The sequence below is a fragment of the Candidatus Pantoea bituminis genome, from assembly GCF_018842675.1.
In the GTDB taxonomy this organism is placed as follows: Bacteria; Pseudomonadota; Gammaproteobacteria; order Enterobacterales; family Enterobacteriaceae; genus Pantoea; species Pantoea phytostimulans.
Window position 1 is genome coordinate 113,230 of sequence record NZ_JAGTWO010000002.1, and the last position, 115,343, is coordinate 228,572.

Consider the following 115,343-nt stretch of genomic DNA (forward strand, 5'->3'; position numbering starts at 1 on the left):
AAGCTGTATCCGTATCAGCACCGCGCATTCCTAACTTACGGTTGATGATTACACGCCGACCCCAGGCGTCTGGTGCGCTATCGCGGATCGATGATGGCATTGTTAAACCTGGCGACAGAGGCAACATTCCTGACTGGAGAGGCAATTCAGGAAGATAAATCGGGATGGCCGGAGAGTGATCGCGGACGCGTTCCAGGTAACTACGGCCATAGTTAAACAGTATGTTTCGGGCATTATCATAACTCAGTCGGCCAGCCACAACAGGTTTAGTTTCACCGGGTAGCCAAATCCATACAAATGCCTGCTGTGGGAGTTGTTCAGAAGTCATCAAACGAATCCTGGCACGTTGCGGCATCAGACGTAATTTATCTTCAGTTTGTCTTCGATATGCCGCCAATTTGATCTCATCTGCCGCCGCATCGAATAGAGGAAGCCCGAGCAGCACGGCAACTTCAAACACAACGCCGATCTCGCATTTAGGATCGGCTTTCTCAATACGTTGCAACATACTGCGAGATATACCTGCGCGTTCTGCCAATTCGGACTCGGTCATTTTTAGATTTTTACGTTCAAAACGGATCAATTCAGCAAACAACCGCAGCGCTTCCAATGTATAGCGTGAATATACTCTCTGTAATGGTCTGGCCGTTTTGACCGCCTTAAAGGACGTTAGGATGCTTTATGTATTATAGATAACTCACTATAGCGAAGGTGCTAAGGTTTGGCTGTACGCATGGCTTTTGTATGAGTCATAAAAGAGGTTAATGACTGTTAGATGAGTCATTGTCTTTGTAAATCCAACGGGTGAAGGATGTTTCGTTATAAAAGAAGAGTACAGGCAGGTTAGAACATAATTCAGTACGAGGTGTGTAATCAGATACCTTGTTTAACATAATAAGTAAATTCAAAACTAGCCAGCACAACGGCATCAAAATCAATCGCTTATTTTTTTCGCAGTCGTTATTCTCTACTTACTCTTTCATAAAACGCTCTTCGATCGAGGCTTCCAGCTTCAGCATTGCCTCCTCTGCGTACTGCTTATGCTGGCGCATGATGTTTTCAACTTGAGCGGCGTCTTTACGACGCATCGCATTAATTAACTTGTATTGAAAACCTATCCCGGTCGCGCGCGCGACGGGTTCTGGTAGATGTCTTTGCAGACGGCCTGTTCTTTAAGCAGGCGCGGCAGGAAGCGGCAAATAAATGCCAGCAGCACGTTATTGAAATAGCTGGCGACCACAGCATGAAAATCGAGCTCTGCCATGCGCTGGCTCCAGCGGTTAACGCTAAAATAGTGGCTCTTTTAACTGCGCCCCATCATCGGTACGAGTCGTCTATATAATTCCGCGAATACCTCTCGTTTTAGGCGATATGCATCATGTTGCGCGGCATTCGGTTCATGGCGTTGTTCAAGTGGCAATGTGGGTAAAAGCTCTGCCACATCGCGCTCGGGTGACATCGCTAACATCGCCAGGCGCGCCGCGCCCAACGCGGGGCCGACATCGCCGCCTGAGCAGAAGTCGAGCGTCTGTCCGCTGATGTCTGCCAACATTTGTCGCCACCTGGCACTGCGGGCACCGCCGCCAATCAGCATAATGCTCTGCGGCGCAATGCCACATGTGTGTACCGCGTCCATGCCTTGCGCCAAAGCATAGCCGACGCCCTCCAGCACCGATTTTGCCAGTTCTGCGCGACCATGCTGGTGGGTCAAACCAAAAAATACGGCCTTTGCTTCAGGATTATTATGCGGGGTGCGTTCGCCAGAAAGATAAGGCAAAAACCAGACGGGTGGCAGATCCTCCTGCGCCAGTTCTGCTTCGTCGAGAAGATGCTGAACGTCATTACAGCCGGTCAGCTTTGCCGCCCAATCAAGACAGGAAGCCGCACTCAACATCACTGACATCAAGTGCCAGCGTTGCGGCAATGCGTGACAGAAACTATGAACCGCCGAGGTTGGATTTGCCATAAAGCCGTCACTCACCAGAAAATAAACGCCAGAAGTACCGAGTGAGAGCATGCCTTGTCCGACATTAACCATACCGACGCCGACTGCGCCCGCCGCATTATCACCGCCGCCCGCCACAACCTGAACATCTTTAAGACCCCAGCCCGCCGCAATTTCCGGATGCACTGTGCCGGTGAACTGATTGCCTTCATACAGTTGCGGCATCTGCTGACGCGTCAATCCGCAAGCGGAGAGAAGTTCATCATTCCAGTCTCGCTTTGCCACATCCAGCCACATCGTACCCGCGGCGTCGGACATATCAGTGGCGAAGGCGCCGTTCATTCGCCAGCGCAAATAATCTTTGGGTAGCAACACTTTGCTGATCTGAGCAAAAATTTCAGGCTCATGCTGTTTGACCCATAACAGCTTCGGTGCAGTAAAGCCCGGCATCATCAGGTTGCCAGTAATGGCTCGCGAATCAGGAACCCGCTTTTCAAGTTCTTGGCACTGCTCTGCACTGCGCCCATCGTTCCAAAGGATGGCGGGGCGCAACACATTACACACATTGTCGAGCAGCGTAGCACCATGCATTTGCCCGCTGAGGCCAATGGCGCGCACCTGGCTTAAATCATATTGACTCGCCAGTGCGCGCATAACGCTATCGGTTGCCTGCCACCAGCTTTCGGGATCCTGCTCACTCCACAGCGGCTTTGGTCGTGAAACAGTAAGCCTCTGGCTTTGGCTGCCAATCAGTTGCCCAGCGTTATCCAGCAGCACGGCCTTGACGCCTGAAGTGCCTAAATCTATCCCGATGTACATGATGGCGACTCCGTTATTGTGCAAAAAGATAGTTATTGACCAAATTTTCCAGTTGTTCCTGACGACCACTTTGCGGCTGCGGATTCAGGCTATGTTCCGAAGCAAATTGCGCCAGCGAAGCGAGCGAAAACTCGCCTTTTAAGATTTTCTGGCCCACCTCATCATTCCAGCCGCTGTATCGGCGGGCTACGCGGCGGTCCAGTTCGCCATCGTCAATCATGCGAGCAGCCACCTTAAGTGCTAACGCCATCGTATCCATAGCACCAATATGACCGTAAAAGAGATCATACTTATCAATGCTCTGACGACGAATCTTCGCATCAAAATTCAATCCGCCTGTCGTGAAGCCGCCCGCCTTAAGAATTTCATACATCACCAGCGCATTTTCTTCCACGCTGTTAGGAAACTGATCAGTATCCCAACCGAGCTGTGGATCACCACGGTTGGCATCGACTGAGCCAAAAATACCCAGAGCAATAGCACTGGCGATCTCATGATGAAAAGAGTGGCCAGCCAGCGTGGCATGATTTGCCTCAACGTTAACTTTGATCTCTTTTTCAAGGCCATACTGCTTCAGGAAGCCGTATACCGTAGCAACATCGTAATCATACTGATGCTTAGTTGGCTCCTGCGGCTTGGGCTCAATCAACAGCGTGCCCCGGAAGCCAATCTTGTGTTTATGCTCCACGACCATCTGCATAAAGCGGCCAATCTGCTCACGCTCCTGGCGCAGGTCGGTGTTGAGCAAGGTTTCATAGCCTTCCCGTCCGCCCCACAGCACATAGTTCTCGCCGCCGAGCCGATGTGTCGCATTCATGGCGGTAAAAACCTGCGTGGCGGCCCAGGCAAAAATCTCTGGATCGGGATTAGTCGCTGCCCCAGCAGCATAGCGTGGGTGGGTAAAACAATTAGCGGTGCCCCATAACAGTTTGACGCCGCTCTGTGCCTGCTTCTCTTCCAGCACATCGGTCATGGTCGAAAAGTTATCGATATAGCTTTTCAGCGAATCGCCTTCGGGTGAGACATCAACGTCATGAAAGCAGTACCACGGCACATTCAGCTTGTGAAAAAACTCAAAGGCGATATCGGCTTTGCGCTTCGCCTGCTCCAGCGCATCTCCCGGCCCCTGCCATGGGCGGTTAAAAGCCCCACTGCCAAACATATCAGCCCCGTTCCAGCAGAAAGTGTGCCAATAGCAGGCCGCGAAACGCAGGTGATCTTCCATGCGTTTTCCGTGAATAAGTTCCTCGGGATTGTAATGGCGGAAAGCCAGAGGATTAGTGCTTTGCGTTCCTTCATAGCGGACGCGATCGAGCTGATCGAACCAGGATTGCATGTTTAACTCCTTTAACCTTACCCATAGGACAGCTGAATACTCAGCGGTATGTGAGGATGATTGTGATGAGTGAATCTCTGGCGCTCAATTACGTTATTTAACACTGCCATTGAGATAATTATTAAATGTGCGTCAGCTCGCAAAATACAGGTAGGAAATACCTTTTCTCTTTCTGATTCGCCTCGAAAAAATAAAAGACTTAATTTGCCTGAAAAAGGGAAAAATACGATCCACTTCATACTTTCTTAAATAAACCAAAAAACATAATAGAAAGACGAAAATCTATAATTGCTGATATGAAACTGAAAGATAACAATTCATCAGCCTATTAGCGCATTGGCAGGTTTTACCCTTACTTCAACCTACAGGGCCATAAAAAATGAAAAAACCATACTGGCGATGTGTGCCGCACTCAGTCTGTTCAGCCATGCTGGCTTCGCAAAAGAGGTGAAGATTGGCATGGCGATTGATGATTTACGTCTCGAACGCTGGCAGAAAGATCGCGATATATTCGTCAAGAAAGCGGAATCGCTTGGTGCGAAAGTTTTTGTTCAGTCCGCTAATGGCAATGAAGAAACGCAAATGGCGCAGATTGAAAATATGATTAATCGCGGCGTAGATGTTTTAGTTATTATTCCCTACAACGGTCAGGTATTAAGCAACGTTATTGCTGAGGCTAAACGTGAAGGAATTAAAGTGCTGGCCTATGACCGCATGATAAATAATGCTGATATCGATTTTTATATCTCATTTGATAATGAAAAAGTGGGTGAAATGCAGGCGCAAAGCTTGGTTAAGCGCGTGCCGCAAGGTAATTATTTTTTGATGGGTGGTTCACCGGTCGATAATAACGCACGTCTGTTCCGTGATGGGCAAATGAAGGTGCTGAAACCGCTGATCGATAGCAAAAAAATCAAGGTTGTGGGTGATCAATGGGTTGATGCCTGGCTGCCAGAAAACGCGTTGAAAATCATGGAAAATGCCCTGACCGCCAACGGCAATAAAATAGATGCTGTTGTCGCTTCAAATGACGCCACCGCAGGCGGTGCAATACAGGCACTAAGCGCGCAAGGGCTGGCCGGTAAAGTCGCGATTTCTGGTCAGGATGCCGATCTCGCCGCCATCAAGCGCATTAATAACGGCACGCAAACCATGACGGTTTATAAACCGATCAGCAAACTCGCTGATAATGCGGCGAATATCGCTGTGGAGTTGGGAGAAGGGAAGCAACCAAAGTCCAATGCAACGCTGAACAACGGCACCAAAGAGGTTCCTGCCTGGCTACTTGAGCCAATTGCCGTTGATAAAGCCAATATTGAAAGCACGGTGGTCGCAGACGGCTTCCATAAAAAGAGCGAGCTCTGATCCTGTTAACCGCCGTAAACACGGCGGATTTTCCTCAGGGCAGCCTGGAGAGATGTCATGACCAAACTGCTTGAAATGAAAAACATCACCAAACTTTTCGGCGCTGTGAAGGCCGTTGATAACATTTCGCTGACGCTGGAGCCAGGCGAAGTGATTTCGCTATGTGGTGAAAATGGCTCTGGCAAATCAACCTTAATGAAGGTGCTGTGTGGCCTTTATCCCGCCGGTGAATATCAGGGTCATATCTTTTTTGCCGGAGAAGAACTGCGTGCGACTAATATCCGCGACACCGAACGCAAAGGCATTGTCATCATTCATCAGGAGTTGGCTCTGGTGCGGCAGATGACGGTAATGGAGAACATCTTTCTCGGCAGCGAACTGACACAACGCGGCGTTTTAGATGTAGACAGCATGACGCTGCGCTGCCAGACCCTGTTGCAACAGGTGCGGCTCAACGTCTCGCCAGAGACACGCGTGGGTGAACTGGGGCTGGGTCAGCAACAGTTAGTTGAGATAGCCCGGGCGCTAAACAAGCAGGTTCGCCTACTGATTCTGGATGAACCTACCTCTTCGTTAACCGAACAGGAAACGGAGGTACTGCTGGATATTATCCGTAATCTGCGCAATCACGGTATCGCCTGCGTCTACATCTCGCACAAGCTCAACGAAGTAAAGGATATCTCTGACACCATCTGCGTGATCCGTGACGGGCAGCATATTGGCACACGCCGCGCAGATGCGATGAGTGAGGATGACATCATTACCATGATGGTAGGCCGCGAGTTGACCTCGCTTTATCCCGTCGAACCGCACCCGGTCGGCGACGAGATCTTACGGGTAGAGAACCTGACAGCCTGGCATCCGATCAATCGCAGCATCAAACGGGTGGATAACCTTTCTTTTAGCCTGCGGCGCGGGGAAATTCTTGGCATTGCTGGCTTAGTCGGTGCCGGGCGCACCGAAGCGGTTCAGTGTCTGTTTGGTGTCTGGCCAGGCCGCTGGGAAGGTAAAGTCTGGATTGATGGAAAACCCGTCAGCCTCAATGACTGCCAGCAGGCCATTGCGCACGGTATTGCGATGGTACCGGAAGATCGTAAAAGGGATGGTATCGTGCCGGTGATGGGCGTTGGAAAAAACATCACTCTCGCGTCGCTGGCTCAATTCAGTAGCGTGTTTTCAGTGCTGGATGAAGCGCAAGAGCAACAGGTCATTAAGGATGCGCTGGCTCGCCTTAAGGTCAAAACCGCCTCACCCGAGTTGGCCATTGGTCGGCTAAGTGGCGGTAACCAGCAAAAGGCTGTACTGGCAAAATGTCTGTTGCTCAACCCACGCATTCTCATCCTTGATGAACCAACGCGCGGTATTGATATCGGCGCAAAATATGAAATCTACAAGCTGATCAATCAACTGGCGCAACAAGGGATTGCCATCATTGTGATCTCATCCGAACTTCCCGAAGTGTTAGGTCTTAGCGATCGCGTTCTGGTGATGCATCAGGGGCAGATTAAAGCTGACCTTTTAAACCAGGACCTGACCCAGGAAAAAATTATGGAAGCGGCACTCAGGAGTGAACATCATGCTTAAAACCGATTCAACACAACCCGCTACGCCGTTGCCTACGCGAAAATGGGCGGGTGCGCGGCTTAATCTACAAGTTGGCGTGATGATTCTCGCCATCGTGTTAATTGTGGCTTTTTTCACCTGGACCACTGACGGCTCTTACCTTAGCGCACGCAATATTTCAAACCTGCTGAGACAAACAGCAATTACCGGCATCCTGGCGGTGGGCATGGTGTTTGTCATTATCTCTGCGGAGATCGATCTTTCCGTTGGTTCCATGATGGGGCTGCTGGGCGGCGCGGCGGCTATTTTTGATGTCTGGTTCGGCTGGCCTTTGCCCTTGACCATTGCGGTAACGCTGGTGATGGGGCTGTTACTGGGTGCATGGAATGGCTGGTGGGTCGCCTATCGTAAGGTTCCCTCTTTTATTGTTACTCTGGCCGGAATGCTGGCCTTCCGCGGCATTCTGGTCGGCATCACTAATGGTACAACGGTGTCACCTATCAGTCCGGGAATGTCGCAAATTGGGCAAAGCTATTTGCCATCAGGCATCGGCTTCGGTTTTGGTGTGGTAGGGCTGGTGCTGTTCGTTCTTTGGCAGTGGCGACTTCGTCAGCGCCGGCAAAAACTTGGCTTATCGCTTCCTGCTGCTTCCGGCACGCTGATACGCCAGGCGTTGACCGCTGTCATTGTGCTCGGTGCCATCTGGATGCTCAACGATTACCGTGGCGTGCCTACGCCAGTATTGATTTTGACATTACTGATGCTGGGCGGGCTGTTTATTGCCACACGTACTGCTTTCGGTCGCCGCATTTACGCTATCGGCGGCAACATTGATGCCGCAAGGCTTTCCGGCATTAACGTGGCGCGAACCAAGCTAGCGGTCTTTGCGATTAACGGATTAATGGTAGCCATTGCCGGGTTAATTCTCAGTTCACGGTTGGGTGCAGGTTCGCCATCGGCGGGTAATATTGCAGAACTGGATGCTATCGCTGCATGCGTTATCGGGGGAACCAGTCTCGCGGGTGGAATAGGGAGTGTGGCCGGTGCGGTAATGGGCGCCTTTATTATGGCTTCGCTGGATAACGGTATGAGCATGATGGATGTCCCCACCTTTTGGCAGTACATCGTTAAAGGCACGATACTGCTGTTGGCAGTCTGGATGGACTCTGCCACCAAGCGTCGCGTGTAGAGGATCACATGTCCGACGAATTTATTCCTGGTGACAAGCGCACTGTGCTATTCAAAAAGCAGAATAAACAGTGGGAAACAGCCATGTTTGAGAAACGTTATCGGATCACTCTGCTCTTCAATGCGAATAAGGTTTATGACCGACAGGTCGTCGAAGGCGTGGGCGAATATTTGCAGGCTTCGCAAAGCGACTGGGATATTTTTATCGAAGAAGATTTTCGTTGCCGTATCGACAATATCAAAGAGTGGCTGGGCGATGGTGTGATTGCTGATTTTGACGACAGGGAGATCGAACAGTTACTGAAAAATGTTGAAGTACCTATCGTCGGTGTCGGCGGCTCGTATCACCGGGAAGAAGATTATCCGGCAGTGCATTACATCGCTACCGACAACCACGCGCTGGTTAAAAGTGCCTTCTTACACTTGAAAGAAAAAGGTGTGCACCGTTTTGCCTTTTACGGCTTGCCCGTTTCCAGCGGCAAACGTTGGGCACAGGAACGCGAGTACGCTTTTCGACAATTGGTCGCTGAAGAGCGTTATCAGGGCGTGGTTTATCAGGGAATGGAAACTGCGCCAGATAACTGGCAGCACGCACAAAATCGGCTGGCCGATTGGGTACAAACATTACCACCACAAACCGGGATTATTGCCGTTACTGATGCCCGAGCGCGCCATCTGTTACAGGTATGTGAACACCTCAATATTCCGGTGCCGGAAAAGCTCTGCGTGATCGGTATAGATAATGAAGAGCTGACGCGCTTTCTTTCGCGGGTAGCGTTGTCATCCGTGGCTCAAGGCTCGCGTCAGATGGGATATCAGGCGGCTAAACTGCTGCATCGCCTGCTGGGCCAACGCCAACTTCCTCTTCAGCGCGTGCTGGTTCCGCCTGTGAAGGTTATTGAACGACGCTCAACAGATTATCGTTCTCTACTTGATCCGGCGGTAATCCAGGCGATGCACTTTATTCGCTACAATGCCTGCAAAGGAATCAAGGTAGAGCAAGTGCTGGATGCAGTGGGTATGTCGCGTTCTAACCTGGAGAAACGCTTTAAGGATGAAACAGGAGAAACCATCCACGCGGTAATTCATACAGAAAAGCTAGAAAAAGCACGATCGCTGCTGGTTTCAACATCGCTTTCGATCAATGAAATATCGCAGGTGTGCGGCTATCCCTCTTTGCAGTACTTTTATTCGGTATTTAAAAAAGTCTACGCTTTTACACCGAAAGAGTACCGGGAGCGTTATAGCGAAATGGCCGTTTAACCTCGATATTTTCTATTATTATTGACAGGTGTTACCTGTCAATAATTTGAACATTTTCAACTGCGCTTATGTTAATGCACATAGTTGCTCCGCCATCGCTAAAAGTTCCGTAACAGCGAACTGGCAATTAGCTTAATTCGTAATAGCGACATATTTTCGACTGCTTCGCTTATATCAGTGCGTCGTTTGCTGGCAGCTGTCCAATCCCAATTCCTTTATTGAGAAGCCCTCTCTAATATTCAGCGCAACTCGAGCAAACCCCTGCTCAAAAGTGTCTATTTCTACTTCAACCATAAACTTATCCATGCATAAACCGATAACAATAATCGGACATAGCGTTATCAGACTTATTACAGAATGTCGTCCGGCGCTAAATGAGCCGCTGTGGCTACCTAAACTCTTTATGGCTATCAGCTTCATTATCACGAAACTGGCTTAGATGAGATAAATAATGAAAATAAATAACCTGGGAATAGGAACCCGTCTGGGTGCTGGTTTTTCACTGGTACTTATTCTGATGATTGCAATGGTCATTACTGGAGGATGGCATCTGCGCGGCATGATGCAGGCCACAAAAAGTGTTACGCATGATTATTTAGTGCGGGAGCGCTTATCGACCGAATGGTTATCCATCATTGACACTAACGCCGCTCTGGCCCTTGTCGTAATGACCTCACCCGCTGAAAGTATTAAACAATATGCTTCAGAGGAGATGAAGAAGAACTCTGAGCGAGCCAGCGCGGTACAAAAAAGCTGGAAAATATGATCACGTCTGATCACGGCAAAGAATTAATGAAGGGAGTGGGTGAGGCACGTAAAGGGAATACCGCAGCGCGCAATGTTGCCCTGAAACTCAGTGCTCAGGGAGATGTGAACGCGACCGCTGAAGTTATTCGTAGCCAGTTGCTACCTGCTATGCGCGCTTATTCCGATGCTGTTCGTGCTGTGGCTAACAACCAGCAAAGGCTCATTAATGAGAATGGTGGTCATATCCAGAGTGCAGGTACATCTGCCGTTTGGACACTGGTGGCGGTAGGTATTGTTGCGTTAATTATGGGCTCGCTTCTTGCATTGCTTATCACGCGTAGCATTACGCGCCCACTGATATCTGCTGTGGGTATAGCGCGCGAAGTGGCAGCCGGTAATCTGACCGTGGATGTGCGGGTAGATTCTCATGATCAGTTAGGGCAGTTGATGGCCGCCCTGCGTGAAATGACTGAAAGTCTACGTAAGACTGTGCAGAAAGTGCGTGCAGGATCAGACAGCATAGCCTCGGCTGCTGATGAAATTGCCACCGGTAACGAGGATCTCTCATCCCGCACTGAAGAACAGGCGGCGAGCGTGGAAGAAACAGCGGCAACACTCGAGGAACTGACCGCCACCATCAGCAATACCGCATCAAACACGGCGCAGGCACGTCAGTTTGTTTCTGAAACCGCTGGCATTGTAAAAGAGAATGGCGAGCTGATGAATGATGTGTCCACCCGGATGAAGGAGATTTATGAATCCTCCTCCAGAATGTCTAATATTATTTCTGTCATCGATGGCATTGCTTTCCAGACCAACATACTGGCCCTCAATGCGGCTGTGGAAGCTGCTCGCGCGGGTGAATCTGGCCGGGGGTTTGCTGTGGTCGCCGGTGAAGTACGCACACTGGCCCAACGCAGTGCTTCCGCTGCACGTGAAATCAAAACGCTGATAGATGAATCTGTATCGCGCATTAACGCAGGCACCACATTAGTGGACAAGGCTGATAAGGGCATGACGAGCATCGTTAGAAACGTGCAGAGCATGGAACAACTGATTAACGAAATTGCTCAAGCCAGCCGGGAACAGAATGATGGCATTGAGCAAATCAACTGCGCCATGGAGCAAATCGATACGACTACTCAGCAAAATGCTGCTCTGGTAGAACAGTCTGCGGCTGCTGCAGCCTCCATGCAGGAACAAACCCAAGTGTTGCAGGAGATTGTGAGCATGTTTCGCTTAAATGAAGGAAGCGCTATAAACCGTACGCAAACGGTCAGCGTTCCTGTCTCGGTCACCACTCAGCAGCAATTTAGCACTGTCCGTCAGGCACCACGACTACCTGGCAAAACGGCTGCTACAGAGGGAAGCTGGGAATCATTTTAATTGAACGATTTCGTAATAAAATGAAGTGAGCCAGACGGCGGGTTTTGAATGCTTTGTCTAAAAATCCTGCAACAAAAGCTGCCTGTCTAAAATTACTGGCTCTTTGTTACCTTCCTGTAAAAAAGGAGCATGCCAGACATGCTCCTTTTGACATTAATCATTCGTTCGTTTCAAAGAAGCAATTATTTATGGCCGTCTTTTCTCTGCCGGTAACTGTTAAGAAATTTACCGCAAATCCTTCGCCGGGACGACCCGTTGTGTTTTTCACTGGGTCTTCGGCCAATTGCATGATCTAATTAGACATTTAACATAAATTACATTCTCTGCACTATGCCTCAGGTGGTAAGTGATGAACCACCATCACTTCTCTAGTTCTATATGAGCGTAATGCTCCCGCATACCGTTGAGTAAGTTGTCATCAGGCCAGTCTGCTGATTTACCCAGGCAGCAGGTAAACCTCTGACAGCCTCATGTATTCGACGTGCGTCACCTGTACCAGAACAGTGTCTGAAGCGTCCATGGTGTTTACGTAACGCATGGCACCGGGCAAAATGCCTGTCTCCTGCCAGCGGATGGTATGAAGCTTTATGCCCGCCAAGACTTCCGGCAGAAGTCGCTGAACAATCTTCAGTGTCTGCAAAGGAATGTTCCCCCTGTATAGTGGCATTGTCAGCTTATGCCAACAAAGCTGCCTGATCGAGCACATGGTCCGCTATGAGCGAAAATCGGACGTTATGTCTTAGAGAGGGTTTGATAAAACGGCGTTAGAGCCGAACAGTTGTCACTATCCGGCTATGAGCAATGAATCAAAGGCCGAATATAGCCTCAATTTCTATCGAGAGGTCAGGTGAGAAGAGGCGGCTGACTTCCACGAGCGAACTGGCTGGCAAGTGATCACCGTAATTTCGGTACAGCACGTTGCGTAGCCCGTTGATCTCCTCAAAAGAGGTGATGAATATAGTCACTTTGATTAGTGCGGAAAAATCTATCTCTTCTAGGCTGACAATTTTCCTGATTTGGCTGAATATTTCTTCAGCCTGCTCAGCAATGCCTTCATGTTGGGCCGCTGTGCCAAACGCGGTCAGGCCGGAAATATAGAGCGTGTTGCCATGCTTTACTGAATGGACGTAAGGAGCCTTTACTTCACCTAACGCACGGTAATTCTTTCTTACCAGATTGCTCATGCCGATGGCCTTTTTGAAAGGGAACAAGCCACAACCTTACCATTCCACTGTGAATGCTCAATGTTGATTGGCGTATCGTAAAGTATGCATTGTCCGCTTCTGGTACAAAGCCACCTGCCGTGCCCCCATGACCGCTATGAGCGAAAAGCGGACGTTTGTGATAGTTAATTCACCTCGTGACCCTTCATGAATCTTCTGGTTAAACCCAGCAGGTGCTTTTGTCCCGCTTTTCACGCCCGAGTCAGTTGCCAATGATGCCCAACTAAATCTGTAAGGGGCTATGCGAATAACTGCATAAAGTTTCACAGACATTCGCAACAGGAATTTCATGTCATAAGGTAAAAACTGTGCGACAGCGGCTGTCATCCTCCTGCCATGCATCGCTCACTTCACTCAACGGGCGCGTACAGAATGGAATGGAAAAATCACTGGTAGCGGCGGCTTGCAGGAGTTCACTAATTGAAGCTATAAGTTCTTCATTTGATACACTGCCCAGTCCACTCCCCATCAGTGTCAGTCCTGATGATCGCAGCAGCTTACTGGGTAAAGCAATTTCCTGCCCGCTGAGGGATCCAATCTGCACAAAGCGTACAGTCTTTTCACCGCCGGCAACGGCCGCCGTCATGATGCTAAGCGCACTCGGTCCCCACAAATAGTCCAGCACTACGTCAATCCCTTCATTCATCAGGGCTGGCAGGTCTTCCTGTAGCGCGTCCAGCGTCAAAGTGATATCAGCACCAACCTCGCGCAGTTTTTCCAGTGCCTCACGGTTGCGTCCGGTTGCTATGATTTTTCCAGCCCCCAGATGCCGTGCGATCCGCACCGCCAGGTTGCCGGATGTGCCAGTTGCACCATTGATCAGCACGGTCTCCCCTTTCCGCAGTTGTGCTCTGCGCGTCAGTGCTGTCCATGAAGACATTCCGGGATTAGCAATCGCAGCGGCTGTCACTAAATCAAGTGTTGCAGGCAACGGCACAATGCTGCTGACCGAAATCTGCGTTTTTTCAGCCATGCTACCCCAGGGAGAGTTGAACGCCAGGAAGTAAACCGGCTCACCGCTGAGCAGATAACCGGCTCCGTCAATTCCTGTAATAAAGGGATACTGCATGGACGCGCTGTAATGGGTTCCCGCTGCACGTGATTTTGCAAGCTGACTTACCGCAGCAGCTTTGACCGTGACCACAACATGTTTGTCATCTGACTGAGGTTCTGGGAAATCACCGTACACTGGCAATTCGCCAGCCTTATTGATAATTGCTGCTTTCATATCTTATCTTCCTTCAGGTAGTAAAAATTAGGTGTAAAGTACACATTATTCCCATCCCTGGAGAACTTCAATGAAAAGAGTGCAAAATACACATAACTTCGTAAGCTACGAAGATTTTCATGATGGATTACTGGCTGTAGTGAGTGCCTTTAACCGTCCGCAACGCGATGCTTTAATGATTAAAAAGTCCTGTATCCAGCTTGAACGGGCATTGTTTCCTCTTCTGGTGCAAATCAGCAGGTTCGGCCCCATCGGTGTGGTCGAACTGGCTAACAGGGTTGGCCGGGATTACTCGACAGTAAGCCGTCAGGTAGCAAAGCTGGAAGAAGCTGGCCTGGCGAAGCGGCAGAAAAATTCACAGGATAAAAGAGTTAATGAAGCCGACATAACAGCCGAAGGAAAAGCGATGACAGACAGAATTGATGCCGTACGTGCACAAATCTATGACACCGTATTTATGCACTGGCCATGCGAGGAACAGGCTGAGTTTAGTCGGCTGCTGAAACGCTTTGTCGCCGATTTCACGGCGGTGGAAGTCAGCCAGCGAACCGGTTAAACATTTGCCCGGTATCTCCATAAGGTATGGCGCTTTTACAGGCTGGTGGGGCGGTATGTGCGCTCGACCCTGCAGGGAGACACTGTAATCAGGCAGAGCAGAAGTTTTAACAGAAGAGTAGAAAAATCTTTCCCTGCCTGAACTTAGCTCCTGAAGCGGTATATGAAATGGCTCAGAAAGCTGCAAAATGGCAAACGGGCCAAATAAATTGACCGACTGGCGGAAGCATATCCGGAATGCCAAGTGTAAAGTGAATAAAGTGTTAAGTACTCCAGAAATCCTTGACACGGGAGAAGTGAAGGATAAAAACAATGAAAAATCAGCTCATTAAAGTTTATCTGTTCTGGTTAAGCATAATTCTTATTGTGATTAACATGGTGGTGGTTGATACAAGATCACCTGCAGCGGGAGACGGTGTGACTAAAAAACAGCAAGTGTTACCGTGGATAACTGCCGTTTATGCCCTGCCTCTGGCGGTATTCCTTATGTTTTAAGCATTACCTGAGGTAACTGTTAATAAATAAAAAAATTACGTCAGCAAACGTATCAACTTTCACTTTGAATTTTTGTGGCCTTTCTTCGGATATGATATGGCTTATATTTTTCAGTCTCGAACAGGATATTGGGTATCAGTACTAATTCCAGCTGAAATGTTAATAAATTCAGTGACATTAACTGCTGACTGTGAAAAAATCAGTTAACGGATAAGGAATTGCGGGAATGGATCTGGCTGTCAATCCGCTGTCGGACAATTGCCTGTAAGTTATTTTTTTCATGACGTTGCATACCTGTAATTAACAGACCTAAACAGAAATTTAGTGATACCCATATTAATTCTAATATTTATACCGGACAATTAATCTGCCTACACCAGGGCATTTTATTTAGTTATGCGATAATAGCTTTTTCCCTGAGCATATAAATTAGCATTGCCGCATATTTCAGCCAGTAGCATGTCAGACAGAACAGACATGAGATATTGCAGTTGCAAAGTTATTGATTTCAAAAGTGAGCAAAACCGCATCGGGTAACCATCCGGAGAATCTGTCTGTGACAGGATAATGCCCGGCTGATATTTAGCAGATGAGGATATGAAATGGCGAAAAACAGCCAGGAATTAGTAACAGTTCTGCTTGAGTGGATTGAAAATCGTCTGGGAGAATCATTATCAGTCGAAGATATTACAAAAAAATCCGGTTACACAAAATGGCATATGCAGCGGATATTCAAAGATGTGACGGGAATATCTCTGGGAGTTTATACCCGGCGGAGACGGCTTTCCAAGGCTGCGGTGGCACTGAGAATGACCAGCAGATCCATTATAGATATTGGTATGCAATATCATTTCGACTCCCAGCCGGCATTTACCCGGGCATTCAAGAACCAGTTTAATGAAACGCCAGCACGATATCGTCACATGGATAACTGGCACACTGCTGGTATTCAGCCGCCTTATCGCATCAGTGGAAGTGAGATCCCCAGGCATGAAATAGTCAGACTGGACAATCTCAAACTGGTTGGGCATATCGCCAGTTATCATTGTCATCTGGAAAATGTCTCAGAATACCGTGAAAAAATCCGAAGTGATTTCTGGTATCTGCTGCTGGAAGGAGCGAAAAAGGTTCCCCCTGTTATTTATGGCCTTCATGAAGTAAAGGCCAGTACGACAAGAGATGATGAACAGCAAGTTTTTTACAGTGCAGCAGTCAGTGAGGAATACCTTTCGTTAGATCTGAACAGGCATGGTGACATTGTCCGTGAGGAAGGAGATTACGCCAGATTTACTTATCAGGGAGATCTGAAAGGTCTACAAAATTTTATTTTGCTGCTCTACAGTACATGTATGCCGTTAGCAGGCCTGGTCAGACGGCAGGGTCAGGATATAGAGTGCTACTACACGCATCAGGGTAACTGGCATGATATGCTCCCCTATGAAATTCACTGCGACTATTTCATACCTGTTTCACTGACTCAGTCTTCCATGGAAAATGCGGACCTGGCAGTATAAATTTTCATTAAAGCCGGGGAAGCAGTCAGGCGATAATTAAGGCCTTTGCAGATAATGATCCCTTGATTAAACATAACCTTCGTTCAAACTGAAGTAGACAGACTTAATTACTTGGCAAAAAATAATAAAAGAGCAGTCATCAGAGCTGTATTCCGATTACTCCGACTAAGTGAGAAAAAAGATGAAAACAATTATCGCCTTACATAAACACTGGTACACCGCTGATGCGCTCAAGGTCGTTGTCTGCGATGATGTGATTAAAATTGATTTAGAAGACGGCCTTTTTACTTTTGAGGCTCTTGGCGATTTACATGCCGCTTTTCTCAGAATCAGCACGTGGTATTCCTTACTTTATGTCGTAGTTGATTGTTGGATTGACCTTCGAATGAAAGATGATGAGATAGATTTTTTACTGTCAAATAAAAAAATGGTCGAAGGATTACGTCAATTTCATCATGCTATTTCTCATTATCAAGGAGATCCCATGGACTCGGAACTTATGACTTTTTTGGAACAAGAAGAGAGTGAAGTATGGGTCCGGAAAACACATCAGGCTTTTAAAAACTATATTGAGAAGCATCTGCCTATCGAAGAAATGTTCGCCTTTGTACTGCGAAAATAATTTCGAGTTATTATTTTTGTTAACATTAAACTAGTTTGAAAATAATTAACCCCGTTACTTCTCTGTCTCAGTGAAAGTTTCTCATGAATCATATGGGTAACATAGCCCGACATTAGTAAGGCCCAATGGATTTCATATTGTTTGTAGATAATTATTCCAGAAAGCTGAAGAAAACGCTTTCAGCTTTCTGGAGAAAATTAAGATTTTTTCATATTTTTTAAAAGACAATGCACTTGTCAGTGTAAGCGCCATGTCAACTCAGGTCATTGGACAATCAAACATTATACTTTTACATCTGCGCGTATATTTACGGGGCGGATCACCAACAATACGGGTAAATGCAGTAGTAAAACTGCTTGCACTTTGATAACCCAAATCAAGAGCCGTACCAAGTACTGACTCACCTGCTATGAGTTTTTCTACAGCAGCAATTATCCGAAGCCTTTCTCTCCATACTAAAAAAGTCATTCCAGTTTCATTTAAAAAAAGACGGGCTATAGTACGTTGGCTGGCACATGACTGCTCTGCAAGCTCACTCAGCGTATCCGTACAGCCAGGAGTATTTTTTAACTTTTGAGTAATAAACCGGAGGCGTTTATCCTGGCCTTCTGGAATAAAGAAATTAGACTGCGAAACGTTTTTTCTAACTGGCATATCATTAGCTGCCTTATCAGGCTTAGTTCCGGACTCTCCACATTGGTAAAACTAAGCAAACAGGCTTCTCGCGCCAGTTCAAGCATCAAAGTGGACACTGTGAACATTTCTAACTGCTGCTCCCTTGAATTTCCCGCCCCGAAATTAAAATGAAGGTTTATGAGTTCGGCCTGTTGAGGGTAAACAGCACGGTGTATAACTCCGGGGGAATAAGTATGGCCATTCCCGGAAGTGCCAGCCACCAACCGCTCTCAGTCTGCACTCTCACCGTGCCGCTCACTGCGATTGTCAGTTGTGCCTCCTCATGACAGTGATCAGTTATGTGATGTCCGGAAAGGTGATTGTATTTAACAGCATAGAGGGAAGCTTCAGACTTTATCATTCAAGATACCTTTGGCAGACGGGCGAAAGAGTTTGTCAGCTTAACGAAAGAAACTTCTTTGACACTCTCACATAATACACAACGCAGACGGCGTGAAAATACTTTATGTAAATATATTTACTAAAGGATTTATCCATAAATTTCATATAATTAAATATTCTTTCTGTCTCGCCACTTTTTCTGATGAATTCCATTATGGCTGACCTTGCAGATCAACGCGCCTAACTGCAGTTCCGGTTCCTGTTCTTCATTTTTCTAATGGCTTTCAGCAATGAATGTTTAGGCCTGAAGTATTACCTGGCTAACTAAAAGGTATCTGAATGAATATCAAAATTATTACAGGTAGTGTACGCAGTAGTCGGGTTGGGCCACAAATATCACAGTGGATTCTTACAACCATTCAACAGTCTGCAGCTTACTCATCATCTGAAATAGTTGATTTAAAAAAATGGCAACTTCCTCTTGATGATGAACCTTATCTGCCAGCAACCGGACAATATGTCCAGCCTCTTACCCGCCGCTGGAGTAAAAAAATCAAGGAGGGTGATATAATTATTTTTGTTTTCCCACAATATAATGCTGGATATCCTGCGGCGCTCAAAAATGCGATTGATCACCTTTATGATGAATGGAATGCGAAACCTGCAATAATTGTTAGTTATGCAAATCGGGGAGGTGGTAAAGCTGCCAGTCAGATGAGGCAGGTTCTTGAAGGGATATTTATGCGACCTTTGAGCAGCGAAATTGAAATAAAACTATCTGAAATGAATTTTGACCCAATGGGTAGAATTGCCGATCCGGAAAGTTCACTTGCAGTTTATCAGGACAAACTTATGGGTCTCATGCATGAGGCTGAAAGCATATTATACGAAGAAAAAATAAAATTCTGGAAAGGAATATGTTAACAGCAGCTTCGGAATAACCTGGCTTTTGATAATAAACCGCCCGGCTTTAAGTATGCTGGACAGTTTTATGTAGGTCATGCTTACAGGTTAACAGCAATGCCTCCAGCGGGCTTGTTGAAAAAGCGTACCCGAGCGTAAAACAGGCGTTCTGAATTGCCATGGATAATCCAGAAACTTCCGGACCGTTAATAATACTGATTTTCATATTCAGCCCGGGACATCTGATCGCTCGAACCATGCCGACGCTTACAGGTATAAAACATCGATTTAATCAAAAACATCGCAGCGGGCTTCTTCGCGCGTTCTTTAAATGTTTTTCTTTATTCGTTCGCGTGTCAGTAGCTGGAAAAAGCTTTCTGCAACCGCGATGTCGTGGCAGTTACCGCGACGACGCATGCTGTCTTCCAGACCGTGTGATTTCAGGAACGACTGCCACTCATGGCTTATGAAAATAGCGGCAACAGCATTCACAACCTGATGGCCTCTGCGTCTCCCCGGCACCACCGGGTGGTCATGGCCTGTAAGCTCCGCCAAACCCCGCAGGCGTCGGGCTTTGAGGCTGAGGATTAGGGCTGAAACGGGGGAAATGCATTCCGCCTCGCCTGAAAACGTTAGCTTTTTATCCAGAATTTTTTACAGCAAAGGATGGTGCGTGCAACGGCCAAAGAACAATCCTCGTAAGTTTTGCCCGCAGCCGAATGCGGGCTTTTTTTGATAACCGCTCCCAGGAGCTGACCGGAAAAGTTAAGGAGTATTCGCCACAGTGAAATCAGCCTGGAACATGAAAAACGACGATCATCCCGCTCCTGATGACGCACAGCGACGTGACACAGCCCCGCTGAAGGAGAACACAGAACTGGAAGAAGCATTCTGGTCGCTGTTAGGAAAGCTTGAAGCTGCATCTGATGAAGAGTCTCGGACTGCTGTGCGTGAAAAGATATGGCGGCTCGTTAAAAAGGGCGGCAGTGAATAAGCAGCTAAAGAAATACTTTTAAAGCCCAGCCAGACTAAATCTATAATAAATAACATTAATACTGAACCAGAGCTGAATTGTGTAGTCAGCATATAAGGAGAGAACTCTCTGTAACGAATTTTAACCCGCCCTGTGCGGGTATTTTTTTGCCTGAAGCAGCCAGGTGTTATCCCCTGAAGCATAAGCAGGGATATCAGAATTTTTTAGACCTAACTGTAATCCTTAGCCAGACTTTTTATTCATCAGCCATCCCTGAATGACCACGTCGATACAAAGCCGGAGATTACTGGCTAAAGTTTAAAGACAACATAACTGAAACCAGAGGCTGCATGAGTGAAAAACGTGGAGGGGCCGGCAACTTCGCCGTTAACAAAGAACGGGCTGTCGAAGCAGGGCGAAAGGGCGGCCAGGTGAGCGGCGGTAATTTCCGTAACGACCCGGACAGGGCCCGTGAAGCAGGTCGTAAAGGCGGTACTGTCAGCAAAAGAGGCAAATAAACAAATGTCTTTTTGCAGAGTGTCCTCACGGGGCAGGAAGAACGCAATGCAGTATAGCTGACGTCATTTCTGCTTAATGAGGGTTTGCTTATGAAAACGCTGGAGTATGGTTTGCCGGGTTGTATTAAATTCACACGCAATGGCGCTGGTACTTATCCCGGTATTAAGACGTTCTGTAACTACATATCAACCTGAGCGGGGATTACGTCTGGCGAACATACCTAAACAGGCGTAGCATCCCTGTTTCGCATTATGTATCTGGATATAGCTAATCTGCGGATCGGCAAAGAAAATCTCCATGAGATGTTCTGCAGATTGACCCTCGCAGATATCTGCCTTTCTTAAAAAGTGTTTTTCGTCATATGCCCGCAATGAAAGAATTCTACCTTTCATAACTTCAGGTAATTTGTTGATGTAAATGCCTTGTTCGGTACATCCCTCCCAAATATATATTGCATGAGAGCCGCGATAGGGAGTATCTGCTGGCTGATAGATGTGGTTGATAAGAAGAGCGTTTTCGCCAGCAGGTATATCGCACAATGAGATTCTGTCGGGATAACCGGGATAACTAACTACGATTTGCCTTACTGCCCCATAACTTCCCAGATAGCTATCGCTCCGTCCAAAAAGATGGGTGAATTGCTCGGCTCTCAGGCCAGAGATTCTGTATTTCATAATGCCTCCGGTGGTTTCAGCATTATATTAGTGGGTATTTGAAGGAGAACTTCGCTGTTTCCGGTCAGGGGAATACTGGCTGCTTGCGAGTAAAGAATTTGCGCATGCCGAGGCAGTTTATGAATAAGCAGGTTCAACAGGAGAAAGTACTTTAACTCATACTGGTATACTGAACTTTTGCAGCGTCCGCAATGAGCGAGAAGCGGACATTTCTTGGCTAATATCAGTTGATATAATGGACACCCAATCGTCACAATTCAGTGTTTCTACCAAGCTGAAAATTTAGATTAAACATAATATCCCAACGCCCTTGATGACACCCTCCCTTGATAGCTTTTGTAGGATGCTTGCTTTTTGTTCAGTGTTTTTGGGCTATATGAGCAAATAATTCAGCTTTTATACTCGCCTGGTCAGTTCTATCATTCATCACATCGAGGCAATACGCCTCCAAACAGATAAAGCAGACCAAGGAAATGATCATGAAATCCATCAAAATTTTCGTTGCAGTTTCAGCGCTGACTCTCGTTTCTTTCGGCAGCTTCGCGCAGAGCGTTACCGCGACCGACCTGACGCTTGATGGCGCAGAGGCTCAAATCGCAGCTCAGGCTCAGCAGCAGGGGGCTCAGTACAAAATCACTGAGGCCAGCAACGGCAACGTCGTTCACATGACCGCTGAGCTGTACAAATAAGGGATGGTCGCAAAAGGAAGTGCTGGAAGAGGTCGCCCACGGGCGGCCTTTTTCGCATCTGTACACAGACAGCATTTACCATAACGTTTCTTATGCGTACTTTAGCTTATGGCGGCTATAGTGAGATGTCCGCAATATCGTCCTTTTTCCAGGATTTCTTGGCTGAGGACGGCTTACTGCCTCGCTTACATCACAGCGGCAAGACCTGACGGATATTTCAGTTTAGCTAAAACCCTGACATCTCAAAACAGCCTTAACAACCACCTGCCAACACCACACCCTCAAAGCAGAGAAATGTAGCCTCACGCAGACTAAAGAAGGCTGATCACTGAAGAACGTTTATCTTGTGAAGTGATTAATCTAACATGAACTTAGCTAACCTGATGATGAGGCTGAGTGTTGCGTTGACAGATAAAAAGAAAAGTACCATCAAAGAGGTGGCGGCCTTAGCAGAGGTGTCGATCGGTGTGGTTTCTCGGGTATTGAACCCCGGTTCAGGTTCAGTATCTGAACGCACCCGTCAGCGTATTCTGGAGGCAATGCAAACGCTAAATTATACCCCTCAGAGTGCCGCTCGTGAGCTTAAAACCAGTATGAACAACACGATTGGCCTGGTTGTAGCAGACATCGCAAACGATTTTTTTCTGAGATCTCCGATCTCATTGTCCGTCGCGCCAGAGAAATGGCCATGAACGTCATTTTGGTTACTACGCAAGAAGATCCGCTGCTGGAGCGGGAAAGCTTGAGCATGTTAATGCAAAAGCGGGTTAAAGCCATCATAGCAACGCCCACCAGCGCGAATAGCGATATGTGGCAATCCATTAGCGAGATGGGCATCGCTATTGTTTTCATCGATCGCTACCTTAGCGAGGTGACACATGCCAGTGTCATTGGCTTTAACAATGAAGCTTCCGCCTGCGAGGCTACTCGTTATCTTGCTCAGCAAGGCCATCGCCGTATTGGCTGGATAAGCGGCCCGCTGAATACCTCAACCTCTTTGCAAAGGCTGAAGGGTTATAAACAAGGATTGAAAGCCTATGGAATTGACTGGGAAAAACAGTATGCGGTAGTGAAGAACTTTCGTGATCCGCTAGCCAGCCAGGCGCTTGATGAGTTGTTATCGCTTCAGGAACCACCGACTGCAATCATTATTGGAAATACGTCGATTGCACCGATGATTATGTCGCGCATCCGGCAGTTGAAGCTCTCTGTTCCTGAAGACCTCTCGCTGATTGTTTACCATGACAGCCACTGGAGCCGACTCCTGAGCCCGTCAATTAGCGTTATCAAACACCCTCTTGAAGAGTTGGCCGATAAGGCACTATTAAGTCTCTCCGGTGAGAGGCAGAAGCCCTGTGAACTAAACAGCACGTTAATCAAGCGTGAGAGCGTGGCCCGGGTTAAATAGGCATGCCGTTTAAACGCTGAATTTGCCTGATAATGGCGCAGTGATCTAAGTCGCCATCCCCAGCGTCAATCATTTGGCTGAAAAGCTGGTTCACCGTCTCAGTCAGCGGTAATGTCAGACCAAATTGCTCAGCCAGCGCCACACTGCTGCGCGTGTCTTTAAGCTGCCACTTTGCCGCGCCGCGGGCCTCAAAGTCTTCGTTTACCATACGTTCGCCTTGCTGTTGCAACAGGGTTGAGTCAGCAAAACCACCCAGCAATGCTTCACGCACTTTTGCCGGATCGGCTCCGCCGCGCTGGGCAAGGGTAAAGGCTTCCGACAACAAACTCAGCGTGCCTGCGACAATTATCTGATTGGCGAGTTTAGTCAGTTGGCCAGCGCCCACCTCTCCCACACGCGTGACTTTACCCAGGTGAGACAGCAGCGGGCGTAACCGGTCAATAGTTTCTGCATTACCACCGGCCATCAATGACAATGTGCCGTTTTCTGCCCCCGTCGTGCCACCTGATACCGGCATATCGAGATAGTCCGCCTGTGCTGCGTTCACCTTGTGTTGCTGCTCAATCACAATCTGTGGCGAAAGGGTGCTCATCATAATGATGACGGCTTTTTTCCTGATGTGCTTCAGCGCGTTATCATTAAAAATGACATCGTTACAGGCTTGCGCATCGCTCAATAAACAGATGATGACATCACTGCCTGCCATTAACTGGGCGGGAGTGTCTACAGCCGTAACACCGTACTTTTCCAGAGCATGCGCTTTATCTTTAGAACGATTCCACACCGCAACGGAATAGCCGGCAGCGGCTAAGCGCCGTGCCACTGGCTGTCCCATTAATCCGGCGCCAGCCAATCCAATACGTGTTTCTGAAGCCATGTTGTTTCTCCAGACATTACCCGCTACTGCAACGGTAATAGCGGGTAATATCACTGTTTATAATCCCGCCAGACTGACCATCTGCTTACGCAACTCTACGATATCCAGATTGTTATCAAACTGAACATCAGAAAAACGTACCGCTTTGTCTTTGGCGACATCTTTAACCAGACGAACGTGATGCGCTAATCCCATGGGTAACAGATCCTGCGCCACGCTGATGTTGGCTGGCAGTGCATTGGCCCAGACGGTAAACCCACCTTCGCCATCCAACATCTCGCCCGCTTTGAGGTCTCGTTTAGCCGTTGCGACAGCATCACCCCGGAAGCTTAAAGCCGAACCGGTGGCTTCATTACGGAGTACCGCAGAGAGAATACTGATGCTGGTTTCAAGGCCGATGAGATGGAAAGGACGCCACATAGAGGCATACCAACCACTGGGATCGGTCAGCAGTCCGTACTGTTTAAAACAGGCGCGGCTGTATTCATCCCGGGCTTTAAACGTGACAAATACGCCATAGCGAATGTTGTTCAGCACCTCCCGTCCATCAGGCTCCTGGCTGGCAGCAATATCCACCAGACCGCTACGGCTCAATCGTCCACCGTCAGACTCAGGTGAAAAGACCCGCGCCAGGTCATGCACACCGGCTGGAGGAAAAGCCAGTCCGTTATCAGGACAATCCAGTCCGGTCGCGTTGGCCACTGCCGCCATTTCAATTGCCGCTTTGGTGCCGTCAGTGAAGGAATTATACATCTTAGGATTGAAGTCTCCGGCCGCCACTTCTTCTTCGCTCCAGCCAAAAACCCCCATACTGTATCCGGAGTAGAATAGCGATAGCGTGGTTCAAAGTTCATGCCTTTACCGGCCGCAACAATTTCAAATCCGCAGGCTTTGGCCCAATCCACCAGTTCACAAATAATGGCGGGTTGATCCCCGTACGCCATGCTGTAAATCACACCATTTTGACGCGCACGCTCAGCGATTAAGGGGCCGCATAGCACATCGGCCTCAACGTTTACCATCACCACATGCTTGCCATGTTCAACAGCATGGAGCGCATGACGGGTTCCCGCCAGCGGATGGCCTGTGGCTTCAACAATGCAATCGATCTGCTCGCAGCGGAACAGTTTTTCCGCGTCCTCAACCACACAGGTTGACCCTTCGCGCAACGCAGCATCGATAGTTTGTGCCTGATACTGAGATTCAGGCCAGCCCACTCGCGCCAGGGCTGCACGGGCTTTACTCACGTCGAGATCGGCAATGGCCACCACCTGCAAACCGTCCAGATGGCGCAGTTGGGCAAGAACCATCGATCCAAATTTACCTGCGCCAATGATGCCAACTCGGACCGGTTGTGCTGCACCTGATTTCACGGCACAGGCACGCTCAGCTAACAGTGCTGCTAAGTTCATTTTCTACTCCTTGACAGGGTTTGATGCGTAGGGTTTAACGCCAGCCAGCGGCCTGACGGCGACTTTTACTCAGGAGATAAATCAGTAACGGCGAGAACAGCACCAGAATCGATAACAGATAAAGGCCGTTTTGTGATTTACCGGTAAGGGAAATAGTGAGCCCCACCAGGAAAGGGCCAAAGAAACCGCCAACATTCCCAATAGAGTTGATGAGCGCCAGGCCACCCGCAGAACCCTGGCTGGTTAGGAAGGAGGCGGGCAGAGTATAAAACGTCGGAACACATGCCAGCATGCCAACAGTCGAAAGCGTCAGTCCCAGCATTGATATAACGGGAGAATCACTTATGGCTGCGACCACGAAACCAGCAGAAAACACCAGCGAAGGCAGAATGAAATGCCAGGTGCGCTCGTTCGTTTTGTCAGAATGATTTGACCACCAGCACATCACTACGGCACCAACGATATAGGGAATAGTGCCAAGCAGTCCTACCACAGTGTCTGAATAGTCAAAGCGTTTAATAAACTGCGGCATCCAGAAACCGAGACCGGTTAAGCCAATGACTGTAAAGAAGTAAGCCAGGCCTAAGATCCACACTCGGCGGTCTTTGAACATCGCTTTCAAACCCGAGTGCCCCACCGCTAATGTTGCTTCTTGCTCTTTTTCCATCAGCTCCTGATAGGCCTGACGTTCCTCAGGCTTAAGCCAGGAGGCTTTAGCCGGTTTATCCGTGAGGTAAAGAAAAACGATCACCGACAAAATCACCGGCGGGCATCCTTCGATTAAAAACAGCCACTGCCAACTTTCCAGCCCACCCACATTATGGAAATTGTCGAGAATATATCCCGATAAAGGATTGGCAATAATGGCGGCCAGTGGAACACCTAAATAGTAAATGGAAAAAACCCTGGCCAGCTCTTTCTTGGGGAACCATGTGGTGAGATAAAAAACAATACCAGGTGCGAGGCCCGCTTCAGCTACACCTAATAAAAATCGTAGGATGCTGAGACTCACCACACCTTGTGCGAACGCCATCGCCATCGAAATAACGCCCCAGGTGATCATGATCCTGGCTAACCAAAAGCGTGCGCCATAACGTTCCAGTAGAACATTACTGGGAATTTCAAACAGGATGTAGCCAAAAGAGAAGATGCCTACAGCGAAGCCAAAATGCTCAGGCGTTAACCCTAAAGACTGGTTCATGGTTAATGCCGCCATGCCAATATTAGAACGATCAATAAACGCCAGCAGATACATCATCAGGATCAGCGGCATTAAGCGCATCCGGGCTTTTTAATCGCGCCTCTCGCCAGTGATGATATTTCTGGCTGAGGATGATCCGGCACAACATCAATGCCGACCAGTGAATTATCGTACTCTTCTACGTGTTTCATGATGTATCCCAGTAGAGTTATAACCCCGGAAATATCACGGAAAATGCATATATACCGCGACGCCTGAGTGGAAAAGTAAAACGTTTTACTTTTTACGAGTTTTACGACAGAGCGGTTAACAGTCAAGAGATGGAAGAGTGAAGTTAAAAAATTGTGACTGAGTTAACGCATGTGCTCGCCAGGGGTAATACGCGTTGCCGCGAGGGCCAAAATGACTCACTTCCTTGAAAGTGATAAGCATCAGTATCTTCTTTAAAGCCATGCCAGTAGCGGCCGGGAGAGTCTTGTCGCTGCTGGCATCTGTCTTAAAAACCGTCTCAAACTGCGTCCCAGCGTGTTCATAATGTGAGTGCGGTCAACTTAAAAAACATCTTCTTAACACATACTAGAATGGTAGATAGATACATACATTTTATACGGTGAGTAATTCATATGCAGATGACGATGCGTTGGTTTGGACCAGAAGAAGATAAAATTCCGCTGGAACATATACGGCAAGTACCAGGTGTGTCAGGCGTAGTCGGTGCGCTTTATGATGTGCCCGTCGGTGAAGTCTGGCCCCAGGAAAAGATTAAGAAACTCGTTGAACAGGCTCATGCTGCGGGTCTGACAATGGAAGTCATCGAGAGTGTTAACATTCACGACGATATCAAGATTGGTTTACCTTCCCGCGATCGCTATATTTCCAACTACAAGCAAACTCTCCGTAACCTGGCCGGGTTCGGTGTAAAAGTTATTTGCTATAACTTCATGCCCGTCTTTGACTGGATGAAAACAGACATGAACTATGTTCTGCCTGATGGCTCGCTGACGATGGCATTTGAAAAATGCCGGTATCGATAAAAGTCTGGATGACGTTGTCAAAGAAGTTCTGGGAAATTCAAACGGCTTTGCCTTACCGGGATGGGAACCTGAACGCCTGGCAAAAGTGCAGGAGTTGTTTGCAAAATACAAAGATGTTGACGATGCGCTACTGCGGGAAAATCTGGCTTACTTTTTGAAAGAAATTATTCCTGTCTGTGAAGAAGTCGGCATCAAGATGGCAATCCATCCAGACGATCCGCCTTATTCAATTTTTGGCTTACCTCGCGTAGTCAAAAACCGTGACGATCTGGACTGGATTTGCAACGTTGTTGATTCAGAAGCCAATGGTCTGACGTTGTGCACCGGCTCCATCGCCGAAGATCCGGAAAATGATGTTTATGCCATTCTTGGCGAGTTTTCACGCCGCAAGCGCATTCACTTTGCCCATGTCAGAAACATCAAAATTATAAAAGATAAAGATTTTTACGAGTCAGCTCATCCGACGCAATATGGTTCATTAGATATGCTGCGCGTCATTAAATCCCTGCACGATAATGGCTTTGATGGATATATTAGGCCTGACCACGGACGTTTTATTTGGGGAGAAACAGGCAGACCCGGTTACGGTCTTTATGACCGTGCGCTGGGTGTGACTTATATTCTCGGATTATGGGAAGCCGTCAGTCAAAAATAACCCCTCACAGCGGGACATGCTCCCGCTGTCTTGTTTTACCTCATTATAAAAACGCCTACAAAATAGTTAAGGATCATCATGTCACCTTTCTTATCACTTTTTTGGGTGCTGGCAGGTATTGCGTTGCTGGTCGTGCTCAATATTAAATATAAATTTCATAATATTTTCTCGCTGCTTATTGCCGGGATATTTGTTGCTGTCGCAGTAGGCATTCCGTTAGACAAAATAGTCTCCACGGTACAGCAAGGTATTGGCAGTATTATGGGGCACCTGGCGCTGATCATTATATTTGGTGCGATCATCGGCAAGTTCATGACGGAGTCAGGGGCCAGTCAGCAGATAGCGGATACGGTTATCCGCCACTGCGGCACGCGTTTTCTTTCTGTTGGCCTGATCTTTATCGGTGTGATATTTGGCATCGCGATGTTTTATGAAGTCGCATTTCTTATCGCTATGCCGCTGGTTATGAATATTGCGAAGAAAGCCAACATTCCTTATATGAAACTGGTTATACCTACCGTAGTAGGTGCAACGATGGGGCACAGTCTATTTCCACCGCAGCCAGGCCCTGTTGCATTAATTAGTGCATTTGGGGCAGACATCGTTCAGGTTTATTTTTATGGTGTATTAGTGATTATTCCTGCTTTATTTTGTGCAGGAATTCTGTTGCCAAAGTTGCTGCCAGGCATTAATAACATCCCGCTTAATTCAATGATTAAGCCCATTGAAGAACTGGATACGCATAATTTACCCTCTTTCAGAACCAGTATCATGATTCCACTGATACCGGCGGTATTGATGATTCTGGCTTCAGTGATAAAACCGCTCGCGGGTAAGGATTCTGAACTCACACACATTTGTGAATTACTGGGCAGCGCAGAAATCAGCATGCTATTGGCGACTTGCGCAGCAATTTGGGTACTGGGCGTTAAGCGGGGATTAACATCAGAAGCGATCACGAAAAAAGTCAGTGTGGCGATCGCTCAGATTGCCAACGTGTTGTTTGTCATCAGCGCCGGTGGCATTCTCAAACAAGTGATTATTGATTCAGATGTAGGTGACAGCATCGTTCATGTTATGAGTCATGTTCCATTTTCACCTTTTATTATCGCGTGGTTAATTACCGCTGTTATTCGAATTCTTACCGGACAAGGTGCTGTTGCAGCAATTACATCAGCAGGCATCGTTGCACCGATGATTGGCGCGTTTAATCTTAATCCAGCGTTAATGGCTCTGGCTGTAGCCTGTGGCAGTAATACTATCACATTGATGTATGACGGTGGCTTTCTGTTATTTAAAGAAACCTTTGGTATATCGATGAAAGACACATTTAAAACCTGGGGTTTGCTGGAGCTGATAAATTCAGTTGTAGGCCTGAGCATGGTCATACTGATCAGTTATTTTATATAAATGACATTACGCATACTTTGATTCTCAGCCCACAGCAATAATGTCGTGTTCGGAGATACGGATATCTTCCAGGGCTGAGAAGGTGCAGCCGGAGTCGCGACGCGAAAACGTGGTCAGCCAGCTAACAACCGGCATCCTGAAGCTTTCCGGCTCCGTATTCTGACGCTGTCACGCGAAAGTTTCGCTGGTTCGTCCCCACGCTTACCGCTGAGAAGCGGTAGGCGCATCACACCCCGCAACGCTGATAACTTCACCCTACCTGTCTAAATAGCTGTTTTTGCTATCCAGACCCTTTTTCCCTGAGACTGCCTAACGCCCCTTCAAAACAACGTCTGATCCCCCTATTTTTCCTGTTAACGATCCGTGACCGACTTCTGAGTTTTCGCTCTCAGAGAGGCGCAATATCTAGACATATCGCAATAACAGATATATCTAATATCAAGTAACGCCAGGCTGAATAGGGCTGCACACCAAAAAGTTCAGTAATTGATATAACCCTGAAGAATTCGATAAATAACGGAGGAATCATGGACTTAGGCATAGAAAACAAGATCGCATTTGTCTGTGCTTCATCGCAGGGGCTGGGACTGGCCTGTGCTCAGGCATTAGCGGCAGAAAACGTACACATCATTTTAAACGGGCGTGATGAAAGCAAACTGCAAAGCGTTGTGCAACGGCTTCGCCTTAATAATCCAAAAACGGTCGTCAGTTATATAGCTGCGGATCTAACGACATCTTTGGGAAGGGAAAAAATCATTTCTTCATTACAGCAAGTAGACATTCTGGTCACGAATAATGCCGGGCCTCAGCCTGGTGCGTTATCTGACTGGAGCGAGGATGCTTTACGCAATGCAATGGAAGCCAATTTTATTCCCGCCGTTCAGCTGATACGTGCCTGGCTTCCGGGTATGCAGGCCCGGGGCTTTGGCCGCATCGTTAACATCACCTCCGCCATGGTGAAATCGCCACATTACATGATGGGGTTATCAACCTCAGCGCGCACCGCACTAACGGCAATATGTAAAGCCATCAGTCAGGACGTGGCGAAAGACAATGTCACGATTAACAACCTGTTACCTGAGCGGATTGATACGCCCCGGCAGGAATTTATGCTTCAGCGTTTAATCGCGAAAGAGGGTATCAGCCGTGAAGAGGCTCGCTTGCGCAATGTGCAATCTATTGCCGCAAGGCGTTATGGCTCGCCGCAAGAATTTGGTGCCGCCTGCGCTTTTTTATGCAGTCAGCAAGCCTCTTTTATCTCGGGCCAGAATCTGCAACTCGACGGTGGTTCTTACGACGGCCTGATTTAATGGAGGTGATGTAGATAATGAAACCGCAATTTAGCGAGCTGCTTGAATTCGAACAGCAGCGCCAGCAGGCCATAACGCGGCCCGACCTGGTTTTACTGGAACGTTTACTGGCAGAGGATCTTGTCCACATTCACAGCACCGGCATGGTCCATAACAAGCAGCAACTTTTGACACATATTGAACGCATGGGTGGCTTTATCGCCATTTCACGCGCTACCCCTGAAATTCGTCTGGAGGGCAATATTGCCATCCTCACCGGCAATACACGTAACACCATTCGGCTGCTGGAAACGGGCGAGGAAAAAGTACGGTTTGGCTTCTCCACACTGGTACTGCGACGTATGCCGCAGGGCTGGCAGATCGTTCTCTCTCAACTGACCCCTTATCAGTCGTAAAGACTACTTATTCAATAAAGGAGAACAGCATGAAACTGGTACGTTTTACGGAGCAGGGTTATACGCGTATTGGCAAAGTCATTAACGATCGGGTAATCGATCTCTCCGCTGTGTCGGGTGTGTCTGAATCAATGCGACAGCTGATTACTGATTTGCCGCAGCTGAGGAGAGTGCTTGAAGAAACCAGCGAACCGGCTTTTCCACTGTCAGAGGTTCAGTTAGAAGCGCCAGTACAGGATGCGCAGAAATTTCTCGGGATTGGCATGAATTACCGTAAACATGCGGATGAAGCCCGACTGGCTGGCATAACGATCCCTGAAAGTCAGATGTGGTTCAACAAGCAGGTATCCTGCATAAACGGTCCATTTTCGCCAGTCGTAAAGCCTGATGTCAGCGATAAAATGGATTATGAAATTGAGCTGGGCGTCGTGATTGGTAAACGCTGTCGTCACGTCAAAGCCAGCGATGCGGCTGCTGTCATTGCGGGTTACCTTATCGTGAATGATGTTTCAGCCCGAGACTGGTTACACAAATCACCCACCTTCACCTTGGGTAAATCCTTCGATACTCATGGCCCAACAGGTCCCTGGCTCACAACCGCAGACGAAATTCCCGATCCGCTTAATCTGGATATGAAACTCTATGTGAACGGAGAGCTGCGTCAGCATTCCGGCAGCGGCGACATGATTTACGACATCTATACGCAAATCGAGTACCTCTCAACAGTGATGACGCTTGAGCCGGGCGATATTCTTGCCACCGGCACACCTTCGGGCATTGGCGCACCAACAGGCCGCTTCCTGCAACCCGGCGATGTCATGCGGCTGGAGATAGAAGGCCTGGGCCATATAGAAAATCGTGTGGTGGCAGAAGCCGCTCACTCTTAATCGCCGGAGGATGTTATGACCAGCCGAAATTTTCGTGATTACTTAATGCCAGCGGATGCGCATCGTATTGGTCTTGCTCGTGGCGTCGACGTGCATACTTATGGCGAACGCATGCTTGCAACCGATAAAGCGCAAAAATTGAAAGCACACTGGCAGGCGATGCTGGATGAAACCTTTCGCGGCATTACCAGCAACGGTGAAATCCAACCCGATCTTTATCGCCTGCAGGATGAGGGCTTTGCCGTTGAAAATGCTGTTGCCGCCGCCCAGGCTCTTTTACAAACCCTGGCGCCTGAGGTGCAGACAGAGGCGTGTTACCCTATAGAGGCCAAACAGTGGCGCGCCTGGTACAATCCTGAAATCCCGTTTAATGATTACGGCGTACGGCTTGAAGAAACCTCAACAGCAACCCGTGAAGCCTTCCTGAAGCTGTTACGCAGTTGCACCAGTGAACGGGGTTTTATCAAAGTGCAGCAGCTGATGGATGCTAATCATTTTCTGGGCGAACTTTACGACCTCACCAATATCATGAACCGCTGGAGTTTTCACTTCATGCTCTTCGGGGAGCCGTTCTGCTACGCAGCCCTGGGGCTGGAGTATCTATGGCCATCATGTGGCGTTTTGCTGCTTTATCATAGGGCGGCAACTGGTTATCGCCCCCACATTTATGGGTGTAGAGCCAAACGTCATTGCGCGCGGTGATGACACTGACTGCGTGCTGTTCACCGAAGAGGAGCAGCGTGGTCTGGCATTGATGCAATCCCTCAACGCGGATCAGCAGGCGCGAGCAACCCTTTATCAGCAGATGGAAGATCCGCTGATGCCTCCAGAGCGTTTCAACTTTGCCGATCAGCGACACTTGGGCGGCGCATTCCAGGATAATCGCGTTATACCGCTGGAGGGCATTTGCGTAGCAGAATTTAACGCATCACAGCGCGCCAGTTTGATGGAAACCATTCGCGTTTTTCTCGATTTTTTACCTGACGGACCGCGTGAGGCTCGTCTCAAACAGATTGAGCAGCACCTGGAGTCAACCTGGTGGAGCTGGATCGGCGGTTGCGGCAATGACGACGTGTTTTATTACCGCATTCAAAGCCCAGTGGTATTACTGGAATTCGATCATCACAGCGGCATGTGGCTTACCAATGAAGAGCCAGCACGCTTTCATATTCATACCATCACCCGCATCCCGAACGGTAACGATTACGGCAAGGCCTTGCTGATGCAATATCAGAAGCAATAACAGGCTGCAAAGCCTGAATTTCCGTCGTACCGGGTGACGTCGTTTTGCCCGGGTAATCCACAGCGTTTGTTGACTGCTTCCTGATGAAGCGGAAGGCTTCGCTGCGCCTAAAAACCCTAATAGACATTAACCCTACATATTTATAAAACGAGGTTATCAGGCAATGCGTGTCCAAAAATTTAAAACAACTGCTTTAACCGTCGTGCCTCTGGCACTGTTTTGCAGTGCGTGTTACGCCGAAGCATTACCGGCTACTGAATCAGACAGCTTCAACGACTGGCTCGCTCAGGGAAATATATCTGGCGAGCTGAAGACCATGACTTTTTTCAAAGAGTTCAGCGGTACGTTACCGAACAAGCGCACCAGTTCGCTGGGCGGTGATATTCAGTATCGCAGTCCGGAAATCGGTGGATTCAGCGTTGGGCTGGGCGCTTATGGTGCTTATAACCTGGGAATGAATCCTTCTGATGTTGAGAAAACTGAAATTTATCTGCCATCCGATAACACGACGGTGCTCGGAAAAGCTTTTCTGCGCTATCAGGGATATGGGCTTGATCTTCAGGCTGGTCGTTTTGGCATCGATACCCCTTTTGCGAACGAGGGCGAAGGCTGGACAATGGTCCCTGCCCTATATCAGGGCTTTGGCGGTACATACGCGCTAAATCAGAAAGGCGATTTCAAACTCAATGCTTACCGTATCTATCGTTTCAAACCGCTGAGTTCAGAGCATTTTGAAAAGGGTGATGCGGGCAATCCGGAAATAGAAGATACCAGCGTTCCCTCGGTTGACAGCGATGGTTTTACCACGTTGGGTTTACGTTATGGCCGGCGCTGGAACACCACCGCAGAAGCCTGGTATTACAATTTTGATAAACGCGCTCAACTCGCTTATGGTGGCGCGGAAATTCCTGTCGCTGGACTAAAGTTCGGCAACTGGACGCCTTACTGGGGCGCACAATATCTGCATGAGTGGGATGCCAGCGATCAAGCCTCGCCGTATCGCAACGTTGATACCGATCTCTATTCAGGACGCATCGGCATGCGTTCGCGCAATCACGACATCTATTTTGCTGCCACCTATGTGCCGTCCAAAGAGGATGCTTTCCTGAGCGGTGGCTTCTTTGCACCTTACAGTTATGGCATTTATGACCATACGCCGCTGGAGAGCGGACAGCCGCTGGTTTCTATGGTCACCACCAACCAACCTGGTAACGCGTTTGCACTGCGCTACGCCTATCATGATGAAACTTGGTTAGGCGTATTAGGCGTAACGCGTCTGGAGTTGAAAGACTCTACCGGCATCTATTATCCGCTGCCTGCTGAGAACATCAACGCAGCCTTTATGATCCTTGGTTATAACGTCACTCCGCGCCTGCATCTGGAATTTGAGTTGGATTACGTGCATTCCCCTTCAGAAGTCACCGGTAATTATCACGCCGAACGCTTGCGGTTGGTGTATCGCTTTGGCGCAAAGATGGCGGATGACGACTATTAATTCTGACTGACTTCAGGAGAAGGTTATGGCTAAACGGCAAAGTATTTATATAGATGGTTTTCCCCATGCTAATCCCATTCCGGCAGCCTGCCGCATCGGGCCAATGCTCTGTTCTGGCGTTATCTATGGTCGCGATCCGCATACGCAGCAGGTACCCGAAGATTTGGAACAACAGTGTGAACTGATGTTTATGCATGTGCGCAGCATTGTAGAAGCCGCAGGGGGAACGCTTGAGGATGTGATTAAAATGACGTTGTGGATGCAGGATAAATCTCAACGCGAAACGGTGAATCGTCACTGGGAGAAAGCCTTTCCTGACGCCAACGCCCGCCCTGCCCGTCATGCATTAGAGGGTAATTTCACCGGCAATACGCTCATTCAGTGCGATTTTACTGCTGTGCTGGGAGAATGAAAATTGCGGGCAGCATTTGTGTCTGCCCGCCTGTTTATCTATATTGCCTGTGCATCTGACAGTAAAAAATTAAGCGCATTTTTGCGACTCAGACCAACGAACCTGATTGGAAAATCTTATCAAGTCGCGTGTTGGCTTGGTCAGTTACAACATTTCCGATATATTTAAAATCCAGTTATATAGTGTGGTTATTGAACGGGGTAATAATGGTCCAGAATCGCCGTTCGGATGAGATTGCAGATAATCTCAGCACCGGGCAAGCCGACAGTGCTGTAACACAGGTCGGCGGTAAACCAGGCCGGCGCACGCGCGCCTTCGACTATGGTGAACTGCGCCTGCTGTTATTGGCAATGATCGCCAAACAACCCAGCCACGGCTACGAACTGATCCACGAAGTAAAAGAGCGCCTGGGCGGCACCTATAAGCCCAGCCCGGGTGTCATCTATCCGGCTTTAACCTGGCTTTACGATCGCGGCTACACTGAAATCGATTTAGAAAAGGGCGGGCGTAAACGCTACAGTATTACCGATGAAGGTAAAGCATTTCTCAGTGCGAATAAAAGCGTGACCGATATGCTGATGGCACGTGTCGTGCCGAAAGCGCATGGCAAATCGCCACAGGCAATCGTAGAGGCGATGGATCACCTGAAACGCGCACTAAGTTTGCGCATTAAAATGGAGCCGGTTGCCGACGAAGTGATTGCGCGTATAGGCGATATTATTCATGTCGCAGCAAATCAAATTGAAGCGTTGTTCAACCTGCCGGTGTTAAGCGAGGGCGCAGAAAAATGCGTTGCTGATATCGCAACCCCAAATGGCGAACGTTATTTACGCCGCCTTTGTAGCCATTTTCAACACCGAACACCCGTTGTGACCGATGAGAGCAGCGGCCATTTTCGCATGAGTATGGGCGAAGTGCGCATGGAGGCACTGGAAGGCATTTTCCGCGTGAGCTTAACCGCGCTTAACGCAGAAAATCTTCAGGAGATGCAGCACATTTTAGTGCGTCATCTGGAAGAAGCGGCAGTACGTGAAAAGCTGGATGTAACCTGGCAGTCTGTTTAATGTAATGAAGTAAAATGCAGACAGGATCGGTTTCGTCTGCATTTTTATGGCTTACTCTTTTAACCTGGCATGGAAATCTGCTGCCAGCACGCTGGTGGATTTCACCAACAATCCCACATCGCTGCCTACCGCAACAAACGTCGCGCCCAGCTCAAGATATCGGGCGCAAAGTAAGGGATCGGCGCTTAAAATACCTGCCGCTTTGCCATGTGACTGAATTCGTATTAATGCTTGCTCAACAGCTTGCTGGACTTCTTCTGCGGCTGGCTGGCCAAGATATCCCATATCCGCAGCGAGATCGGCGGGACCAATAAACACCCCGTCTACACCTTCAGTGGCGGCTATTGCATCCAACTGCTCCAGACCGGCGCGACTTTCAATCTGTACCAGCAAGCAGATTTGTTCATTCGCTGACGTCAGATAATCTGCGATACGATTAAAAGCGGATGCACGGGCCAGTGCTGCGCCGACTCCACGAATGCCCTGCGGTGGATAGCGAACAGCTTTCACCAGAGCCTGTGCCTGTTCTGCGTTCTCGACCATGGGAATTAATAATGTCTGGGCGCCAATATCTAACAGTTGCTTTATCAGCCACGGTGCGTCCATCGGTGCGCGAACAACGGCATGTCCCGATGCAACAGAGAGTGCCTGAAGCTGGCTCATCAACAGCGGCACATCATTCGGCGCATGTTCACCATCAAGCAGCAACCAGTCGAACCCGGCACCGGCGCAGATCTCTGCTGCATAAGGACTGGCAAGCGCCAGCCAGAGTCCAATTTGCGGCTCTTTTCTGAGTAGCGCTTGTTTAAAGTGATTTACGGGTGCAGGCATTTTGACCTCACTCAAAATAGCAGCTGACTGAACCCTGTGGCCCAAAATCAGCATGAATAGTGTCCCCATGACGGGCTTCAACCGGGCGAATAAAAGAGCCCGCCAGCACGATCTGCCCGGCTTCAATGTAATCGCCATATTGTGACAGCCGGTTTGCCAACCAGGCGATGCCACGTGCCGGATGATTAAGCACCCCGCACCTAAACCGGTTTCTTCCACCGTTGCATTGCGCGACACAATGGCCCCTGTCCAGCGCAAATCAATCTGATCAGGCGCAAAAAGCTGGCTGCCCAATACAATGCCGGCATTAGCGGCATTATCAGAAACGGTATCAATAATGGTGCGCGATTTACCGCTGGCGGGATCGCTTCGCACAATGCGCGTATCCAGTATTTCCAGTGCAGGCACGATATACGCGGTGGCGTTTAAAACATCGCTGACGCTAACATTCTCGCCATTGAGCGGCGCTTTCATAATAAATGCCAGTTCAGCTTCGATACGCGGCTGAATAAAGCGATCTGCCGTGATCGTGTCGCCATCTTCAAACAGCATGTCATCAAACAGCACGCCTGAATCTGGTGTGGAAATATTGAGCGCATACTGCATCGCTTTTGATGTCAGACCAATCTTCCAGCCAATAACCTTACGCCCCGTCTCTTTTTTTGTTTCACCCAGGCACGTTGAACGGCATAGGCCTCATCCAGCGTCATGGTGGGATGTAGAAGGGAGACTAATCCAATTTGCTGACGTGATTTTTCTGCGTTATCGAGTGCTTCAGCCACACTCAAAATATCTGACTGGCTAAGCATGATTCACCCCTCATCGCGAACAACGTTACGCAGCGTCCCAATCCCTTCCGCCTGTACTTCAATCACATCACCAGGCTTGAGCCAGACGGGAGGCTCAAAGCGCGCACCCGCACCGGTAGGCGTACCGGTAAAAATGATATCGCCGGGATTCAGTGGAATAAAAGTCGAAACGTAAGCGATGATCCAGGCGAAAGAGAAGGTCATATTACTGGTACGGTCGTTTTGGCGAAGCTCACCGTTCACGTAAGTAGCCAGATGGATATCATTCAGCTGAGCGGCATGGGTAAAGGGCACCAGCCAGGGACCGATCGCGCCGGAATGATAAAAATTTTTACCCTGAGTGACGTTGAATTTGCTGTGGCGGACCCAGTCACGCACCGTGCCTTCGTTGCCCAGCGTAATGGCCGCAATATGATCCATTGCGTCGTTCTGGGCAATGCGGCGGCCCGCTTTACCTATAACGATCACAATCTCGCCTTCATAATCAAGCTGTTCACTTTCGGCAGGACGCAGCAAAGGCTGAAGATGTCCGGTGAGTGACTCTGGAAAACGGACAAACAGAGAAGGGTAATCAACCGCGACCTGATTATCTTTGTACTCGGCATTACGGTTGGGATAATTAACCCCCACACATAAAATCTTACCGGGATGAGTGAGCGGCACTTCAAACTGAATCTCGCTTAGCGCATAGTCAACGGGCAGGTTTTCCGCGTCGGCGGTCAATGTTTGCAGGGCATTATCGGCAATGATCGCATCAAGTGTTGGCCAGCGATCGCCAACGCGTTTACTGAGATCAATCACACCCTGTCCCTTTATCAGACCATAACCTTTAACCCGTCCATCAAGCGTGGAGAAACTGACAAATTTGATCGGTTCCAATGGAAATCTCCTTTATTTCGTCCTGCCGGACAAAAAAGCGGCGAACAGAAGCCCGCCGCTCCCAGCATGGTGGCTGAGCAGTAAATAAGACACAGAGGGTTTTACGGCGTTGACGCAGCGCCGAAACGCGTTACTCCAGTTTGAAAATACGCGCGGCATTCCCGCCCAGGATACTGGCTTTATCCTCTTCGCTGATGTCCAGACTCCGAATAGTTTCAATGCCCTTGAAGAACCAGTCTTTACGGATCGGATATGAGCTGCCGTAGAGAATATTTTTGCCGCCAATGACTTTCACTGCCGCTTCGAGCTGCGCTTTACCCCACTGCGGTGCGCCTGACGTGTCGAAGAAAATGTTATTGCTCAGTTGCGCGCGCAGGTTTCCGGTTCCGGTCTGGAAACGGTCGACCGCATCGTTAAACTGATGTTGTGGTGGCACCAGCATGTCGGCGAATGCATAAAATGCACCCCCAGCATTGAATGGATAAAACGCAGGTTCGGCAGCTCATCGAACATGCCGCTGAACAGTTCACGTCCTACTGCAGTAGCCTGATCAACGCAGCGTCCAAACTGACGACGCTGATTGGTATAAGGCAGTACCGAATTGAAATCGACCGGCAGCGGTGTGTGATGCACCACAACCGGCACATTCAGGTCATTGAGGAATTTCAGGTAGGGGCGAAACGCCGCATCATCAAGATAGATCTGACCATAGTGCGCCACGATCTGTGCACCCCGAAAACCGAGCTGATTCAGGCAGCGATCCACTTCACGCAGGCAATCATCGGTTCCCCATGGCGGCACCACTGCCAACGCCGACATCCGGCCCTCGCTGCGGTTCACATACTCTGCCATGCGGGTGTTGACCTCTTTACAGGTCTCTAAATCGAGCCATTCCTGCCACACTGGCAGACGGAAAATAGCGTGATCCACGCCAGCTTTTTCCATGTCGGCGAGCTGGCTTTCCAGCGTGTACTGACCCTCGGCATAGTTGAGATTCACATAGCCTTTAGGTTGCTCAATGATCAACTGGCTCAGCGCCGTTCCTTCAATTTGTTCCACCCGCGTATGCACACCGTATTGTTTGGGTACGCAGTCGAGGAAAGAGTTAAGAAGTTTCTTGTCGGAGAAAAGTTCACCCGGCAGCCAGTGCATATTAGAATCAATAATCTTGCTCATAATCCGTTCCTTTCTGTCTACGTTAAGATTGCTTCACGTTATTTTTGTGTGGCAAAGACCGACTTGTATTTAGCCGGCTGGTCTGTCTCTTTCTCTGTTGGTATACGCATACCCGCTTTGGCGTGGTATTCGCTGAAAATCGACAAGGCTTCTTCGTGGGGGAAGATAGCTTCTATATCTTCAAACGGTTTGCCCCCACTGCGTTCTTCTACAATACGGCGCACGACTTCCGGCCCTTCACCTCGTGAGGCAACAACCAGCCAGTTCACCTTCTCGCGACGCTCATTTTCATAAGCTCTGAGTGCTTCAACCGGATCGGCAACAGACGCCAGTTTTTCGGCGATCACTCGCGCATCCACAAACGCCTGGCACACGCTGTTACCGCCGCGGGGATACATGGCATGCGCGGCATCGCCCAGCAGAGTGATGCGGCCAAACGACCATTGCGGTAACGGATCGTGGTCGATAAGCGGAAACAGGTAGCATTCGCTGGCATTACGGATCATTTCGCTGACATCAAGAAAATCGAGCTTGCAGTCGTCAAATACATGTTCAATTTCTTTCACACCGGTTTTCTGATTCCAGTCTTCTTCGCTCTGCGGCTTTTCGTTCTGCTCGATAACCCAGTTGACCAACTGGTTACCGTTGCCATCTACGTTGTCCTGTATCGGGTAAACGATCAGCGTGCCCTGACGAATCGGATCGCCGATATGCAAAATGCTGCCACCGGTTTTGAATGGCGGCATTACTGTGACACCGCGGTAAAGCGTCAAACCGGAGAAATGACTGCGCGCCGATTCGGGCAGCAGTTTGCTGCGGATCACAGAACGAATTCCGTCTACGCCAATGACTACATCGGCGTGGACGCTCTGTGGCGCATCGGGATTCAGATGGTTATCGAAATGTACGGTAACGCCGTTTTCATCCTGTTCAATTCCGCTGCAACGACAGCCGAGCGTAATGGCATCCTGACCCAACCTTTCCTGTACCGCTTTGTAGAGCATCATTTGCAGACGACCCCGATGAACAAATCGCTGGTCATGGTCGTAGCCCATATGACGGCCGCACTGTTCTGCAAAAATTTGCTGTCCGTAGCCGGTGTAAAAGATCGATTCTTTCGCTTCAACCGAAATGTCGACAAACGCGTCGTATAGACCCAGCTCGGTAATTTCCCTGACTGCATAGGGTTTGATGTCAACGCCGACGCCCAGCGGTTTTATCTCTGCAACGGCTTCAAACAGCCGCGGGCGAAAACCCTGTTGATGCAGGCGCAGGGCAGCGGCAAGGCCAGCCGGGCCCGCACCGATGATGACGATATCCAACATAGTGACGTCCTCTTGTTTATGAATTTTTAAGCTCAGCGTTCAGGAAATTCAGATATGGCTTTTCAGGGTGCTACGGTCTCCAGCATGGGCGTCGCGTCCGGGCTGATGATTGACATCGCGCAGCCAGATCGGTACGCCTGCCAGACAAACAACCAGCCCACCGATGACCAACACTGCCAGCGACTGCATGCTTCCACTGTGTTGTGCCGCGATAAACAGTGGAGGCCCCAAGAACACGCCAACCAGCGTCAGTTGTGTGATCAAGCCGCTGGTGGCGCCAATGCTTTCACGTGCTGGCGCGACGACCGGTGCCAGTGCCCACATGCCCACCAGCAGGCCGCTGCCAAACATAAACAGCCATGACGCGCCCACCGAGAGCATGAAACCGAGTGGCAACATGTAAATTGCGAGGGCTGGAATGCCGGTAAGGATAAGCCCAACGAATCCAATCGCGGCGGCCTTTACTCCCCGGTTAAGCATTGCGCCTACCATCAGGCAGCCAATGCCGTTACATATCATCGCCACCACATTCCAGTGCGCCACTTCCACCAGCGGTACGCTGTAGCGTTTCGATAAATAGGGTGCAAGTGTGGAAATAATGCCGGTTTGCAAAAAGGCGTCGGCACCAAATGAAATACCGAGCAGATAGATCAGCGGGCTTCTCAGAACAGCGCGCAGACCACGCGTGCGTGAAAACTGCGCTTTCTCTTCTGCACTCCGACGCGGCAGGCTAATCATGGCGATGAATGCCAGCAGCAGCGTCAGTAGCGAATGCGCAATAAACGCAGCGCGCCAGTTACTGAAGTGGTCCGCAAGACCGGCAGAGAGAAAGGGCAGCAGAAAACTGGCGGGAACAAAGGTTGACCATAATGCCATCGCCATATTGCGTTGTTTGCCGGTCGTAATACGAATTAACAGCGTTACAGCGGCAACGGCCGTCATGACGTAACCTATGCCTGTCACGATTCGCCCGGCTAAAAGTAAGTTGAATGTGGGGGCGGCAACGACACAAACATCACCAATGACAATAACAACGGCACCGACTAACAGAACAATACGGTCCCCGGCACGATCAACAATGTATCCGGCCAACAGTGCACCTAACGCAACCATCAGCGAAGGCAGGGACATAATGAGGCCCATCTGGCTGTGGTCGAATACGTGAAACTCTTTAGCAATAGAACCTAATTCAGTTACGGCTTCGCTAACGGTCATTGCAGCCATTACGCCGAGGGCGTAGGCAACGAGAATTCTGACAAGTGGATTTTGAATGAATGTACTCACGATCCTGTCTCCCTAAAGCTGATATCACAGTCTGCTGATGCAGAAACAGTGGGATAGCGGGCTTTGCGCCACGCGTATTACAGCGTTACTGCAGAACGGTTAACCATCGTTAGCCAAGGCAAGAAAACGTTCCAGCGTAGGAGGATCGACACGGATTTCCGGTTGAGTGAGAACAGTGTCAGTAAAGGACGTGGCTTCGGTAAACCACTTGTTCTGGGCGGGAAGTCCCCACTGATCGGCGCGTTTAGGATCAGCTAAATCCCAGCCGAGCGCGGGTTCCAGATCGATGTGCTGATAATGCGTATTGAACAATTCGATGCGATGCCCGTCAGGATCGCGGAAATAAGTAAACAGTGCACCACTGATACCGTGCCGGCCAGGGCCACGCTCCAGGCTGGGCGCATAACCTAACGCACCGGCAACATCACAGGCGCGGATCATGTCGTTGGAATCCGGCAGGGTATAAGCAAAGTGATGCAGGCGCGGGCCTGGACCTTGGGTGAAAACGATATCGTGCGGATTGCCTTTCCGTTGCAGCCAGACGCCCCATAAATGTTGCATCTCACTAATATTCGAATAGGTATATTCACTGACGCGAAATCCGAGCGCCTGATAAAAGCCCCACGTCTGGCGAACATCGCTGACCTGCAGCTGATAGTGATCAAGTCGCTGCGCGCTGGCCCCGCGATAATGCTGATACTGTTTCAGCATCCGTTCACGCGGTTCCATTGATGCGCAAAATTCGAGTGGCACACCCACATTGTCTCTGACGCGCAGCGTGAGCCCCTGATAAGGCACATCAGCCAGCGTCGCCGTTTTGCCCTGTTCGGCAAAATAGTCCTGTGCTTTATAGATATCGTCTTCATTACGTACGCGCATTCCGATACATGCACATGTCGCTTCAGATGATTTACGCAGCACTAAACTGTGGTGCCCGCGCTCTTCGAGGCCGCGTAAATAGACAGCCGAATCATCTTCATCACTCACCACTAGCCCGACCAGCTCGGTATAGAAATGCCGGCTGGCATTAAGGTCGCGGACGTTAAGCACGACGTGGCTGGCACGCGTTACATTAAAGGGGGTTCCAAAACCAACTCATCAATCTGTGGCATGGGCATGTTCTCTCTTTCAGACGAAGCGATTGTCAGTATTGTTATGTGAGCCAGCAATGACATAACCGGCCCGCTTTTGCCCCCGCCACTACGACTGACTTCAGTAACGAGGAAGCGATAATTTAGATATATCGCATTAATAGATATATCTCATTGTTTGCGATGAATTGGAGATCAAGCGCACAATTCAGGATGAAGGTTAAAAAACGTTGAAGTTGCAGCGCTCAGCAAAGCGAAAAAGGTATTAAGTGAGGGATCACTCAATACCTTTTTTATGATGCTGTCCGTACTGGCAGGATCAGCATGTGGAGGAAAGTTATTATTTTATAATGTGTTAGTGCGAGCTTGATACAAATTAAGATTCTACAGATTTAAGCTGTGCAAGCGTTTGTTGCAAAATGGCGGCAACCTGTCGCTGCGTCTCTTCATCACTGCCATGATAGCTATGTAACTGGCTTCGTAGTTCATGAAGCGCCTGCATTAATGACGGTTCAAACGGCTGACGCTGCTCAGACATTGCCTGATTCACGGTTTCGCTCTGCTGAGCGAACAACGCCAGTTTAGCAAGCAACGCATCCGCCATTGCCTGATTGTCGGTCAGCCAGCTTTCTCCCTGCTCATTGATCGCATAGCGTTTGCGGTTACCTTCCTGATGCACAGTGACATGGCCCACATCTTCAAGGTAAGTCAGGGCTGGATAAATCACGCCCGGGCTTGGTTTATAAAAACCGCCGCTTTTTTCTGACAGAGTTTTGATCAGCTCATAGCCGTAGCTGGCCTGCTCTTTCAACAACGTCAGTAATAAAATCTGTAACTCATCCGCACCAAATTTACGGCCACGAAGGAAAGAGGGACGATCGCGATGACCGGAATCACCACCCCCACGACGATGTCCGCGATGACCCCCGTCACGTCCGCCATGCGGACCGGCAAAACGTCCCCGATGACGTTCACCGCGCATCGCCTGATGCCACTGGTTAACGCTTGTTTCTGGCTTCTCTGTACGGCTTTCAACCTGATCAGCAAATTCATTGCGGTGCGCGTGTTTTCGACCACAGCCGCCACGGCGTTCATTAAACATATCTCTAAACATAGGTCTCTCCTGATTAAATGTGTCTTACGACTGTATCGTAAGATATTCATCTTTGTATATCTTACGATAATAAGATGCAAGAGGATTTTTGGTACATCAGGGATGAGAAAGCAGTAAATCAACAGCCAAAAATTTGCCACTGTAGTTAAAAAGCTACTGATTTTGAAGATAATTAATTGCTTTTAGAAGTGGGGGAAGTAATGAAAAGCTGACCATATAAATGACCAGCTTTGATGTTTGTACTTAATTACAGCACATTTTGCTCATTCGGGACTTTCTATCAGAATGACGTGGTTACGCCCGCATAGTAAGCGCGACCAGGTTCGTTATAGGTAGAGGCACCCTCATTTTCCCGATAAATACGTTTATCAAGTAAGTTACTGATACCAGCAGTGAAACGAAGGTTTTTATTAAACTGATAGTTTGCTCCTACGCCCCAGATGGCATAGGCACCCACTTCGTTTTCCGCCAGCCCGCTGGCTTCCTTACGAATTTCGGCTGTGGTACGTGGATGCTGGCGGCCATACATAGTCCAGCTGAGGGTAGTCGACAAGGCATCTGTCATCTGCCATTCCAGCCAGCTGTTTACGGTATATTTCGGGATCAGAGACAGAGGATTACCTGTCTCTTTATATTTGGAGGTAAACATGTAGGTCGCATTGGTTCGCCAGTTCAGGGTGTCTTCTACCACAGGGATAGTCAGGTTCGCTTCCATTCCCTGCGTGAGAGCTTTGCCCCCGTTCTGCCACTGATAGATATCATACGTGGATGAGTAACGCGCGTTTGCCACCTCAACGGTGCCCAGAGAATTACCGTTATCCGCGACGATTTTATTCTGATAATCATTGCGGAAGTAGGTAAGCCCCGCACTGTAGCCTTCGTCGTTCCATTGCAGACCGATTTCTTTGTTAATGCTGATCTCAGGTTTGAGATCGCTGTTACCCATTAGATAACAACCGGTGCTGCCACCAATGTTACAGCCATTACCGCTGCTTGCCAGCAGATAACCTTCACTGGACTGATAGAGATTCGGCGCTTTGAAAACGCGTGCGATACCGGCTTTGAACGTAACATTGTCGCCTAACGCCTGCTGCAGGTTCAGGCTTGGGCTCCAGTTACTGCCAAAGCGATCGCTGTAATCAAACCGCACGCCAGGGATGAGAGTCGTACCGTCAAAAGCATCAATCGTATCTTCCAGGTAAACAGCACTGAGTTCCTGACTGTTTTTACTGGCTCGCTGCGAGGGATCGCCGGAAATACCGTTAATGTCGAGCCCTGTGGCGTCAGTTTCCTGCATTGACGCGGGATCATTGAGTTGTTCTTTGTTCCACTCAGCACCCAGCGTTAGGGTATTGTCTACCCACAGCGTAAAAGGAATAGTGAATTCGTTATTAATCCGCCAGGTTTTGTAACGGCTGGTATTGTAGGTATCGCTGCTAATCATACCTTCCACTTTACCGGTTGAACCTTCTGCCAGACGGGTATTGTGCGTATCCTCATAGCTCATCGTCAGCTTAGACTGGCCCCAGTCCCAAATGCCGTTATGTATTATGCTATAGGCCTGACGATACATACGGTTGGTTTCTGAACCATATAAATCAGGGACAAGCGTGCTTAAATTACTGTTACTGTACTGCGTGTCACCGGCATAAATATTGCCTTGTCGGCTATAGGCATAATTAAAATCAAGATACTGTTGCGGATTAATTTTCCACTGAAGCTGGGTATTAATATCGCGGTTACGTACTCCTTCCCTGCCGGCTGCGTAAGAGCCATTTTCGCTGTTATTGATATCATATGCATCTGCGTCAGTTTTATTGATATTCCCAAACAGACGCAGGGTTAAAACATCATCAACAAGCGGGCCGCTTAAGCTGAAATTCATGCGCTTCGTTGCGCCTTCATCTTTATCTTCAGGCTGATTGGTGAAGAGTGACAGAGAACCATGCCAGTCATTGGTGGGGCGTTTAGTAACAATATTGACGACGCCACCCATTGCGCCTGAACCATAATGCGCAGCGGCTGGGCCACGTAAAACATCAATATGATCAACCATCTCTGGCGGCACCCAGTTACTGTCGCCACGGGTATCGCGTTCACCCGTCCGGCTATAACGAACTGAGCTCCTCGATGAAACCGGCACACCGTCAATCAATATAAGCGTATTTTCAGGCCCCATTCCCCGGATATCAATTTGGCGGTTATTTCCGCGGCTACCGGTTGCACTGTTGCCGGTTAAATTCACGCCCGGCATTTTACGAATAATTTCTGATAAATCATTTACGGGTGGGTCACTTTCAATATCTTTTTGTGTAATCAGAGAAGCGCCAGGCTGTTGTTTCAGCTTCTCTTCCGGCTTTGCTGTAACAACCATAACGTCAGCATTTGTAGCCTTCTTTTCAGTGACATCTTCTGAGTTACTTTTCGTTCTGGCTTTATTTGGTAATGAAGCATTGTTTATTTCTTCGGCATTCCGTAATAACGGTACTGAAGATTCTGAATTCGAAGCCAGAGAATATCCGCTATGAATTATGCTGCCTACCAGTAAAGACAAGGCAGTTTTCCGTGCATTAAAAAAATAAGACATATGATTATACCAGGTTATTTTTATCGGCAAAAAATTGCGCCGTAATAATTATCATAATCATTCGCATTTATCAGAAAGGTGAATCATAAAGATACATTTAAACGCAATTTGTTACATCCAACGACATAAAACTGCGGTGACATGTGCAGAAAGTTTAATTTATGGATAAAAAATGGAGAACGTAAAAGAAGTGTATTTGAAAGGGCGTATTATTTAACGTAATGAAGGCCGCTAACGCTTGGCTGGAAACTTTATTGCCGGCTTCAACCGTCACTTCGCCAGAACAGCAAAATACCCGAAAAACCTGCACCGTCCGGTCAGTGAAACGCCGACGGAGCTGGAGGATACCTTTGCCTGGTAGGAGCTGCGCATGCTGTAGAAGCTGCTGAAGTTCCAGTACGAAAAATATCGTATCTGGCTCAACCTAATGAATAAAAAAACGTTCGTCACCGGTCAGAAGATCAGCATTTATGACTACGCTGATCTGCGCCAAAGTTTTATATTAAATAGCTAAGGGCTTGGCGCAAAAAGCCGATTGCAGGGATTACCGTAAAATATTGCGAAGAAATTCTGCCTGTTCAGGCAGAAGATCAGGTTAAAACTTGAATACTGTGCATTGGGTCAGCAAGTGCTATTCCCCTTCATTATGCCAGCCTTTAACAAATGCAAAACTCATTCTTATGGATCCTTTGGCATCGGTGGTGTACCGTGCGTATGGAAAGTCTCAATAGTCTTTAATCCCCACGCCTGTCCTTTTTTACGCTCGGTCTCTGTCCATACCACAGTCTGCCAGTCCGGGGCGAGTATCAGGCGAGCGCCGGAGTTTGCCAGCTCAACGCGATTCCCCGCCGGCTCCCAGACGTAAAGGAAAAAGGTCCCCTGAATCGCATGCTTATGCGGGCCCGTCTCAATATGCACGCCGTTTTCGAGAAAGATATCGGCTGCGCGCAGAATATCCTCTCGGGTGTCTGTGGCATAAGTCACGTGGTGCAGACGTGCTCTGCCGCCGCCATGCTCTTCCGTGCATGCCAGGTCATAAGTTTTATTATTAATCGTGAACCAGCAGCCACCAATCCGGCCATTATCAAGCTGAATCATCTCGGTAACCCGCGAGCCAAGGCAGGTTTCCATAAAGCGTTTAAACTCACTTACGTCCGCTGCAAGCAAATTAAGATGATCGAGGCGGCGAGGACAAGCACCACGTCCATGATAACGCTGCGCAAGATTTTTCAGTGACGGGCTCTCACCTACTTCAGCCTGATAGCGTACGGTTTCATAATAAATTTCAAAAACATGACCGAAAGGATCGGCAAAGCGGAAGGCGCGACCGTGCCCCTGATCGTCATTCACCCAGCCAATTATTTCATAATCGCTGGCCTCAATGACGGCCACACGTCGCATCAGCGCTGCTTCCGAGCTGGCACGATAAGCGATGTGCCCTACTCCAGTCGTATGATGACGCGTCAGCTTCAGGGTATGAAATTCATAGTCATCCCAGGCACGCAGCCATGCATGCTTTTCATCCTGCGCCGAGACGGTAAGGCCATAGACATTGACGAAGAAATTAAGGCTCTCTTCAAATTTGTCAGTGTAAATCTCGACATGTGCCAGATGGGCAATATCATGACAGGGCTCCGTCATTTGATTTGTCATAAGGACCTCCTTTCTTGTGTAGGCGTACCAATGTTCTCTGTTTAATTAAGAGGTAAGTTATCCGCCTTTCACCCAACAAGAGAGTTGGTTTTACCTTTGCAGGTATGAGTTTCTTTTATAATGTGACAGCGGTAACACGACAGGCTGGGTAAAGAAGCGGCAACCCCACGTTTATATACGCAAACAGGTTGCATGATCACAGGGGTCAGTCGAAAGGAATTTTACATAACCGAAACAGATTAACGTGCAATAGGCGCTGCGGTTCCCCGGCTTGTCACGCAACTGATTGTTGCGTCTCAACGTCACCGACCATTCCTGTCAGTTTACAGGTGTGGTGCGCTGTATAAGCCGCACCCGTTTCACTATTCACTGCGCTAAAAATGTTTTGCTGACGAGAATTAAAAAGAATTCGCTTTAATTAACTTCAGCGAGATTAACGCCCGTTGCATTTGGCAGGCACAGAGCGGCGATGATCCCTATACAATAAGAAGCAATCGCCAGACTTCCCATTGCATATCCTAAATGAACCTGACTCGAAACAATACCTACCAGGGCAGGCATTAGCGAACCGAAGCCGCGTCCGAAGCTGGCGCAAAATCCTGCCCCACTACCGCGAATGTGTGTAGGATATAATTCAGAAAAGGCGGGGGTTAAACCTGAAGCCAAACCACCCTGTAATGCCCCGAGAAAAAACCCCAATCCAAGCGTCATATTCAGACTGACATTAGCAAACATATAAATACTGACAACAATCATTTGACACAATAGAAACAGAATAATGGTTTTCCATCGGCCAAACTTATCGCTTAATCGGCCATAGAGAAAGGGGCCTATCAGCGAACCCAAAATATTTATCGCTAAATAACCTGACATTGATACTACCGGCAATCCCAGTTCCATACGCAGATAGGTTGGCAACCAGGTAATCATTATATAAGCACCACCAAATATTCCGCTGGCCAATAAAGTTGCGGTCACGGTAATACGCCGGTGCTTTGCCTGAAATATCTCCGTTATCTTTTTAGGTTGTCTCTTTTGCGTCGTATTCGAAAAAACGGGTGACTCCGGCACTAAGCGACGAATAAACCACACCAGAACAGCCGGAACAATGCCGATAAGGAAAAATAATTTCCAGGCAATTTCTTGCGGGAAAAAATTCAGTAACACCGGCAGTACGGCCAATGAAATGGCATAACCCAGTGCGTATCCGCTCTGAATTGATGCTCCAACACGACCGCGATAACTCGCCCGGATCACTTCGCTGATTAACACACCACCAACGACAACTTCGCCGCCGTAACCAAGGCCCTGTAAAAAACGTACGATCAGAAACTGCCAGAACTCGCCACACAGTGCAGTCAGTGCTGTAAAGCAGGCCACCCATAAAACCGTTAACTGCATTACGCGAATACGCCCCCAGCGATCGGCCAGCATGCCAGCGCTCCAGCCCCCAAAGCACTACCTATTAAGGATGCCGACCCTAATATTCCAGCTTCGGATTTAGTCAGTATTGCCAGACTTAATAATATTGGCATCACTAACGAATAAATAGTGCTATCCATCGAGTCGAGAGTAAACCCGCCCAGACAGGCCCACCAGGTTTTCTTTTCATTTCTGGTGAGTTCACCGTACCATCCTGTTTTCATTTTCCACCCGCCGTTGGCTACAAAAAAATAGCTCGCCACCTTTTCAGGTAACGCTCATTATTATCGTTTAACGACATACAGAACTAGGTTAAAATAAGGATTGATAACAGCACCTTTATAGTTTTTTGTGATCGCTGCCGCGGTAAAATTACAATATAAAAAACAACACTTAATCTATTATTAAAGCGTAAGAAAAAAGCTAATCACTAATATTTATCCAGCCATGAGTTTTATTAATAAAAAATCAACATACCTTTTTACTCGCTATAGATACACTCTTCTTTTATCCTTATAAATATTAATTAAAAGTAGTTATTTTTTTACAACCAACATGCTTATAAAGGCGTCAATTCAATAAATCAGAAACATCCTGAATTAATAGATACCTTCAAATCTCTAACGCGCTAAAATAAAAAACGCCGCAATCGCGACGCTTTTTATATTTACATTTTAACTGATTTTAATGTCTAAATTGATAAGGCTGATAAAAATGCGATCCTGCCCAATCGTAATGCTTGTTGATTATAGGTAACGTTTTCGGCACATAGGACGCCGCCTGCATTACATTATCTTTGCCGTTCCACACCGCATATTGCGGGTAAGGATAAACAGGACGCGATGCTGCGTTAGACGGGATGGTTTCCAGTTTCATATCTGGACGTTCCGTCACTGGAGGTTTTCCTCCCTGCATCGGGCTGGCTTTCAAAGGCAGCTTACCACCCGCGCCGACAGGCTGACCGAAGCTGTTTTTCTGCTGCGGTGAGGCCTGCCAGGTAGTGACAGCGTCAGGTGCCTGGCCCTTTTCCACCCAGTTCATCACGGGCGTCAGGAAATCGACCAGACTCGGGCCTTCTCCATTCGAACAATGGTAAACACCGGGCAGCAAATACAGACGTTCAAAGGCCTGGCGCTGTGATGCGCCCATCTCTTTGCCCAGCGCATTGTGGTATGCAATTGAATTTATAGGAGAAATATGCGGATCGGCCCAGCCGTGCCAGATGATCAGCTTGCCGCCTGCCTTAGCAAACGCGCGCAAATCAGGATTGGTGGCATCATAGAGGCTGTGCAACTTACTGAGCTCATCGAAAGTTTTCTGATCAAATTTCAGCTCATTAAGTGTAAAAGACGGTGCCGGGTTAGTGACAAAATTAACGTAACGCAGCGAAGAGAGCGAAATCATTGAGCTCATCACTAGCTGGCTCTTTTCTTCAGGAATAAACACGCCCTGCCAGGCAAGTTCAGAGCCATACTGCGGCCCGCCGACAATCAATTTACGACCGGTTTTTGCATCGCGTGGCCCGTCGTAGAGTTTCTTCAGCGCGGTAAGTTGTACGTTGCTCAAGCATTTACCGTCCTGCTGACCCGCTTTACAGCGAAGCACATCCAGGTTGGGATGACAGGCTTCCGGCGCGGCAATCAGGCCATCTTTCTGTCCGTCGAGCGCATCACATTGATTCAGCACAGCCTGATGTATCAACGGCAGGTCTTTTGACGTCAGTAGTGCGTTGCCGTCTTTGTCCCGGTTGCTGACTACCTGCCAGGCATGATACATCGCGTTCTGTACCTGGAAATTCATGGCTGCCGCACCCGCAATGATGCCGTTGAAATCATGCGGGAAACGCTGCGCTTCCATCAGCGCTTCGCGCCCACCGTCGGAGCAGCCGTTGAAGTAAGCAAATGCTGCCGGTTTTTGATAGAACGCGGCGATGAGTTTTTTAGCGGCCAGCGCAGTCAAATGTTGTCCCCGCCATGCAAAATCGCTGCGTTTCTGGCTGTCATTTCCCCAGTCCGCTTCCTCTTCACGATGCCCCATATTTGTCGCCGCCACAGCAAAGCCGTTACTGTTGAGCGGTGCGCACCCTGCCGCTGCGCCGGGCTGCAGCGTAATGGAGCCACATAAGCCCCCACAGCCTACCTGCATATATCGTTGATTCCAGCTGTCTGCGGGTAATAAAAGACGAAAACTAATTTCCGGAGCCAGCGTCCCTTCTACTTTGCACCACTGAGCATTGTTCAGTTTGATAACCGAGGTGCTGTTAACCTGACTGCCTTTACCACCGATCTCTGTCAGGTCAGTAGATTTCAGGCTGTCACAGCTGACCGCGGGTTTCATCATTGCCAGATTGGCTGCATGTGCTTCCGGCAATATTAAAAAAACGGCCAGCAGTGACAGCAACTGCAGACCGTAAAAAAGCTTGTTCTTCATAAGGTTCCCTGAGGTAATACCGTGTGTGGCAAGTATAAATTTATTGCATATTTTCACTGCGAAATCTTTTCGTGGAGAAAGTCAGCATTTAGATAAGCAGCGTAAGGAAATATGTTTTACCTGGTTCAACGGTGAAGTAGTAGGCGCAGGCCGTATGGTGCGAATCATTCATTGCTGGCCGAGCTGGCGGCGCAAATAGCACCCCGTTACCGTGTTAATCACGCTACGCAAAGGTGCTAACTGAAGCCGGCACCTTTTTTACCGCCAGTCCTGCCACATTCTCAGCAAAAGCTCGGTTGTTATGGCCTTTAGCGCATGAGCAGACAGAAGAAGAGTTAATGAATAAAGCGGCTTTTATTCATCTTCTCTGCAATGAAAATCTGAGGCCGGGTTTTAAGCAACGACTCAGTAGCTTGTAGGCGCTCTCATGATCAATTACCTCAAACGATCTAACGCTTCCTGCCAGACGAATGGCGTAAAATCACTGTAGCGTACGCACTGCTCCGCCATTCTTGCCGGCAATCCGGCCTGCACCTGCTGTGTCGCCTGACTCATTACCCCCGCCACGCCGACATCCTGCAAGGTTTTCACCACTTCGCCCATCTCTTCCGCGCGCCTGACGCCATGTTCCGCAACCCGGCTGATAAGATAATGCGGCAATTGATCGTTCCATCCCAGCGACGGGAAACTGGCATGCAGAGAGGCTAAAACGGCTTCTTCTACACCATACTGCCGCGCCGCACTGAGACATTCGGTGGTTAAGGCTTCCAGACCTTTAATCATTACGCTGCGACACATCTTGATCGCCGACACGTCACCAATATGCTCACTGGCAGCGCGCGCGTTGCAACCCAGCGCACTTAACGTGTCCGCAGCGAGAGACGCTGCAAACCCGCCAATCAGCAGCGGTGTAGCAAGCCGCTTTGGCGGCACCGGTGCCATGACCGCAACATCCAGATACGCTCCTGCCCCTGCGGCTATTACCTCAGCGGCGGCACGCTTGGTTTCCGGTGCAACGGAATTAAAGTCCAGAAAAATCTGGCCGGCACGCAGCAGCGGCGCTGTCTGTTTTGCGACGTCCAGCGCGCTGGATGCTGTTACCAGGGATAACACCCAATCTGCGCCGTCCAGCGCCTCATTCAGCGAATCTGCTGGCTGAACGGCGATTTGCCCCGCCAGCCCGCGCAAATGCTCAGCGTGCTGGCTGAGAAACTTTTGTCCCAGACACGCACGTTTGCAATACCCGCTAAATCCTGAGCATATACCTGTCCGGCTTCACCAAAACCAATAATCGCAATACCTGTCATGTGTATTCCTCAGTTGCCTGACCAGAGTGTTCCCGGAATGGCTACTCGACCCTCAAATAGCAGGCGTGCCGTGCGAATCAGTCCGCTATTGATAACGTTGCCCGCCGCATCACGTGTCAGCATTACGCTGAACTCGCCAGTGGGATGTTCAACAGCCAGTCTCTGTTCATGGGCAGTGCTGACCTCAGCAAGCCCTTCCGTAACAGAGCCGGGGATCAGACAGGCGGTTGCCACGCTCACCGCGCCTAATACGCCAATGGATGCATGGCAGCGGTGCGGAATAAAGGTGCGTGTAGTCAGGGCACCGCCTTGTTCCGGAGCGGCAATCAGCGTCATTTTTGGCACCGTACGCTGTGCCACATCGCCAAGGTTCATTCGTGGGCCAGCCTGTAGGCGGATCGACTCCAGCCGCGCTTTCAGCTCGTCGTCATTGTCCAGCTGTTCACGCGTTTCCAGCCCGCTTCGTTGCAGATCGGCTGCGCGTAACAACACCACAGGCATGCCATTATCAATACAGGTCACATCAATTCCGTCAAAGCTGTCGCGTGCATTCCCCGTCGGCAGCAACGCACCACAGCTGGAGCCAGCAATATCCTGGAAATTCAGTATCTGCTCAGCTGCGTAACCCGGCACACCGTCAATCTGCGCATCGCCTTCATACTCCACAGCTCCCTCAGGCGTGGCGATACATGCTTCTGCGATTTGCCCGGTGTTCACCATAAAAATGCGCACCCGTGTGACCTCTCCCTGCGCCGCCACCAGCCCTTTTTCAATTGCGAACGGCCCGACCGCAGCGAGAATGTTGCCGCAGTTTTGCCCGTAATCTACTACGGCTTTATTCACGTTAACCTGCGCGAACAGGTAATCAACATCCGCGTCGGGACGCGTTGAGGCTGAAACAATCGCAACTTTGCTGGTCAGCGGATCGGCTCCGCCGATACCATCAATCTGACGCATGTCGGGTGAACCCATGACGGCCAGTAACACGCGATCGCGCGTGGCGTTATCGGCGGGCAGATCTGATGCCACAAAGCAGGCCGCTTTAGAGGTGCCGCCACGCATTAGGACGCAAGGGAGCAAAGTCTGTTTCATCGTCAGCCCTTCTTCAGTTCATCAAGGGAATTCACATAGCGCAGCCCTTTCTCAGCTAACGCTGGCCGCATCTGATAAATATCCAGACCCAACTCACCGGCGGCGAGTCGCTGACGTTTGCCTTCTTCCGCATCAACGCGTTTTTGTGCCGCAGCACTGACTGCCTCAGCCTGCTCACGCGGCACAATGACCACGCCATCATCATCGGCCACCACGATGTCGCCCGGACTGACCAGTTGCCCGGCACAGACGACCGGCACATTTACCGAGCCTAATGTCTCTTTCACCGTACCCTGCGCATAAACAGCTCGCGACCAGACGGGAAAATTCATGTCACGCAACGTCTGGCTGTCACGGATACCGATATCGCCTACCAGAGCGACCACCCCACGCGCCTGCAATGACGTTGCCAGCAAATCGCCAAAAAAACCGTCATGGCAATCTGAGGTCGGCGCTACCAGTAATATGTCGCCCGGCTGACACTGTTCCACCGCTACGTGAAACATCCAGTTATCACCGGGTGAGACCAGTACAGTTACTGCACTGCCTGCGACAGCACGGTTTTGCTGGATCGGACGCACACGAACATCAAGCAAACCACTTCGTCCCTGCGCTTCATGCGTGGTCGCCACGCCATAGCGTGCAAATTGTGCGACCAGCTCGGACTCGGCGCGCTCAATATTTCTCACGACTACACCTTTTTTATTCACGATGCTCATGACAAATCCTCCGTTACGCGCGGAAACAGGCTCTGATAGCCCTCGCCGTGGCTAATCACTTTAGATGAGGTGATCCCTACGTTACGCTTAGCCTGTACACCACGTTGTAATGCCACGCGCGTATAGTATTCCCAGAGGTGCTCCTGCCCCGCCATGCACTGGATGGCGGCATATTTTTTATCCCAGACCGACGTAATATCCAGGAGAACATCGGGTTTCCAGTTGCACTGCTCCGGCTGGTGTGGCTCAAAGCAGTAAACCGGAGGTGCACCGATAATGGTTTCACCGGGACGATAACCTTCGGCCTGCGCAATGATGCGGGCTTCCTGAGTCAGGTTAGCGGCCAGCGGATGATCGTAGTTATAGGGGTCATTCACTGAATGAGTCAGAACAAAGTGCGGTTGGACTTTACGGAACACGTCTGCAAGGCGGAACAGCGTTTCTTTATCTGCACGTAGTGGATAATCGCCAAGATCAAAGAATTCAATGCTTGCCCCGAGAATTTTGGCCGCAGCTTCGGCTTCTTCTTGTCGACTCTGCTTCACGATTGCTTCAGTCATATTGCCTTTGCGCCACAACTTTGCTGATTCGCCGCGCTCACCATAGGAAAGGCATACCACATGCACGTCGTAACCCTGAGAGGCATGCAACGCAATCGCGCCACCTGCACGCCAGACGAAATCAGCGGAGTGGGCACTGACGACTAAAGCACTCTTTTTGCGATCTTTTCCATCATGTCATCCTGCATTTTGCTGTTTTTTTCATCCTGACATGCAGTCTGACGTGCGGGTAATGCCTTTCATTGCGTCAGTTATGACTTTTATTTATGTTGTGATTCAGACCTCAAACTCTCGGCGATAAATATGAAAAAGCCTAATGAAGAAAATCAGTTAAAAATCATGCAAATACGCTCTTTTTGTATGATCGCTGAACGTGGAACTGTATCCGAGGCTGCGAACAAATTATTTCGTACCCAGTCGGCAATCACCCGATCAATTCGTGACCTTGAACACACTTTAAACACGCCGTTATTCGAGCGTCACGCAAGCGGCATGATGCTGACGGAAATGGGAAAATGTGTTCTGCCGAGAGCCAAGCGCGCTATACAGGAATTGCACCTGATCCCCTCGGTACTCAGCAAATTGAAACAGCGTGACAACGGTCGTGAAGAGGCTGAGCCGATCTGGCTATTCAATCTGAGACGGCTACAAATTTTTCTTGAACTGTTCAAGCTCCATCACACTCAGAGCGTGGCAACATCAATCGGTATTAGCCAGCCGGCTGTCAGCGCAGCATTGAAAGTACTGGAAAAAGGAGCAGGATTAACGCTGTTTCAGCGCACGCCCAAAGGCATGATGCCTACGCCCGCCGGACGAGAAATCGCCCCGTTTATCAGTCGCGCATTGAACGAGATGCGGCATATACCTGAAGATCTCGCTGCTCAGCAAGGGATCCTTACCGGCACAGTACATGTCGGCGCGCTGCCGCTTTGCCGCAGCAGCGTGTTGCCTCTGGCCATTACCCGACTAGTGACGCGCTATCCCGGTATCAAAATAGTGACCAATGAAAGCGCCTTTAGCGCGCTGATCACTGAATTACGCGCTGGCGATATTGATTTTATTCTTGGCGCACTGCGTCAGCACGACGCGGTGCCGGATATTCAAAATCAGCTTTTATTCGATGAAGAACTTATTTTACTGGCACGGCCGCAGCATCCGCTGGCTGGCCGACCCTTAACCCCAGATAACCTGAAGCTGACACAGTGGATCCTGCCGCGCGATAACTCACCCGCACGACATTTACTGGACCGTGCCTTTAAAACGTTAGGCATGTCTGCCCCACAACCGGTAGTGGAAAGCGGAGATTTGGCGATAGTGCGCGGGCTACTTCTTGATTCCGATATGGTGGCAGCCGTTTCTTCGCATCAGCTTGAGTATGAATTACGCGCTAAAATCCTTACCCCTCTGGCGCTTAATCTGCCTGACACACGCCGTGAAATTGGTCTGACTTTTCGTCGCGGGGCGTTGCATTCTCCTGCGGCAAAAGCGCTCTTAGACTGCATCGATGAGACGCTGACTCGCACAACCTAAACGAAACTCATACATCCACTAAACGTATCAGGCGCAAGGCTTCACTATTTATGCCCATTTGCGCCATTTTAATGACCTAACAACAGTGTTAAACGCATCACAATATAAAGTTAACTCATATCTCTAAAAGCCTTTTTTGACAGACATGGCTGTTTACCCCGCTTAACGTGTTATTCGATTGTTGCCTTTCTCTCACCACAACGATAGCTGCCGTAGGTAGCACAGAAGAGAGCGTACCCGATGACAGCGAATAACCTGGTTAATGTAAAAGAGTGGATTGATGTACGTCCCATCTCGTCCTTTCAGTGGCGCGTACTGGTGCTGTGCCTGATTATCATTATGTTTGACGGCTATGACGCTGCCGTAATGGGCTTTATTGCCCCGGCGCTGATTGAACACTGGGGTATCAGTCGCTCAGCAATGGGGCCGATTCTCGGTGCGGCAATGTTTGGCGTGGCACTGGGTGCACTGATTGCCGGGCCAATGTCCGATCGCTATGGCCGTAAGCGGGTCATTTTACTGTCGGTGCTGATCTTCTCCGCTTTCAGCCTGGCCTGTGCGTATGCCGCTTCGCCCACACAAATGGCCCTGTTGCGCTTTATTGCCGGATTAGGATTAGGCGCAGTGATGCCGAATTGCGTGACTCTATTGTCGGAGTACATGCCCGAGCGTCGTAAAGGGATCATGATCACGTTGATGTTCAGCGGTTTTAACATTGGTTCGGGGCTGGGCGGATTTATCGCCGCCGGGCTACTGGCTCATTATCACTGGCCTGCCGTGCTGATTTTCGGTGGCGTGCTGCCGCTGATCATGCTGCCGGTTATTGCCTGGCTGTTACCGGAATCGGCGCTGAATCTGGTGGTACGCAAGGCTCCGCGTGCGCAAATTGCCGCGCTGCTGAACCGTATGGGCGGACATTTCACTGATGAGAGTGCCTTTATCCTTAACTCTCCCAGTATTAAGCGCAACAGCACCATTGCAGAGTTGTTTCGTCACGGCTTTGCGCGCGGCACCATCATTCTCTGGCTGACCTATTTTATGGGGCTGTTCGTTATTTATCTGCTGAATGGCTGGTTGCCAACCATCATGCGTTCCGGCGGTATTTCACTGGAGCAAGCCGCCATTATTGCCGGTTTGTTCCAGCTAGGTGGCCCGGTGGGAGGCATCATTGTTGGTGCGCTGATGGATAAACTGCGCGCGAAATGGGTTATTGGCGTGGTGTATTTAATCGGCTGTGTCTGTCTCATTACGCAAGGTCTTTTTGGACTGAGTGGCGTGGCGCTGGGTGTGATTATTTTTATCACCGGCATGTGCATTAACGGCGCGCAAAATGGGCTTCAGGTTTACTCGCCTGCATACTACCCAACCGAGATCCGTGCGACGGGCGTAAGCTGGATGCACGGGATAGGTCGTATTGGCGCTATCCTCAGCTCATCACTGGGTGGTCTGTTGATGGGGGCTTTCCCGGGCCAGTCAGCCATCTTTTTTATTCTTGCCCTGCCCGCGCTGCTTGCCGCGATCAGCATCGTTTTTCATCGCAATATTCAACTATCCATGAAGGTAAAAGGCGCAGGACTTGGTGAAATTCCGGCCCTGTCGCAAACGTTGAATAACCGATAAGTGAAGCCGCTCTTATGGCTCAGCTTATTCGTGGAATTAGGGTTTCTCATACTCTGGTCATCGGATTTCTCGTTAATCGAGCCAGTAGCAAGAAGATCGGCAAAGAATTGATAGGACGTGATTCTTCTGTTTAAAAAAATCTTAGTAAGACGTCATCTGTATATGGGACAGAAATTATATGAATATTCAGCAGGCTGTTGAAAAAACACTTTTGTCAGTTGGGATAAATGAAACAGCAGAAGTGATTTATAACCCTGATTATGATCTTCTTATAGAGCATGAGACTTCAGCAGAACTGGAGGGCTACGAGCGCGGAGTAATGACCACTTCCGGTGCAGTTGCTGTGGACACTGGCGAATTCACCGGACGCTCGCCTAAAGATAAATATATCGTCCTGGATGATACAACGCGCGATAGCCTGTGGTGGGCTAACTCCGGAACGGGACGTAATGACAATAAACCGCTGTCACCTGAAGTCTGGGCAGAACTCAAATCGCTCGTCGCCTCTCAACTTTCAGGCAAAAAACTGTATGTGATTGATGCGTGGTGCGGAGCGAGTGCTGCTACGCGACTGGCTGTGCGCTTTGTTACCGAAGTTGCCTGGCAGGCCCATTTCGTAAAAAATATGTTTATTACTCCTGATGCCGAAGAAATTGAGCAGTTTACCCCCGATTTCATGGTAATAAACGGTTCCAAATGTACCAATGCAAACTGGCAGGCTCAGGGCCTCAACTCCGAAAACTTTGTCGCTTTTAACCTGTCAGAGAAGATCCAGTTGATTGGCGGCACCTGGTACGGCGGAGAAATGAAAAAAGGCCTTTTCTCCGTTATGAATTACCTTCTTCCCCAACGTGGCATTGCATCAATGCACTGTTCTGCCAACCGAGGTGCCAATGGCGATGTGGCCCTTTTCTTTGGTCTGTCAGGAACGGGGAAAACGACGTTATCTACCGATCCCGAACGTCAGCTTATCGGTGATGATGAGCATGGTTGGGATGATGACGGAATCTTCAATTTCGAAGGTGGCTGCTATGCAAAAACGATTAATTTAAGCGAGCAAGCTGAGCCTGAAATTTATAAAGCCATTCGTCACGAAGCATTACTGGAAAATGTTGTTGTGAGAGAAGACGGCAGCGTGGACTACGCTGATGGTCGTAAAACGGAAAATACGCGCGTTTCCTATCCACTTTCGCACATTGACAATATTGTCCGTCCGGTTTCACGCGCAGGCCACCCGGCGCACATCATATTTTTGACGGCCGATGCGTTCGGCGTATTACCCCCGGTATCGCGTCTGAACCGCGAGCAAATGCAGTACCATTTTCTTTCCGGCTTTACCTCAAAACTGGCGGGTACAGAAAGAGGTATTACGCATCCTACTCCAACGTTCTCAGCCTGTTATGGCGCCGCCTTTCTGCTGCTTCATCCGACACAATATGCCAGCGTGCTTGAAGCCAGAATGGCTGACACCAGCGCACAAGCCTGGCTGGTTAACACGGGCTGGAACAGCAAAGGCGAGCGTTTATCTCTCACCAACACCCGCAACATTATCAGTGCCATCCTTAACGGTTCTGTCAGCAATACTCTTTATAAAGAAATTCCTGTCTTTAATCTTTCTGTACCAGACAACATACCGGGCGTTGATAATAACCTGCTCGATCCGCGAAATAACTGGGACTCGGAAAAGGAATGGCTGGAAGCAGCCAACAAGCTGGCGCAGCTTTTTGTTGGTAATTTTAAGCAATACAGTGACACAGAAGCAGGCAAACAGCTGGCTCTTGCAGGACCAGATTTACGTGAAGAAAGTTAAAAGCCTACTATGTGGCATTCAGCCATAAAGAGTAGCAGGTGGAAACGCTCGCTGGCGCAGCAGATTTGCCAGTTTAAACATCATCGATAATGCAAATAAAGATGGTTTTAGAGGTTCGATTAAATCACTGGCCTGATGCGAACAGCGATTTCTGTCCATTGCTTCTGCCGACAAAATACACGAGTAACACATGCTCTATTTCCGGGTACAAGCGTGTCCCCTGTTTTATGGCATGCGTGTGTTGTTGGTACATACAATGCTTAAGTAAAACGCTTGCATCAACGTCGGTTTTTTACCCCCTTATTTTATATAGGGGGTCATCAACAAATGAACGCAGCTTGCCTTCTGATAATGAACCTGAAATAAGTTACCAATGCTGCCGCACCCGCCAATGCAGATATTCTGTTCATTCCGTTACGCTCGCTTTGCCTACTGCCATGAGCACGCAGAGTCATCGGGTCGCTTGATGTCGCGTAACTCATCTCAGTCCTGCTTATTTTGCAGGGATATTTTCCGCTTCGCGCTGTCGATGCAGCTTCTCCAGCCACTGCGCAGTCTGTATGTAGTCGCGGGGAGTCTTAAGAACGTCATTGCCATGCATTTTTTCTGCAAGAATAACCCGGCATGAACTTACAGTTTCCAGACCCGTTTTTCTGTTGCACTAACGGCCGTCAAAATGGGAAGGGACTCATGCTGTCGCTGCCTGACTGCATCGATTTCAGCATCAGTAACTTATTGTAAAACAATAGTATGGTGATGCAGGTTTCGCCTGGCATTGAGGGACTCCGAAGATACGCTGTTGTCTTGCGCCAATGAAATGGTTAAATACTGTGCGACGCTGATCGTATATCTGATTTCAGCATTAACTTGGTGGAAAGCCGCACGTGGTGCCGTTATTGCAACACCACAGCCAATGGTTGTATCAAGCGCACGCGCACTAAACAGATCGCTGATCTCAAATTGCGTACTAATGTACAACGCATAATTCAATGATTAGCTGCAGTAGGGCAACCTCTGTTCAGGGGCCGGGATCCAGCGAGATTGCGTTGCTCCTGCGTCATACTGAATTTTTGATGGCAACGTAATCAGTTCAATCAGCACGCCAAATGGCGTCATACCAAACCAGGTTTGGTTACCCTTCCCCTCCTCCTGAGCAAAACAGTCATTGGGCCCGTCAAACATCTTGGCACCCTGCTCCCGCATCTTTTCAGCCGTAGAGTGAATATCATCCACATAAAGTGAAAAATGATTGATACCCGCCTGCCCTGGAGTAGCCTTAATGTTCTCGGTAGCCGGTTCTGTCTGGAAAAGCTCAACATTGCATCCGTTTGCTAATCGCAGCATCGCCAGGCCAGTCACTTTCATCTCTGCTGGAAACCCATTAAGAGGATGCATCTCTTCACCCCCAACATCAGCACCGGAATCTTCAGGCGGCACAATGCGATACAGGACCGACGCGTCCAGAGCTTTAATAAAAAAGCGTTCAGCGTCCGGTAAGCTGGTAACGGTGATGCCGATATGTTCAATACCACGAATAGTCATTTGTCCTCCGACAGTGTTCATCATGTTCTTCCATCCTTTATCCCGACATGACTGGAATCATTGCCGCATGCCCTAACCCCAAGCTTTTCATAAAGATTTATTAAAGGACTCTTGTTAAGCGTAGATCCTTTCACTGCTATATGGCCAGGTATAACAGTGAGGGTTTTCCCTCATTTTATCGATGTCGTGCTACTGACAGGCTTGATTACAGTGTGCCCACGTACATAAAAGGAGAGAAAACCATGGCGTTAACCACGATAAAACTCGGTGTCAGCCCGCTATGCTGGACTAATGATGTGCTTGAGGACTTAGGCGGTGATATTCCACTGGAAACCTGTCTGCAGCAGGCGGCGCAGGCTGGCTATCAGGGTATTGAGCTAGGCCGAAAATTCCCGCGTGATGCTGATACATTACGCCCTTTGCTAGACGGCGTGGGGTTACAGCTGGCATCAGGCTGGTACAGCGGTTTTCTGGCAGACCGTAGCGTCGAAGATGAGCTGGAAGCCGTTCGGGATCATGCTCGTTTACTTCAACAACTGGGCGCCAGCGTGATGGTTTATGGCGAATGCGGCCAGTTACCTGCCGAAGCACCGCTTGATGCGCCGCTGTCACAATCGCCCGCGTTAGGTGGGATTGATATCACCAGGTATGCACATAAGGTCAATGTTCTGGCCGACGTGCTGTTACGTGATTACAACCTGAAGCTCGCCTATCACCACCATCTGATGATGATCGTTGAGCATGGCGATGAACTGCAGGCCTTCCTTACTCACACACACGATAATGTCGGCTTGGTGTTTGACAGCGGTCATGCGTTTGCGGCGGGTGTCGATATTGCTTCAGTGCTGGAAAAATGGGGTCACCGAATTGTACATCTGCACCTGAAAGACGTGCGCAGCGACGTGCTGGCACAGGTACGTGCACAGGACATGAGCTTTAATGACGCAGTGCGTGCCGGGCTGTTCACCGTGCCCGGAGAAGGTGCCATCAACTTCTCTCCGTTGATACGTTTTATTGAGCAGGGTCACTATCAGGGTTGGTTGATCGTTGAAGCAGAACAGGATCCAAATCGGGCGCCACCGCTTGCCACAGCCACTCGCGCTGCCGGGTGGATGCGGGAGCATTTTACTCTGACGCAACAATCGGAGGTGAATGCCTGATGAAAACACAACTGAATATCGGCCTGATCGGTTCAGGATTTATGGGGCAGGCCCATGCTGATGCCTGTCGTCGTGCTGCTATGCTTTATCCAAATCTGCCGTTACGTCCCCATCTTTACGCACTGGCCGATCAAAATCAGGAACTGGCTGACGCAAACGCCAAACGTTTTGGCGCTGAAAAAGCCTACGGTGACTGGCGGGAGCTGGTTAACGATCCTGACGTTGATGTTGTCGACATTACCTCACCTAACCATCTGCACGTGGACATGGCCCTGGCAGCGATTGCAGCGGGGAAACACGTCTACTGTGAAAAGCCACTGGCACTGAATGCTGAACAGGCAAGAAAGATGACAGCTGCCGCCGCGCAGGCTGGCGTGAAAACTATGGTAGCGTTCAACAATATCAAGACACCGGCAGCGCTGCTGGCAAAACAGATTATTGAACGAGGCGAAATTGGTACGCCAGTACGGTTCCGTGGCACCTTCGATCAGGGTTTTTATAATGATCCAAACCTGCCGTGGTCCTGGCGCTGTTCACAACGTCTTGGCGGCAGTGGTGCATTAGGCGATCTCGGTGCACACACCTTATCTGTGGCCCAGTTTTTGATGGGTGATATCACTGAAGTCACAGCCAGCGCGCAAACCTGTATCACTGAGCGTCCCGTTCCGCAGGTTGATGCCGGTTATGCCAGTCACGTTGATGACAACGCAGAGATGCGCAGGGTAGAAAATGAGGATCAGGTACAGTGCCTGGTTAACTTCACCAGTGGGGCTGCGGGGGTTATTGAAGCGTCACGTATCTGTGCGGGTCGCATCTTTGGTGTGTTCTGGGAAGTCTCCGGCACCGAAGGTACAATCTATATGGATGGCGAGCGTTTCAACGAACTTCAGATTTACCGCTTCAATGATGACAAGCACGACCGTGGGTTTAAAACCCTTTATGCAGGAAGCCAAATCCCCGCCTATTCAGGTTTCTTTGGCTTCGATTTTGGTGGCGGAGGTCTCGGCTATTTCGACGTCAAAGTAATCGAGATGCACGATTTAGTGATGGGGATATGCAGCGACAATGACTGTTTCCCTAACTTCGCGTTTGGCCTGCAAAATCAGGAAATCCTCGCGGCCATTGAAACGTCAATGACTTCACGCCGCTGGGAGTCTGTTCAACGCTGAGGGCTGGTGCTTGGCGGGACTCTCCCCGCCTTTAATTGGTCATAACGTAGTCGGCGCGACTTGGCAGAAACGACCTTCTGCCAGCGATATGACTGCAGCTTCGGCAATCGCCTGTGCCTTCAGCCCATCCTCCAGGCCGGGCAAATCAGTTGCGCTTTCACCATTGAGGGAGCGGACAAAAGCGTCCAGCTGAGCATAATAGGTTGCCTGCACCCGGCTGAACCAGTCGGGAAATAGCCCCGGTTGCTGGATCTGACTGCCTTGATAGCAGGTCACACCTTGAGGCTTTTGACTGCCTGATTCCAACATACCTTTAGCCCCCATCACGCTAATACGTTCATCATAGCCATAACCGGTGCGGCGGGTATTATCCAGCTGCGCCAGCGCACCACGCTGCATCCGCATTAACAGGACGCTGGTATCCACATCGCCAAAGCGGGTAATTTCGGGCTGGACTAATGCACTGCCCATGGCTGCAACTTCGCAGACTTCGTCGTCCGTTAACCAGCGCAACAGATCAAAGAAATGAATCGCCTGATCGCGCATCTGGCCACCAGACGCCTGCAAATAACTGAGTGGCGGCATTTCAGACGAGCGGCAGACCATCTGAATTAATTCAGCGTCACCAATGCGCCCCTGCCGGAGCTGCTGCTTGAGTTGTTGATGGCTGGCATCAAAGCGACGGTTAAAACCTACGGTAACGGGTACATTTAATGGCAGGACAGCATCTGCTACCCGACGCGCCCGATCCAGCGACAGATCTATCGGTTTTTCGCAATAGATTGCTTTGCCCGCACGCGCTGCGGCTTCAAGTAAATCGGCATGCGTCGGTGTGGCGCTGGCGATTAACACCATATCAATATTGTCATCCTGAATAGCCTGGCTTGCTGTTGCGCCACGGGTATCAAACCGTTGTGCAAACACATCAACACGCGACGGATCTGTATCGGCCACATAGACCAGTTCAATCCCGGGATGTGCAACCAGATTTTTTGCATGTACCTCACCAATAAACCCACAACCTAACAATGCAACACGTTGCTTCTTACTCATTTTTTTGAACTCCGTCATATGCTTGGGGAAAGCTGCATCGTCAAGATAGCCTTGATGATTACACTGGCTGAACCCTGTTTTTGAGGTCTTTACCTCATTGGAGAAAAAATGAAAAAGATGTCCCTTCAGGAGGTAGCCAGACGAGCGGGTGTTGGTCTGGCAACAGTGGATCGTGTACTCAATGAGCGTGGTGGCGTATCGCCGGAGACCGTTAGTAAAGTGTTGCAGGTGGCACGTGAAAGTGGCCTTAACAGGATTTTGCCTGAGGAGCATCGTCATCCATGGCAGATTGAAGTTTTGCTTAGTGGTAATGACTCTTTTTCTTTAAGCAGTTGGCACAGGACTTCAGCGATGTCGCCAGTAATTTGGGTTATCGACGGCTGACCTTACACCGCACTTTTATTCCAGAGTCGCAGCCTGAACGGGTGGCAAAACGCATTCTTGCCGGAAGCAAGACGCGTGATGGCCTAATCGTTTTTGCGCATGAATACCCAGCTATCTATGAGGCGCTGGAAACCTGCCAGAAGCGCGGCGTACCGGTTATCTCGCTGGTCACTGACCTTCCTGGCGCAGCGCGGCTTTGTCATGTTGGAATCAACCAGTTGCAGGCCGGCCGGACGGCAGGACATTTGATGGGCAGAATGCTTCATCAACCCGGTGAAGTGCTGATAGTGAGCGGGCGCGTGGATTACAGCGCACATCGACAGCGTATAGAGGGCTTTCATCATGTTTTATCCGAGCGTTATCCACATATTCACCTGCGAGAAGTGCTTGCCGGTCAGGAAGAACGTGACACCATCAGTAAACTGCTGGAAAAACAACTGATTAAGTCGGGCAACTTGCTGGGAATTTACAACACGGGTTTAGGAAATACCGAGATTGGCCAGGCACTGGCTCGTCATCGTAAGCTCAACTCCTGTGTGTGGATCACTCATGAACTCTATGCCACCACACGTAAACTAATGGCTCAGCAAAGTATCGCGCTAACACTGGATCAAAATACCCGGCAACATGCTCAACTGGCACTAGAGCTCATGCTGCGTCATCTGGAAGGAGGCGAGAAACCGGATACCTACGCGGAGGGCAAAGTAGATTTTGTGATTTATACCTCCGAGAACAGTGCTTAACGTGAATTTAAAGAATGATATTTATTATCGCGTTATGAATGCGCAGATTTACATATTATTGCCAGTTATAAGATCTCAATGGGCATTACTTTCTTTCGGCAACGCAGTAGAATTAACCGAACCTTATAAAATTAAGACACTATATTTAACACTCTTGCATTCACATAAAATTGGTATCAAATATCTTTGTCGGAAGATCGTTAAATTAAAACAATCAAGCGTGTATAGATGATTTTTTAGAGAGCTTTTTAAATTAATCAAAAATGTATGATCGCATCACTCTTTATCTGAATATTTTAAGTAGCTTCTATCTGGCTCATTAAAACCGGATACCTCATAAAAACTCGGAAAACCTATATCAATAATAAGTGAAAGGTAACAATTCACGGACAACACTTGTGATTGATGTGAACCCATCAAAATAAAGTTTATGAAATGCTTGAGCTCACAAAATGAAAGTAAAATTTCATATAATATTTAACTCGGAATATAAATACCGGTAGGGTGAGCGCTACTTAACATTCTTAAATGTTTCTTAGCCGTTTTTACCAGGAGGTTTCATGGATAAAGAACTCTACATCTCGTCGAATCCTGCATCTGGCCCTAACAGCGCTACCCGTACTGAGCCGTTTGTTAAGATCATCGCTATCGTCGCCACGTTGGGCGGACTGCTATTTGGTTACGATACCGGTGTTGTTTCCGGCGCTCTACTTTTCATGCGTGGTGATTTAGAACTCACCCCCTTCACAACTGGCCTGGTTACGAGCTCCCTGTTATTTGGAGCCGCGTTTGGCGCGCTGGCTGCGGGTCATTTTTCCGACAGCGTCGGAAGAAGACGCATCATCATCATTCTTGCGATTATTTTTGCGGTGGGTGCAGTCGGTTCAGCCTTTGCGCCAGACGTGCAATGGATGATTGCCTCAAGACTATTTTTAGGCTTCGCCGTGGGTGGTGCTGCCGCCACCGTGCCTGTCTACATCGCTGAAATTGCCCCGGCAAATAAACGCGGTCAGCTTGTTACCCTTCAGGAGTTGATGATCGTTTCAGGGCAGTTGCTCGCCTACATCTCAAACGCAACATTCAATGATATATGGGGTGGGGAAAATACCTGGCGTTGGATGCTCGCCCTTTCTACCGTACCGGCCGTTCTGTTATGGCTCGGCATGATTTTTATGCCCGAAAGTCCACGCTGGCACGTAATGAAAGGGAACTCAAATGAAGCACGCAAGGTACTTGAAAAAACGCGTGCTGCTGAAGATGTTGAGTGGGAACTGGAAGAAATAGAAGAGACTATCGAGGAAAACCGACAACAGGGTAAAGGTCGTCTTCGTGATTTAGCCACGCCATGGTTGATGAAGATTTTCTTTCTCGGCGTCGGTATTGCCGCCATACAGCAGCTTACTGGTGTGAACACCATTATGTATTACGCTCCAACCATGCTTACCGCGGCTGGGCTGAGTAATGATGCCGCTCTGTTTGCTACGATCTCCAATGGTGTCATATCGGTTGTTATGACGCTGGTGGGTATCTGGCTAATTGGAAAGGTTGGGCGGCGTCCCCTCGTGCTGATTGGTCAGATTGGCTGTACCTGTAGCCTGTTCTTCATCGGTGCCATTTGCTTCTTTATGCCTGAATATCATCTTGGTGAGGTTAACTTACTTCGTGCTTATCTGGTGCTCACTGGCATGCTAATTTTTCTCTGCTTCCAGCAGGGTGCGCTTTCACCCGTTACCTGGTTGCTTCTTTCAGAGATATTCCCAGCCAGAATGCGTGGAATATGCATGGGAGGCGCAGTGTTCTCACTCTGGATCGCCAACTTTGCTATTTCGATGGCGTTTCCTTTGCTGCTAGCCGCATTCGGCCTTGCCGGCGCGTTTTTAATTTTCGCTGTTATTGGGATTGCAGGTAGCGTTTTCGTCATACGATTTATTCCAGAAACAAAAGGAAGAAGTCTTGAGCAAGTGGAGCATTACTTCTATGAGCTTTACAACCATAAAAAGCCTGCTCTGAATAAAATATAAGCCCTGCGCTAAGGATATATTTTATTTAGCCGCAAGCCTGCGAAATGCTGATAAAAAAACACACCTTAGCGTTTTAAATTATTGAGAAATACAAAATCAGCCTTCAATTGATGAATCAACATTCAGGAATAGCTTATGTCTATCAACATCACTAATGACCGTTTCTGCATTAACCGAAAAATAGCACCGTCCGTCAGTATTGAACGTTTTTTCGAGCTGGTGAAAGAGCTTGGTTTGAATAAAGTTGAGCTTCGTAACGATATGAACGGCGGAAGCGTGACTGACGGGAAAGGTGGCGATGCGGTAAGGAACATGGCCGGCAAAACTGCAATAAAAATCATCACGATCAACGCAGTGTATCCCTTTAATCAGTTGAATGATGACGTTCTGAGTCGGACTCGTCAGTTATTGAGTGATGCACGTGACGTGGGTGCCGAATCCCTGGTGCTGTGCCCGCTTAATGACGGTACCCAGATCTCAGATGACGAAACGATTTCCGCATTGAAAACGCTCGCGCCTTTGTTTGCGGAATATGGCATTCAGGGATTGGTTGAGCCGCTGGGCTTTCCACAAAGCTCTTTACGATCTGCCACTGTTGCCCAGTCCCTGATTAAACAAGCCGGTGTGCCCTTTAAACTCGTTTTAGATACCTTCCATCATCATCTCTTCGAAGATGCTGAGAATGACTTCGAGCAGGATATTGATATTACCCAAATTGGCCTGGTGCATCTGTCTGGCGTGACTGACACGCGTGCGACTCACCTCCTGACTGATGAAGAACGCATCATGCTTAGTGAAGGCGATCTTCTTAAATCCAAAGAGCAGGTAAACAGGCTTGAGCAGATGGGCTATCGCGGTATTTACGCATTTGAACCGTTCTCATCTGTTATGGACTCATGGACTGAAGAAGATATTGCTCGTGAAATTAAGAACAGCATTCTTTTCTTGAATCAATAAATTGATATAGCAACGACAGGAAATAAACTTATGACGATTAATATTGGTGTTATCGGAACCGGCGCAATTGGACGTGAACATATCCGTCGTTGCAGTCAGGTTCTTCAGAACTCACGCGTAGTGGCATTAAACGATATAAACCGCAGCAACTGCGAACAGGTGCTTAATGAATTAGGACTTGATGCGCAAATTTACGACAACGCGCATGATCTCATTAACGATACTGCTGTCCAGGCTATCTTGGTAACATCCTGGGGCCCTACTCATGAAGAATTTGTGCTGGCCTGTATCAAAGCAGGTAAGCCAGTATTCTGTGAAAAGCCACTTGCTGTGACGGCACAGGGTTGTCTGAACATTGTTGAAGCTGAAATTAATGCAGGTAAAAAGTTGGTACAGGTGGGCTTCATGCGCCCCTATGACAGCGGATACCGTGCCCTGAAAGAGGTAATCACCCGTGGAGATATTGGTGAGCCATTAATGCTGCATTGCGCGCATCGTAATCCCAGCGTTGGTGACGCTTACACCACGGACATGGCCATTACCGATACCTTAATCCATGAGCTTGACGTCCTGCGTTGGCTACTGAATGACGATTACGTCAGTGCGCAGGTTATTTTCCCGCGTAAAACACGCAATGCTTCATCACACTTACGCGATCCACAAATCGTGCTACTTGAAACAACCCGGGGAACCCGCATTGATGTCGAAATCTTCGTGAACTGCGATTATGGCTATGATATCCAGTGTGAAGTTGTTGGCGAATTAGGTATTGCACGCCTACCAGAACCCGTCTCCGTTCAAACGCGTAGCGCAGCAAAATTGTCTACAGCCATTCTCACTGACTGGAAAAAACGCTTTATTGATGCCTACGATGTAGAGCTGCAGGACTTCATTGATAACGTGGCTTCAGGTGAAATGACCGGACCCTCGGCATGGGATGGTTATGCCGCAGCTGTTGCTGCAGATGCCTGTGTCGCAGCCCAGAACTCAGGTGAAATTCTGCCTGTTAAGATGCCGCCGAAACCTGCTTTTTATGCCTGATTAGAGTATGACTCCGCTTTACGGCGTGGCCGTGGTTATCGTGGTCTCGCCATATCATTTTTAATGCTCATTGAAACAGGGTCCGCACTTAAATTTGCGTATTAAAAAAGGGTTCATGACCAGAATGAACCCTTTAAAATCCTCAGCCTATCAAACCAGTCAGGCTTTATCCGTCGTCCTGATCTGAGGACATCATGTCATCTTAATGCGCTGCCATCTGCGGTTTTAACTTCAGTAACTTCCGGCTTTCGGTAACATCTTCTACCGGGACAGCCGTTGCCGCATTACCCCAACTGTTTCTCAGATAGGTTGCGACAGCTGCAACCTGCTCATCTGATAATTTCCAGTCAAAGGCTGGCATAGCACCGCTGGTAGGATTGCCGACAGTCACCGCGCCACGCCCACCCTGTAGAATCGTTGTGATAATGGAAGATGCATCTTCAGCCATCAACCCTGAGTTACCTGCCAGGCTCGCTGCAAGATTTGGAATGCCTTTACCATCACTATTATGGCAGGCAGTACAGTTAGCCGAATAAACGTTTTCACCCATTTTCATTTGGGCATTACTGACTGATAACGCCGCTGGCGCTTTATTCTCTGAAGCTGGAACAGCTTTCAAATAGACAGCGATCGCACGCAGATCTTCATCTGTCAGGTGTTGGGTGGAATTTGTTACCGCTTCAGCCATAGGACCAGAAGCTACCGCAACATGGTTACTGCCAAGCTTCAGGTAATCGATGATTTGATCCTGGCTCCAGCGGCCAATGCCTGTATACGTGTTAGGGGTGATGTCGGGAGCATGCCACTCGGCCAGGTTACTTCCTTGTAGATAGTCGCTGGTATCACCACCAATGATATTTTTGGCTGTATGGCATGCAGCACAGTGCTCCAGACCTTCAACTAAATAGGCGCCTCGGTTCCAGATCTGGGACTTTGCAGTATCAATTTGAAAACCCTGATTTTTGAAGAACAGCAGGTTCCACCCCATCATTGCCAGACGGATGTTATAAGGAAAACTGAGGTTAGTCTCTGGCACTTTATAATTCACTGGCTTGACCGACCGCATGTACATCCAGAGATCGTGCATATCTTTATCGCTGACTTTTACATACGCATTATATGGCATGGCTGGATAGAGGTTTTCCCCTTCCTTACCTTTGCCATGACGAACGGCACGGTAGAAATCGCGTTCGGTCCACTTGCCAATGCCTGTCTCTGCATCAGGGGTGATGTTGCTGGCATAGATACCGCCAAAGGGTGTACTGATTGAGTAACCACCGGAAAATGGCTGCTTGCTTTCGGGCGCGGTGTGGCAGGCGATACAATCTCCCGCAACAGCTACATAGCGACCACGCGCCACTGACTCGCCATCAGATGCGGATGGAGGCTGGCTGGTCAACACGTCAGTGCTGGCAACATTATCTGATGACGTATCACCATTTTCCCACAATAGAGCAGCAGCAACGGTGGCAGCTACAACAGCAAACCCAGCGACAATCGTTGTCTTTTTCATATCACACCTTTACCAACGGGCCGGGATTCTTCATGTACTGTTCGATAATGGCTTTCGCCGTCCACAGGCTCAGTGCGCCAATCGTGCCCGTCGGGTTATATCCGGCATTGTTTGGAAAAGAAGAGGCACCCAGAACAAACAGGTTGTGCATATCCCAGCTTTGCTGATAGCGGTTGAGTACGCTGGTTTCAGGATCAACGCCCATTACTGCACCGCCGATAGTGTGGTCACTTGCGAAGTTATACGGTGAGTAATGGCCTGACGCGGAATTGGTACCAATAACAATTTTTGCGCCCATCGCTTTACCAATTTCGACACTCTTCTCTTCGATAAACTTTGCGGAAAGACGATCATTATCGTTGTAGTCAAAAGTGACGCGCAGCAGCGGATTGCCGTTATCATCTTTGTATTCTGGGTCGAGATCGAGGTAGTAATCCTCATGAGAGAAACTGGTGCCCTGTCCAAAGATGAACGTGCCATTCTGGAACGCGTGGGTATAAGCCTTTTTCCACTCTTTACCCCAACGCGGCGTACCCGGAGGAAGAACATCAGCATTGCCTATGGGCCTGGCACCACGTGCAACAACCAAAATGCCGGCACCACCAATGAAGTCCATCCCGGTGTGATCGAAATTATCGCCGTTCCAGTCATCAACTTGCTGTGAAAGTGCCCCAGCACCGATGTACTGATTTAAGTTTTCATCTTCGAAGAATAAGCTGGCACCAGATACCGTCTGGAAGCTGTACGCTCGCCCTACTACACCCGTTTTGCTTACAGGGTCGTAAGGTTTACCAATTTTAGAAAGAAGCAACAGGCGGACGTTCTGCATCTGGAAGGCAGAAAGGATGACAATGTCAGCGGGTTGATCCCACTCTTTTTATTTTTATCAAGATAAGTCACGCCAGTAGCAGTCTTGCCGTCAGCAGATTTATTAACACGCACTACAGCGGAATCAGTCAGTACGGTGAAGTTTTCACGCTGCATTAAAGCCGGAATAACACAGGCATTAGGGCTGGATTTTGAGAAGTTACCGCAGCCATAGTAGAGGCAATAACCGCAATAGGTACAAGGTCCCATCCTGACACCCAATGGGTTCACATAAGCGCGTGAAGCCTGGCCTGCAGGAACCATAAAGGGATTCAGGCCCAGAGATTTTGACGCGTCACGAAAAATATCGGTTAAGCGCATGCCTTCAAGCGGCGGCAAAGGATATTCAGTGCTACGGTTGCCCTCAAATGGGTTGCCGTCTGGAACAATTTCACCGTTGAGTTTTCCCGCTTTACCTGAAACGCCTGCGATACGTTCAAAGCGATCATAGAATGGTTCAAGCTCGTCATAGGTCACTCCCCAGTCCTGAAGAATGATGCCTTTAGCAATCTGCTTTTTACCGTAGCGCTTTACAGTTTGGCTGTAGGGCTCAAAGTCGAAAGGCGTAAAGCGCCATGCCATGCCCGCCCAGTGTGTTCCAGAACCGCCAACGTTATATCCCAGCTCATTCAGGTTCCAGTCACGGGAAGGCAGTGCGGTTTGCGTTGTGTTATTGCGAAACGTTGTGGTTTCAACTGCGGGTGGCAGTAGCATGCTGCGGCGGGTATCCCAGCGCAGTTCGTCAGTATCAATCGAAGGGGAAAATCAGTTGCGGTTTCAAACCATGGGCCGCGCTCAATAGCGACGACATTTAAACCAGCACGTGTTAACTCTTCGGCGATTAAAGAGCCACACCATCCCAGGCCGACGATGGCAACGTCAGCTTTTGGTCGAATATTTTTCATTTTAAAACTCGTACTTGCGCAACAATAGCGTCGGTGAATTAAAGGGTGTTATCAATCAGGCTGGTTGGGATGATTTTGAGCTTTTGCCCTTTCTTAGTGAGCAAGTCGCGGAAGTCATAACGCGCGCCAGGAAAACCAATCATTTTCCAGCTAGCCATATCTTTATTTCCGCCATAAATAGGATCGGACAGGAACCCTTCGCGGACGTTTTGAAGCAGTAATTCGAAAAATACCTTGGTCTCAACTTCCTCACCCAAATTGATATGATTCGTTTCCATTGCTGTTAAAACGTTGTCCTGTTGATCACCCGATAACTCAACAAAGGCTTTGCCGTATTGTTTTTGGGTAGCCTGATCCAATGCGGCAATGCCAAGTCGGTAGCGCTGAGCAGGCGTCAGCGCAGACTGCGGCCCCTGCTCTGGTGTGCCTTTTACAAATTTCCCTAGACGGTACACGGCTACGGCATTGCCATAATCGCCTGCAAGTTGTCGATCAATGAAGATCGCACAGCCCGCATCCTTACCACTGATACTCATTTCATCAGCAGGAATAAAGCGCTCAGAAATAGCACCAACGGTTGCAAATTCATGGGGTGTTAAATATTGCAATCCTCCTTGTCTTGGAGGTGGAGGCGGGGTATTTACTTGACCTGGCTGCCAGGGCTGGCCGCCATTAATCACATCAGCTTTAGCAACTGTAGGTATAGAAGAGGCCACTCCCAGCGCCGTCATGGAAGTGAGAAATTCTCTGCGTTTCATATTATCCCTGCTATTGAATTGGTCACATCAAAATGGACTAATTAAAAGAACAATCACAAATTGCCAAAATTGATTAGGGAACCGCTGAAAGCGGAACATTTCCATGAGGTATTTTTAATTCTAAACTTCCGACTTATATATTTTTATTGTTTACATTTTCGAAAGTTTTCTTAAAGAAAATTTAACAGCGGCGCAATGCTAAGGACTTCCCCTTAAGTTTCAAAGGAGTTTCTTGATGGTTTTCCATCATGAGTAATATATGAACGCTCTGAAAAAATACTCGGTGTCTTGGCGGCATCTATTCACTTATTTGAGTGTTTGTGCTTAGGATAATAATAAGCTTTGCTCTGTACATTTAAAAATCAATTCCTGATTCCTTTTGCACCGTTGTGGAGAAAAAATGAAAAAAGTGACCCTGGAAATGCTGGCTGAAAAAGCGGGTGTTGGAATCGCCACGGTTGACAGGGTGTTAAATGAGCGCGGCGGAGTAAAACCTGAAACTGTTCGTAAAGTGTTAATAGCGGCTCGTGCTGCCGGCCTTCAGCGCTTATTGCCTGAAGAAAACAGTCATCCCTGGCAAATTGAAGTGTTTTTGAGCAGCCTTGAATCCTTTTTCTTTCGCCAGTTAGCAAAAGAATTTGCTTTGGTCGCGAATAACCTTGGCTATCGTAAAATAACACTTCATCGTACCCTAGTCCCAGAATCTGAGCCCGATAAGCTTGCCAAAAAAATCAAACAAAGCAGTAACATCCGTGATGGAATAATCGTTTTTGGACATAACTACCCGATAATTTACGAAGCGCTCACATACTGCATGGAAAAAGGTGTGCCTGTGATCACACTCGCGACCGATCTACCCAATGCCAACAGGCTTTGCCATGTAGGCATCAATCAATACCAGGCCGGTCGAACTGCGGGATTATTGATGAGTAAGAGCCGCACCACGCCAGGTACCATAATCATGGTCAGCGGGCGTGTTGATTTTCATGCACATATTCAGCGTGTTGCAGGCTTTCGAGATATGATTGAACAACGCGCTCCACATCTGGTACTTCATGAGGTGCTTGCTGGTCAGGATGAGCCTGACAAAATTCGATCACTTTTAAATACGGTTTTGAAACGGAACGACAATATTATTGGCTTATATAATACTGGTACAGGAAATAGTGATATAAGCAAAATACTACGCCATTATCACTTAGATAAATCATGCCTTTATATTACCCATGAACTTTCATCAGTAACGCGTCAATTATTAGAAAGTGATCAACTTGACTATACGCTTGATCAAAATGCTCATCATCATGCTACCTCAGCCATACATATTATGCTCAGGCATCTTGAACAAGGATATAAACCTGATACCTATTCAGATGGCAATGTTGATTTGAGGATTGTTACGAGTGAAAACATGTCCTGATACCGTTTCTTGGTAAAGCCGTGTTAATTCTATGAACGCCAATGAGTCAATCTCATATCCAATATGCGTTGATAAAGTTTGCCTTTATTGGCTTTCAACTAACATAAATACGATGCCGTCAGGTTCAATTTCCTTTGAAATTTCCTGGGAATTTCAGACTGAAATATTATAAATTTAACAATAAAAAACATATAGTTAGGTTAAAAAATCATTGGGAAATGTTTTCACTGGATATGACTTTGCTACACGGCATAGAAAAAGGACCACTTCATCTGCAAGCGCAGCTTTGTGGCCCATCGTGTATGAGATTCAAAAGGTTAAAAGCTTTTATTTCTCCTGTGACTGCATTTTCTCAATCACTTTTTTAACAGCCACATCAAGCTCAGCCTGAAAAGCAGCCGGTAAGCGTGAGAATTCGTAGGTGACTAATCGCTTTTCAGCATCAACTTTCTTACGGGCAAATTGCTTTTTATCAGCAAATTCTCCCATCTTCTCAGAGACAATCTTTTTATCTACTTTCGAGGCTTTCCTGCCAGCACTTGCCGCACGAAAATAACCGATAATTTTGGTTTTATTTGTTGGATCGTCGAAATCGAGTGCAATCCCGTTTTCAATTCGGTTGCGTACGCTGTCAACCAACTCCCCTATTTCAATATTTTGAACGTTAGCTTTGTCTGCGATATCGAGTAATGCCTGATAATCGGTAATGGAAAGCTCACTCACTGAGGGAAACACGGCGATCATTTCATCAGGCACCGCTGCGGCCTGAAATGCGCGGGTTATTTTTGCAGCGGAAAGTCCTTCGGCTTTGGCAATATCCGACTGATTCATACCTTCCGGATACATCAGTTGAAGGCGCTTTCCCAGTTCTCGCAGCGTATGTTCTTTAGCTGTCTGGATATCTTTCGCTAACTGGCGCGCATCGGCTAAATCAAGATCATCTTTGGTTACCAGCACTTCAAAAGGAGTACCATTATAGAGACACGCTGCGCGGCGGCGGGAACCGTCCAGTACCTCAATACGACCATCAATCTCCCGGCCAATTGCAGGAAAAAACTGTTGCAGCTTAATGGTACGGGCAATATCACTAACGGATTCAGGCGTAACTAACGACTGGTCCCGACCGTTAACCGAGGCATCTACATAGGTCTGGGCTTCAATATCATCATGCAAGATTTTTGTGAGAACGAAGCGTGCTTCGGCACCTGATTTCAGTACAAATATCCGGGCGCCTTCCGTCTCACTCAGCATTTTCGAGAAATTTGAATTGCCCAGCGTACGGCCCATCTTTTTCATTACTTTTGTCATTTGATACCTCTTACGAACTCAATTCTCTTGAACACCGCTTGTGTAAACCGTTCAGCTTCACGTTTTGCATTTTTCAGTGCCTCCGCGCTCCCTGGGTAGGATTGCGGATCGGCGCTGACGATGGTGTCAAAAGTCTCTCCACAGCGCTCAAAGCCGTCTAAGCGGGGTAGTGTGGCGTCCAGAATATAAGAAGTGAAAACATCCCGAGCCAGGCCATGCGTCATTTCATGGTCGCGCTTGGAGGTCATCTTCGACATAAAGCCGATGTTGCCCTTAATCCGCGGATTAATGCCCTCCTCTTCCAGCTGCTCAAGCATCTCTGGCAAGCGAGTAAGATATTTAAGAGTGGAGTGGAAATCGACCTGAGCTGGTGGCGTCGGCGTTAAAAGCAGATCGCTGGCGGCAATGGCATTAAGCATAAAGGCGTCGAGATGCGGTCCGGTATCGATAAAGATAAAATCATAATCTTTACCGACCCGATCAATGATATTACGCCGCAGAACCTCTGAGGGCAGCACGCCTGGTAGATGCTCATGAACAAGGTCGTTCCATTGGCTGGCCACAAATCCATCATCAATGGAGGCGGGAATGATATCGACACCCGGAATGATAGTCGGCTGGATAATATCTTTATGAAGTTGTTCAGCATCCAGGTCATTAAGCATGGCCTGCGCTGCGGTCTCCATGATTGAACCGATGCTGTTGGTATGATTCAAAAACATCGTGCTGGATGCCTGTGGATCCAGGTCAATCACAAGGTTACGTAGGTCATACTGTAACAAATCTGGATGAACGCGAAGCCCGTGGGCAAGGGTTACCGTACTCACGGTTTTCGATACCCCGCCTTTCAGGTTAACCACGAAAATCACAAACGGGCCTTCCCCTTCATGCAGGTCACGATATTTCGGCACCTTACGATGCGCATAAATATCGACCACATCCTGAACGGTCAGCGCGTAATGCTTGGCATTGCCCGCATCCTTTTTCCGAACAAATGCCCCTTCGCTTCCATCTCTTCAATCGCCTGCTCAACGGCTCGACGACTGAGCTTAGGCATATTTGCAACAGAGTTACGGGTGAAAGTCTGATAGTACCGATCAAGGCCAAATTCCTGGCGTTTATCGATAATGTCGTCGCTCATGCTGCGCAGCATGGCATTTGCCCTGCGAGCCGTCTCGTCTACGCCACCGTAATTGCTTTTCATCCCGCTACTCCATTGGCAAATTTTCCGTCAGTGTACACACAGTATTGTTATGTGCAATAAATTTCGATATTCAGGGAAAATTTGTACATAGCAATAAGTTTTGTCACCGTCAGCTTAGGGTTTAGCCTGGCTTATCACCTGTACCGGGCTCCTAAGATTGATCTTTGTTGAGTTGCTGAGTTGCTGAGTTGCTGAGTTGCTGAGTTGCTGAGTTGCTGAGTAAGCATGGTCACGGAAAAGCGTTAAAGGTTATCGGTCATATGCTAAAGGTTCAGGCTAAGTATCTCTTTTTTACCGTGGTCGTCTGTTCTTGATTAGATTTTAATGCCTCAATGATGTGTTCCTGTTGAATATTTTTTAGATAAATCATTAGCTTAATATTATTTTTATAAAAATCATTTGGTCTACTCCCTGGTAAGTAAGTTTTGCGTAATGCATAGGTTTCCATTCGTATGCTCCGCTCAGGCTGGAAAAGCGCAGAGCGCCAACCCTCTAACTTCTGATGCCAACAACGAACCTTGACGAATGGCCTAAACGTTATCAGTCGTATGCTAATTACTGTGTAATAGCCCCTGCTCTACCAAGGAAAGACACTGCTTAGGTAAGAAACTCTCTGGTCATAGTCTGCTGCTGTAACAAAGGACTCGAAATATGCTTATCTCCCGCAAAAAAGTTTCCAGTCGTATGCAGAAGTTATCACTTGTATGCTGAGAAGGCTTTAATGAAGGGTGTTAGTAGGGTGGATTACCCTTAAAAAGGGTATCAGGGAAAGTTATCGGTAATATGCTGGTAGTTATCGGTCGCATGCAGAAAGTTATCGGTCGTATGCATATTCCTGTTATTCAGGCGGGGCTATGAAGTATCTGACTGGCGAGGATTGAGAGAAAGTTATCAGTCGTATGCGCGAGGGTTATCAGCCATATGCAATTTCAAAAACATATTGCTAAGCGCTTAGCCACAGCGCTTTGGTCATCTTTTTACACAAAATTTAAACTATAATTCTTTAAATTCAAAAACTTAAATTGTTTTTTATATGAGATAAAATTGTAATTAGCAACGTTTTCATGTTGTCTTAGGTATGACTGAATTCGCAAAGGTTTCCCGTCGTATGCTCTAACATAAGAGCTTACGTTAAAGGTTATCGGTCGTATGCGGGCGTCTGTTTAAAAAAGGGACCAGGAACGAGCCGAAAGTCAGCTAAGCACTCATGAGAAATAAAATTTTGCTGATGAGCTTATTCATAATTATTTGAATAAGCTCATTATTTTGGAAATGTTGGCAGTCGTATGCTAACGCTGGTTACTGGTCATTTGCTATCGAGGGTGATCAGGATTTTTGCAATCTCTTCCTCTGTAAAACCTGAATCCTTGAGCTTACTGATTTTAGATATCATTGCCTCATCAAGAATTTGAGGTTCAGCAGCATAGGTATCATTCATTTTTAAGGCTTTATCAGGTACTAAGCTCGGATTTCTCTTTGTGATATTGAAATATACCGATCTCCCGCGCTTAAACTCGCTGTACTCCAGATAATTGATTTCCTTTAGTTCAGCCAGGGCTTTACGCACAATATGATTTTGATAAGCAATGCGCGATTTCAGGCGTAATCTTTCCCGAAGGCGTTTCATTGAAACCGGAGCCGGATTTTTCGGTAGGCTCTCAATGAACGTGTAAAGCGCCTGGGCAGATTCTTTACGGGGAAGGTGGTCAATTGCCTTGAGACGCAGATAAACCTTATAGTCCATCTGATAGAGATCAGTAAGACGAGGATCGCCTTCTATCTCGACTTCATTTTTTGTCAGGCTGTAATGCGCGCTGTTTACAAGACCTGTTGTAAGAGAACCGGTCTCATTACGAAACTGTATCGTTACGCCACGTAAACGCATAAGGGATTCATCTATACGCTTCTTCATGTCTTTGTTAGAGCGCTTCGAATCGAACCCGCAGTTCTGTAGAAACTTTGTGAATGGCAGTTTCAGCTTACCTGCGAAACTGCCATTATCGTAGATGGAACGTATGATCCCTAACCACACCCGAAAGTCAGTGGCCATATCAAGCCGTTCGGAACGAATAGAGATATCCTTGTAGCCTTCCCGCTTAACCACTTCCAGATGGTAAAGATCCTCAAATGCATCCACGGTCGATTTAACCGTACTCACTGAGGATTTAGATTTTGCATGATCGGTATTGGGAACAAAAAGCCCAAGGCGCATTAAGGCGACCGGCTGAACCGTTGCGTTAGCCGTAGGATTGAGGTGGACAAGTTCACCCGTCTTTTTATTCACTTCATCAGTCATGCTATCTAAGTCATTGACTTTTTTGGTCATAAACAACTTCCGTTTATCAACAGGTGAATTCTACGCTGCATACGACGGATAACCTTATCAGCATACCAGTGGAAATCAAAGAGCATATAACCGATAACCTAAAGCATACGAACAGTAACCAAATGCATACGACTGATAATTTTTTGCATATGACGGATAACCTCAATTGCCATCTAAGCCAGACATAGCAAGGGCTGCAGAGGTGCGGGGATCGTTTAGGCTTTTTTGGATCGATATTAGATCGTATTAAGATCGTATTACTGGATCTATTCTGTTGATAACGGGGATAAGTAAAAAGCAGACTCACAGGAAGGATGCGTGAAGCCGCGGATACGCAATCGATATGTATCAGCACGTCAGAACCTACAACTAATCATTAAAAGATTGAAAGAAGCATCTGAACGCAGACTTACTAAAACGCTTTTTTTACATTTAGCCCCATGTCACCTGAAAACCGCAGTGATGGAGCTTTCATTCAACGTATCTTGTGCCTTGCAGTCAGTGGGAGCTGGAATGAGGAATTCGTTGCCTGGCTCCAAGGCTCGCTCGATTTACTTCATGTAATTAATCCATACTTAACACACTGTTTTTAGCGCTGGCATGAAGGTTCTGCCTGCTCTTGGTATTAGACAGAGCCGCCAGTTACTCATGGTAGTGTGTTTACTTTCAAATTCTCCGTTTCGCCAGCCCACTACAAACTCTGATGGCGTCTGAAAATCAGTGCTGAATGTGGCCTGCATAGGTTATTGTCCTGCCGCCAGTCTTTAATCATTTCCTGATGTGAATGCTGTCGCTGAACCCATTCTGTATTGGCTTACCAGACTGATTTAACCGCAGCGTCAAGGCATGTTTATAAGCCGATTGATCCAGTGTCCGACATGTAAATTCAGGACTCTGATCGGTTCTTATCGTTGCAGGATAACTTAGTGACAGCACGATTCTGGGATGGTGTGATTACGGGCGGAAATCGGGGCTTCGGCTTTGCAGAGAATATGGATGCACTGTTCGTTGTAAAAACCCTTCTTTACGGAGAGGTCCTCATGTTACTGATAAAGACATTACTGACATCGTGAGGTATTAATCAATGGAGAGCACGTCAGAACCTTAGTGCATCTCATTTGTTTTCTCGAGTATCTTTCTTTAGCTGCAACGTTTAACTGGCAGCTGAATTAAAACGAACTTAGTTTAGTGCCTATTCAAGCCCCCTACCCTTTGCACGTTATCGCGTATAGTTGAATGATTTAAATTTGGAGACAATTTTTGCATCTCTAAAGATTAAAAAATTCCCTGCAGGTTTTCTATGATAACCTTTTGTTTTAAATCACTTTTTATAATTTATTTCAGACTGAAATTCCCAGTTCCTTTTTGCGAAAATCGCTACAGCTCAGGCTCATTTCGACGGCAGAATCGGATGCTGCTGGGGTGGCTTTTTGCTGACCGCTAATAACAAAAGATCAAGAGTGTAATGAAGCAGTGAATGGCTTTTTCGGATAAAGCGGGTTTTACATTTTTGAGGCGGATTTAATTGAACCGTTCCTGCAAACTTTTCAGACGCTGCTGCACCTCTTCGTGAGGCTCACCGTTAGCGCATTCTACAATGTACTTACGATGAACCGACAGGCTGTCAGAGGGCCACGCTTCGAAAGCGTTAATCGCCATCTGACGGTTTCTGATCACCGGGCTCCGCAGTGCAGCTGCAAGTAAAGGCCATCCCATTTCTGGGAAGCGCTTCATTTCCTGTAATACCGAATCCAGATGACGTTGAGAATTCCATTTCGGGCCCATGCCGCTGCTCAGCGTCGGCCCACTCGCAATCGCCTTAAGATCAAACTGTGCTTCTGCCAGACTGCATACGCGGCTGGCCTGGTCTGCGTCCTCTGTTTGCATCAATTGGTACCAGAGGGTTGACTCAGGATTATCGCGCTGGCGTGCAAACAGAACAGGAAAGGGATCCTCTTGACGAGCGCGGCACACTTCAGACAAGATTGAATGCGTAATCTTCATCGCCTGCCAGAGCCAGTTTAATTACTTTATCCCAAATCGTTAACACCAGTACTCCGGCGCTTATCGCCACTAATTGCGAGGAAAGGTCTGTCTCCAATGATTCCTCACTCTGTGCCCACTTCCCGATACGGCAGGCAGTGAGATAGTGCAGGGGATGAACAGGCTGATAGGCAATAACATGGTGCAAATAGAGCAGGCAGACCTTAGCGCCATCATCGTAAACTGACATACCGGGAACCGGGCCTTCGTTTAACAGCGCATAAATCATCTCCGCTGCACCCAACAGAAGGGCATCGTCGTGTTCCGTTGCCAGCGCATCCGCCAGCCCTCCGCGTACTGCACTGTTCACCGCGGTGTACTCATTCATGACTGAATTGGCGAAGCCCTCGCGCAACAGCCAGTCACAAATCGTTTTATCCATTGTGTCTGGCATACGCTCCATCAGATGAATACGTCCCCCAGCCGCTGACTCGCAGCGCCATGTCAAACCAGATATCAGCATACTGCTCTGGCTCGACCATAACGCGCAGCGCGACAACACCATACAGCGTAAACTCATCATGGCTTGCCAGCACCTGCAATACCTCAACACTGCGCGGATGTGGAAAGAAGGCCAAAACCGCCATGGCAAATTTTACCGCATTACGATCCGGGTTCTGGGTGCAGAGTAATAACACCAGCTCATTGAGCTTATCCGCTCGCAGATCACGAGAATCTGAGATGGCTTTCACCAGGTCATCAATGTAATGCAGCGGTGAGTCATGATTTATCAGGTCATACAGCGCCTGCATTGCCGTTAAGTCCGGTTTTGCAAGCACCTGCTGCAACGCAGAGAGAATGTCCTCTGCACTTGGGCCTTCACTTCCTACACCGAAGTGATAAATCATCGTGCCTTCAAGCGCACCCGGCGCCCAAAACGCTTCATCTGAATCACCTAACGGCTGGTTCTCTAAAACGCTGTTATCCCATGCCAGTGGTTGTGGCTGATTACAGCCCTGCTCAAGACGTGCATAGATCGATGGCAATTGTGTATCCCACACCACCGGGAAGGTATGTTGTTTTTTCCCAGAAACCGGTTAAGCCAGCTTTTCATATCCCTTCCCTGTTATGCGTGATGTCCCAGAACTGTTTCAAACAGCAGTGCGTCCAGCAACGCGTCATCGCGCTTGCCAGGTGACGGGGCAAGTGTTGCTTCAGTTCGTGCCAGCTCAGCTTCGATGAAAGCGTGCAGAATGGGCCGGCGGGGTCCATATTGCGCTTCCCCGGCGCGCTGTTTCGCGGTAAGCAACTCAGCAATTTCCTGCAGCAATGGTCCTTCATGCACTGTTTCCTGCAGCAGTCGATCGAAGCGCATGGGTGGTGCACCATTACCCGCTTCAATCCAGCGCACGGCTAGCAGAGGGCGCAGGACATAAAAATACTTTTTCAGCCTGACTTCATCACCCTGCAGATAGTGACGAAAATTTTTATGCGCCATAGACCGGTAGTGCCAGCGCGCGCGCTCCGGTGAAAAGAAACGATCGCTAACTGCATTCACACGAGCCATTACATCGTCGTTCTGCCGGTATATAACAGGTGAATCCAGCCAGTCGATAAGGGTCGGGTTAGCACGCTTCAGAAGACCCAACGCTTTTCGCCACTCCCAGCCGCAGACGTCGAGTTCGGTATCTATCGGTTTTTCGATAATGTCTCGCGGCGATTCAACACGCAAGTACCACTCCGGTTTGTGCACGTAGAGAAAACGCACATCATAATCACTGTCCGGTGACGCAAATCCCCAGCCACGACTGCCTGATTCACAGGCGAACAGCACACGTACGTCGTACTCGGCCTCTATCTGTTGCAGGACGCCGCGAACGCGCTCGCGCATGGTTTCATCAACGCCGTGTAATCCTGTTTTTATATTCATCCTGTTCTCCCTTTTATCCTTTTATCCTTTTACACACACCACCTGACGCAACGTATGAACGATCTCTACCAGTGAGGATTGCGCTGCCATGACGGCATCAATGTCTTTGTAAGCCATAGGTATTTCATCTATCACGTCACGATCTTTACGGCACTCCACATGGGCTGTAGCACGTATTTGATCGTCAAGGGTAAAGCGGTTTTTAGCGGCAGTACGGCTCATGGTGCGTCCTGCGCCGTGGCTACAGGAGCAAAAGCTCTCTTCATTTCCCAGGCCGCGCACGATAAAACTTTTTGCACCCATCGAACCAGGAATGATGCCCATCTGTCCCTTTTGCGCGGACACCGCACCCTTACGCGTAACCAGCACCTGCTCATTGAAGTGCTGCTCCTGCTGCACGTAGTTATGATGGCAGTTCACCGCTTCCTGATGCGTGGCAAACGGTTTAGTTATGCAGGCGGACATGGCTGCCAGTACGCGATTCATCATGACCTCGCGGTTGTGATGCGCATAATCCTGTGCCCAACCCACCGCTTCCAGGTAATCCTCATAATGACGACTCCCTTCACTGAAATAGGCGAGGTTACGATCAGGAAGATTAGCGATGTGCTGCTGCATGTCTTTCTGTGCCAGTGCGATGAACAGTGTGCCAATGGCATTACCCACCCCGCGCGAGCCGCTGTGCAGCATTACCCATACCCTGTCAGCCTGATCAAGGCAGATCTCAATAAAGTGATTGCCTGTGCCAAGCGTACCCAGATGCTGGTGGTTATTGGTTTTCAGCAGCTGTGGATACCTGTCCGTCAGATGCTTAAACCGGGACGCCAGTTTTGCCCAGTGCGCATCAACGTCGACTGGCGTGTCGTGCCAGGCACCTTTATCCCGCTTGCTTCGGGTGCTGGTGCGACCATGGGGTACGGCTTGTTCGATGGCGCTGCGCAGTCCCAACAGATTGTCGGGCAGATCGGCTGCAACCAGTGAGGTGCGCACGGCAATCATGCCACAGCCAATATCTACGCCTACTGCCGCCGGGATGATGGCGCCACGTGTCGGTATTACACTGCCAATTGTTGAGCCTTTACCCAGATGTACATCGGGCATGACTGCCATATGTTTAAAAATAAAGGGCATGCTGGCCGTGTTAAGCAGCTGCTGTCTGGCTTCAGGCTCTACCGGCACGCCCTGTGTCCACATTTTTATCGGCGCACCCGAGACAGAATTGAGTACTTCAAATTGAGGTTTCATTTTCATTTTCTTTTTCTTTTGCAGTATCAGTGACTCTATACATAGCGAATAACGTGCCAGAAATTATATTCATGTAAAAACATGAATAAATTACTGATTTTAATGTTTTTTATTTAAATGAGCAGATTTGTCTTGGATAATTTGGAGAGATATTCTTATCTTATTAAATAAGAATTTATCTTAGAGGATAAGGCATGAAGCGACGAGTCGTGATTGGCGTTCTGGGCACTCAACTTGACAGGCGCGGCAAACGTCAGCATCGCTGGACCAAATGGCGTCCCAGCGTGGCGCTGTGCCAGCACGCGGATTTACCCATTGACCGCTTCGAGTTGTTACACCAGCCGGGTGACATCAGTTTGGCGGAACGACTGGCAGAAGATATTGGAGAGGTCTCACCGCAGACGCAGGTCGTACCGCATGCAGTCAGTCTTGCTGACCCATGGGATTTCGAAGAGGTGTACAGTGCATTTCTTGATTTCGCCAGCCGTTATCACTTCGATACTGAGAACGAAGAGTATCTGGTGCACATCACCACAGGGACTCACGTGGCGCAGATTTGCTGGTTCCTGCTGACAGAAGCGCATTACCTGCCAGCCAGCCTGTTGCAGACCGGACCGGGCCTAAAGGGCGAAGTAACGCCAGAAGGCGTGTACTCGATCATTGATCTGGATTTGAGTCGTTATGCCACATTAACCAGTCGCTTTCAGCATGAGCAGCAGAGCTCAGTTTCATTTCTTAAATCAGGTATTGAAACCCGCAATCCCACGTTTAACGTGCTTATCGAACAAATCGAACGTGTGGCGCAGCGATCAAGTGCACCTATTCTTTTAACGGGACCCACGGGGGCAGGGAAATCTTTTCTGGCAGAGCGTATCTTCCGGTTGCGGCAGTCCCGTCATCAGGTTAAAGGGAAATTTGTGGCAGTAAACTGCGCTACGCTACGTGGCGATAACGCCATGTCGACGCTGTTTGGCCATGTCAAAGGGGCATTTACCGGCGCACTGGCTGCGCGCATGGGATTACTGCGTGAGGCTGATGGCGGCATCCTTTTCCTGGATGAAATCGCAGAGTTAGGGCTCGATGAACAAGCCATGCTGTTGCGTGCGATCGAAGAGAAGCGCTTCTTCCCGTTTGGTGCAGACCGTGAAGTCAGCAGCGATTTCCAGCTGATCGCGGGCACGCATCGGGATATGCGGCAATGGGTAAGAGAAGGGCGCTTTCGTGAAGATTTGTACGCACGCATCAATATGTGGACATTCAGCCTGCCGGGCCTTGCCGAACGCCGTGAAGACATTGAACCTAACATCGAGTACGAACTTCAGCGCTTCATGCGCGACCAGCAGAGTCAGGTACGCTTCGATAAGGACGCGCGTGGCCATTACCTGCGTTTTGCGAACTCAGATGACGCCGTCTGGCGTGGCAATTTTCGTGAACTCGGTGCCAGCGTAGCGCGTATGGCAACGCTGGCAGAAAACGGACGCATTACAGTCGCGCTGGTGGATGAAGAGATCATCCGTTTGCAGGCAAACTGGTATACAGAAGAGAAATCTTTGGTGGCATTGCCAGTTGATAATGAGATCGATCTGTTTGATCAAAAGCAGCTGGAAACGGTTATTGACGTTTGCCGGCGCTCAGCCTCGCTTTCAGAGGCTGGCCGCAGGCTCTTCGCCATCTCCCGCCAACAGAAAAAACAGCCAAACGATGCGGACCGATTGCGTAAATACCTCATGCGTTTTGATTTAAGCTGGGAGGATATGCAAAAGGGATGACTTAACTGCAGGCAGGGTTGTGTCTGTGCCTGGGAGCGCGACCTCGCTCATTGCCTATGCACTGACGCCCTTTCGCATTGAGTTAATTAACGCCCGACAAATATTAGCGCATCTCCAACAGGAAAACAGCTTCGCCAGAATAGGGTACATAGCCCTGCTTAGCTTGTGGGGGCATCGCTGAATCATCTTGCGGGTTAATGCCGTGAAAAATCCAGGCATTCGTTTGCGGGCATAACCCTGCAATCGGTTAAATTTTTATAAAAAAACGAGCAAACCGATCAGGACATCTTACCGCGCTGCCTAAACAATGTGATCGCTTTTGTGCTTTTTTTATCCAACTATCGATTAACTGTGATCAAGGTCCAGTATCAATCGATGCCCACTTGTATGGTAGTAGTCTTGATAATTATGTTATCAGCGTGTTTAATTTTTGCTCTGCTGATTAAATTTTAAACATTACAAGAATAACGACAAAACAGGGCGTGGCCTGGCCAATAGCATCAGGGTAAGGCTGCAGACTATGATGATTTTTCTAAGGCACTGGATATGACACCTCCCTCATCTGAACTGACCCAACAACCGACAAAAGAGACCGCAACTGCCGGTGAACACGTTCCACGCAGCGGGCTGTATCGCTTTCTGCCCAGAGCGCACCCTCTCTCCTGGTGGATGCTGGTCATTACGACGCTTGCGATCCTGATGAACTCAATTGACCGGATTATTCTTCCTACTCTGCTTCCGGCAATTATGCAGTCATTTAACCTGACAGAAGTTCAGGCGGGTTGGCTCAATTCACTTAGCTTTGTTGGAACCTTAGCCGGCGCAGTGATTTTCGGTTTGTTCTCAGATTGGTTGGGCGCCGGGCATAAGCGCTGTTACAGCTGGTGCGTGACGGTGCTGGTGGAGATTATCTCAGGTGTGGCGACTGCTTTTTGTAAAACGCTGGGAGCGTTTCAGGTGCTGCGTGTCACTATGGGCATGGGAACTGGTGGGTCGGAACCGATTAACGTCGCTCTGCTCGGCGAGTGGTGGCAGAAAGAGAACCGTGGATTTGCTATTGGGGTGCATCACACCGGATTTCCGCTGGGGCAATTTATCGGTCCTATCCTAATCGCCGCTATTCTGGCTTTTGCGACCTGGCGTGAAGCCTTTTTGTTTATTCCGCTGATTGGCTTAGTTATTTTGGTGGCACAACTCATCATTGGCACACGTAAAAATCACCAGAAGGTTAATGACTGGATCGTTGATAACAAGCTGACGCCGCCCGTTACCGAATCCTTGCAGAACACCGTTGAGAAGCGTTCTGTATGGGCTAATGCCGCTTCCTGTTTGAAAAATCGTAACTGCCAAATGGCTATTCTGCTGATTTTTGGTTTTACATGGGCAGAGATGGGGATAGCTAACTTTCTGACGCTGCAACTGACGCGTGAAGTTGGACTCGATCTCTCGACCGCAGCAATCATCTCTGGTGCATCGGGATTGACCGGCTGGATTGGACAGATTCTGTGGGGCAGCTTCTCTGATGTGAAAGGGCGTAAGCGCTCGTTGGGTATCATTATTACGGGCTGGGTTCTGGCAGCGGCGCTGTGCATGTTCATCCATTCCGCTACGCTTGGCTGGGCCATACTTATCTTTTGGGGCCTGTTTCGCAACTCACCTTATCCCGTGGCTTATGCTTTGCTTATCGACTCATCTCCTCGTGCTGCCGCGTCAAGCATGGGATTAATGATCGGCCTCGCGGTTGGCATCGCCGGTATTCTGGTCGCGCCCGTTAGCGGTTGGATTATCCACAGCTACGGTTTCACCGTGCACTATCTGGTGATTGTCGCGGTGTTACTCCTCTCTTGTATTCCACTTTGGTTCATTAAAGAAACCGTAACGTTAAAAAAGGCCTGATATGACCAGCGATCTGATCACGTTATTACGTCACCATAAACTTATTGAGCTAAACCATCTCTATGAAGAGTTCATGCCTGTCTGGCCAACGCATGGAAAATTCTTCTGCAGCCGTGCCGAAGACTACATTGCTGGTGATGGCAACTATAACTGTCAGCTCAGCCTCGGCGATCATTGCGGTACTCATGTGGATGCGCCTGTTCATTTCATTGAAGGTGGCAAAACGATTGAGCAGGTCGATGTGCGCCAGCTCACCGGACGGGGACGCTGCCTGGATATGTCACATCTGGCAGAGAACAGTGACATCACTGTAGAAATGATCCAGTCATGGGAAGCTGATAAAGGGAAAATCATTGCAGAAGATATTGTGATATTTCGGACGGGTTATGATCAGAAGTGGCGCTGTCGTCCAAACCAGGCGCCATTTTTGCAAAACTGGCCGGGTTTGTCAGGCGAAGGTGCACATTATCTGATTGAAAAAGGCGTTACTGTTTTCGGTACAGATGCCATGTCGCTAGACAGATACAGTAATGAAGCACACCCGGCTCATCTTGCCGTTCTCGGCTCTGATTGCCTGATCATTGAGAATCTGGCTAACCTGCAAGCCTTGCCTTCCGAATTTATTTTCATGGCATTGCCGCTCAGGATTAAAGGGGCATCGGCTTCGCCAATCCGGGCAGTGGCGCTGGTGGCGTAAAATGGCACATGCATTTGCCTGAACAGGACGCAATGTTAGAGGCGCAGGATTAATCCGGTTACCGTCTATTTTATTCTCAGCCAGACTGGCTGTATCAGGCAGGTCGGTAACCGGTATCTACAGGCTGACCGCTTTCAGGGGTTCAGAATATGTTTTTTGCACCCGGCAGCATGATAACGAGCAGTTGTGCCTCACGTACAATTGATTTTGTGATCAAACTCAGCTGTTTGCAGCCCTAATGCATTCCGCTTCGCTTGAAAACGTTAACTTTTTATCCAGAATTGTTTACAGCACAGCAAAGGATGGTGCGTGCAACGACCAAAGAGAAATCCTCATAAGTTTTGCCCGCAGCCGAATGCGGGCTTTTTTTGATAACTGCCCCAAGAGCTGACTGGAAAAGTTAAGGAGCATTCGTCACAGTGAAATCAGTCAGGAAGCGTACTTCGGCAGAATCCCCGTATTTGTGCAGCGTGCGCATGTCCGCTATGTGTCAGAAGTGGAAGTTGTTAATTTGATAGGGGCCCGCTTGGAAAACGGAATCTATGGTCACTCCCGTTTTTGCAACACCGATTTTGACGATAAGTTGGCTTGCTTGAATCTATCCGGCGTCTGAATGGGACTTTATTCCCGCGCCTCGATGAGTTCCGCGCCTGATGAACCTCCAGAAAATATACGGCTTCAATGAGCCTTTCCGTTTTACAGGTTCCTCAACAGGCCGGTGGGCCGTTAATATCATCAATATCAGTATTCGCAAAACCAGATGAGTGATTCGTTAAACCGGTGTATTTCTGCCGTTATGCTTCATAAGTTTGCTGTCGTGCCGTCAGTGCCCAGGCTATTCTGGCCAGCTTGTTTGCCAGAGCACAAGTGACGACAAAGTTGCTTTTCCTGCACAGTAAATCCCTGACCCAATCGGCCAATTTACCAGACTGGTGTTCCAGTTTTTGTATGAATACCCTGGCACATTGAACCAACAAAGTTCGGATCTTTTTGTTGCCTCGCTTACTAATTCCCAGCAATGTCGTCCGACCTCCCGTGCTGTACTGTCGAGGTACCAGCCCTGTTGCCGCCGCAAAGTCACGGCTGCTGGCGTACTGCTTCCCGTCGCCAATCTCAGTTGAAATAGTACTCGCTGTCAGTGTTCCGACGCAGGGAATGCTCAGCAAGCGCTGTCCAACCTCATCTTCGTTCAATTTTCGTTTCAACTGAGATTCCAATACTTTAATCTGCTCAACAAGATAGTGATAATGCTGTTGTAATCTCAGCAATAACTGGCTGAGATAAAAAGGCAAACTACTGTCCTCAAGAAGGGTACCCAGCCGGCTAATAACGGCAGCTCCTCGTGGAACGCTGATGCCAAATTCCAGCAGAAAAGCATGCATCTGATTGGTTGTTTTTACCTTATCCTGAACCAGGGATTCACGGACACGATGTAGAGCCCGCATTGCCTGCTGAGATTCCGTTCTGGGCTGCACAAAACGCATAGACGGACGCGATGCAGCTTCACAAATAGCTTCGGCGTCGACAAAGTCGTTTTTGTTACTTTTAACGAATGGGCGGACAAATTGTGGTGATATGAGCTTTGGGAAATGGCCCAACTCTTCCAACTTGCGTGCCATAAAGTGAGAACCGCCACAGGCTTCCATTGCGATGGTTGTAGCGGGGCATGTCGCCAAAAATTCGATCAACTTTGGCCGGGTAAATTTTTTACGGTAAACAGTCTTCCCGTGACGATCCTGGCAATGAATATGGAAAGAGTTTTTACCCAGATCGATACCAATGAGCGCAATGTTTTCCATGATAGTTCTCCGAATGAAAGCCTATCCTCAGCGTAGTATCGGGAAGGAGGAAGTGACCATCTCATTAAACATCCTACGTTAAACTCATTTCTTAAGCAGGCATGACGGGCAACTTTGAGCGAAAAGCGGAAGTGCCCCTATCACGTCTGGGCGATGCACCGTACTTGCTGGTAATTTGCAGAACTACCCGGAATGAACATAACTATCATTATGCGCACTAAATACAGGCTGTGATTATGTTAAATCTTTGCTCACTTTATTCCAGCATGAAAGCTTCGGATAACCTGATAAGGAACCTTTTATGGCGGCTTCTGGTTCAGGTTTTTCCATATGGCCGAAGTTAATCGGCTTAAAGTGATTCAAGACGTTGTTGATTGCCGGGCTGCACGATCTGGTACTTTTGAAAGAGACCGTGCGCAAGCTGGTGATGCTTGCTTAAAGCACTGTTTGATTTACAGACCTGTAGCCAGGAAATCTTTGGGTGTGAAACAGACAATTAAACAGCATGAAAACCAGAATGAAATAGGAGGCCAGTATATTTAACGGCCATATCACCTTAGCCTGAACCCGGTCAATTCAGTTTAGCAATAATATAATGTGAGGAGCTTCATACTAGTGCCTTGATACGGATTGATAGTTACTACCACACATACTGGGCTATTTATGACAAAAGACGCTTCTGATAAAAATTTTTAGTGAAATTTTTAAGAGCTGAATCTTTGCTGATTAATTAGCAGAAATTCCTTGCAACAATAATGCAAATCAACTTGGTCTTCTTTTTTATAAAAAATATTTCGATAATAAAGATGGAGGAAAAATTGATTGTTATTTCAGCCGATCATTGTAAATCAATTTTTAAGTAAAGTTTATTTAATTTCTTTGTTAACATTTAACATGTCTCCGTAAGAAAAGAGAAAATGCCGCCATCTGCATTGAATCATAGTATGTAAAACCTGTCTGTTAACGTGAATAATCGGGGCCAGGCCAGCGATTAGTGACACAGGCATGATAATAGAAATTTTCACTTATCGCCTGATACAACTTTTACGCCATTTGAATAATTAGACAGGCTTTAAGATATTAATGAGAAAAAACATTCTTGCCTTATTTATCCTGGCCAGCTCAGCAGCCTGGGGTGCGGACGATTTTGTTGTGAAGGATATACATTTCGAAGGGCTACAGCGTGTCGCCGTCGGCGCGGCTCTGTTGAGCATGCCGGTACGGGTTGGCGATACGGTGTCTGACGATGACGTCAGAAATACGATTCGCTCGCTGTTCGCTACTGGCAACTTTGAAGATGTTCAGGTCCTGCGAGACGGTACTACTCTGATTGTCCATGTTAAAGAACGCCCTACCATTGCCAGCATTACCTTCACCGGTAACAAAGCGGTAAAAGAAGATCAGCTGAAACTGAATCTTGAGGCCTCTGGCGTGCGCGTCGGCGAAGCGTTAGACCGCACCACCATCTCTTCCATTGAGAAGGGCCTTGAAGATTTCTACTTCAGCGTCGGTAAGTATACGGCCAGCGTTAAAGCTGTCGTTACGCCGCTGCCACGTAACCGTGTCGATCTCAAACTGATCTTTACTGAAGGTGTTTCTGCAAAAATTCAGCAGATTAACATCATCGGTAACAAGGCTTTTAGTTCCGATGAGCTGATTTCCCGTTTCCAGCTGCGCGACGAAGTGCCGTGGTGGAACGTTGTCGGCGATCGTAAATATCAGAAACAGAAACTGGGAGGGATCTCGAAATGCTGCGCAGTTTCTACCTCGACCGGGGTTATGCACGTTTCAATATCGATTCCACTCAGGTGAGCCTGACGCCAGATAAAAAAGTATCTATATCACCGTGAACATCAACGAAGGCGATCAATACAAGATTGCCGGCGTGATTGTGAACGGCAGCATGGCGGGTCACTCAGCGGAAATCGAGCATTTGTCGAAAATCCCGGCGGGTGAGCTGTATAACGGCACCAAAGTCACGCAGATGGAAGACGATATCAAGAAGCTGCTGGGCCGCTATGGTTACGCCTATCCGCGCGTAGTAACCCAGCCGGAAATCAACGATGCGGATAAAACCGTTAAGCTGCATATCAATGTTGACGCGGATAACCGTTATTACGTGCGCAATGTCCGCTTTGAGGGCAACAACACGTCAAAAGATTCCGTTTTGCGCCGTGAAATGCGTCAGATGGAAGGTGCATGGCTGGGCAGCGATCTGGTTGAACAGGGTAAAGAGCGTTTAAACCGTACGGGTTACTTCGAAACTGTTGACGTCGATACGCAGCGCGTTTCAGGTTCGCCCGATCAGGTTGATGTGGTTTACAAAGTGAAAGAGCGTAACACCGGTACCTTCAACTTTGGCGTGGGCTACGGCACTGATAGCGGCGTCAGCTTCCAGGTTGGCGTCACGCAGGATAACTGGCTAGGCACCGGTAACAGTGTGGGTTTCAGCGGGACTAAAAATGATTATCAGACTTACGTAGAAATCTCCGCGACCGATCCCTATTTCACGGTAGATGGCGTGAGCCTTGGCGGGAAACTTTCCTACAACGATTACAGCGCAGAAGATAACGATCTGGCGGAATATAACCTGAAAAGCCTGGATTTAGGCAGCACTCTTGGCTTCCCCATCAGCGAAAACAACAGCCTCAACTTCGGTCTTGACTATGTTTATAACCACCTGAGCGATATGTCGCCACAGGTATCCGTCTGGCGCTACCTTCATTCACAGGGATTAATCCTGGCGTGACGACACGTACAGTTGATGATGATGGCAGCAGCGACGAAACGTTCAGCGCCAATGATTTCTTTTTCAGTACGGGCTGGAGCTATAACTCACTTGATCGTGGATTCTTTCCGACTTCAGGCGTGACCTCCGGGTTTAATACCAAGATTACCCTGCCCGGTTCTACTAACAGTTATTTCAAAAGCACGCTGAGTGCTAATGCTTATCTGCCGCTCAGTGGCGACCACCGCTGGGTATTGATGGGACGCGCAAAAGCAGGCTATGCAGAGGGGCTGGGTAACGGCGAAGTACCCTTCTACGATAACTTTTATGCGGGTGGTTCCACCTCAGTACGTGGTTTCTCCTCCAACACCATCGGGCCAAAAACGGCTTACTATCGCTGCAACGGCAGTGAAAGCAGCACCAGTACCTGTCCTGTGGAAAAATCTGATGATGCAGTTGGCGGTAATGCAATGGCAGTTGCCAGCGTAGAGCTGATTGTGCCTACGCCGTTTGTCAGTGAGCGTTACGAGACGTCACTGCGAACCTCGCTGTTTGTCGATGCCGGTACGGTGTGGGACACTGGCTGGAAGAATACGGCTGAAACGCAGGCAGCGGGTATTCCTGATTACAGCGATCCGGCGCAAATCCGTGTTTCAACCGGCGTGGCGCTACAATGGCAATCACCACTCGGGCCGCTGGTTTTCTCTTATGCACTGCCGGTTAAAAAGTATGAGAGTGATAAAGCCGAGCAATTCCAGTTTAATATTGGTAAAACCTGGTAAAACAGTAAATGCTAATTAAGATCACAATCTTTACAGAATATTTTACTTGGCCGGAAGGAAAATTAATTTTAATAGCTTTAAAATAAAGGCGTGAAACACTCAGGGAACGAGCGTTCGTATTACATCGTTATTATGCATATGTATGCGGCCACTTTTTAGTGGCCTTTTTTATGGCTGTTTTCTGGGGTCCACTTTAAAAGACCAGGAAAGGCAATAAATTTTTAACATAAGAATTCAGTTTCTCCTTCACTTTTTCATATCGGTTCTGAAATCTCTGAAAGAAAAATTAAGGTTACCAGACATGCTGAAAGCATGTGCAAAGCACTGTAACGGGAAATCGAGCGTGAGTCGCTGAGCTATATTAATAGCTATTCCCTTAAAGAAACATTGTACAATGAAATTTGAAAAACATCGCTAGTAGCGGCATGGTCCGGCAATAAAACTTCATCTTTATACTTAATTCATGTTTGTTTCTTTAATAAATATATTAATTTATTTTATATAAATTCTTTGTATTAAAGTAGCAAAAACATCTGTCACAAAGATAAGAAATGTGGAACCAAAAAAATAATAACACCATGATATTATCATTTATTCTGTAAAAGGGAGAGTGTTTTCTCTGTGCAAATGCATTCATTTTTAATGGTTCACATAAAATATAAAAATAATTTAAATACTTCGTGTTAAGGAGGACATCCTCAAGTTTATATAAACATCATCTTGTTTTTTGAAATTATTTTGGCATGTAAAAAATGATTTAATTATGCATGTTTTTTATGTTAAAAAAAGCCGTCATGTTGACGGCAAAAAACACACTGAAGGATTATAAACATAGCATTCTAAATCATAATATGGAAAATAAAATTTATTGCAAACTCCATTATGTCAATCTTTGTTAACTAAATATTAAATAACACACCTGCTAACCTTTCGGACTCAGAAAAAATCAACTAAACACAATCAAGTAAGTTATAAACTTTAATCATAAATCTTTAATTAACGCACCATGGTTTTCTGAGAGAATTTTCAGTAAAGCCTGAACGTTTAACTCATCACTACCTTTCAGCCACGCTACGCTAAGTGGAAGCTTTTTGACTTTTTCGTCAAATTCTAACTTTATATAAGTGACGCCGTCATTATTAATATTTCTGAATGATGTCGGTACGATTGCAAGCCCCAAACCTGCCGATACAAAGCTGAGTATCGTCTGTTTCTCCTCCGCAAACTGGGCAATATTTGGGCTTAATCCCGCAGATTTGAACACGTTCATTGTTAAATCATGGCTATGTGGACGGGTGCGCCGTTCTGGCACAATCATGGCTTCGTTTTTGAAATCCTGAATCTTTACAACTGATTTTTGTGCAAGCCGGTGTCCTGTGGGAACCGCAAGCATACAGGTTTCCCATGTTATAAAACGCATTTCAAGCCGGCTATCAAGACTTTCAGGAGGACGAATAAATATTATATCCAGCCACCCGGACTTAAGGCGCGGAATGAGGTTAATTGTTTTATCTTCGGACAAATGAATATCGGCTTCAGGATGAGCTAAAACAAAAATATTTAATAACTTCGGAATAATACCTCGCGCTGCACTGTCCATGGCCCCGATTCGTAATGTTTTACTGCCGATTTTTTTCCCGACTTAAAACGACGCGCAAGAAGGTCAAACTGATTTACCAGTTTTACGGCTTCATCAAAAAACTCTGCCCCCTCTTTAGTCAGAGCAACATTTCGGGTTGAGCGATTCAGCAATCTCACGCCAAGGTCATCTTCTAACAATTTTATAAAGCGACTTAGTGACGCAGGCATCATTTCCATTCTTTGGGCTGCCCGCCCAAAGTGCAGTTCTTCCCCTACGACTATGAAGCAACGTAATTGATTTATATCCAAATTTAACCTCGCCAAACCATTATTCAAATAACTTATATAAACCAGCGTGGATGATAAGTACAGCCGAAACTGCATACTGGATTTGACAACAAAATAATAACTTCTTCCCTACATAAACGTGGAGTACTTAAATATGAACAGCTCCCTCGAAAAAGGGTGATGCGGAAAGTTACCTTACGCATTATACCTTTTATCATGCTCCTTTATTTCATCGCGTTTCTTGATCGTGTAAACATTGGTTTCGCGGCATTAACCATGAATCAGGAACTGGGTTTTTCCCCAACCGTTTTCGGGTTGGGTGCAGGAATATTTTTTCTCGGCTATTTCTTGTTTGAAGTCCCCTCAAATTTGATTTTACATAAAGTCGGTGCTCGTATCTGGATCGCCCGTGTGATGATTACATGGGGACTGGTATCAGGATGCATGGCTTTTGTACAAGGAACTACCAGCTTTTATACCCTTCGCTTTTTGTTAGGCGTAGCGGAAGCTGGATTCTTTCCGGGTATTATTCTTTACCTCAGCTACTGGTTTCCGGCTGCCCGTCGTGCACAGGTAACCGCCATCTTTATGGCAGCAGCACCATTATCTACTGCACTGGGTTCACCTATCTCTGCCGCTCTGCTGGAAATGCATGGTGCGCTGGGTTTTGCCGGGTGGCAATGGATGTTTGTAATAGAAGCCATACCGGCCGTTCTTTTAGGTATCGTCGTACTTTTCTATCTGACGGATCGTCCTGCTAAAGCTAAATGGCTGACCGATGAAGAACGTGAGTGGTTGCAGAACACTATGTTAGTGGAAGAGCAGGCACGAGCGTCTAAACAGGGTCATACAAGCGTCTGGCGCGGTCTGGCAGATCGTCGTGTACTGGCGCTGGCACTGGTCTACTTTGGTACATCAGCAGGTCTGTACACTCTGGGAATCTGGTCACCACAAATTATCCATTCTTTTGGCGCCTCTTCTTTGAATATCGGCTTCCTCAATGCTTTTCCTGCCGTTATTGGCGTGGCAGCTATGGTGCTGTGGGCCCGCCATTCTGATCGCACGGGTGAACGCAGTTGGCACGTCATTGGTGCCTGTTTGCTGGCAGCAGGTGGGCTTATTTACGCTGGCAACGTCAGTTCACTCCTGACGGTTATCCTGGCGCTAACAATTGTCACCGTTGGTATCAGCGCATCAAAGCCTCCATTATGGAGCATGCCAACTCTGTTTCTTTCCGGTCCTGCCGCTGCCGCTGGTATCGCAACCATAAATTCAATTGGTAATCTCGGTGGTTTTGTTGGACCAATGATGATTGGTGTGATTCGGCAACAGACCGGCTCCTACACATGGGGTCTCTACTTTGTCGCTGCTTTACTCGGTATCTCTTCTCTGGTCGTTTTATGGCTTTCTGCAGGTAATAAGAAAGCGCAGGCCATCGATCTTCCTCACCCTAAAATTCATTAATGTATTTGGAGAACATCATGCGTAACTATTCAATTGCTGCAATTCCTGCTGACGGTATTGGTCCTGAAGTGATTTCAGCCGGCGTCGAAGTATTACAGGCCCTGGAGCATCAGCATAGCCAGCTTAAGTTTGACATTGAAACTTTTGACTGGGGTTCTGATTATTACAAAAAGCACGGCGTGATGATGCCGGAAGACGGTCTTCAAACGCTGAAGAAATTCGATGCGATTTATTTCGGGGCCGTTGGCGCTCCTGACGTGCCGGATCACATCACTCTCTGGGGCCTGCGTCTTCCTATTTGTCAGGGTTTTGACCAGTATGCGAACGTGCGCCCAACTAAAATTTTACCAGGCATCACCCCTCCTCTGCGCAACTGCGGACCCGGTGATTTAGACTGGGTTATCGTGCGTGAAAACTCCGAAGGCGAGTACTCAGGAAACGGTGGTCGTACACACAGAGGATTACCAGAAGAGGTCGGCACTGAGGTTGCAATATTCACACGTGTCGGTGTCACTCGCATCATGCGTTACGCGTTCAAACTTGCTCAGTCACGTCCACGCAAGTTGCTGACTGTTGTAACAAAATCCAATGCCCAGCGTCACGGTATGGTGATGTGGGATGAGATCGCTGCTGAGGTAGCGAAGGAATTCCCTGATGTTAAATGGGACAAAATGCTGGTTGATGCCATGACGCATCGTATGACACTGCATCCTCAGAGTCTTGATACCATCGTCGCGACAAACCTGCATGCCGATATTTTGTCGGATCTTGCAGGAGCACTGGCCGGTAGTCTTGGCGTTGCGCCTACAGCAAATATCGATCCGGAGCATCGCTTCCCGTCAATGTTCGAGCCAATCCATGGATCGGCTTTTGATATTACCGGTAAAGGTGTAGCTAACCCAGTCGCGAGTTTTTGGACAGCTGTGCAGATGCTTGAACATCTGGGTGAGCATGAGGCTGCAGCCCTGGTAATGGAAGGTATTGAATTCGCATGTTCAAAAGGCGTGCTGACACCAGACGTAGGCGGCACGGCTAAAACTGTAGACGTAACCAAAGCCGTCGTTGATTTCATTAAGTCCAAAGCCACCATTGCAGAGACAGCGTAATATGAGAAATGATCAGGCCGCAGAAATTCTGCATGACATCTTTCAGCAGGCCGTTGACAGCGCCCTTGCAGGGCCTGTCACTCCTCCGGCACTGCCTGAAAAACCGAAGGGCCGTTGTGTGGTGATTGGCGCAGGTAAAGCCTCTGCAGCGATGGCTGCTGCGGTAGATGCGGCCTGGCCGGATGTGGAACTTACAGGCGTGGTAGTGACGCGTTACGGTCACTCCGTGCCCGCGGGTCGTATCCGTATTCTGGAAGCAGCGCATCCTGTTTCCGACGCAATGAGTGAAACAGCCGCAATGCTGATTGCCGAAGCTGTTCGCGGTTTAGCCGAAGATGATTTGGTGCTGGCATTGATGTCAGGCGGCGGATCATCCCTGATGGCCCTGCCCGCACCGGGGCTGAATCTTGCTGACAAACAGGCAATTACTCGAGCTCTGCTTCACAGCGGTGCCAATATTAAAGAAATGAACTTGGTGCGCCGTCATCTTTCCGCAATTAAAGGTGGAAAGCTGGCGGCAATGGCGCAACCAGCACGGGTGGTAACCCTGATTATCAGCGATGTCCCTGGGGATAATCCTTCTGATGTGGCTTCAGGCCCTACGGTACCGGATAACAGTATGCCTGAAGAGGCGTTGAAGGTGCTTGAACGCTATGGAATCGACGTTCCTGAACCGGTTCAGCACGCGCTCAGCTGCCCTGCGAAGCCCACTACCTTTGACTGTGATACCCGAATGATTGCGACCCCTTCGCTTGCGCTGCAGGCTGCAGCAGAAGCAGTTCGTCGGCATGGTTTTACGCCGATGATTTTGGGGGATGCAATTGAGGGTGAAAGCCGACAGGCGGCGATTGTGATGGCCGGTATTGCACGCTCCGTGAAGCAGTATGGTCAGCCGCTGTCTGGACCTGCCGTTTTACTGTCCGGAGGCGAAACGACAGTAACAGTTAATGGCGGTAAGGCAGGAAAAGGCGGACGTAATACTGAGTTCTTGCTGAGTCTGGCCTGTGCGTTACAGGGAGAAGAGGGAATATGGGCTATTGCAGGCGACAGTGACGGTATTGACGGTACTGAAGATGCCGCTGGCGCAATTGTCTATCCCGATACGCTGGCTCGTGGTAAGCATAATGGTCTCATTGCCGGCTCTTACCTTGATGCACATGACAGTTACAGTTATTTCCACTCCATCGGAGATTTAGTAATAACCGGACCAACTCTCACAAACGTCAACGACATTCGTGCCATACTCATTAAATAACCTAATGCTTTCCTGTTATTCAGGAAAGCATTATTCCATTTCAAATTACCTTTAATAATCCAAATGCCTGCATTTCGGCATCAGGTAATTTAGAGAAAATTCCCGGCAAGCCACCCTTGTGTTTAAATATCCAGCAACTGCGGAACAAATTTCACCCATATGTTAAATGATGCAAGACCTTGTGTTGTATTTTAACTAACCACAAATATTTCCTGAATTAAATAACCACGTATAAATGTAACCAATAAAAATCGAAATAAATTTAACTATCTGATTAAATTAAACTTATTAAAATTCCAATTATTTAAATAGTTTATATAAATATTTAATAATGATAAATTCACACTTTTACGCTTAACATGCGCCGTCACAAAACAATAACATTACCCGCAAGGTTTTTTATCGTTTTACCGGATCGTTTAGCCTGTTTCGAACTGAGTTAATGATTTAATCAGGCAGGCAAGCCAGGATAGAAGAAAGTATTAACTTTAATTAATGACTATCAAACACCAGGCAAAACGAAAATAAATAAACATAAATATTGAGAAGCATGTAGTAAATGGCAAACGAAAAAATTGGCATCGGCAGAAGACCTTTTATTATTGGGTCTCTGATTGGTATCGCCTCATTAGGAATGAAAGGCGGCGTGAGTAGTGTTTTTGCAGCAGTGCCCACCGCAGCCGAAGAACTAAAAAATTATCAACCTGAATTTTTTAATGCTGAAGAGTGGAAATTTATCCTCGCTGCCTGTGACAGGCTAATTCCATCTGATCTTGAACTTCCAGGTGCTCTTGATACTCATGTTCCAGTCTTTATCGATAAGCAGATGCTTACTCCCTATGGTAAAGGTGAAGACTGGTATATGGAGGGTCCGTTTAACAGTCATGCCAGTCTGCTGTTTGGCTATCAGATGCCATTTAATCTACAAGTGCTCTATCGCAAGGGAATAGCCCTTACCAATCAATATACCCGCATTAAATATAATCTGCCTTTCTGCGATCTCCCGATCAGAACGAAAGATAAGGTTTTACATGACCTGGAAAGTAATACTATTGATTTGTCACAATTTGGTGAAGCCGATCTTAATGCCAAGTACTTCTTTATGAGGCTGCTTGAAAATACAAAAGAAGGTTATCTGGCAGACCCAATTTATGGGGGCAATAAAAATATGGCTGCCTGGAAAATGATTAACTTTCCTGGTGCCCGTGCCAGTTTCCCTCAGTGGATAAAGATTCATAACGTTAAATATCCACTGGGGCCCGTTTCCCTGAGTGGCGATCAAGCCTGATTCTTTCTGGATTAAAAAATGAAAAAACCAATGACCCGGTTGATGTCATCATCGTTGGACTAGGCTGGACAGGCGCAATCATGGGTATTGAACTGGTCCAAGCAGGACTTAAAGTTCGCGCACTCGAACGTGGTGAAGACAGGTTGAATATTGACTACGCCTACCCCAAACCTGCCGACGAGCTGGCTTTTACCAAACGCCATAAAATTATGCAGAGTCCGCACGACGCTGCGTTTACTATCAGACATACAGCTGCAGATACAGCCCTACCGATGCGTGAGCTGGGGGCATTCCGTCTCGGTGACGGAGTAGGTGGTGCCGGTCTGCACTGGACCGGGATGATCACACGTCCGACGCCTCTTGACCTTAAAATGAAAACCTATGCAGAAGAGCACTTTAAACGCGGTGCGCTGGATGAAGAGTTGCGCATTGAAGACTTTCCCGTTGACTGGGCTGATATTGAGCCACATATGGATTTTTTGATAAAGTATGTGGATCTTCAGGCGAAACGGGCAATCTTCGCGGTGTTATTCAGCCCGGTGGTGACCCGTTTGAAGGCCCGCGTTCTAACCCGTTCCCTAATAAACCACTTGAGGACAGTCTGAATAGCGCGCTGTTCAGACAAGCCACTCAGGAAATGGGTTACCATCCATACTCAATGCCGTCTGCTGCCGTTTCAGTGCCATACACTAACCCTTACGGCCAGCAAATTGCGCCCTGCAATTATTGTGGATACTGCCAGTTTTACTCTTGCCTGAACTATTCAAAGGCATCTCCACAAACAGCTATCCTTGATCGACTTAAGCAACATCCGAACTTCGATTATAAAACACGAGCAAATGTCATCCGGGTGGAAAAACATACAGATGGTAAAACAGCCACCGGTGTGACTTACATAGATGAAAATGGCGATGAAATTTTCCAGCCTGCCAGCATTGTTATTCTTTCAACATTTGGACTGAATAACGTTCGTCTGTTGCTGAATTCCTCTATTGGCAAGCCTTACAATCCAATAACCGAAGAAGGCGTAATCGGTCGCAACTATACACACCAGTATGGCGGCGGTTTTACACTCTTTTTCGATAATATGGAATTCAATCCATTTGCCACGGCCGGACCAACAGGTACGGTTATCAGTAATTTTGGTACCGGCAGTGTTGATACCGCGGCTCTGGGCTTTATCGGTGGTGCAAAAATCTACAGTTCTCAGCCGACGGGCACGCCAATGGCGGCACCTGTTAAAAAGAAAGCCGGTAGCTGGGGAAGAAGCTGGAAAAAAGGCCTTAAAGAAAGTTATGGCCATTCCATGGGCATCAAACTTGAAGGTACTAACATGGCCACCCGTGGTAACTATCTTGATCTCGACCCGGTCTATAAAGATCGTTTCGGCATGCCATTACTACGTGTGACATATGATTTTGTTCAGAACGATCTGCGCATGCTTCAGTTCATGAAAGAAAAGATGGAGGCCATTACCAAACATCTTAATCCGACTGAGTATTCAAACAATATTCTGAAAATGGACAGCCACTTCGCAAGCTCACCAAACTACGTTAATACCCATAATGCTGGCGGAGCAATTATGGGCAACGATCCCCGAACCTCAGCACTGAACCGTTATTTACAGAGCTGGGATGTGCATAACGTATTTGTGATGGGAGCCTGCGCTTTCCCTCAGAACTTTTATGCTAACCCGACCGCTATGGTAGCAGGATTAGCTTACTGGTCAGCAAAAGCAATACGGGAACAGTATCTGATTAACCCCGGCCCGCTGGTTCAGGCGTAAGGAAATGATCATGAAATTTACCTTTCGTTATCTGCTGATCGCCGGATTCATGACTTTTTCCAGCAGCAAGCTCTGGCGGGGGACAGCCAGGATGCTTCGCTAATTACAAAAGGGGAATATCTTGCGCGCGCGGGAGACTGCACCGCCTGCCATTCTATTGCAGGTGGTAAAGAATTTGGCGGAGGCCTGGCCATTGCGAGCCCTATGGGCGTGATTTATTCCACCAATATCTCTCCGGATCCAAAAGCCGGGATAGGTATGTACAGTGAAAAGGATTTTGCAGAGGCAGTGCGTAAAGGGATCCGTCGTGACGGAAAACATCTTTATCCTGCTATGCCTTATCCTGATTATCGTGGCATTACTGACGATGATATTCACACGCTGTATGTTTATTTTATGAAAGGCGTTAAACCTGTCCCGGAAAAGGCACCAGAAACGTCGCTCTCTTTCCCATTTAATCAGCGATGGGGTATGTGGTTCTGGAATATTGCTTTTACTGACGATAAACCTTTTGCTCCACAAAATCAGGCCTCGACAGTGCTTAATCGCGGAAAATATCTGGTTGAAACGCTGGGGCACTGCGGCAGTTGCCATACGCCACGCGGAATAGGCATGCAGGAAAAAGCGTTGAATGATTCCGATAGCAAATATCTGTCCGGTGGTGAACTGAATAACTGGCCAGTTCCTCCCCTGCGCGGTATGCCGGCCTGGAGCGTGAAAGACATTACGGAATATCTGTCAACAGGTCGTAATGATTTTGCATCAGTCGGCGGTGAAATGACCGGCGTGGTTGAGCACAGCATGCAGCACATGTCCGATGAGGATCTCAACGCTATTGCAATCTATCTGAAATCGCTTCCGGCAGACACTCCTGAGTCGAATCGTCGTCCTGATGCTGTTGCTGCAACTCGTCAAACGTCCGATTTCCTGACTAAGGGACATAATCTCAGTGAAGGGCAGATGCTTTATATGAACAATTGTGAAGCTTGCCACTGGACTGATGGTAATGGTGCGAAGGGCATATTCCCGCGGCTTAATGGAGGCGATATTGTGCTTGCAGACAATCCGGGAGGGCTGATCAATATTATACTTAAGGGTGCTGAAACACCGTCAACCATCAACGCGCCTTCTGTGATGGGAATGCCGGGTTTTGCCTCACGTCTAAATAATGAGCAGGTTGCTGCACTGGCTTCGTTTGTGCGTAGCGGATGGGCAAATAATGCCTCTGCAGTTTCCGATAAAGATGTAGCCAAAGTCCGTGAATCGCTTGATCCAGCTAAATAATAGTGTCTAAAACATATAGCCACTTCAACAGGAAGTGGCTTTTTTCATGCGTTTTTCATAACCCGTAATCCTGCGTAGGACTGACATACCGGCATCATTTCAAGCGAATTGACGTTAATGTGTGGAGGCAGATTTGCCACCCACCAAATAGCTTCGGTAATATCAGTCGGCATTAACGGCTGAGTATTTTGATATGTCTGCTGCGCTTTATCATTATTTCCTTTGAAGCGGACGTTTGAAAATTCTGTTCCGCCAACAAGTCCGGGTTCAATGTTTGTAACCCGCACCGCCGTACCAAACAGGTCGGTACGTAAGTTCAGGCTGAACTGACGAACAAAAGCTTTTGTGGCACCATAGACATTCCCCCTTCGTAGGGCCAGCTTCCTGCCGTTGAGCCCAGATTAATGATGTGCCCCCGGTTGCGCCAGACCATGCCGGGCAATATGACACGTGTTAAATGCACCAACCCTTTAACATTGACATCAATCATTGTGTTCCAGTCGCCCATATCAGCGTGCTGGGCGGGCTCCAGACCCAGTGCCAGCCCGGCATTGTTGACCAGTACATCAATGTCTTGCCAGCCATCAGGCAACGATCTAACCAACCCATTTACCGCTGCTTCGTCGGTCACGTCCAGAGCGAGCGTGTAAATATTATCGCCACCCTCAAGTTTCAGTTTGTCGAGGTTAGCCTGTCGACGCCCTGTTGCAATAACATGGTGCCCCTGTCGTGCAAAACGCAGCGCCAGATCCCATCCAAATCCAGATGTGGCACCCGAGATTAAAACAAGCATTATACTTTCCTGCGCTTAAAGTTCTGAAAAAGGAACCCCACCCCGGGACTTGTTTTCCTGAGGCGTCTCAATTAAAGAGACAACGATATAATTGTCCTGAACATCCAGACTCTCTTTTACAGCCCTGTAAATTCCTTTCATTAAATTTTCTTTCTGCTCGCGCGTTCGGCCACTCGCCATATGGACGATAATCTCTGGCATCATTTGTTCCCTGCTTTTGGGAGAATATATTGTCCAACTAAACCAGCTGAACCTAATACGTGCCCTTTAAGGCTAAGCATAACGGCATCTTTAGTGAGTCCTTTTTCGAGCATTGCAGGTGGAATGTCTGTGGCAATTAAAGTGAAATTATAATTATGAATATCAGCATTTACTGGCGGGCAAGGACCAGAATACCCTTGAACAGATTTAGTATTGGTTCCCGACGTGTAGCCGTTAACTTTAGTCAAATCCCCTTTGTCGAAATGATTGCGGCTGTTTTCGATGCCGTATCCTAAAAATGTGTGACACCCAGACCATTTGCTCCCTGTGGGTCTTCTATGAGAAGAACCAGGCTTTTTGTATGAGCCGGTACATTTTTCCAGCCCAGCTGAGGTGAAATATTTTTTCCTGAGCATTCCCCTCCTCCTCCCATTGAGACCGGAAGTTTACCTGCGTTATTGAAGTCGGTTGAGTGCAGGGTGAAGGGTGCGGCCAGTGCGGTTCCAGACAGACTCAGTAAGCCGGCCAGCAATACGGCGCCTTTATGCGGGATCATTGTGATTATTTCTCCTGTCAGATTCAGAGACTGATAGTGCTGATTACGGGTTCACAGGAAATCAGTACCTTGGTTTCTTTAATCAGCGTTTTAAAATGACTCTGTTCCAAATGAAAATCGATTGCACCCCGGTTTTTCCATGTCTCATGAATAATGAACACATGCCTGTTTTCCACACTGCGGTACAGGCCATAATGAACATTTCCTGCTTCTGCACGGCTGGGCTCAATGCAACGTTTGATGGCATCAGAAAGCTCATCCGCTTTACCTGCCTGCGCAGTAAATTTCGCGATAACCAGAATTTCCCTACTGCTCATTTTCAGTTCCTTTTTTCGTCTTCAGATTGATATTTTTGCTATTACGCTTTTAACATTGCCGGAGCCATAGACCTGAACAGCCTCCGGCTTCTCCGTGTCAGTGGAAGAGCTGATTGTTTTTTCTGCGCGCTTGCTGACAGACTACTGCGACATACATCCCAGTGCTGCCCGTCGGGGTAAAATGCCAGGACCTGAAAGTCTTTGCTGCTTTGTCGTAATATCTGTCCGGTGCCGGCTGGCAAAAAAGCAAATCGCCCTGCGCGACATGAATCACCTCTCCTCGCTCTCCTCCTAACTGCATTTTTCCGTTTCCTGCAGCAACGACAAAAATGGCGTGTGCCTTGCTGTGAAAGTGTTGATAAGAGAAAGGCACAGACTTCCACTGCGTATGCCATCCGGCATGTGTAAGCCTTGTCAGTACGGTGTGCTGTGCCTCCGGCATACGATTGGTGGCACGAAAATGCATTACTGGCAGTGAAGGATGGTTAGGGATCCAGTCCTCAGGTGCTGCAATCCACTGCTTCGCAAGCGTAAGGAGAGGCAGTGGTGAATTGCCTTTTGCTTTCACTGTTAATGATGGGGTGGCAAAAGCCAGCAAGGCTGACGTTTTCAGAAAATACCGGCGAGTGAAATGTCCCATTACTGACTCCTGCAGACTGGATTAAAATGAGTGCAGACAATGTGTTTGCAAAAAGCCGTGTCACATCCCATTCTTAATACCTAGATAAACTAGGTATGCAGCCTGATGAAGTCAAGGTGTTATAGTGATTACGTTTGTTTCAAACTTTTAACATGGATTACGACTATGAGAAGCAGTGCCGATGACAACCTTAAAAGCCATATAGAAATGGTGGTTCTGGCTGCTCTGGAGCGAGGTCCGAGTCATGGATACGCTCTTATAGAGTTGATCCATGAGTTAACCGAGGGCGTATTATCCTTCCAGGAAGGTACCGTTTATCCCCTCCTCCATCGTATGGAGCAGCGTGGCCTGATTCAGGCGGAATGGGAGATCGCTGCGTCAAAGCGCAAGCGTCGTGTGTATCAACTCACTGCTGACGGCAGAGAAGAGTTAACCAGAAAACGGCAGGCATGGAACGATTATTCGGTGGCCGTATCCTCTTTACTGCAAAGGTCCTAACATGTTGATGTCTGCTGACCTTCCTGAACCCGCGCAACGCTATCTTCGTGAGTTAGAGCATGAGCTGCGCTTTGAACACAAATACGCAAAAAATATCTGTCTGGAAATCAGCGAGCATTTTTATGAAGCTGTTGAATGCAGCCAAAGCTCTCCAGAGCAGGCTGCTTTGCAGGTAACCCAGCGGTTCGGCTCTCCTCAGACTTTAGCTGCAGAGTTTTCAGCCGTTTTGATCACTCAAAAACTTCGTAATACATTGCTGATGAATATGGGAATAATTCTCTCCATTATTCTGGGCGTCTTAACCTGCCTGAGTGGTCATCAGGGTGGACCGGCTATTTTCGCAGCACTTGTCAGCGGTGGCGTGGCCTGGGCTGGCTTATTAGGGATCCAGCGCAGTAATCTCAACGGAGCGCCGCTTTATCACTGGCTCTGTACTCCGATGATAGCCTGTCAGGCTACTTCATTTGCGCTGACTCTTGCTTTGTTATGGAATGTTTATATCTCAACCGGTGCATCAACGTATTACCATGCATTCGAAATGATTGCAGTGTCAGTACTTGTGGTTCGCATGATCCATTTAAAACTTTGCAGCCGAAGCATGTGCGCACTCTGGAGAAAGGTCAGGCACTAGTTAAGAAGGCAAAATGCCATACCCCGCTAGACTAACGTGTTTCCAGTGCTACTTTACTGGATGGTGGCGGGAAAACTTTATCCATTGCCTTAAGGTCATCTGGCTGGATCACAAGTGATAAAGCTTCCGCATTTTCTCTGATGTGTGCAGCCTCACCCGATTCAGGAATTGCTATCATTTTTCCATTTCGAGTTGCCCAGGCAAGCAGAACTGATGAGGGCCCGGTCTGGTATTTCGCCGCAAGTTGAGTAATAAAAGGATGCCGGAGCAGTGAAGTACCTTCTCCTCCCAGAGGAGAATAAGCCATCATGGATATGTTATGCTGATCACACCAGGGAATAAGATCGAACTCTATACCGCGGCTGGCGGGGTTATAGAAAACCTGATTAGTTACACACTGGTTTCCACCGTCAACATCAAACAAATCTTCCATATCGTCAACATCGAAGTTTGAAACGCCCCACGCTTTGATTTTACCCTGTTGTTTCAGTTTCTCAAATCCACTGACCGCTTCGGATAACATACTACCCAGTCGCCAGTGCAGCAGGTAGAGATCCAGTGTGTCTGTATTCAGGCGCTTGAGGCTTGCATTACAGGCACGTTCCATCATCAGGCGATTGGCATGCCAGGGATATACCTTCGACACCAGATATACTTTATCTCTGTAACCTGTCAGTGCTTTTCCGATAAGCGTTTCAGATTTTCCGCTTCCGTACATTTCGGCCGTATCTATTACGCGTAACCCCATACTGATGCCAGTTCGCAATGCCTCAATCTCTTCGGACTCTGAATGTCGTCCCTGCCCCAGGTGCCAGCTTCCCATGCCAATAGCAGGAACCGTTTCGCCATTAATAGTGTCTGTTTTCATGCAATTTCTCTTTTGTCAGTTTAAATGTATGTTCTTCCAGTGAACTCTGTTTTTTGCCCAGCCATTGGCTGTTAATAAACCAAATCAAAGAGACAGGCAGGGCTACCCAAATCATTAAGGGACCGATCAGCCCGGCTCCCCCATCGCCATCCAACTCCATGCACCGACCTGATCCCCGGCACGGTATACCGCGGTATCAATAACATTTTTGGCTTTGTATTTATCTTCACGATTCAGGACGGTGAACAGCACCTCTCGAGCCGGCCTTGCAAGCGCATAATTGCTCGCACGACGCAGGACTGAAAAAATAACAACTGAACAGGTTACGGGCCATAACGAAAGGCTGGCAAAACCCAGCATAGTGATAAAGGGTAATAACCCGAGCACGATACGTGTTCCATAACGCATTAACAGACGGCTGGTAATGAAGAGCTGAGTACACAGCGTAAGCAGATTGACAGCCAGATCGGTCATCGCAAAGAAGGCGGTACGGTCATCATTATGCTGAAACAGACTTTGCACCAGCTCCGCCTGACGAAAATAAACCAGCGTAGAGGTAATGGAAAAAAGCAGCATATAGAGACAGATATTCAGTAAATAAGTTGACCTGAATATACGTGCTATCCCGGAAAAAACACCGCCACCAAGAGGCTGATTTTGATCCTGAGCGGCTTCATTATTAGTTCTGTATTCACTGCTTTGAGAGAGATGCGTAAACACGCTGAGATGCTTTACGCAGTAAACTGCACATTCAAGCAATACAGCTGAAAGTATGAACAATCCATAGGTGTTTAAGCGATGCGCTAAAAGCGTTGTTAATGCTGAGCCGATAATGGCGCCGAGCGTCGCCCCCGCAGCCATAATAGCAAACAGGCGGCTGGCCCGTTCCCGGGAAAAAATATCTGATACCAGCGACCAGAAAACTGACACCACATAAAGATTAAAAACGGACACCCAGACAAAAAACACTCGTCCTACCCAGACGCGCTCATCTATAGGCAACCAATACATAAGCCCCGCGAACACAACAAGATTGACAATAAAAAATCGGTACACAAGAGGAATAAAGCAGCTTCGGGGTAATTTTCTTGATAAGGCAGCGAAGGGGATATTCAGGGTAAGTATGACAATGAGAGTTGCACTGAACAGCCATTGCAGATTGTGTATACCACCGTCAATCCCTAATGTATCGCGGACGGGACGCAATACATAATAAGAAGACAAGACACAGAAAATATAAATTATGCACCACAGTAGCGCCTGAACTTCTTCGGACTTAACCGGTGCAAGGCGCAATAAACATTTTACAGCTACGTTGTGATTTGTCTCTGTTCCCTGATCTTGGTTGCCCATACTAACTCCTTTTACTGTGGAATTCAGGCTACTTGCAAGATGCTGTTGATCATATGGACATCAGCAAATGCGGTAGGCACGCCTATACATAGACAATCTAGGTATATTGAATTTAACTGTCAACCTTACGTGATGAACATCACATTGCATTCCGGTAGAATTCAATAACGGAACCTTTACTTTTAAGTACGAAGGGCAAAATTGCGGGGGCGAGAAGATAGTAAACGTGTATAAATAATAAAGGCGACTCTCCCTGTCGCCTTATGCATTCTGTTAAATCAAACTTTTTTGGTAAAGCGTAAGCAATGACGTAATCGCCTTCTGGCGTCATCATGCCGTGATGGCCACCTGCCATGATTATGACAAACTGCTGGCCGTTAACTTCATAGGTCATAGGTGTTGCCTGACCGCCTGCAGGTAGTTCATCTTTCCATAATGTTTCACCTGTCTTAACATCAATTACGCGAAGATAATCATCGGTAGTGGCCCCAACAAATGCCAGGCCACTTCGGGTCGTCAACACGCCACCATTATTAGGCAAACCAATCTGCAATGGTAACATTGAGTGCAGTCCCCACGGACCGTTTCGCTCAGCCGTGCCTAAAGGACGATCCCACAAAGTCTTACCGGTGGCCAGGTCAATGGCTTTGATCATACCGAAGGGCGGTTGTTTGCAAATTACACCTATGTTTGAAACCCAGCCTGTATTGACATCCTGTCCATATGGCAGTCCGGCTTGAGGACGATTACGACCCGGTGGAGGATTTTTGTATCGCTTATCGCCCAACCAAAAAACGCCCATCGCATCGTCAACTGCACGGGGTATCAGCTTTGAATAACTTGGCAAATCATTATAATTTTCAATGATTATTCCATTATTGACATCCACTGAAATACTTCCCCAGTCAGAGCCACCGTTGTTACCGGGGTATTCAATCCAGGGTTTGTCAGCACTTGGCGGCGTATAGATCCCCTGGTAGTTAGCAGCCCGATACTGAATACGGCACACCAGTTGATCGATGGGTGATATTCCCCACATCATTTTTTCAGTTAGATCTGGTTTTGGGGTATGGCTGTAGAGTGAACGACGCTGCGTTGTGGCCCGCTCAGATGGTTCCACACCGCCTTGTGGGGCTGACTGATTAACTACCTTATGAAGTGGCTGACCAGTGCGACGGTCCAGAACCCATAAATCGCCCTGTTTTGTCGTCTCGATTAAGGCAGGAACTAATCCTTTATCGGTTGGAAAATCAACCAAACTTGGCTGTGCCGGCGTGTCGTAATCCCATACATCATTTTTGACAAACTGATATACCCAACGCGGCTTACCTGTTGTGACATCAAGAGCGGTAACAGAAGAGCTGTACTTACGTTCTTCGGCCGTGCGTGTGGAACTGTAATAGTCACCAGCAGAATTAGCCATAGGCAAATAAATCAGACCAAGCTTTTCATCTGCCACTGCGGTAGACCACATATTAGGCGTGCCCAGAGAGTACGTTTTACCTTCCGCAGGCACAGTTTTGATGTCAGGCTGCTCCATATCCCAGGCAAAGCGTAACTGACCCGTTACAGCATCAAAACCACGTACCACACCAGAAGGAGCTTCTCGTAATTGCCCGTCCATAACCTGCTGACCTGTTACGACAACGCCACGCACAATAGTAGGCGCAGCTGTAACAGAAACGATACCTGCAGGCCATTGTCCCATACCATTCATCAGATCGACGAAGCCATGATGGCCGAAATCCTGACAGAGTTCACCTGTACGAGCATCAACAGCTGCCAGTTTGGCATCCAGTGTACCGACAATGATACGATCAGCGCACGCCTGGCCGGCCATGGCTTGCGGATTAGCGTAATAAGCTACACCGCGACAAGCGGAATTGGGCGGAGAATATGCTGTCGGCGTTTTTGGATCGAACATCCATTTCTCTTTTCCAGTTGCAGCATCGATAGCAAAAATTTTATGACGAATAGTGCAACCATAAACCACATCACCCACTTTGATGGGCGTAAGCTCATTACCGAAATTAGGCGTATGCGCTTCTCCAGTACGGTACTCCCAGACTCGTTTCAGATGACTTACGTTTTCAGGTGTGATCTGTGTCAGGGTCGAAAAACGCTGCGCACCGTGACCGCCACCATAAGTCGGCCAGTCCTGTGCTGCA

Annotated in this window: 90 protein-coding genes and 18 pseudogenes (2 of these 108 only partly in view); 50 read left to right on the forward strand and 58 right to left on the reverse strand. The window is 48.2% G+C overall.

All coding sequences use genetic code 11. The features are described 5' to 3' along the window. The 4 genes and pseudogenes from KQP84_RS25120 to xylA all read right to left on the reverse strand — a co-directional run. A protein-coding gene (locus tag KQP84_RS25120) for a helix-turn-helix domain-containing protein (RefSeq protein ID WP_252515157.1) crosses the window boundary here: on the reverse strand, window positions 1-610 show its 5' portion. Its footprint begins 47 nt before the window's first position; the window shows 610 of its 657 coding nt (coding positions 1-610); its start codon is at window positions 608-610; its stop codon lies beyond the left edge, outside the window. Between the two features lie 361 nt (window positions 611-971). After that, a pseudogene (locus tag KQP84_RS02400) lies at window positions 972-1,279 on the reverse strand (FadR/GntR family transcriptional regulator); the annotation flags it as partial. Window positions 1,280-1,303: 24 nt separating this feature from the next. Next, a complete protein-coding gene (gene xylB, locus KQP84_RS02405; protein WP_215845071.1) occupies window positions 1,304-2,764 on the reverse strand; it encodes a xylulokinase in 1,461 nt (486 codons plus the stop codon). 13 nt (window positions 2,765-2,777) lie between these two features. Further along, window positions 2,778-4,100, reverse strand: a complete 1,323-nt coding sequence (xylA, locus tag KQP84_RS02410) for a xylose isomerase (protein ID WP_215845072.1) — start codon at window positions 4,098-4,100, stop codon at window positions 2,778-2,780. A gap of 372 nt (window positions 4,101-4,472) precedes the next feature. Between xylA and xylF the strand changes: the two genes are divergently transcribed. The 6 genes from xylF (at window position 4,473) to KQP84_RS02440 (ending at window position 11,612) form a co-directional block, all read left to right on the forward strand. Next, entirely contained in the window at window positions 4,473-5,465 is a 993-nt protein-coding gene (xylF, locus tag KQP84_RS02415; RefSeq protein ID WP_215845197.1) for a D-xylose ABC transporter substrate-binding protein, read from the forward strand. 57 nt (window positions 5,466-5,522) lie between these two features. After that, window positions 5,523-7,049, forward strand: a complete 1,527-nt coding sequence (locus tag KQP84_RS02420) for a xylose ABC transporter ATP-binding protein (protein ID WP_215845073.1) — start codon at window positions 5,523-5,525, stop codon at window positions 7,047-7,049. Continuing rightward, window positions 7,042-8,217 (forward strand): xylose ABC transporter permease XylH, encoded by a 1,176-nt coding sequence (gene xylH / locus KQP84_RS02425; protein WP_215845074.1) that lies wholly within the window; start codon window positions 7,042-7,044, stop codon window positions 8,215-8,217. The genes KQP84_RS02420 and xylH overlap by 8 nt, the downstream gene beginning before the upstream one ends. A gap of 83 nt (window positions 8,218-8,300) precedes the next feature. After that, window positions 8,301-9,479 (forward strand): D-xylose utilization transcriptional activator XylR, encoded by a 1,179-nt coding sequence (gene xylR / locus KQP84_RS02430; RefSeq protein ID WP_215845198.1) that lies wholly within the window; start codon window positions 8,301-8,303, stop codon window positions 9,477-9,479. Window positions 9,480-9,930: 451 nt separating this feature from the next. Further along, entirely contained in the window at window positions 9,931-10,245 is a 315-nt protein-coding gene (locus KQP84_RS02435) for an MCP four helix bundle domain-containing protein (RefSeq protein WP_215845075.1), read from the forward strand. Beyond that, window positions 10,242-11,612, forward strand: a complete 1,371-nt coding sequence (locus KQP84_RS02440) for a methyl-accepting chemotaxis protein (RefSeq protein WP_215845076.1) — start codon at window positions 10,242-10,244, stop codon at window positions 11,610-11,612. Before KQP84_RS02435 ends, KQP84_RS02440 begins: the two co-directional genes overlap by 4 nt. A gap of 806 nt (window positions 11,613-12,418) precedes the next feature. On the opposite strand, the gene KQP84_RS02445 is transcribed toward KQP84_RS02440, so the two are convergent. Both KQP84_RS02445 and KQP84_RS02450 read right to left on the reverse strand, forming a co-directional pair. Next, the gene (locus KQP84_RS02445; protein WP_215845077.1) at window positions 12,419-12,796 is read right to left on the reverse strand and encodes a RidA family protein; all 378 of its coding nucleotides are present in this window, start codon (window positions 12,794-12,796) and stop codon (window positions 12,419-12,421) included. 331 nt (window positions 12,797-13,127) lie between these two features. Further along, entirely contained in the window at window positions 13,128-14,063 is a 936-nt protein-coding gene (locus KQP84_RS02450) for a quinone oxidoreductase family protein (RefSeq protein WP_215845078.1), read from the reverse strand. Between the two features lie 70 nt (window positions 14,064-14,133). On the opposite strand from KQP84_RS02450, the gene KQP84_RS02455 reads away from it, so the two are divergent. The 4 genes from KQP84_RS02455 (at window position 14,134) to KQP84_RS02470 (ending at window position 17,249) form a co-directional block, all read left to right on the forward strand. Continuing rightward, window positions 14,134-14,619 (forward strand): MarR family winged helix-turn-helix transcriptional regulator, encoded by a 486-nt coding sequence (locus KQP84_RS02455; RefSeq protein WP_215845079.1) that lies wholly within the window; start codon window positions 14,134-14,136, stop codon window positions 14,617-14,619. A gap of 311 nt (window positions 14,620-14,930) precedes the next feature. Next, entirely contained in the window at window positions 14,931-15,113 is a 183-nt protein-coding gene (locus KQP84_RS02460) for a hypothetical protein (protein WP_215845080.1), read from the forward strand. Window positions 15,114-15,715: 602 nt separating this feature from the next. After that, window positions 15,716-16,627, forward strand: coding sequence for a helix-turn-helix domain-containing protein (locus KQP84_RS02465; RefSeq protein WP_215845081.1), 912 nt, complete (start codon window positions 15,716-15,718; stop codon window positions 16,625-16,627). Between the two features lie 181 nt (window positions 16,628-16,808). Continuing rightward, window positions 16,809-17,249, forward strand: a complete 441-nt coding sequence (locus KQP84_RS02470) for a hypothetical protein (protein WP_215845082.1) — start codon at window positions 16,809-16,811, stop codon at window positions 17,247-17,249. 258 nt (window positions 17,250-17,507) lie between these two features. Here KQP84_RS02470 and KQP84_RS02475 read toward each other — a convergent pair whose 3' ends face one another. Together KQP84_RS02475 and KQP84_RS26105 are read right to left on the reverse strand one after the other, a co-directional pair. Then, window positions 17,508-17,903 (reverse strand): helix-turn-helix domain-containing protein, encoded by a 396-nt coding sequence (locus KQP84_RS02475; protein WP_215845083.1) that lies wholly within the window; start codon window positions 17,901-17,903, stop codon window positions 17,508-17,510. A gap of 157 nt (window positions 17,904-18,060) precedes the next feature. Further along, window positions 18,061-18,285, reverse strand: coding sequence for an AraC family ligand binding domain-containing protein (locus KQP84_RS26105; protein ID WP_215845084.1), 225 nt, complete (start codon window positions 18,283-18,285; stop codon window positions 18,061-18,063). A 320-nt stretch (window positions 18,286-18,605) separates the two neighbouring features. On the opposite strand from KQP84_RS26105, the gene KQP84_RS02485 reads away from it, so the two are divergent. Next, entirely contained in the window at window positions 18,606-19,190 is a 585-nt protein-coding gene (locus tag KQP84_RS02485; protein ID WP_215845085.1) for an NADPH-dependent FMN reductase, read from the forward strand. A gap of 185 nt (window positions 19,191-19,375) precedes the next feature. On the opposite strand, the pseudogene KQP84_RS02490 reads toward KQP84_RS02485, so the two are convergent. Then, a pseudogene (locus tag KQP84_RS02490) lies at window positions 19,376-19,640 on the reverse strand (IS3 family transposase); the annotation flags it as partial. Between the two features lie 313 nt (window positions 19,641-19,953). Here KQP84_RS02490 and KQP84_RS02495 point away from each other — a divergent pair. Both KQP84_RS02495 and KQP84_RS02500 read left to right on the forward strand, forming a co-directional pair. Next, window positions 19,954-20,163, forward strand: coding sequence for a hypothetical protein (locus KQP84_RS02495; protein ID WP_215845086.1), 210 nt, complete (start codon window positions 19,954-19,956; stop codon window positions 20,161-20,163). A gap of 329 nt (window positions 20,164-20,492) precedes the next feature. After that, on the forward strand, window positions 20,493-20,660 hold the full coding sequence (locus tag KQP84_RS02500; RefSeq protein WP_215845087.1) for a con-10 family general stress protein: 168 nt from the start codon (window positions 20,493-20,495) through the stop codon (window positions 20,658-20,660). A gap of 63 nt (window positions 20,661-20,723) precedes the next feature. On the opposite strand, the pseudogene KQP84_RS25750 reads toward KQP84_RS02500, so the two are convergent. Together KQP84_RS25750 and KQP84_RS02510 are read right to left on the reverse strand one after the other, a co-directional pair. After that, window positions 20,724-20,828 (reverse strand): annotated as a pseudogene (locus KQP84_RS25750) (hypothetical protein); the annotation flags it as partial. 18 nt (window positions 20,829-20,846) lie between these two features. Further along, window positions 20,847-21,335, reverse strand: coding sequence for a DUF1203 domain-containing protein (locus KQP84_RS02510; protein WP_215845088.1), 489 nt, complete (start codon window positions 21,333-21,335; stop codon window positions 20,847-20,849). A 479-nt stretch (window positions 21,336-21,814) separates the two neighbouring features. On the opposite strand from KQP84_RS02510, the gene KQP84_RS02515 reads away from it, so the two are divergent. From KQP84_RS02515 to KQP84_RS02525, 3 genes are all read left to right on the forward strand, one after another. Next, window positions 21,815-22,024, forward strand: a complete 210-nt coding sequence (locus KQP84_RS02515) for a YdgH/BhsA/McbA-like domain containing protein (RefSeq protein WP_215845089.1) — start codon at window positions 21,815-21,817, stop codon at window positions 22,022-22,024. Window positions 22,025-22,389: 365 nt separating this feature from the next. Continuing rightward, entirely contained in the window at window positions 22,390-22,716 is a 327-nt protein-coding gene (locus tag KQP84_RS02520; protein ID WP_215845090.1) for a LacI family DNA-binding transcriptional regulator, read from the forward strand. Further along, complete coding sequence (locus tag KQP84_RS02525; RefSeq protein ID WP_252515159.1) at window positions 22,713-23,432, forward strand: substrate-binding domain-containing protein; 720 nt, start codon at window positions 22,713-22,715, stop codon at window positions 23,430-23,432. Before KQP84_RS02520 ends, KQP84_RS02525 begins: the two co-directional genes overlap by 4 nt. Here KQP84_RS02525 and KQP84_RS02530 read toward each other — a convergent pair. The 4 genes and pseudogenes from KQP84_RS02530 to KQP84_RS02545 form a co-directional block, all read right to left on the reverse strand. Continuing rightward, window positions 23,425-24,309, reverse strand: coding sequence for an NAD(P)-dependent oxidoreductase (locus tag KQP84_RS02530; protein ID WP_215845091.1), 885 nt, complete (start codon window positions 24,307-24,309; stop codon window positions 23,425-23,427). The two genes, KQP84_RS02525 and KQP84_RS02530, sit on opposite strands and share 8 nt — an antisense overlap. Window positions 24,310-24,366: 57 nt before the next feature. Next, window positions 24,367-25,119, reverse strand: a complete 753-nt coding sequence (locus KQP84_RS02535; RefSeq protein ID WP_370661467.1) for a hypothetical protein — start codon at window positions 25,117-25,119, stop codon at window positions 24,367-24,369. Next, window positions 25,119-25,721: pseudogene (locus tag KQP84_RS02540) on the reverse strand (Gfo/Idh/MocA family oxidoreductase); the annotation flags it as partial. The pseudogene KQP84_RS02540 and the gene KQP84_RS02535, both read right to left, overlap by 1 nt. Window positions 25,722-25,755: 34 nt before the next feature. Further along, the gene (locus KQP84_RS02545; RefSeq protein WP_215845094.1) at window positions 25,756-26,994 is read right to left on the reverse strand and encodes an MFS transporter; all 1,239 of its coding nucleotides are present in this window, start codon (window positions 26,992-26,994) and stop codon (window positions 25,756-25,758) included. A 551-nt stretch (window positions 26,995-27,545) separates the two neighbouring features. Between KQP84_RS02545 and uxuA the strand changes: the two are divergent. The 10 genes and pseudogenes from uxuA to KQP84_RS02590 all read left to right on the forward strand — a co-directional run bounded on the left by uxuA (window position 27,546) and on the right by KQP84_RS02590 (window position 36,827). Further along, window positions 27,546-28,611: pseudogene (gene uxuA, locus KQP84_RS02550) on the forward strand (mannonate dehydratase). A 78-nt stretch (window positions 28,612-28,689) separates the two neighbouring features. After that, on the forward strand, window positions 28,690-30,021 hold the full coding sequence (gene gntP, locus KQP84_RS02555) for a gluconate permease GntP (protein ID WP_215845095.1): 1,332 nt from the start codon (window positions 28,690-28,692) through the stop codon (window positions 30,019-30,021). A 527-nt stretch (window positions 30,022-30,548) separates the two neighbouring features. Further along, window positions 30,549-31,331, forward strand: a complete 783-nt coding sequence (locus KQP84_RS02560; protein WP_215845096.1) for an SDR family oxidoreductase — start codon at window positions 30,549-30,551, stop codon at window positions 31,329-31,331. A gap of 17 nt (window positions 31,332-31,348) precedes the next feature. Further along, the gene (locus KQP84_RS02565; protein ID WP_215845097.1) at window positions 31,349-31,726 is read left to right on the forward strand and encodes a nuclear transport factor 2 family protein; all 378 of its coding nucleotides are present in this window, start codon (window positions 31,349-31,351) and stop codon (window positions 31,724-31,726) included. A 29-nt stretch (window positions 31,727-31,755) separates the two neighbouring features. After that, window positions 31,756-32,613 (forward strand): fumarylacetoacetate hydrolase family protein, encoded by an 858-nt coding sequence (locus tag KQP84_RS02570; RefSeq protein ID WP_215845098.1) that lies wholly within the window; start codon window positions 31,756-31,758, stop codon window positions 32,611-32,613. 45 nt (window positions 32,614-32,658) lie between these two features. After that, entirely contained in the window at window positions 32,659-33,315 is a 657-nt protein-coding gene (locus tag KQP84_RS25125) for a DUF3500 domain-containing protein (protein ID WP_309140128.1), read from the forward strand. After that, window positions 33,227-33,856, forward strand: a complete 630-nt coding sequence (locus KQP84_RS25130) for a DUF3500 domain-containing protein (protein WP_309140129.1) — start codon at window positions 33,227-33,229, stop codon at window positions 33,854-33,856. Before KQP84_RS25125 ends, KQP84_RS25130 begins: the two co-directional genes overlap by 89 nt. A gap of 163 nt (window positions 33,857-34,019) precedes the next feature. Next, the gene (locus tag KQP84_RS02580) at window positions 34,020-35,351 is read left to right on the forward strand and encodes a hypothetical protein (protein WP_215845099.1); all 1,332 of its coding nucleotides are present in this window, start codon (window positions 34,020-34,022) and stop codon (window positions 35,349-35,351) included. 25 nt (window positions 35,352-35,376) lie between these two features. Then, window positions 35,377-35,763, forward strand: coding sequence for a RidA family protein (locus KQP84_RS02585; RefSeq protein WP_215845100.1), 387 nt, complete (start codon window positions 35,377-35,379; stop codon window positions 35,761-35,763). Between the two features lie 206 nt (window positions 35,764-35,969). Continuing rightward, window positions 35,970-36,827, forward strand: coding sequence for a DUF2218 domain-containing protein (locus tag KQP84_RS02590; protein ID WP_215845101.1), 858 nt, complete (start codon window positions 35,970-35,972; stop codon window positions 36,825-36,827). A gap of 51 nt (window positions 36,828-36,878) precedes the next feature. Here KQP84_RS02590 and hpaI read toward each other — a convergent pair whose 3' ends face one another. The 10 genes and pseudogenes from hpaI to KQP84_RS02635 all read right to left on the reverse strand — a co-directional run bounded on the left by hpaI (window position 36,879) and on the right by KQP84_RS02635 (window position 47,923). Next, a complete protein-coding gene (gene hpaI / locus KQP84_RS02595) occupies window positions 36,879-37,658 on the reverse strand; it encodes a 4-hydroxy-2-oxoheptanedioate aldolase (RefSeq protein WP_215845102.1) in 780 nt (259 codons plus the stop codon). Between the two features lie 7 nt (window positions 37,659-37,665). Then, window positions 37,666-38,467: pseudogene (gene hpaH, locus KQP84_RS02600) on the reverse strand (2-oxo-hept-4-ene-1,7-dioate hydratase). A 3-nt stretch (window positions 38,468-38,470) separates the two neighbouring features. After that, the gene (locus tag KQP84_RS02605; RefSeq protein WP_215845103.1) at window positions 38,471-39,346 is read right to left on the reverse strand and encodes a fumarylacetoacetate hydrolase family protein; all 876 of its coding nucleotides are present in this window, start codon (window positions 39,344-39,346) and stop codon (window positions 38,471-38,473) included. Window positions 39,347-39,476: 130 nt separating this feature from the next. Then, window positions 39,477-39,782 carry an amidohydrolase family protein gene (locus KQP84_RS25135; protein WP_309140130.1) on the reverse strand — a complete coding sequence of 102 codons (306 nt, stop codon included), beginning with the start codon at window positions 39,780-39,782 and terminating at the stop codon, window positions 39,477-39,479. Next, complete coding sequence (locus tag KQP84_RS02610) at window positions 39,707-40,522, reverse strand: amidohydrolase family protein (protein ID WP_252515161.1); 816 nt, start codon at window positions 40,520-40,522, stop codon at window positions 39,707-39,709. The genes KQP84_RS25135 and KQP84_RS02610 overlap by 76 nt, the downstream gene beginning before the upstream one ends. A 38-nt stretch (window positions 40,523-40,560) precedes the next feature. Beyond that, window positions 40,561-41,847: an FAD-dependent monooxygenase gene (locus KQP84_RS02615; RefSeq protein ID WP_215845104.1), complete on the reverse strand. Its 1,287-nt coding sequence runs from the start codon at window positions 41,845-41,847 to the stop codon at window positions 40,561-40,563. A 48-nt stretch (window positions 41,848-41,895) separates the two neighbouring features. Continuing rightward, window positions 41,896-43,131, reverse strand: coding sequence for an MFS transporter (locus KQP84_RS02620; RefSeq protein ID WP_215845105.1), 1,236 nt, complete (start codon window positions 43,129-43,131; stop codon window positions 41,896-41,898). Between the two features lie 99 nt (window positions 43,132-43,230). Beyond that, window positions 43,231-44,181: a VOC family protein gene (locus KQP84_RS02625; protein WP_215845106.1), complete on the reverse strand. Its 951-nt coding sequence runs from the start codon at window positions 44,179-44,181 to the stop codon at window positions 43,231-43,233. Window positions 44,182-44,598: 417 nt separating this feature from the next. After that, a complete protein-coding gene (locus tag KQP84_RS02630; protein ID WP_215845107.1) occupies window positions 44,599-45,336 on the reverse strand; it encodes a PadR family transcriptional regulator in 738 nt (245 codons plus the stop codon). Between the two features lie 280 nt (window positions 45,337-45,616). After that, complete coding sequence (locus tag KQP84_RS02635) at window positions 45,617-47,923, reverse strand: FepA family TonB-dependent siderophore receptor (protein WP_252515162.1); 2,307 nt, start codon at window positions 47,921-47,923, stop codon at window positions 45,617-45,619. Between the two features lie 238 nt (window positions 47,924-48,161). On the opposite strand from KQP84_RS02635, the gene KQP84_RS25755 reads away from it, so the two are divergent. Further along, window positions 48,162-48,284: a hypothetical protein gene (locus tag KQP84_RS25755; RefSeq protein ID WP_256449262.1), complete on the forward strand. Its 123-nt coding sequence runs from the start codon at window positions 48,162-48,164 to the stop codon at window positions 48,282-48,284. A gap of 317 nt (window positions 48,285-48,601) precedes the next feature. Here KQP84_RS25755 and KQP84_RS02640 read toward each other — a convergent pair whose 3' ends face one another. The 7 genes and pseudogenes from KQP84_RS02640 to KQP84_RS02670 form a co-directional block, all read right to left on the reverse strand. Further along, window positions 48,602-49,576 carry a VOC family protein gene (locus KQP84_RS02640; RefSeq protein ID WP_215845108.1) on the reverse strand — a complete coding sequence of 325 codons (975 nt, stop codon included), beginning with the start codon at window positions 49,574-49,576 and terminating at the stop codon, window positions 48,602-48,604. A 414-nt stretch (window positions 49,577-49,990) separates the two neighbouring features. After that, a pseudogene (locus KQP84_RS02645) lies at window positions 49,991-51,019 on the reverse strand (MFS transporter); the annotation flags it as partial. A 663-nt stretch (window positions 51,020-51,682) separates the two neighbouring features. Next, window positions 51,683-53,428, reverse strand: coding sequence for a tannase/feruloyl esterase family alpha/beta hydrolase (locus tag KQP84_RS02650; RefSeq protein ID WP_215845110.1), 1,746 nt, complete (start codon window positions 53,426-53,428; stop codon window positions 51,683-51,685). Between the two features lie 435 nt (window positions 53,429-53,863). After that, window positions 53,864-54,735 (reverse strand): annotated as a pseudogene (locus tag KQP84_RS02655) (NAD(P)-dependent oxidoreductase). Window positions 54,736-54,744: 9 nt separating this feature from the next. Continuing rightward, complete coding sequence (locus KQP84_RS02660) at window positions 54,745-55,827, reverse strand: 4-oxalomesaconate tautomerase (RefSeq protein ID WP_215845111.1); 1,083 nt, start codon at window positions 55,825-55,827, stop codon at window positions 54,745-54,747. Window positions 55,828-55,829: 2 nt separating this feature from the next. Continuing rightward, a complete protein-coding gene (locus tag KQP84_RS02665; RefSeq protein WP_215845112.1) occupies window positions 55,830-56,546 on the reverse strand; it encodes a 4-carboxy-4-hydroxy-2-oxoadipate aldolase/oxaloacetate decarboxylase in 717 nt (238 codons plus the stop codon). Then, window positions 56,543-57,265, reverse strand: a pseudogene (locus KQP84_RS02670) (PIG-L deacetylase family protein); the annotation flags it as partial. The gene KQP84_RS02665 and the pseudogene KQP84_RS02670, both read right to left, overlap by 4 nt. A 144-nt stretch (window positions 57,266-57,409) precedes the next feature. Between KQP84_RS02670 and KQP84_RS02675 the strand changes: the two are divergent. The 3 genes from KQP84_RS02675 (at window position 57,410) to pckA (ending at window position 62,066) form a co-directional block, all read left to right on the forward strand. Then, window positions 57,410-58,636 (forward strand): LysR substrate-binding domain-containing protein, encoded by a 1,227-nt coding sequence (locus KQP84_RS02675; protein WP_215845113.1) that lies wholly within the window; start codon window positions 57,410-57,412, stop codon window positions 58,634-58,636. A gap of 240 nt (window positions 58,637-58,876) precedes the next feature. Next, window positions 58,877-60,256 (forward strand): MFS transporter, encoded by a 1,380-nt coding sequence (locus KQP84_RS02680; protein WP_215845114.1) that lies wholly within the window; start codon window positions 58,877-58,879, stop codon window positions 60,254-60,256. Between the two features lie 178 nt (window positions 60,257-60,434). Further along, window positions 60,435-62,066 carry a phosphoenolpyruvate carboxykinase (ATP) gene (gene pckA / locus KQP84_RS02685; protein ID WP_215845115.1) on the forward strand — a complete coding sequence of 544 codons (1,632 nt, stop codon included), beginning with the start codon at window positions 60,435-60,437 and terminating at the stop codon, window positions 62,064-62,066. Window positions 62,067-62,798: 732 nt separating this feature from the next. Here pckA and KQP84_RS02690 read toward each other — a convergent pair. Further along, on the reverse strand, window positions 62,799-63,056 hold the full coding sequence (locus KQP84_RS02690) for a hypothetical protein (RefSeq protein WP_215845116.1): 258 nt from the start codon (window positions 63,054-63,056) through the stop codon (window positions 62,799-62,801). A gap of 3 nt (window positions 63,057-63,059) precedes the next feature. Continuing rightward, complete coding sequence (locus KQP84_RS02695; RefSeq protein ID WP_252515165.1) at window positions 63,060-63,632, reverse strand: VOC family protein; 573 nt, start codon at window positions 63,630-63,632, stop codon at window positions 63,060-63,062. 218 nt (window positions 63,633-63,850) lie between these two features. Between KQP84_RS02695 and iolE the strand changes: the two genes are divergently transcribed. Both iolE and KQP84_RS02705 read left to right on the forward strand, forming a co-directional pair. After that, window positions 63,851-64,768, forward strand: coding sequence for a myo-inosose-2 dehydratase (gene iolE, locus KQP84_RS02700; protein ID WP_215845117.1), 918 nt, complete (start codon window positions 63,851-63,853; stop codon window positions 64,766-64,768). Then, on the forward strand, window positions 64,768-65,937 hold the full coding sequence (locus tag KQP84_RS02705) for a Gfo/Idh/MocA family protein (protein ID WP_215845118.1): 1,170 nt from the start codon (window positions 64,768-64,770) through the stop codon (window positions 65,935-65,937). The genes iolE and KQP84_RS02705 overlap by 1 nt, the downstream gene beginning before the upstream one ends. A 39-nt stretch (window positions 65,938-65,976) precedes the next feature. Here KQP84_RS02705 and KQP84_RS02710 read toward each other — a convergent pair whose 3' ends face one another. After that, entirely contained in the window at window positions 65,977-66,990 is a 1,014-nt protein-coding gene (locus KQP84_RS02710) for a Gfo/Idh/MocA family protein (protein WP_215845119.1), read from the reverse strand. Window positions 66,991-67,098: 108 nt separating this feature from the next. On the opposite strand from KQP84_RS02710, the pseudogene KQP84_RS02715 reads away from it, so the two are divergent. The 4 genes and pseudogenes from KQP84_RS02715 (at window position 67,099) to iolG (ending at window position 72,136) form a co-directional block, all read left to right on the forward strand. Beyond that, window positions 67,099-68,117 (forward strand): annotated as a pseudogene (locus tag KQP84_RS02715) (LacI family DNA-binding transcriptional regulator). Between the two features lie 560 nt (window positions 68,118-68,677). Beyond that, window positions 68,678-70,138 carry a sugar porter family MFS transporter gene (locus KQP84_RS02720; RefSeq protein WP_215845120.1) on the forward strand — a complete coding sequence of 487 codons (1,461 nt, stop codon included), beginning with the start codon at window positions 68,678-68,680 and terminating at the stop codon, window positions 70,136-70,138. A 135-nt stretch (window positions 70,139-70,273) separates the two neighbouring features. Continuing rightward, window positions 70,274-71,095, forward strand: coding sequence for a TIM barrel protein (locus KQP84_RS02725; protein ID WP_252515166.1), 822 nt, complete (start codon window positions 70,274-70,276; stop codon window positions 71,093-71,095). A 30-nt stretch (window positions 71,096-71,125) separates the two neighbouring features. Then, entirely contained in the window at window positions 71,126-72,136 is a 1,011-nt protein-coding gene (gene iolG, locus KQP84_RS02730) for a bifunctional inositol 2-dehydrogenase/D-chiro-inositol 1-dehydrogenase (RefSeq protein ID WP_215845121.1), read from the forward strand. A gap of 202 nt (window positions 72,137-72,338) precedes the next feature. Here the strand turns inward: iolG and KQP84_RS02735 are convergent, their stop codons facing one another. From KQP84_RS02735 to KQP84_RS02745, 3 genes and pseudogenes are all read right to left on the reverse strand, one after another. Continuing rightward, window positions 72,339-73,649 carry a c-type cytochrome gene (locus KQP84_RS02735; RefSeq protein ID WP_215845122.1) on the reverse strand — a complete coding sequence of 437 codons (1,311 nt, stop codon included), beginning with the start codon at window positions 73,647-73,649 and terminating at the stop codon, window positions 72,339-72,341. Between the two features lies 1 nt (window position 73,650). Further along, a pseudogene (locus KQP84_RS02740) lies at window positions 73,651-75,421 on the reverse strand (GMC family oxidoreductase). A 38-nt stretch (window positions 75,422-75,459) separates the two neighbouring features. Further along, window positions 75,460-76,179: a gluconate 2-dehydrogenase subunit 3 family protein gene (locus KQP84_RS02745; RefSeq protein ID WP_215845123.1), complete on the reverse strand. Its 720-nt coding sequence runs from the start codon at window positions 76,177-76,179 to the stop codon at window positions 75,460-75,462. A gap of 400 nt (window positions 76,180-76,579) precedes the next feature. Here KQP84_RS02745 and KQP84_RS02750 point away from each other — a divergent pair, with 400 nt between their 5' ends. Next, on the forward strand, window positions 76,580-77,599 hold the full coding sequence (locus tag KQP84_RS02750) for a LacI family DNA-binding transcriptional regulator (RefSeq protein ID WP_215845124.1): 1,020 nt from the start codon (window positions 76,580-76,582) through the stop codon (window positions 77,597-77,599). Between the two features lie 327 nt (window positions 77,600-77,926). On the opposite strand, the gene KQP84_RS02755 is transcribed toward KQP84_RS02750, so the two are convergent. From KQP84_RS02755 to KQP84_RS02795, 10 genes and pseudogenes are all read right to left on the reverse strand, one after another. Beyond that, window positions 77,927-78,907 (reverse strand): ParB/RepB/Spo0J family partition protein, encoded by a 981-nt coding sequence (locus tag KQP84_RS02755; RefSeq protein ID WP_215845125.1) that lies wholly within the window; start codon window positions 78,905-78,907, stop codon window positions 77,927-77,929. Next, window positions 78,904-80,111: pseudogene (locus KQP84_RS02760) on the reverse strand (AAA family ATPase). The gene KQP84_RS02755 and the pseudogene KQP84_RS02760 overlap by 4 nt, the downstream one beginning before the upstream one ends. Window positions 80,112-80,382: 271 nt before the next feature. Then, a complete protein-coding gene (locus tag KQP84_RS02765) occupies window positions 80,383-80,559 on the reverse strand; it encodes a hypothetical protein (RefSeq protein WP_215845126.1) in 177 nt (58 codons plus the stop codon). A gap of 858 nt (window positions 80,560-81,417) precedes the next feature. Further along, complete coding sequence (locus KQP84_RS02770; RefSeq protein ID WP_215845127.1) at window positions 81,418-82,437, reverse strand: RepB family plasmid replication initiator protein; 1,020 nt, start codon at window positions 82,435-82,437, stop codon at window positions 81,418-81,420. A gap of 641 nt (window positions 82,438-83,078) precedes the next feature. Next, window positions 83,079-83,376 (reverse strand): annotated as a pseudogene (locus KQP84_RS25145) (IS3 family transposase); the annotation flags it as partial. Window positions 83,377-83,958: 582 nt separating this feature from the next. Then, on the reverse strand, window positions 83,959-84,441 hold the full coding sequence (locus tag KQP84_RS02775; protein WP_215845128.1) for a hypothetical protein: 483 nt from the start codon (window positions 84,439-84,441) through the stop codon (window positions 83,959-83,961). Then, on the reverse strand, window positions 84,413-84,874 hold the full coding sequence (locus KQP84_RS02780; protein WP_215845129.1) for a hypothetical protein: 462 nt from the start codon (window positions 84,872-84,874) through the stop codon (window positions 84,413-84,415). Before KQP84_RS02780 ends, KQP84_RS02775 begins: the two co-directional genes overlap by 29 nt. Next, entirely contained in the window at window positions 84,855-85,466 is a 612-nt protein-coding gene (locus KQP84_RS02785; protein ID WP_215845130.1) for a hypothetical protein, read from the reverse strand. Before KQP84_RS02785 ends, KQP84_RS02780 begins: the two co-directional genes overlap by 20 nt. Window positions 85,467-85,546: 80 nt before the next feature. Next, the gene (locus KQP84_RS02790) at window positions 85,547-86,350 is read right to left on the reverse strand and encodes a nucleotidyltransferase domain-containing protein (protein ID WP_215845131.1); all 804 of its coding nucleotides are present in this window, start codon (window positions 86,348-86,350) and stop codon (window positions 85,547-85,549) included. Between the two features lie 21 nt (window positions 86,351-86,371). Next, the gene (locus KQP84_RS02795) at window positions 86,372-87,595 is read right to left on the reverse strand and encodes an RtcB family protein (RefSeq protein ID WP_215845204.1); all 1,224 of its coding nucleotides are present in this window, start codon (window positions 87,593-87,595) and stop codon (window positions 86,372-86,374) included. 194 nt (window positions 87,596-87,789) lie between these two features. Between KQP84_RS02795 and rtcR the strand changes: the two genes are divergently transcribed. The 3 genes from rtcR to KQP84_RS02810 all read left to right on the forward strand — a co-directional run bounded on the left by rtcR (window position 87,790) and on the right by KQP84_RS02810 (window position 91,957). Beyond that, the gene (rtcR, locus tag KQP84_RS02800; protein ID WP_215845132.1) at window positions 87,790-89,364 is read left to right on the forward strand and encodes an RNA repair transcriptional activator RtcR; all 1,575 of its coding nucleotides are present in this window, start codon (window positions 87,790-87,792) and stop codon (window positions 89,362-89,364) included. 546 nt (window positions 89,365-89,910) lie between these two features. After that, window positions 89,911-91,260 carry an MFS transporter gene (locus tag KQP84_RS02805; protein WP_215845133.1) on the forward strand — a complete coding sequence of 450 codons (1,350 nt, stop codon included), beginning with the start codon at window positions 89,911-89,913 and terminating at the stop codon, window positions 91,258-91,260. A gap of 1 nt (window position 91,261) precedes the next feature. Then, window positions 91,262-91,957, forward strand: a complete 696-nt coding sequence (locus KQP84_RS02810) for a cyclase family protein (RefSeq protein WP_215845134.1) — start codon at window positions 91,262-91,264, stop codon at window positions 91,955-91,957. Between the two features lie 794 nt (window positions 91,958-92,751). On the opposite strand, the gene KQP84_RS02815 is transcribed toward KQP84_RS02810, so the two are convergent. After that, complete coding sequence (locus KQP84_RS02815) at window positions 92,752-93,756, reverse strand: IS110 family RNA-guided transposase (protein ID WP_215845135.1); 1,005 nt, start codon at window positions 93,754-93,756, stop codon at window positions 92,752-92,754. 330 nt (window positions 93,757-94,086) lie between these two features. Here KQP84_RS02815 and KQP84_RS02820 point away from each other — a divergent pair, with 330 nt between their 5' ends. Further along, window positions 94,087-94,299 (forward strand): hypothetical protein, encoded by a 213-nt coding sequence (locus KQP84_RS02820; RefSeq protein WP_215845136.1) that lies wholly within the window; start codon window positions 94,087-94,089, stop codon window positions 94,297-94,299. A 534-nt stretch (window positions 94,300-94,833) separates the two neighbouring features. Further along, a pseudogene (gene bamA / locus KQP84_RS02825) lies at window positions 94,834-97,266 on the forward strand (outer membrane protein assembly factor BamA). 982 nt (window positions 97,267-98,248) lie between these two features. Here the strand turns inward: bamA and KQP84_RS02830 are convergent. Then, window positions 98,249-99,156 (reverse strand): annotated as a pseudogene (locus tag KQP84_RS02830) (LysR family transcriptional regulator). A 159-nt stretch (window positions 99,157-99,315) separates the two neighbouring features. Here KQP84_RS02830 and KQP84_RS02835 point away from each other — a divergent pair. From KQP84_RS02835 to KQP84_RS02860, 6 genes and pseudogenes are all read left to right on the forward strand, one after another. Further along, the gene (locus tag KQP84_RS02835; protein WP_215845137.1) at window positions 99,316-100,599 is read left to right on the forward strand and encodes an MFS transporter; all 1,284 of its coding nucleotides are present in this window, start codon (window positions 99,316-99,318) and stop codon (window positions 100,597-100,599) included. Between the two features lie 17 nt (window positions 100,600-100,616). After that, the gene (locus tag KQP84_RS02840) at window positions 100,617-101,705 is read left to right on the forward strand and encodes a tartrate dehydrogenase (RefSeq protein WP_215845138.1); all 1,089 of its coding nucleotides are present in this window, start codon (window positions 100,617-100,619) and stop codon (window positions 101,703-101,705) included. 1 nt (window position 101,706) lies between these two features. Continuing rightward, window positions 101,707-102,960, forward strand: a complete 1,254-nt coding sequence (locus tag KQP84_RS02845; RefSeq protein WP_215845139.1) for a glycerate kinase type-2 family protein — start codon at window positions 101,707-101,709, stop codon at window positions 102,958-102,960. A 559-nt stretch (window positions 102,961-103,519) separates the two neighbouring features. After that, window positions 103,520-104,248 carry a gluconate 2-dehydrogenase subunit 3 family protein gene (locus KQP84_RS02850; RefSeq protein ID WP_215845140.1) on the forward strand — a complete coding sequence of 243 codons (729 nt, stop codon included), beginning with the start codon at window positions 103,520-103,522 and terminating at the stop codon, window positions 104,246-104,248. Further along, window positions 104,248-106,034, forward strand: a pseudogene (locus tag KQP84_RS02855) (GMC family oxidoreductase). The gene KQP84_RS02850 and the pseudogene KQP84_RS02855 overlap by 1 nt, the downstream one beginning before the upstream one ends. A gap of 204 nt (window positions 106,035-106,238) precedes the next feature. Further along, on the forward strand, window positions 106,239-107,318 hold the full coding sequence (locus KQP84_RS02860) for a c-type cytochrome (RefSeq protein WP_373276618.1): 1,080 nt from the start codon (window positions 106,239-106,241) through the stop codon (window positions 107,316-107,318). A gap of 44 nt (window positions 107,319-107,362) precedes the next feature. Here the strand turns inward: KQP84_RS02860 and ydfG are convergent. The 5 genes and pseudogenes from ydfG to KQP84_RS02885 form a co-directional block, all read right to left on the reverse strand. Continuing rightward, window positions 107,363-108,111, reverse strand: a pseudogene (ydfG, locus tag KQP84_RS02865) (bifunctional NADP-dependent 3-hydroxy acid dehydrogenase/3-hydroxypropionate dehydrogenase YdfG). A 15-nt stretch (window positions 108,112-108,126) separates the two neighbouring features. Beyond that, window positions 108,127-108,315 (reverse strand): tautomerase family protein, encoded by a 189-nt coding sequence (locus tag KQP84_RS02870; RefSeq protein ID WP_215845141.1) that lies wholly within the window; start codon window positions 108,313-108,315, stop codon window positions 108,127-108,129. Beyond that, window positions 108,312-108,868: pseudogene (locus tag KQP84_RS26440) on the reverse strand (YbhB/YbcL family Raf kinase inhibitor-like protein). Before KQP84_RS26440 ends, KQP84_RS02870 begins: the two are co-directional and overlap by 4 nt. A 23-nt stretch (window positions 108,869-108,891) precedes the next feature. Further along, window positions 108,892-109,185, reverse strand: a complete 294-nt coding sequence (locus KQP84_RS02880; protein WP_215845142.1) for a putative quinol monooxygenase — start codon at window positions 109,183-109,185, stop codon at window positions 108,892-108,894. A gap of 97 nt (window positions 109,186-109,282) precedes the next feature. Then, window positions 109,283-109,825 (reverse strand): cupin domain-containing protein, encoded by a 543-nt coding sequence (locus tag KQP84_RS02885; protein ID WP_215845143.1) that lies wholly within the window; start codon window positions 109,823-109,825, stop codon window positions 109,283-109,285. A gap of 165 nt (window positions 109,826-109,990) precedes the next feature. On the opposite strand from KQP84_RS02885, the gene KQP84_RS02890 reads away from it, so the two are divergent. Further along, window positions 109,991-110,323: a PadR family transcriptional regulator gene (locus KQP84_RS02890; protein ID WP_215845144.1), complete on the forward strand. Its 333-nt coding sequence runs from the start codon at window positions 109,991-109,993 to the stop codon at window positions 110,321-110,323. 1 nt (window position 110,324) lies between these two features. Further along, window positions 110,325-110,954 (forward strand): HAAS signaling domain-containing protein, encoded by a 630-nt coding sequence (locus tag KQP84_RS02895; protein ID WP_215845145.1) that lies wholly within the window; start codon window positions 110,325-110,327, stop codon window positions 110,952-110,954. Window positions 110,955-110,985: 31 nt separating this feature from the next. Here the strand turns inward: KQP84_RS02895 and KQP84_RS02900 are convergent, their stop codons facing one another. The 3 genes from KQP84_RS02900 to KQP84_RS02910 all read right to left on the reverse strand — a co-directional run. After that, the gene (locus KQP84_RS02900) at window positions 110,986-111,822 is read right to left on the reverse strand and encodes an aldo/keto reductase (protein ID WP_215845146.1); all 837 of its coding nucleotides are present in this window, start codon (window positions 111,820-111,822) and stop codon (window positions 110,986-110,988) included. A gap of 126 nt (window positions 111,823-111,948) precedes the next feature. Continuing rightward, window positions 111,949-113,175, reverse strand: coding sequence for an NTP/NDP exchange transporter (locus KQP84_RS02905; protein WP_252515167.1), 1,227 nt, complete (start codon window positions 113,173-113,175; stop codon window positions 111,949-111,951). Between the two features lie 139 nt (window positions 113,176-113,314). Next, window positions 113,315-115,343 carry the 3' portion of a membrane-bound PQQ-dependent dehydrogenase, glucose/quinate/shikimate family gene (locus KQP84_RS02910; RefSeq protein WP_215845147.1) on the reverse strand. 509 nt of this gene lie beyond the right edge of the window, so 2,029 of the gene's 2,538 nt are visible here — the last part of the coding sequence; the start codon falls outside the window, past its right edge; it ends in the stop codon at window positions 113,315-113,317.

Bases quoted from the DNA above. Each gene is read 5' to 3' on its own strand.
- KQP84_RS02450 (WP_215845078.1), bottom strand. From the start codon at position 14,063: ATGAAAGCAGCAATTATCAATAAGGCTGGCGAATTGCCAGTGTACGGT.
- KQP84_RS02580 (WP_215845099.1), top strand. From the start codon at position 34,020: ATGCGTGTCCAAAAATTTAAAACAACTGCTTTAACCGTCGTGCCTCTG.
- KQP84_RS02900 (WP_215845146.1), bottom strand. From the start codon at position 111,822: ATGAAAACAGACACTATTAATGGCGAAACGGTTCCTGCTATTGGCATG.
- KQP84_RS02895 (WP_215845145.1), top strand. From the start codon at position 110,325: ATGTTGATGTCTGCTGACCTTCCTGAACCCGCGCAACGCTATCTTCGT.
- KQP84_RS02590 (WP_215845101.1), top strand. From the start codon at position 35,970: ATGGTCCAGAATCGCCGTTCGGATGAGATTGCAGATAATCTCAGCACC.
- KQP84_RS02755 (WP_215845125.1), bottom strand. From the start codon at position 78,907: ATGACAAAAGTAATGAAAAAGATGGGCCGTACGCTGGGCAATTCAAAT.
- KQP84_RS02630 (WP_215845107.1), bottom strand. From the start codon at position 45,336: ATGTTTAGAGATATGTTTAATGAACGCCGTGGCGGCTGTGGTCGAAAA.
- KQP84_RS02460 (WP_215845080.1), top strand. From the start codon at position 14,931: ATGAAAAATCAGCTCATTAAAGTTTATCTGTTCTGGTTAAGCATAATT.
- KQP84_RS02650 (WP_215845110.1), bottom strand. From the start codon at position 53,428: ATGAAGAACAAGCTTTTTTACGGTCTGCAGTTGCTGTCACTGCTGGCC.
- KQP84_RS02885 (WP_215845143.1), bottom strand. From the start codon at position 109,825: ATGGGACATTTCACTCGCCGGTATTTTCTGAAAACGTCAGCCTTGCTG.
- KQP84_RS02475 (WP_215845083.1), bottom strand. From the start codon at position 17,903: ATGCCAGTTAGAAAAAACGTTTCGCAGTCTAATTTCTTTATTCCAGAA.
- KQP84_RS02775 (WP_215845128.1), bottom strand. From the start codon at position 84,441: ATGAAGATTACGCATTCAATCTTGTCTGAAGTGTGCCGCGCTCGTCAA.
- KQP84_RS02610 (WP_252515161.1), bottom strand. From the start codon at position 40,522: ATGAGCAAGATTATTGATTCTAATATGCACTGGCTGCCGGGTGAACTT.
- xylH (WP_215845074.1), top strand. From the start codon at position 7,042: ATGCTTAAAACCGATTCAACACAACCCGCTACGCCGTTGCCTACGCGA.
- KQP84_RS02850 (WP_215845140.1), top strand. From the start codon at position 103,520: ATGGCAAACGAAAAAATTGGCATCGGCAGAAGACCTTTTATTATTGGG.
- KQP84_RS02535 (WP_370661467.1), bottom strand. From the start codon at position 25,119: ATGGGGGTTTTTGGCTGGAGCGAAGAAGAAGTGGCGGCCGGAGACTTC.
- KQP84_RS02820 (WP_215845136.1), top strand. From the start codon at position 94,087: ATGGCCGAAGTTAATCGGCTTAAAGTGATTCAAGACGTTGTTGATTGC.
- KQP84_RS02665 (WP_215845112.1), bottom strand. From the start codon at position 56,546: ATGAGCATCGTGAATAAAAAAGGTGTAGTCGTGAGAAATATTGAGCGC.
- KQP84_RS02890 (WP_215845144.1), top strand. From the start codon at position 109,991: ATGAGAAGCAGTGCCGATGACAACCTTAAAAGCCATATAGAAATGGTG.
- KQP84_RS02880 (WP_215845142.1), bottom strand. From the start codon at position 109,185: ATGAGCAGTAGGGAAATTCTGGTTATCGCGAAATTTACTGCGCAGGCA.
- KQP84_RS02845 (WP_215845139.1), top strand. From the start codon at position 101,707: ATGAGAAATGATCAGGCCGCAGAAATTCTGCATGACATCTTTCAGCAG.
- pckA (WP_215845115.1), top strand. From the start codon at position 60,435: ATGAATATTCAGCAGGCTGTTGAAAAAACACTTTTGTCAGTTGGGATA.
- KQP84_RS02770 (WP_215845127.1), bottom strand. From the start codon at position 82,437: ATGACCAAAAAAGTCAATGACTTAGATAGCATGACTGATGAAGTGAAT.
- KQP84_RS02435 (WP_215845075.1), top strand. From the start codon at position 9,931: ATGAAAATAAATAACCTGGGAATAGGAACCCGTCTGGGTGCTGGTTTT.
- KQP84_RS02510 (WP_215845088.1), bottom strand. From the start codon at position 21,335: ATGAAATACAGAATCTCTGGCCTGAGAGCCGAGCAATTCACCCATCTT.
- KQP84_RS25125 (WP_309140128.1), top strand. From the start codon at position 32,659: ATGCCAGCGGATGCGCATCGTATTGGTCTTGCTCGTGGCGTCGACGTG.
- KQP84_RS02455 (WP_215845079.1), top strand. From the start codon at position 14,134: ATGAAAAGAGTGCAAAATACACATAACTTCGTAAGCTACGAAGATTTT.
- xylA (WP_215845072.1), bottom strand. From the start codon at position 4,100: ATGCAATCCTGGTTCGATCAGCTCGATCGCGTCCGCTATGAAGGAACG.
- KQP84_RS02840 (WP_215845138.1), top strand. From the start codon at position 100,617: ATGCGTAACTATTCAATTGCTGCAATTCCTGCTGACGGTATTGGTCCT.
- KQP84_RS02420 (WP_215845073.1), top strand. From the start codon at position 5,523: ATGACCAAACTGCTTGAAATGAAAAACATCACCAAACTTTTCGGCGCT.
- KQP84_RS02695 (WP_252515165.1), bottom strand. From the start codon at position 63,632: ATGATGAACACTGTCGGAGGACAAATGACTATTCGTGGTATTGAACAT.
- KQP84_RS02585 (WP_215845100.1), top strand. From the start codon at position 35,377: ATGGCTAAACGGCAAAGTATTTATATAGATGGTTTTCCCCATGCTAAT.
- KQP84_RS02465 (WP_215845081.1), top strand. From the start codon at position 15,716: ATGGCGAAAAACAGCCAGGAATTAGTAACAGTTCTGCTTGAGTGGATT.
- KQP84_RS02545 (WP_215845094.1), bottom strand. From the start codon at position 26,994: ATGCCGCTGATCCTGATGATGTATCTGCTGGCGTTTATTGATCGTTCT.
- KQP84_RS02745 (WP_215845123.1), bottom strand. From the start codon at position 76,179: ATGAAACGCAGAGAATTTCTCACTTCCATGACGGCGCTGGGAGTGGCC.
- KQP84_RS02445 (WP_215845077.1), bottom strand. From the start codon at position 12,796: ATGAGCAATCTGGTAAGAAAGAATTACCGTGCGTTAGGTGAAGTAAAG.
- KQP84_RS02635 (WP_252515162.1), bottom strand. From the start codon at position 47,923: ATGTCTTATTTTTTTAATGCACGGAAAACTGCCTTGTCTTTACTGGTA.
- xylB (WP_215845071.1), bottom strand. From the start codon at position 2,764: ATGTACATCGGGATAGATTTAGGCACTTCAGGCGTCAAGGCCGTGCTG.
- KQP84_RS02640 (WP_215845108.1), bottom strand. From the start codon at position 49,576: ATGACAAATCAAATGACGGAGCCCTGTCATGATATTGCCCATCTGGCA.
- KQP84_RS02660 (WP_215845111.1), bottom strand. From the start codon at position 55,827: ATGAAACAGACTTTGCTCCCTTGCGTCCTAATGCGTGGCGGCACCTCT.
- KQP84_RS02905 (WP_252515167.1), bottom strand. From the start codon at position 113,175: ATGGGCAACCAAGATCAGGGAACAGAGACAAATCACAACGTAGCTGTA.
- KQP84_RS26105 (WP_215845084.1), bottom strand. From the start codon at position 18,285: ATGATAAAGTCTGAAGCTTCCCTCTATGCTGTTAAATACAATCACCTT.
- KQP84_RS02870 (WP_215845141.1), bottom strand. From the start codon at position 108,315: ATGATGCCAGAGATTATCGTCCATATGGCGAGTGGCCGAACGCGCGAG.
- KQP84_RS02735 (WP_215845122.1), bottom strand. From the start codon at position 73,649: ATGAAAAAGACAACGATTGTCGCTGGGTTTGCTGTTGTAGCTGCCACC.
- KQP84_RS02835 (WP_215845137.1), top strand. From the start codon at position 99,316: ATGCGGAAAGTTACCTTACGCATTATACCTTTTATCATGCTCCTTTAT.
- KQP84_RS02780 (WP_215845129.1), bottom strand. From the start codon at position 84,874: ATGCCAGACACAATGGATAAAACGATTTGTGACTGGCTGTTGCGCGAG.
- KQP84_RS02720 (WP_215845120.1), top strand. From the start codon at position 68,678: ATGGATAAAGAACTCTACATCTCGTCGAATCCTGCATCTGGCCCTAAC.
- KQP84_RS02705 (WP_215845118.1), top strand. From the start codon at position 64,768: ATGAAAACACAACTGAATATCGGCCTGATCGGTTCAGGATTTATGGGG.
- KQP84_RS02500 (WP_215845087.1), top strand. From the start codon at position 20,493: ATGAGTGAAAAACGTGGAGGGGCCGGCAACTTCGCCGTTAACAAAGAA.
- KQP84_RS02795 (WP_215845204.1), bottom strand. From the start codon at position 87,595: ATGAAACCTCAATTTGAAGTACTCAATTCTGTCTCGGGTGCGCCGATA.
- KQP84_RS02680 (WP_215845114.1), top strand. From the start codon at position 58,877: ATGACAGCGAATAACCTGGTTAATGTAAAAGAGTGGATTGATGTACGT.
- KQP84_RS02750 (WP_215845124.1), top strand. From the start codon at position 76,580: ATGAAAAAAGTGACCCTGGAAATGCTGGCTGAAAAAGCGGGTGTTGGA.
- KQP84_RS02485 (WP_215845085.1), top strand. From the start codon at position 18,606: ATGAATATCAAAATTATTACAGGTAGTGTACGCAGTAGTCGGGTTGGG.
- KQP84_RS02805 (WP_215845133.1), top strand. From the start codon at position 89,911: ATGACACCTCCCTCATCTGAACTGACCCAACAACCGACAAAAGAGACC.
- KQP84_RS02815 (WP_215845135.1), bottom strand. From the start codon at position 93,756: ATGGAAAACATTGCGCTCATTGGTATCGATCTGGGTAAAAACTCTTTC.
- KQP84_RS02810 (WP_215845134.1), top strand. From the start codon at position 91,262: ATGACCAGCGATCTGATCACGTTATTACGTCACCATAAACTTATTGAG.
- KQP84_RS02565 (WP_215845097.1), top strand. From the start codon at position 31,349: ATGAAACCGCAATTTAGCGAGCTGCTTGAATTCGAACAGCAGCGCCAG.
- KQP84_RS02765 (WP_215845126.1), bottom strand. From the start codon at position 80,559: ATGGAAACCTATGCATTACGCAAAACTTACTTACCAGGGAGTAGACCA.
- KQP84_RS02440 (WP_215845076.1), top strand. From the start codon at position 10,242: ATGATCACGTCTGATCACGGCAAAGAATTAATGAAGGGAGTGGGTGAG.
- iolE (WP_215845117.1), top strand. From the start codon at position 63,851: ATGGCGTTAACCACGATAAAACTCGGTGTCAGCCCGCTATGCTGGACT.
- KQP84_RS02520 (WP_215845090.1), top strand. From the start codon at position 22,390: ATGAACTTAGCTAACCTGATGATGAGGCTGAGTGTTGCGTTGACAGAT.
- KQP84_RS02860 (WP_373276618.1), top strand. From the start codon at position 106,239: ATGGGCGTGATTTATTCCACCAATATCTCTCCGGATCCAAAAGCCGGG.
- KQP84_RS02530 (WP_215845091.1), bottom strand. From the start codon at position 24,309: ATGGCTTCAGAAACACGTATTGGATTGGCTGGCGCCGGATTAATGGGA.
- KQP84_RS02470 (WP_215845082.1), top strand. From the start codon at position 16,809: ATGAAAACAATTATCGCCTTACATAAACACTGGTACACCGCTGATGCG.
- KQP84_RS02675 (WP_215845113.1), top strand. From the start codon at position 57,410: ATGAAAAAGCCTAATGAAGAAAATCAGTTAAAAATCATGCAAATACGC.
- KQP84_RS02515 (WP_215845089.1), top strand. From the start codon at position 21,815: ATGAAATCCATCAAAATTTTCGTTGCAGTTTCAGCGCTGACTCTCGTT.
- KQP84_RS02525 (WP_252515159.1), top strand. From the start codon at position 22,713: ATGAACGTCATTTTGGTTACTACGCAAGAAGATCCGCTGCTGGAGCGG.
- KQP84_RS02710 (WP_215845119.1), bottom strand. From the start codon at position 66,990: ATGAGTAAGAAGCAACGTGTTGCATTGTTAGGTTGTGGGTTTATTGGT.
- rtcR (WP_215845132.1), top strand. From the start codon at position 87,790: ATGAAGCGACGAGTCGTGATTGGCGTTCTGGGCACTCAACTTGACAGG.
- xylR (WP_215845198.1), top strand. From the start codon at position 8,301: ATGTTTGAGAAACGTTATCGGATCACTCTGCTCTTCAATGCGAATAAG.
- KQP84_RS02570 (WP_215845098.1), top strand. From the start codon at position 31,756: ATGAAACTGGTACGTTTTACGGAGCAGGGTTATACGCGTATTGGCAAA.
- KQP84_RS02560 (WP_215845096.1), top strand. From the start codon at position 30,549: ATGGACTTAGGCATAGAAAACAAGATCGCATTTGTCTGTGCTTCATCG.
- gntP (WP_215845095.1), top strand. From the start codon at position 28,690: ATGTCACCTTTCTTATCACTTTTTTGGGTGCTGGCAGGTATTGCGTTG.
- KQP84_RS02615 (WP_215845104.1), bottom strand. From the start codon at position 41,847: ATGTTGGATATCGTCATCATCGGTGCGGGCCCGGCTGGCCTTGCCGCT.
- KQP84_RS02725 (WP_252515166.1), top strand. From the start codon at position 70,274: ATGTCTATCAACATCACTAATGACCGTTTCTGCATTAACCGAAAAATA.
- KQP84_RS02790 (WP_215845131.1), bottom strand. From the start codon at position 86,350: ATGAATATAAAAACAGGATTACACGGCGTTGATGAAACCATGCGCGAG.
- iolG (WP_215845121.1), top strand. From the start codon at position 71,126: ATGACGATTAATATTGGTGTTATCGGAACCGGCGCAATTGGACGTGAA.
- hpaI (WP_215845102.1), bottom strand. From the start codon at position 37,658: ATGCCTGCACCCGTAAATCACTTTAAACAAGCGCTACTCAGAAAAGAG.